Origin of the sequence: Paenibacillus amylolyticus (assembly GCF_036894225.1) — a bacterium.
In the GTDB taxonomy this organism is placed as follows: domain Bacteria; phylum Bacillota; class Bacilli; order Paenibacillales; family Paenibacillaceae; genus Paenibacillus; species Paenibacillus amylolyticus.
In genome coordinates, this window is the sequence record NZ_CP145892.1 from 2,306,858 (window position 1) to 2,422,200 (window position 115,343).

At 46.1% G+C, this 115,343-nt stretch carries 92 protein-coding genes, 1 tRNA gene and 1 riboswitch (1 of these 94 cut by a window edge); of the genes, 73 read left to right on the forward strand and 20 right to left on the reverse strand.

The window, feature by feature from the left end:
- Window positions 1–68: 68 nt before the first annotated feature.
- The 3 genes from V6668_RS10475 to V6668_RS10485 are packed head-to-tail and all read left to right on the forward strand — an operon-like array spanning window position 69 to window position 3,330.
- Window positions 69–1,469 carry an ammonium transporter gene (locus V6668_RS10475; RefSeq protein ID WP_338708346.1) on the forward strand — a complete coding sequence of 467 codons (1,401 nt, stop codon included), beginning with the start codon at window positions 69–71 and terminating at the stop codon, window positions 1,467–1,469.
- 41 nt (window positions 1,470–1,510) lie between these two features.
- Window positions 1,511–2,596 (forward strand): DUF294 nucleotidyltransferase-like domain-containing protein, encoded by a 1,086-nt coding sequence (locus V6668_RS10480; RefSeq protein WP_422395274.1) that lies wholly within the window; start codon window positions 1,511–1,513, stop codon window positions 2,594–2,596.
- Complete coding sequence (locus V6668_RS10485; protein ID WP_338708348.1) at window positions 2,593–3,330, forward strand: exonuclease domain-containing protein; 738 nt, start codon at window positions 2,593–2,595, stop codon at window positions 3,328–3,330. Before V6668_RS10480 ends, V6668_RS10485 begins: the two co-directional genes overlap by 4 nt.
- Here V6668_RS10485 and V6668_RS10490 read toward each other — a convergent pair.
- Window positions 3,316–3,807, reverse strand: a complete 492-nt coding sequence (locus V6668_RS10490; RefSeq protein ID WP_338708349.1) for a M67 family metallopeptidase — start codon at window positions 3,805–3,807, stop codon at window positions 3,316–3,318. The two genes, V6668_RS10485 and V6668_RS10490, sit on opposite strands and share 15 nt — an antisense overlap.
- 226 nt (window positions 3,808–4,033) lie before the next feature.
- Here V6668_RS10490 and V6668_RS10495 point away from each other — a divergent pair, with 226 nt between their 5' ends.
- A complete protein-coding gene (locus V6668_RS10495) occupies window positions 4,034–4,585 on the forward strand; it encodes a TlpA disulfide reductase family protein (RefSeq protein WP_338708350.1) in 552 nt (183 codons plus the stop codon).
- A 119-nt stretch (window positions 4,586–4,704) separates the two neighbouring features.
- Here the strand turns inward: V6668_RS10495 and cimA are convergent, their stop codons facing one another.
- Window positions 4,705–6,324, reverse strand: a complete 1,620-nt coding sequence (gene cimA, locus V6668_RS10500) for a citramalate synthase (RefSeq protein ID WP_047842385.1) — start codon at window positions 6,322–6,324, stop codon at window positions 4,705–4,707.
- A 531-nt stretch (window positions 6,325–6,855) separates the two neighbouring features.
- Between cimA and V6668_RS10505 the strand changes: the two genes are divergently transcribed.
- The 3 genes from V6668_RS10505 (at window position 6,856) to V6668_RS10515 (ending at window position 10,176) form a co-directional block, all read left to right on the forward strand.
- Window positions 6,856–8,157, forward strand: coding sequence for a DNA polymerase IV (locus V6668_RS10505; protein WP_100529310.1), 1,302 nt, complete (start codon window positions 6,856–6,858; stop codon window positions 8,155–8,157).
- A gap of 115 nt (window positions 8,158–8,272) precedes the next feature.
- Entirely contained in the window at window positions 8,273–8,515 is a 243-nt protein-coding gene (locus V6668_RS10510) for a ferredoxin (RefSeq protein WP_017689369.1), read from the forward strand.
- A gap of 218 nt (window positions 8,516–8,733) precedes the next feature.
- A complete protein-coding gene (locus V6668_RS10515) occupies window positions 8,734–10,176 on the forward strand; it encodes a L,D-transpeptidase family protein (RefSeq protein ID WP_338708351.1) in 1,443 nt (480 codons plus the stop codon).
- 42 nt (window positions 10,177–10,218) lie between these two features.
- Here the strand turns inward: V6668_RS10515 and V6668_RS10520 are convergent, their stop codons facing one another.
- Window positions 10,219–10,356 (reverse strand): hypothetical protein, encoded by a 138-nt coding sequence (locus V6668_RS10520; RefSeq protein ID WP_017689367.1) that lies wholly within the window; start codon window positions 10,354–10,356, stop codon window positions 10,219–10,221.
- 255 nt (window positions 10,357–10,611) lie between these two features.
- On the opposite strand from V6668_RS10520, the gene V6668_RS10525 reads away from it, so the two are divergent.
- From V6668_RS10525 to V6668_RS10535, 3 genes are all read left to right on the forward strand, one after another.
- Window positions 10,612–11,709: a quinone-dependent dihydroorotate dehydrogenase gene (locus V6668_RS10525; RefSeq protein WP_047842388.1), complete on the forward strand. Its 1,098-nt coding sequence runs from the start codon at window positions 10,612–10,614 to the stop codon at window positions 11,707–11,709.
- Window positions 11,710–11,844: 135 nt separating this feature from the next.
- The gene (locus V6668_RS10530) at window positions 11,845–12,660 is read left to right on the forward strand and encodes a GTP pyrophosphokinase (RefSeq protein WP_036609636.1); all 816 of its coding nucleotides are present in this window, start codon (window positions 11,845–11,847) and stop codon (window positions 12,658–12,660) included.
- Entirely contained in the window at window positions 12,647–13,129 is a 483-nt protein-coding gene (locus V6668_RS10535; RefSeq protein WP_100529312.1) for a DUF309 domain-containing protein, read from the forward strand. Before V6668_RS10530 ends, V6668_RS10535 begins: the two co-directional genes overlap by 14 nt.
- A 218-nt stretch (window positions 13,130–13,347) precedes the next feature.
- Here the strand turns inward: V6668_RS10535 and V6668_RS10540 are convergent, their stop codons facing one another.
- A complete protein-coding gene (locus V6668_RS10540) occupies window positions 13,348–13,896 on the reverse strand; it encodes a thioredoxin family protein (protein ID WP_100529313.1) in 549 nt (182 codons plus the stop codon).
- Between the two features lie 221 nt (window positions 13,897–14,117).
- Between V6668_RS10540 and V6668_RS10545 the strand changes: the two genes are divergently transcribed.
- From V6668_RS10545 to V6668_RS10570, 6 genes are all read left to right on the forward strand, one after another.
- A complete protein-coding gene (locus V6668_RS10545) occupies window positions 14,118–15,815 on the forward strand; it encodes an RsmB/NOP family class I SAM-dependent RNA methyltransferase (protein WP_338708352.1) in 1,698 nt (565 codons plus the stop codon).
- Window positions 15,812–16,558 (forward strand): pseudouridine synthase, encoded by a 747-nt coding sequence (locus V6668_RS10550; RefSeq protein ID WP_338708353.1) that lies wholly within the window; start codon window positions 15,812–15,814, stop codon window positions 16,556–16,558. Before V6668_RS10545 ends, V6668_RS10550 begins: the two co-directional genes overlap by 4 nt.
- 343 nt (window positions 16,559–16,901) lie before the next feature.
- Window positions 16,902–17,705, forward strand: coding sequence for a Cof-type HAD-IIB family hydrolase (locus tag V6668_RS10555; protein ID WP_315936455.1), 804 nt, complete (start codon window positions 16,902–16,904; stop codon window positions 17,703–17,705).
- Window positions 17,706–17,802: 97 nt separating this feature from the next.
- A complete protein-coding gene (locus tag V6668_RS10560) occupies window positions 17,803–18,843 on the forward strand; it encodes a hypothetical protein (RefSeq protein ID WP_338708354.1) in 1,041 nt (346 codons plus the stop codon).
- 106 nt (window positions 18,844–18,949) lie between these two features.
- Window positions 18,950–19,498 (forward strand): GNAT family N-acetyltransferase, encoded by a 549-nt coding sequence (locus V6668_RS10565; protein ID WP_338708924.1) that lies wholly within the window; start codon window positions 18,950–18,952, stop codon window positions 19,496–19,498.
- Between the two features lie 193 nt (window positions 19,499–19,691).
- Window positions 19,692–20,822 (forward strand): glycosyltransferase family 4 protein, encoded by a 1,131-nt coding sequence (locus V6668_RS10570; RefSeq protein ID WP_338708355.1) that lies wholly within the window; start codon window positions 19,692–19,694, stop codon window positions 20,820–20,822.
- A 133-nt stretch (window positions 20,823–20,955) separates the two neighbouring features.
- On the opposite strand, the gene V6668_RS10575 is transcribed toward V6668_RS10570, so the two are convergent.
- Complete coding sequence (locus V6668_RS10575; RefSeq protein ID WP_338708356.1) at window positions 20,956–22,011, reverse strand: hypothetical protein; 1,056 nt, start codon at window positions 22,009–22,011, stop codon at window positions 20,956–20,958.
- Between the two features lie 204 nt (window positions 22,012–22,215).
- Here V6668_RS10575 and V6668_RS10580 point away from each other — a divergent pair, with 204 nt between their 5' ends.
- From V6668_RS10580 to V6668_RS10595, 4 genes are all read left to right on the forward strand, one after another.
- Window positions 22,216–22,797 (forward strand): xanthine phosphoribosyltransferase, encoded by a 582-nt coding sequence (locus V6668_RS10580; protein WP_036609617.1) that lies wholly within the window; start codon window positions 22,216–22,218, stop codon window positions 22,795–22,797.
- Window positions 22,798–22,894: 97 nt separating this feature from the next.
- Complete coding sequence (locus tag V6668_RS10585) at window positions 22,895–23,224, forward strand: hypothetical protein (RefSeq protein ID WP_036609615.1); 330 nt, start codon at window positions 22,895–22,897, stop codon at window positions 23,222–23,224.
- 119 nt (window positions 23,225–23,343) lie between these two features.
- The gene (locus tag V6668_RS10590) at window positions 23,344–23,562 is read left to right on the forward strand and encodes a hypothetical protein (protein ID WP_036609613.1); all 219 of its coding nucleotides are present in this window, start codon (window positions 23,344–23,346) and stop codon (window positions 23,560–23,562) included.
- Window positions 23,563–23,703: 141 nt separating this feature from the next.
- Window positions 23,704–24,033 (forward strand): carboxymuconolactone decarboxylase family protein, encoded by a 330-nt coding sequence (locus V6668_RS10595; RefSeq protein ID WP_017689352.1) that lies wholly within the window; start codon window positions 23,704–23,706, stop codon window positions 24,031–24,033.
- Window positions 24,034–24,106: 73 nt separating this feature from the next.
- On the opposite strand, the gene V6668_RS10600 is transcribed toward V6668_RS10595, so the two are convergent.
- Window positions 24,107–24,571, reverse strand: coding sequence for a C40 family peptidase (locus V6668_RS10600; RefSeq protein WP_036609611.1), 465 nt, complete (start codon window positions 24,569–24,571; stop codon window positions 24,107–24,109).
- Between the two features lie 5 nt (window positions 24,572–24,576).
- Window positions 24,577–24,708, reverse strand: a riboswitch (cyclic di-AMP (ydaO/yuaA leader).
- 418 nt (window positions 24,709–25,126) lie between these two features.
- Between V6668_RS10600 and pelA the strand changes: the two genes are divergently transcribed.
- Together pelA and V6668_RS10610 are read left to right on the forward strand one after the other, a co-directional pair.
- Entirely contained in the window at window positions 25,127–26,089 is a 963-nt protein-coding gene (pelA, locus tag V6668_RS10605; protein WP_338708358.1) for a pectate lyase, read from the forward strand.
- A 176-nt stretch (window positions 26,090–26,265) separates the two neighbouring features.
- A tRNA-Leu gene (locus V6668_RS10610) sits at window positions 26,266–26,349 on the forward strand.
- A 145-nt stretch (window positions 26,350–26,494) separates the two neighbouring features.
- On the opposite strand, the gene V6668_RS10615 is transcribed toward V6668_RS10610, so the two are convergent.
- Window positions 26,495–28,189, reverse strand: coding sequence for a carbohydrate-binding protein (locus V6668_RS10615; protein ID WP_036670169.1), 1,695 nt, complete (start codon window positions 28,187–28,189; stop codon window positions 26,495–26,497).
- A 451-nt stretch (window positions 28,190–28,640) separates the two neighbouring features.
- Between V6668_RS10615 and V6668_RS10620 the strand changes: the two genes are divergently transcribed.
- Entirely contained in the window at window positions 28,641–29,435 is a 795-nt protein-coding gene (locus V6668_RS10620) for a divergent polysaccharide deacetylase family protein (RefSeq protein WP_422395275.1), read from the forward strand.
- Here the strand turns inward: V6668_RS10620 and V6668_RS10625 are convergent.
- The gene (locus V6668_RS10625) at window positions 29,410–30,156 is read right to left on the reverse strand and encodes an N-acetylmuramoyl-L-alanine amidase (protein WP_338708359.1); all 747 of its coding nucleotides are present in this window, start codon (window positions 30,154–30,156) and stop codon (window positions 29,410–29,412) included. The two genes, V6668_RS10620 and V6668_RS10625, sit on opposite strands and share 26 nt — an antisense overlap.
- A gap of 195 nt (window positions 30,157–30,351) precedes the next feature.
- Here V6668_RS10625 and V6668_RS10630 point away from each other — a divergent pair, with 195 nt between their 5' ends.
- Entirely contained in the window at window positions 30,352–30,570 is a 219-nt protein-coding gene (locus tag V6668_RS10630; protein ID WP_338708360.1) for a YqzE family protein, read from the forward strand.
- A gap of 120 nt (window positions 30,571–30,690) precedes the next feature.
- On the opposite strand, the gene V6668_RS10635 is transcribed toward V6668_RS10630, so the two are convergent.
- From V6668_RS10635 to V6668_RS10645, 3 genes are all read right to left on the reverse strand, one after another.
- Window positions 30,691–31,641 carry a hypothetical protein gene (locus tag V6668_RS10635; protein ID WP_338708361.1) on the reverse strand — a complete coding sequence of 317 codons (951 nt, stop codon included), beginning with the start codon at window positions 31,639–31,641 and terminating at the stop codon, window positions 30,691–30,693.
- Window positions 31,642–31,852: 211 nt separating this feature from the next.
- Window positions 31,853–33,052, reverse strand: a complete 1,200-nt coding sequence (locus tag V6668_RS10640; RefSeq protein WP_338708362.1) for a YqhG family protein — start codon at window positions 33,050–33,052, stop codon at window positions 31,853–31,855.
- Between the two features lie 3 nt (window positions 33,053–33,055).
- Window positions 33,056–34,819, reverse strand: coding sequence for a DEAD/DEAH box helicase (locus V6668_RS10645; RefSeq protein ID WP_101313413.1), 1,764 nt, complete (start codon window positions 34,817–34,819; stop codon window positions 33,056–33,058).
- Between the two features lie 502 nt (window positions 34,820–35,321).
- Between V6668_RS10645 and V6668_RS10650 the strand changes: the two genes are divergently transcribed.
- Entirely contained in the window at window positions 35,322–37,961 is a 2,640-nt protein-coding gene (locus V6668_RS10650; RefSeq protein WP_338708364.1) for an adenosylcobalamin-dependent ribonucleoside-diphosphate reductase, read from the forward strand.
- An 82-nt stretch (window positions 37,962–38,043) separates the two neighbouring features.
- Here the strand turns inward: V6668_RS10650 and catA are convergent, their stop codons facing one another.
- On the reverse strand, window positions 38,044–38,691 hold the full coding sequence (gene catA, locus V6668_RS10655) for a type A chloramphenicol O-acetyltransferase (RefSeq protein ID WP_338708365.1): 648 nt from the start codon (window positions 38,689–38,691) through the stop codon (window positions 38,044–38,046).
- A 231-nt stretch (window positions 38,692–38,922) separates the two neighbouring features.
- On the opposite strand from catA, the gene V6668_RS10660 reads away from it, so the two are divergent.
- The 9 genes from V6668_RS10660 to V6668_RS10700 all read left to right on the forward strand — a co-directional run bounded on the left by V6668_RS10660 (window position 38,923) and on the right by V6668_RS10700 (window position 52,106).
- A complete protein-coding gene (locus V6668_RS10660; RefSeq protein WP_076318443.1) occupies window positions 38,923–39,483 on the forward strand; it encodes a flavin reductase family protein in 561 nt (186 codons plus the stop codon).
- 574 nt (window positions 39,484–40,057) lie between these two features.
- Window positions 40,058–42,151, forward strand: a complete 2,094-nt coding sequence (locus tag V6668_RS10665) for an acyltransferase family protein (RefSeq protein ID WP_338708367.1) — start codon at window positions 40,058–40,060, stop codon at window positions 42,149–42,151.
- A gap of 259 nt (window positions 42,152–42,410) precedes the next feature.
- Complete coding sequence (locus V6668_RS10670) at window positions 42,411–43,724, forward strand: extracellular solute-binding protein (protein WP_338708368.1); 1,314 nt, start codon at window positions 42,411–42,413, stop codon at window positions 43,722–43,724.
- Window positions 43,725–43,825: 101 nt separating this feature from the next.
- Window positions 43,826–44,707: a carbohydrate ABC transporter permease gene (locus V6668_RS10675; protein WP_036609591.1), complete on the forward strand. Its 882-nt coding sequence runs from the start codon at window positions 43,826–43,828 to the stop codon at window positions 44,705–44,707.
- Between the two features lie 36 nt (window positions 44,708–44,743).
- Window positions 44,744–45,598, forward strand: coding sequence for a carbohydrate ABC transporter permease (locus V6668_RS10680; RefSeq protein WP_235193817.1), 855 nt, complete (start codon window positions 44,744–44,746; stop codon window positions 45,596–45,598).
- Between the two features lie 30 nt (window positions 45,599–45,628).
- Window positions 45,629–47,410 (forward strand): cache domain-containing sensor histidine kinase, encoded by a 1,782-nt coding sequence (locus tag V6668_RS10685; RefSeq protein WP_036670192.1) that lies wholly within the window; start codon window positions 45,629–45,631, stop codon window positions 47,408–47,410.
- Window positions 47,407–48,993 (forward strand): helix-turn-helix domain-containing protein, encoded by a 1,587-nt coding sequence (locus V6668_RS10690; RefSeq protein WP_036670193.1) that lies wholly within the window; start codon window positions 47,407–47,409, stop codon window positions 48,991–48,993. Before V6668_RS10685 ends, V6668_RS10690 begins: the two co-directional genes overlap by 4 nt.
- A 90-nt stretch (window positions 48,994–49,083) precedes the next feature.
- Window positions 49,084–51,660, forward strand: a complete 2,577-nt coding sequence (locus V6668_RS10695; protein WP_338708369.1) for a beta-mannosidase — start codon at window positions 49,084–49,086, stop codon at window positions 51,658–51,660.
- A gap of 215 nt (window positions 51,661–51,875) precedes the next feature.
- Window positions 51,876–52,106: a hypothetical protein gene (locus tag V6668_RS10700; protein ID WP_076208990.1), complete on the forward strand. Its 231-nt coding sequence runs from the start codon at window positions 51,876–51,878 to the stop codon at window positions 52,104–52,106.
- 117 nt (window positions 52,107–52,223) lie between these two features.
- Here V6668_RS10700 and V6668_RS10705 read toward each other — a convergent pair whose 3' ends face one another.
- Window positions 52,224–53,339, reverse strand: a complete 1,116-nt coding sequence (locus V6668_RS10705) for an FAD-dependent monooxygenase (protein ID WP_338708370.1) — start codon at window positions 53,337–53,339, stop codon at window positions 52,224–52,226.
- Window positions 53,340–53,585: 246 nt separating this feature from the next.
- On the opposite strand from V6668_RS10705, the gene V6668_RS10710 reads away from it, so the two are divergent.
- Window positions 53,586–54,092 (forward strand): MarR family transcriptional regulator, encoded by a 507-nt coding sequence (locus V6668_RS10710; protein ID WP_338708371.1) that lies wholly within the window; start codon window positions 53,586–53,588, stop codon window positions 54,090–54,092.
- Between the two features lie 98 nt (window positions 54,093–54,190).
- On the opposite strand, the gene V6668_RS10715 is transcribed toward V6668_RS10710, so the two are convergent.
- Window positions 54,191–54,490 carry a hypothetical protein gene (locus V6668_RS10715; protein ID WP_338708372.1) on the reverse strand — a complete coding sequence of 100 codons (300 nt, stop codon included), beginning with the start codon at window positions 54,488–54,490 and terminating at the stop codon, window positions 54,191–54,193.
- Window positions 54,491–54,704: 214 nt separating this feature from the next.
- Between V6668_RS10715 and V6668_RS10720 the strand changes: the two genes are divergently transcribed.
- From V6668_RS10720 to V6668_RS10740, 5 genes are all read left to right on the forward strand, one after another.
- The gene (locus V6668_RS10720; RefSeq protein ID WP_036609574.1) at window positions 54,705–56,729 is read left to right on the forward strand and encodes a Na+/H+ antiporter; all 2,025 of its coding nucleotides are present in this window, start codon (window positions 54,705–54,707) and stop codon (window positions 56,727–56,729) included.
- 109 nt (window positions 56,730–56,838) lie between these two features.
- Window positions 56,839–57,777, forward strand: coding sequence for an aldo/keto reductase (locus V6668_RS10725; RefSeq protein ID WP_338708373.1), 939 nt, complete (start codon window positions 56,839–56,841; stop codon window positions 57,775–57,777).
- Window positions 57,778–57,843: 66 nt separating this feature from the next.
- Window positions 57,844–58,632: a polysaccharide deacetylase family protein gene (locus V6668_RS10730; protein WP_127543895.1), complete on the forward strand. Its 789-nt coding sequence runs from the start codon at window positions 57,844–57,846 to the stop codon at window positions 58,630–58,632.
- Window positions 58,633–58,846: 214 nt separating this feature from the next.
- On the forward strand, window positions 58,847–59,053 hold the full coding sequence (locus tag V6668_RS10735; protein ID WP_026081155.1) for a YwbE family protein: 207 nt from the start codon (window positions 58,847–58,849) through the stop codon (window positions 59,051–59,053).
- A 20-nt stretch (window positions 59,054–59,073) separates the two neighbouring features.
- Window positions 59,074–59,661 carry a DUF4269 domain-containing protein gene (locus tag V6668_RS10740; protein WP_338708374.1) on the forward strand — a complete coding sequence of 196 codons (588 nt, stop codon included), beginning with the start codon at window positions 59,074–59,076 and terminating at the stop codon, window positions 59,659–59,661.
- 22 nt (window positions 59,662–59,683) lie between these two features.
- Here V6668_RS10740 and V6668_RS10745 read toward each other — a convergent pair whose 3' ends face one another.
- Entirely contained in the window at window positions 59,684–61,126 is a 1,443-nt protein-coding gene (locus V6668_RS10745; protein WP_338708375.1) for a hypothetical protein, read from the reverse strand.
- Window positions 61,127–61,594: 468 nt separating this feature from the next.
- On the opposite strand from V6668_RS10745, the gene V6668_RS10750 reads away from it, so the two are divergent.
- The 20 genes from V6668_RS10750 (at window position 61,595) to V6668_RS10845 (ending at window position 90,989) form a co-directional block, all read left to right on the forward strand.
- A complete protein-coding gene (locus V6668_RS10750; RefSeq protein ID WP_338708377.1) occupies window positions 61,595–63,325 on the forward strand; it encodes a sensor histidine kinase in 1,731 nt (576 codons plus the stop codon).
- Entirely contained in the window at window positions 63,300–64,913 is a 1,614-nt protein-coding gene (locus V6668_RS10755; RefSeq protein WP_338708378.1) for a response regulator transcription factor, read from the forward strand. The genes V6668_RS10750 and V6668_RS10755 overlap by 26 nt, the downstream gene beginning before the upstream one ends.
- Window positions 64,914–65,093: 180 nt before the next feature.
- Window positions 65,094–66,080, forward strand: a complete 987-nt coding sequence (locus tag V6668_RS10760) for an ABC transporter permease (RefSeq protein ID WP_036670214.1) — start codon at window positions 65,094–65,096, stop codon at window positions 66,078–66,080.
- 17 nt (window positions 66,081–66,097) lie between these two features.
- Complete coding sequence (locus V6668_RS10765; RefSeq protein ID WP_017689303.1) at window positions 66,098–67,006, forward strand: carbohydrate ABC transporter permease; 909 nt, start codon at window positions 66,098–66,100, stop codon at window positions 67,004–67,006.
- 133 nt (window positions 67,007–67,139) lie between these two features.
- Window positions 67,140–68,669, forward strand: coding sequence for an ABC transporter substrate-binding protein (locus tag V6668_RS10770; RefSeq protein WP_338708379.1), 1,530 nt, complete (start codon window positions 67,140–67,142; stop codon window positions 68,667–68,669).
- 182 nt (window positions 68,670–68,851) lie between these two features.
- Window positions 68,852–69,550 (forward strand): hypothetical protein, encoded by a 699-nt coding sequence (locus V6668_RS10775; RefSeq protein ID WP_338708380.1) that lies wholly within the window; start codon window positions 68,852–68,854, stop codon window positions 69,548–69,550.
- A 300-nt stretch (window positions 69,551–69,850) separates the two neighbouring features.
- Window positions 69,851–71,605: a sensor histidine kinase gene (locus V6668_RS10780; RefSeq protein ID WP_047842418.1), complete on the forward strand. Its 1,755-nt coding sequence runs from the start codon at window positions 69,851–69,853 to the stop codon at window positions 71,603–71,605.
- Window positions 71,606–71,667: 62 nt separating this feature from the next.
- Window positions 71,668–73,296: a response regulator gene (locus V6668_RS10785; protein ID WP_076208977.1), complete on the forward strand. Its 1,629-nt coding sequence runs from the start codon at window positions 71,668–71,670 to the stop codon at window positions 73,294–73,296.
- 123 nt (window positions 73,297–73,419) lie between these two features.
- Window positions 73,420–75,105: a sugar ABC transporter gene (locus tag V6668_RS10790; RefSeq protein WP_338708382.1), complete on the forward strand. Its 1,686-nt coding sequence runs from the start codon at window positions 73,420–73,422 to the stop codon at window positions 75,103–75,105.
- Between the two features lie 189 nt (window positions 75,106–75,294).
- Window positions 75,295–76,185, forward strand: a complete 891-nt coding sequence (locus tag V6668_RS10795) for an ABC transporter permease (RefSeq protein WP_017689297.1) — start codon at window positions 75,295–75,297, stop codon at window positions 76,183–76,185.
- A gap of 29 nt (window positions 76,186–76,214) precedes the next feature.
- Entirely contained in the window at window positions 76,215–77,093 is an 879-nt protein-coding gene (locus tag V6668_RS10800; RefSeq protein WP_036670224.1) for a carbohydrate ABC transporter permease, read from the forward strand.
- Window positions 77,094–77,125: 32 nt separating this feature from the next.
- Window positions 77,126–78,211: a glycoside hydrolase family 53 protein gene (locus V6668_RS10805; RefSeq protein WP_253507361.1), complete on the forward strand. Its 1,086-nt coding sequence runs from the start codon at window positions 77,126–77,128 to the stop codon at window positions 78,209–78,211.
- An 86-nt stretch (window positions 78,212–78,297) separates the two neighbouring features.
- Window positions 78,298–80,370 (forward strand): beta-galactosidase, encoded by a 2,073-nt coding sequence (locus V6668_RS10810; protein WP_301291351.1) that lies wholly within the window; start codon window positions 78,298–78,300, stop codon window positions 80,368–80,370.
- A gap of 211 nt (window positions 80,371–80,581) precedes the next feature.
- Window positions 80,582–82,021: an NAD-dependent malic enzyme gene (locus V6668_RS10815; protein ID WP_074094504.1), complete on the forward strand. Its 1,440-nt coding sequence runs from the start codon at window positions 80,582–80,584 to the stop codon at window positions 82,019–82,021.
- A gap of 1 nt (window position 82,022) precedes the next feature.
- Window positions 82,023–82,745, forward strand: a complete 723-nt coding sequence (locus V6668_RS10820; protein ID WP_083656915.1) for an HD domain-containing protein — start codon at window positions 82,023–82,025, stop codon at window positions 82,743–82,745.
- 300 nt (window positions 82,746–83,045) lie between these two features.
- Window positions 83,046–84,113, forward strand: a complete 1,068-nt coding sequence (locus V6668_RS10825) for an FUSC family protein (RefSeq protein ID WP_338708385.1) — start codon at window positions 83,046–83,048, stop codon at window positions 84,111–84,113.
- Between the two features lie 288 nt (window positions 84,114–84,401).
- Entirely contained in the window at window positions 84,402–84,893 is a 492-nt protein-coding gene (locus V6668_RS10830; RefSeq protein ID WP_338708386.1) for a pyridoxamine 5'-phosphate oxidase family protein, read from the forward strand.
- Between the two features lie 244 nt (window positions 84,894–85,137).
- The gene (helD, locus tag V6668_RS10835) at window positions 85,138–87,513 is read left to right on the forward strand and encodes an RNA polymerase recycling motor HelD (RefSeq protein ID WP_338708387.1); all 2,376 of its coding nucleotides are present in this window, start codon (window positions 85,138–85,140) and stop codon (window positions 87,511–87,513) included.
- Between the two features lie 310 nt (window positions 87,514–87,823).
- On the forward strand, window positions 87,824–89,683 hold the full coding sequence (locus tag V6668_RS10840; protein ID WP_338708388.1) for an adenine deaminase: 1,860 nt from the start codon (window positions 87,824–87,826) through the stop codon (window positions 89,681–89,683).
- Between the two features lie 385 nt (window positions 89,684–90,068).
- Window positions 90,069–90,989, forward strand: coding sequence for a hypothetical protein (locus V6668_RS10845; RefSeq protein ID WP_338708389.1), 921 nt, complete (start codon window positions 90,069–90,071; stop codon window positions 90,987–90,989).
- Between the two features lie 166 nt (window positions 90,990–91,155).
- Here the strand turns inward: V6668_RS10845 and V6668_RS10850 are convergent, their stop codons facing one another.
- Window positions 91,156–92,076 carry an AraC family transcriptional regulator gene (locus tag V6668_RS10850; protein ID WP_338708391.1) on the reverse strand — a complete coding sequence of 307 codons (921 nt, stop codon included), beginning with the start codon at window positions 92,074–92,076 and terminating at the stop codon, window positions 91,156–91,158.
- Between the two features lie 172 nt (window positions 92,077–92,248).
- Between V6668_RS10850 and yicI the strand changes: the two genes are divergently transcribed.
- The 4 genes from yicI (at window position 92,249) to V6668_RS10870 (ending at window position 100,008) form a co-directional block, all read left to right on the forward strand.
- Complete coding sequence (gene yicI / locus V6668_RS10855) at window positions 92,249–94,567, forward strand: alpha-xylosidase (protein ID WP_338708392.1); 2,319 nt, start codon at window positions 92,249–92,251, stop codon at window positions 94,565–94,567.
- 75 nt (window positions 94,568–94,642) lie between these two features.
- On the forward strand, window positions 94,643–95,653 hold the full coding sequence (locus tag V6668_RS10860) for an aminoglycoside phosphotransferase family protein (RefSeq protein ID WP_338708394.1): 1,011 nt from the start codon (window positions 94,643–94,645) through the stop codon (window positions 95,651–95,653).
- A 19-nt stretch (window positions 95,654–95,672) separates the two neighbouring features.
- Window positions 95,673–98,624, forward strand: coding sequence for a glycoside hydrolase family 3 C-terminal domain-containing protein (locus V6668_RS10865; protein ID WP_338708395.1), 2,952 nt, complete (start codon window positions 95,673–95,675; stop codon window positions 98,622–98,624).
- Between the two features lie 82 nt (window positions 98,625–98,706).
- Window positions 98,707–100,008, forward strand: coding sequence for an MFS transporter (locus V6668_RS10870; protein ID WP_047842428.1), 1,302 nt, complete (start codon window positions 98,707–98,709; stop codon window positions 100,006–100,008).
- A gap of 160 nt (window positions 100,009–100,168) precedes the next feature.
- Here V6668_RS10870 and V6668_RS10875 read toward each other — a convergent pair whose 3' ends face one another.
- The gene (locus V6668_RS10875; RefSeq protein WP_338708397.1) at window positions 100,169–101,509 is read right to left on the reverse strand and encodes an MFS transporter; all 1,341 of its coding nucleotides are present in this window, start codon (window positions 101,507–101,509) and stop codon (window positions 100,169–100,171) included.
- Window positions 101,510–101,539: 30 nt separating this feature from the next.
- On the reverse strand, window positions 101,540–101,986 hold the full coding sequence (locus V6668_RS10880; RefSeq protein ID WP_235200756.1) for a MarR family winged helix-turn-helix transcriptional regulator: 447 nt from the start codon (window positions 101,984–101,986) through the stop codon (window positions 101,540–101,542).
- A 231-nt stretch (window positions 101,987–102,217) separates the two neighbouring features.
- Here V6668_RS10880 and V6668_RS10885 point away from each other — a divergent pair, with 231 nt between their 5' ends.
- The 3 genes from V6668_RS10885 (at window position 102,218) to V6668_RS10895 (ending at window position 104,157) form a co-directional block, all read left to right on the forward strand.
- Window positions 102,218–102,691, forward strand: coding sequence for an RbsD/FucU family protein (locus V6668_RS10885; RefSeq protein WP_036609525.1), 474 nt, complete (start codon window positions 102,218–102,220; stop codon window positions 102,689–102,691).
- A 126-nt stretch (window positions 102,692–102,817) separates the two neighbouring features.
- Entirely contained in the window at window positions 102,818–103,459 is a 642-nt protein-coding gene (locus V6668_RS10890) for a GNAT family N-acetyltransferase (protein WP_338708399.1), read from the forward strand.
- A gap of 77 nt (window positions 103,460–103,536) precedes the next feature.
- Window positions 103,537–104,157, forward strand: coding sequence for a TraX family protein (locus V6668_RS10895; RefSeq protein WP_237176010.1), 621 nt, complete (start codon window positions 103,537–103,539; stop codon window positions 104,155–104,157).
- A 124-nt stretch (window positions 104,158–104,281) separates the two neighbouring features.
- Here V6668_RS10895 and V6668_RS10900 read toward each other — a convergent pair whose 3' ends face one another.
- Together V6668_RS10900 and V6668_RS10905 are read right to left on the reverse strand one after the other, a co-directional pair.
- The gene (locus tag V6668_RS10900) at window positions 104,282–107,956 is read right to left on the reverse strand and encodes an amino acid adenylation domain-containing protein (RefSeq protein WP_422395276.1); all 3,675 of its coding nucleotides are present in this window, start codon (window positions 107,954–107,956) and stop codon (window positions 104,282–104,284) included.
- 79 nt (window positions 107,957–108,035) lie between these two features.
- The gene (locus V6668_RS10905; RefSeq protein ID WP_036610901.1) at window positions 108,036–109,778 is read right to left on the reverse strand and encodes a methyl-accepting chemotaxis protein; all 1,743 of its coding nucleotides are present in this window, start codon (window positions 109,776–109,778) and stop codon (window positions 108,036–108,038) included.
- Window positions 109,779–110,288: 510 nt separating this feature from the next.
- Between V6668_RS10905 and rpiA the strand changes: the two genes are divergently transcribed.
- The 6 genes from rpiA to V6668_RS10935 form a co-directional block, all read left to right on the forward strand.
- Window positions 110,289–110,960, forward strand: a complete 672-nt coding sequence (gene rpiA, locus V6668_RS10910; RefSeq protein ID WP_047842431.1) for a ribose-5-phosphate isomerase RpiA — start codon at window positions 110,289–110,291, stop codon at window positions 110,958–110,960.
- Window positions 110,929–111,585 carry a GNAT family N-acetyltransferase gene (locus V6668_RS10915; RefSeq protein ID WP_338708403.1) on the forward strand — a complete coding sequence of 219 codons (657 nt, stop codon included), beginning with the start codon at window positions 110,929–110,931 and terminating at the stop codon, window positions 111,583–111,585. Before rpiA ends, V6668_RS10915 begins: the two co-directional genes overlap by 32 nt.
- A 15-nt stretch (window positions 111,586–111,600) precedes the next feature.
- Complete coding sequence (locus V6668_RS10920) at window positions 111,601–112,062, forward strand: MarR family winged helix-turn-helix transcriptional regulator (protein WP_036670259.1); 462 nt, start codon at window positions 111,601–111,603, stop codon at window positions 112,060–112,062.
- 286 nt (window positions 112,063–112,348) lie between these two features.
- A complete protein-coding gene (locus tag V6668_RS10925; RefSeq protein ID WP_338708405.1) occupies window positions 112,349–113,437 on the forward strand; it encodes a cobalamin B12-binding domain-containing protein in 1,089 nt (362 codons plus the stop codon).
- A 15-nt stretch (window positions 113,438–113,452) separates the two neighbouring features.
- Window positions 113,453–115,162, forward strand: a complete 1,710-nt coding sequence (locus V6668_RS10930; protein WP_338708406.1) for an ATP-binding protein — start codon at window positions 113,453–113,455, stop codon at window positions 115,160–115,162.
- 36 nt (window positions 115,163–115,198) lie between these two features.
- On the forward strand, window positions 115,199–115,343 hold the 5' portion of the coding sequence (locus V6668_RS10935) for an alpha/beta hydrolase (protein WP_338708407.1). Its footprint extends 809 nt past the window's final position; 145 of the gene's 954 nt are visible here — the first part of the coding sequence; its start codon is at window positions 115,199–115,201; the stop codon falls past the right edge of the window.

Here is a 115,343-nt window from a genome sequence, read left to right on the forward strand (position 1 = left end):
TCTGCTTATAATGACATTAAGAGTTTCACGTTATGTGAAGAAACTTAACATAAGAGGGAGTGGGGTATATGAGAAAGAAATGGTTGGTTTCCATGTTAGTAATGCTTACTTTGTTCGCTTTTCCGGTTAGCGTATTTGCGGCTGCGGAGGGTCCGACTAACATTGAACTTCAAAGTGGTTTGAACTCAGCCTTTACGTTTCTGGCTGTTGTACTCGTGTTCTTGATGCAAGGGGGATTTGCTTTACTTGAAGCGGGTTCAACACGAATGAAGAATGCAGGACACATTGCGGGTAAGACCATCCTGACATTGGGAATTTCAGTTATTGCCTTCTGGGCTTTGGGTTTCGGTCTTGGTTTCGGTAATGGTAACAGCTTCTTTGGAACAACAGGATTTTTCCTGAGCGGTGACAAGATGGCTGCTTCCTTCGAATCACTGGCTTTCTCCGATGTTCCACTGACTGTTAAATTCGTTTTCCACCTCGCTTTTGCGGCGGTATCTCTGGCCATTGCCTGCGGTGGTATGGCTGAACGTGCAAAAATGAGCGTATATATTGTATTCGGTACACTTTATACCATTATCATGTATCCGGTTGTTGCTCACTGGGTATGGGGCGGCGGCTGGTTGGCTGAGCTGGGTATGCAAGACTTTGCAGGATCGACGGTTGTTCACTTGACTGGTGCGACTGCAGCATTGGTAGCGACCATCTTGTTGAAACCACGTATTGGTAAATACAACAAAGACGGCAAACCTAACATCATTCCAGGTCACAACCAAGTGTATTCCGTACTCGGGGTTATTATCCTCTGGATCGGTTGGTTCGGTTTCAACCCAGGTAGTACGTTAACGGCCTTGGATGATGGATTCTTTGGTTATGTTGCATTAACTACTAACGTAGCTGCTGCAGCTGGTGGTGTTGCTGCACTGTTGATTTCTTGGGCAGTTCTAGGCAAGTCCGATATTCCTAGCATGTTGAATGGTGTGCTTGCGGCACTCGTTGCAATTACAGGTGCTTGTGCCTTCGTTGAACCTTGGGCAGCTCTGGTTATCGGTGCTTTGGCTGGTGTTATCACATTCTTCACGGCACAGTACTTCGATCGTAAAGGAATTGACGATCCAATCTACGCTTTCTCCGTACACGGTGTTGCTGGTATGTGGGGAGCAATCTCCACAGGTTTGTTCGCTACACCAGAACTTGCTGAGCATGCGGGTGTAGGTCAAGCGGGTCTGTTCTATGGCGGTGGATTCCACCAATTGGGCGTACAGCTTCTCGGTCTGGTAGGTGCTTTTGCCTTCGTACTGGTAATGTCCTTCATTATTCTGGGCGGTATGAAAGCGATCATGGGCATCCGTGTTACTGAAGAAGAAGAAACAATGGGTCTGGATATCAGTGAGCACGGTACTTACGGATACCCTGAACAAATGAAAAATGTAGATTCTAAATCCAATGGTGGTACGTTCAGCTCCTGAGATGAATGATGCTGAATCATGCTTCAAGGAGGCTGGACATGATGGAACCCATCTCGTATACAAACTATTCCTGGTCTTATCAGGGAATCGATGGTGCGGTGTCTTCTCAAGAACTGCGCCAGGCACGTGTAATATTACAGAACGAGCTCCAGGAATTGTTGTCCGCTTCCTTGTCGCCGATCGAGTGGTACCAAACGGTAAATGAACTGCATGACCGGATTGCACGGAAAGCAGTAGAGTTATGCATTCAGGGGATGGTTGAGGAAGGCTTCGGCCAACCTCCCGTCCCCTATGCCTTTATCGTATTTGGCAGTTCCGGCAGGGAAGAAGCAACGTTATGGAGTGATCAGGATAATGGCATGATCATTAGCGATACTCCGCATGAAGGTAAAGAGGAATATTTTGCTCAGCTCGGACTGCGAATGACGGATATGTTAGAAGAGCTTGGTTACGCCAAGTGCGAAGGCAAAGTCATGTGCTCTGAGCCACTCTGGAGAAAAACGCTGGCGTCATGGAAACAACAATTAGCAGATTGGAGCTCGGATCTGAATTGGGAGCCCGTTCGTAATCTGATAATTGCTTCAGACATGCGTTTTGTTGCAGGTGAGCAAAGTCTGGCGGAGGAATGGATCACGAGTTTTTATGAACAGTTCAGACTGGTTCCTGAACTTTCGGATGCGGTTCTTCGCAATACGGTTAAACATAAAGCTACATTAAATGTACTTGGACGTGTGGTCACAGAACGATTTGGTGAACATGCAGGCGGATTTGATGTCAAGTATGGCTTGTACATTCCGCTGGTGAACAGTGCCCGTTATTTGGCTTTGCAACATGGGATCAAGGAGTCATCGACGTTAAAAAGAATGGAGAGACTGACTTCACTTGAAGCTGTTCCATTTACATTACTGGATGCATGCCAGCGGGCCTTCTTTGCCGCTTTGAAATTTCGCCGAAGTACACCGGTTGTCATCCAAGGGGATTTGCAACATAGCAGTGGGTTCCTGGATGAAAAACAGATGAAACAAAAGCAAATTCATTATGAGCTCAAGGATACGCTCGGGTTGGTACGACGAGTGCATCGTGCTTTGCAAAGACAGTTGCGTTTTGCAGAAAGGAGACGTCCATGAGAGAGCCGGCAAGGGGCAATACAGGATTCTGGAATTCGCTGCGTCAGGGAGGGGTTCCTTCCGCCATCGCTTCCATTATGGGAGCCCCTACGGCGCAACACATGGCGTTTATCCGCTCTATGATGAGAGAACAGCGCAGACCTGAGGTTCTGCATACACCTCTAAATGAGCTGGACGCAGTTGTATTTGATCTGGAAACGACGGGATTTTCGCCCCAGCACGGGGATGAGATTATCTCATTTGGTGCGGTCCGTATACATGGTGGTGTGGTACTGGAAGGAGAACAGTTCTATACGGTGGTCCAGTCCAAGACTGCGGTTCCGGAACATATTACTGAACTTACAGGTATTACACAGGAGATGACGTCGGACGCACCAACTTTGCTGGAAGGGCTGCATGATTTCATGTCTTTTGTAGGTGGAAATGTTCTGATTGCACACGCAAGTGCGCATGACCGAGCTTTTCTGAATGCAGCTCTGTGGCGGACTTCAAAGGTAAGGCTGACACATCGTTTAATCGATACGATGATGTTGGCCCGCTGGCTTGAACCGAGCAGGCCGGGGTACGGTTTGGATGAATTGCTGGAATCCAGAGGGATTCCGATCTATGGACGTCACCATGCACTGGAAGATTCAAAAATGACTGCACAGTTATGGTCCTGCTACTTGGAGGACATGACTCGTAAAAATGTGGAGACCTTGGGTGATCTGTATACCCAGCTAAGTCACGCATAACGGAACGGGAAGCAGATTGTATGAAGGCACAATGTGTTGTGCCGGATCCTGCGATTCCTTCGAAGATTCAATCCGATAACCGTTCAGATGCATATGAGATCGCGACCCACTTGTTAGGTCAGGTGAGCCGATGAGGTACATCTGAAGCAAACCTGCGAAGGCCGGAAGCGCTTGGATGTCCTCTAAGGATGGAACGGGCCTTGTATGTGGATGAGAATGGAAGATACCGATGAGCTTGGGCTCGGAGAATACGCACCGAATCCATTCGGCATCGTCCAGAGTAAAATGGTGCAGCGGGTCAGGTGCTACGTTACGAATGGGCTGAAACCGACTGATTCGTATACCGCCCGCTGCGGTTTCACCCAGCATAACCCCGCAGGCTTCTTGTGGCAGCGAAAGGAACATGTGCTTTGACATCTCTTGTTCTACGGAAGAAGGGATGTAGAAGGCGTTTTGCTGCCCGTGAAGTGCTGCCATTTGTATTCACCCCTCTCTCTTTGGCTCCTGCTATGGCAGGAGTCCTTTTTCATTTTATTTTCTGTGATGCGGATTGTAAAATTTTAAAGGAAAAGGGTACAATAATAAAGAGAACATTTGGGAATCATGTTCTGGTGAACTGTCATAGAGCGTGATAAACACTTAGCATGTGCAGAAATTACGGTTTCAGTTTCAATATGCTAATTATATAAAAGGGTGGCGGGTTATGAAACGAAACATATACATACTCCTTGGTGTTGTCTTGCTGGTTGGTATTGCACTGGCCCAGAATGCGGGTGACGGCATTGCAGCCGTCTTTAAGCAGGAAGAACCCATGCCTACAGAGACGGGACCACGCGCGGGTCTTCTGGCGCCTGCTTTTTCTCTGACAGCAATGGATGGGAAGACGTACAGTGTGGGCGGTGCCAAAGATAAGGCCACGTTTGTCAGTTTCTGGGCATCCTGGTGTGAGCCGTGTAAGCAGGAAGCTCCGGAGTTGAACAGAATGGCTGAGAAATACAAGGATAAGCTTGACATGTATGGGGTTAATGTAACGTCATACGATAAACTCAAGGATGCCAAAGCTTTTGTGGATGAGTACCAACTGACGTTCCCTATTCCCTTGGATGAGAAGGGGACTGTGTATGCTCAATACAATGGGGTGGCTTTTCCAACGAATGTTCTGATTGACTCTAGAGGAGTTATACAGGAGATTGTTCTGGGCATATTGCCTGAGAAAGAGTTGGAACGTAAGATTAAAAAGTTAATTGCGAATTAATTTTCATGTAAACAAAGAAGCCTTTGCATCCATGAATCATGGGTACAGAGGCTTCTTTATATTTTCCGGGAAATAAGCGTTAAGAGGTTGTTCAAAAAACGCTTTTTTGAACTTGCACTTTAGTGGTTGCTTATCCCATGAGCAGGAATAGGGAGTGTGCCCGGCTCATCCTGTAATTTTTCTTGAAGCAAAGCATAGCGGAAACTGTGAACAAGCGCTTCCCAACTTGCTTCAATCACGTTCTCGGATACACCAACAGTGTTCCATGTGTTCTCCGTATTTTTGGATTCGATCAATACACGAACTTTAGCAGCTGTGGCATCCTTCTCATCCAGAACACGCACTTTGTAGTCCGACAGATGCATGTTGGCAAGTGAAGGGAAGTATTGCACCAGCGCTTTCCGAAGGGCGTTATCGAGTGCGTTAACCGGACCATTGCCCTCAGCAGCGGTATAAGCGCTTGTTCCAGCGATATTCACTTTGACAAAAGCTTCAGAAACAACGGATTTGCCTGCCGTTTTCTCCACAAGCATTTTGAATGATTCAAACGTGAACAATTCTTTCATGTCACCGTTCGCTTCACGAATTAACAATTCAAGCGAAGCATCTGCGCCTTCGAACTGGTAACCCTGATGTTCCAGGTCTTTGATTTTCTCAATAATCTGACGTGAATTGGCACTGCTTGGATCGAACTCAAGCCCCAGTTCCTGGGCTTTGGATACAATGTTACTTTGTCCGGCAAGTTCAGAGACCAGCACACGTTGTTTGTTACCAACCAGTTCAGGCACGATGTGTTCATAGGTACGTGAATCCCGCAGGATGGCAGAGACGTGAATCCCACCTTTGTGAGCAAAAGCAGCATTGCCGACATAAGGCTGATTAATCGGCATATTCACATTGGCAATCTCGCTAACATAACGAGCCACGTTTGTAAGTTGTCTCATGGAATCATCAGTAACACATTCATAGCCAAGTTTCAGTTGCAGGTTCGGGATAATGGATGCGAGATTGGCGTTACCGCAACGCTCTCCATAACCATTCATCGTTCCTTGCACCTGACGGGCTCCGGCTTGTACAGCGCTGAGTGTGTTGGCCACAGCCAGTTCACAATCATTATGTGTATGGATCCCGAGATGTGCATGAGGCAGGCTTCTATGCAGTGTGGATACGATCTCGTGCACCTCGTTTGGCATCGTCCCGCCATTGGTATCACACATAACGAGCCAGTCCGCTCCAGCTTCGTGGGCCTTGGTCAAGACCGCTTGAGCATACTCCGGGTTATGTTTGAATCCGTCAAAGAAGTGTTCTGCATCAAAGATCACTTCCATTCCATTCTGTTTCAGATAGGCGATGGAATCATAGATCATGGACAAGTTTTCTTCCAATGTAGTCTGCAAAGCGGTGTGCACATGGAAGTCCCATGATTTACCGACCAGGGTTGCAGCCTGAGCACCAGATTCGATCATACGCTTCAGGTTGGCGTCTTCACTAGCAACACTGCCTTTTCGGCGGGTACTGCCAAAAGCAACAACCTTTGCGTTCAGGTTTAATTCCTTGACTCTTTTGAAAAACTCAATGTCCTTGGTATTGCTGCCGGGAATTCCGCCTTCAATATAATGGACACCCAGGTCATCAAGCTTCTTGGCAATTTTGAGTTTGTCGTCTGCCGATAAGCTGACACCCTCCCCTTGTGTGCCGTCACGTAAAGTCGTATCGAAGATGGAAATGGCCTTTGACATGAAGATCCTCCTTTGAGATAAAGCGCTCTTTTAAAAGTTTGGATTGTAAGTTGGGAAAAGCTGTTAAGTACGTTAGTGGACGAATCCTTCGATTCGGCAACGCTACACTGTGTTAAACTCAATGCGCTGATTTGTCCTAAAGTCGTCAATTTGTATAATTAATTATTATAGCACCATTATAGCCAAATGCTACATAGAAATCGCAGTTTCATGTAACAATTAACGTATTTTAGAGAAAAAAGAAGGATGTTAATCATAATCCGGATGTATGTTATAATCTATTATTGAGTTTTAATTGTAATATATGGAAGAAAAGGAGGGGTGATTTTGACTTTTTTATGGGAAAATACGATTATTGCTCTGATCACTTTGATATTTTTTGTGAGTGTAGGCTGGTTAATTATTCGGTCTCTGATCAGATCTCGCAGAAAATAAATGCTCGTGACTGAATTAACATAACGGGTTTGATATACTATAGAAGAAAGAAATTCGTTTCATTAATTAGTGTGCAAGAAAGGGCGGGGGTTCATGATGTCTTCAGACGGCAATCCTCCAGCAAATGTGGATCAATATTACCCTGCAGCCGGACGGGTAATTCTGCATGTCGATATGAATGCTTTCTACTGCTCTGTACATGAAGCCGAGGAACCAGATTTATATAGAGGAAAAGCAACGGCCGTTGCGGGCAGCAGTGAACTGCGAAAGGGTGTAATTGTAACCTGCTCATATGCCGCTCGTAATCGAGGCATCTCAACAGGTATGGTTGTGCACCAAGCCATGAAAAAGTGCCCTGATCTCATTGTGATTCGTCCTGATTTCCATTTATATCGTCAATATTCAAGAGCCTTCATGCAGATTGCGTATAGTTATACGCCTCAACTTGAGGCGACATCCATTGATGAATGTTATCTTGATATTACAGGTTCAAGGCAATTCGGGAATCCAATGGAGATTGCGGAGAGCATTCAGCGGAGAATCAAGGATGAATTGGGGCTGCCATGTTCCATTGGCATTGCACCCAACAAATTATTGGCGAAGATGGCTTCGGATCTGAAAAAGCCGAACGGTATTTCCATTTTACGCATGAGGGACGTACCCCGGATTCTTTGGCACAGACCATGCAACGAGATGTTTGGCATTGGCAAAAAAACGGCTGAAAAGTTGAAAAAACTGGGCATTGAAACGATTGGTCAATTGGCCAAGTCGGATGAGAACATGTTGACCGAACTATTTGGAGTTAATGGAGCATGGCTCAAAAATTCTGCGAATGGCATTAACCATTCCGCAGTTCACGCGGAACGGGAGGCCAATAAATCCATTGGGCATACAACCACTTTACCGGCGGATGTATCGGATATGAATGAGATTCATCGGGTATTCCTCAATATAAGTGACCAGGTAGCCAGAAGGTTGCGCAAGCACGAAATGTTCAGCCAGGGTATTCAGATTACGATCCGCACACCGGATATGAAGACAATCACCCGATCACGTCTAATGGAAGTTCCTACGGAGGATGCAACGGTCATATATCGTGAGGCCTGTAAACTATTTGAGAAGCATTGGGGTAGTGGCAAACCTGTACGCATGCTGGGTGTGACTCTTCAAAACCTGATTCCAAGAGAAGAATCCGCTGTACAGATGGACTTGTTCGAATATGAGCAGAAGCCCAAGAAGGACAATCTGATTCGGATTATGGATCAGTTACGTGATAAATTTGGTGAGAATGCTGTTGTGACCGCAGGCATGCTTGGAGACGATCCTTCCGTGCTGCTTCGTAATCATAAAGTGCGCGGTACTTCCCTGCAAAAAGATAACTTGCAAAGTCTTGATTAAATAAGGGATAATAGAGACTTGTGGTTGCAAAATGTTTGTAATTATCCTTACTTTGTATTAATATGTTTCTAGATAAAAACACTGTACGTTTTGAATTTTAGGAGGAGAGAATGTAATGAGTAAATATACTTGGGTTGAAAAAGACACATGCATCGCATGTGGCGCTTGTGGAGCAACAGCTCCAGACATCTACGATTATGATGATGAAGGTTTGGCTGAAGTTATCTTTGACGGCGATGCTAACCATGGTGTCAAAGCTATTCCAGACGACTTGTTTGACGATATGCAGGATGCATGCGATGGCTGCCCTACAGATTCAATCAAAGTAGCGGACGAGCCTTTCAATAAAGAAGGCTAATTATTTCTCACATGAACATAGAGCACTTTCTTTTGTCTTAACGACAAGGGAAGGTGCTTTTTTTGCATTCATTTAACTGTGATTATCTGACTATGGATCAAGGAGGAACATTGTCGAACCCCCTTTTTTTCGCCGGGTACTCAAGTCCTATGGATTCAACGCTTGGTTATGCCGATATATAATGATATACGGAAAAAGGCGAAATAGTGGAGGATCGGATGCAAAATACTCATTTAAGAACATATGTCAAGAAACATCCCGACAATAAAATGGCCTGGTACTTGCTCGGAAAGGAGTATTTGGGCGAAGGACAGGAGGCCAAAGCCAATTATTGTTTTCAGCAAGCGGGCGAGGTTTATGAGGCATTTGAACGCAGTAAAGCTCCTGCGGACATCTGGGTAGACTATCAGGATAAACTGGTGGAAATGTCTGAGCAAAAAGAGAAAAAACAACGTAGACGCAAAATGTGGCTTACATTGTTAATGCTGCTTGTGCTGGCAGGTCTGCCACCTGCGGACGCTCCGGGTTTCAGTCGGGAAGCGGCCGACGCACTGTCAGCGGCACTGGAATCCACAGATGACATCGAAGCGCCTGTAGAAGCGGATAAACAGGTTGGAACTGCATCCATTGCGCCAAGCAATGTGTTCACTGCTGCGGCATTTGGTGGAGGTAATCATGGCGAGGCTGCGCTCGCAGCTGCCTGGTCCGGGTCTGGCCCAAAAGTAGAGACCTCTGCTGTACTGGGCATGCAAACCTCAGATGACTGGTCTTTATGGAAACGAAATATGCCTGTGAAATACATAGTACAAACCAATACAAGCGGGAAATTAACTGCACAGAGTTATGATGCCAAGCAATGTAACTGTGAACCTCCTGAAATTACACCGAAAATCAAAAAGATGGCCTTGGCGTGGACCGCCAAGCAGGAAGCAGCTGCATCATTATCAAGTGCAATCGTTGCCTATCGCAAAAAAAATGATGCTTGGCCCAAGAGTGTAACGCAAATGGCTCAGCCATTTCCGAACAATATTCTGGGAGAGACTGCGTCAGGGATGACCGAGATGTTTCCGAAGCTGTTAGCTCTGCATCAAGGAAAGGCAAAGGAAGGAAAGAACGATTCGAGTGGTAAAGAGAATGGTTCAACATCTTCGAATTTGTCTCAAGGCAACAATGCCGCTTTTGCAGATACGCTGGGAGGGTTGCCTTTTTTGCAGGAACCGCTGGAGATTGTCATTGATAAGGATAAACATAAACTTGCATTAATCAGTGGGGATACCATTGTTCGTATGTATGATGTGGGACTTGGCGGTGATCGAACACCGGAGGGGTCATTTGTCATTACAGATAAAGTGGTCAATCCGAATGGACGCTCGAACGGGGAGTTTGGAAGCAGAGGTATGCAACTCTCGAATACGAATTATGCCATCCACGGGACCAACGAGCCAGACAGTATCGGACTGGATGAGTCCCTTGGATGTGTGAGAATGCGCACAGGAGATGTAGAAGAGTTATTCGCTCTTGCTCCGCAAGGCACTCCGGTACGCATTGGAGAAGATGTACTGCCAGATCTGACGCTTGTTCCAGAAGCAAAGCAGCGTTATCAGCATACGCTTGTTCCAAAGCAGAATAATCCGAACAAAACGTATCACTGGCTGAATTGATCTGTTTGATATGTAGAATCAGATGGATTCAGCCTGAATCATCTACATGTTGGCAATAATGATAAGAGCACCAATGATGATGATCAAGCCGCCTACACTGGCTGCTGTCCATGCAATGGCTTTGCGATTCACTTCTTCTTTCTTTTGCTGTAATGCAGGTGGTTTACGTTTGGGAGCCATGAGTTATTCCTCCTTATTTGGAATAGAACTGGTGTAGAGTAACCATGCTCTCATTGTAAAGAATTCAACTCGTCATTTCCAGTGGGCGGGTGGATTTCTTGTGAGCATTTTGTATTATTCGATTTGTGCTGTCTATGCGCAAACTACTTTCCTTTTTAATAAGAAACAGATAAACTTGTGAGTAGAGTGTTTTTTTACATATGAAAAGACGGACAACGGCTTTTTGGCGTACCGGACCAGAACGGAGTGAGTGATTTGTTATACAGAAGTCTTGCTAAACCTTTGTTGTTCAAAATGGACCCTGAACAGGCCCATCATCTGATTATTGGCGGCCTTAGTGGCATGGGTAGCATCCGTCCGGTTCCTTCCGGACTGCGTGTGATGTACGGCGTTCGTGAAACGTCTGATCTGGCTGTTGACATGTTTGGGTGTCATTTCCCTACACCTGTTGGTCTGGCTGCGGGTCTGGACAAAAACGGGCAGGCCGTAACGGGCTTTTCTTCCATCGGATTTGGATTCATGGAAGTGGGAACCGTGACACCACTTGCACAACCAGGTAACGATCAACCACGGCTGTTCCGGTTGCCTCCAGATGAGGCGTTGGTGAACCGAATGGGCTTCAACAATCTTGGTGCGGAAGCCATGGCAGGTGAATTGGCACGTCTACAGGATCGGCGTATTCCAGTGGCTGTTAACATCGGCAAGAATAAGGCAACGTCTAATGAGGAAGCTCACCTGGACTATTCGAAGTGCATTCAGGCACTATACGATTATGCTGATCTGTTCGTGGTTAATATCAGTTCACCAAATACACCGGATTTGCGTAATCTGCAACATGGGAATGAATTGAAGGAACTGCTCGCTGCGGTTATGAACGAGATGAACGTGCAACATGCACGAGCGGGCGGAGCGACCAAATCCGTTCTGGTGAAGATTGCACCGGATGTGAATGATCAGGAACTTGAATATATGGTTCGCACAATTGCAGACAGCGGTGTTGCTGGCATTATTGCAACGAACACAACCATCAGTCGTACAGGACTTTCCCACCAACATGCGAAGGAAACAGGCGGTCTGAGCGGTAAACCTCTACGTGACCGTTCGACGGAGATTATTCGCCAGATCTATCGCCAGACTGAGGGGAAACTTCCGATTATCGGTTCAGGTGGCATTTTCACAAGTGAGGATGCATACGAGAAAATTAAAGCCGGAGCAAGCTTGGTCGAAATATATACAGCATTGATCTATGAAGGACCTGAGGTGAATCGGCGCATTCATGCCGGACTGCGTGAGTTGCTGCGCAAGGACGGTTATCGTCATATCTCCGAAGCGGTTGGTGCGGAGCATCGTTAAGAAGGAATGTTAATCCCCGGAATGAAAATATAGAAGCATGGGAAGAGCGTAAAATGGTTCGGGACTCTTCCCCCCACCAAACATCATGTATAATGGAATAGAACAGGGGACGCTATAGAGACAGGAGGCATAAGCATGGACGGTAGAGACTGGGGTACATTTTTACTTCCTTATGAACAAGCGGTAGAGGAATTGAAAGTCAAGTTTAAGACAATGCGAGCGGAACTGAAGAAACGGGAAGAGTATGCCCCGATTGAATTCGTTACCGGTCGTGTCAAAAAAATATCCAGTATTCTGGAGAAATCCAGACGGCTGAATGTGTCGCTTGATGACGTGGAAACAGGCATTGAGGATATTGCAGGTATCCGCATTATGTGCCAGTTCGTGGATGATATCCGCCGGGTTGCCGAGTATATTCGAGGACGTAAGGATCTCACGGTACTCATTGAGAAAGATTACATTACGAATTTCAAAGAGAGTGGCTATCGCAGCTTCCATATGATTATTGAGTATCCTGTTCAGACGGCTCTGGGACAAAAGAAAGTTTTGGCCGAGATACAGATCCGGACGCTTGCCATGAACTTCTGGGCTACCATTGAACATTCGCTGAGTTACAAGTTTCGCGAAGGGTTACCTGATGAGATGAGAACCAGACTGAAAAAAACGGCTGAGGCCGCGTTTATACTGGACAACGAGATGTCTGCAATTCGTCTACAGATTTTGGAGGCGCAGAAGGCATTCGAGGATGATTCCAATATCGTGTCAAGAACATTGAATATCATTCATCAATTATACTTCTACCACCTTGTCAGTGAAGCAATTGAAGCACAGAAGCGATTTAACGATTACTGGGAACGGCATGATATGGAAGGGCTCAAAGACTTGCTAGATGACGTGAAGAAACTTCTGAACAACGCCAGAAAGGGCGAAAACCCGGATGAGCATCTATGAGCCACTGTACGTTGACTATTTAATCTACTTCAATCGGGATCAGGATTATTTCGAGTGTCATGAGGTGTTGGAAGAATTGTGGCTTGAACGTAACCGGGATTCTCTCTATAAAGGGTTGTTGCAAATTGCAGTTGGTTTATACCACTTCAGGAATGGCAATCTCCGCGGAGGAACGATGATGTTACAGAGCTCACTTGATCTTCTGGAACCTTATCCTGCTACGATTCTGGGCATTGACCTAGGGGCTTTGGTACGGGATGTACAGGAAATCGTGAAGCAACTATCTGAGCCTGACGCTCAGTCTGTGACTTATAGGGATTTGTCCATACGAATTGTTGATGAGGTCTTAGAACAAGAGATGTCTAGAAGATCGCTCGAGCTAAAACCTAATATTCCGCAGCGCCGGAGTCCTACCAGAGGGCGAATATACGAAGAGAAGATGAAGGCGATGGATCAGAGTAAAAGTTGAACCGTAATTAGCGTTAACATTCAAATGAGCATCCCATGGATATGAAGTTCCATGTATATGAAACACCCCGACGATTCCTGTAAAGGGAACGATCGGGGTGTTTTTGAATGTTGCCTCATATTCAGATGATTGCAGGTGGCACAGCCTGTCCTTCAACAGAACAGTGTCTGGTGATACAAGTGCCTGATTGTAGATACTTGTGGAAACGGATCTATCAGTTAGCTTGCCGAAGGAGTAGCGCTGCCTTTATATTTTTGGAAAAATTGTTTGTAATCTTCCAGTGTGTAGCCCTGGTCACTGCCATTCTCTTGCAGTCCGCCAACCATACGGTCTTTCTCGACACCAGCCTCATAATAGACGAGTGTAGGTGTGAACTCGATATTGTAATCAGTCCATCCTGCTTCGAATTCACGCAGATTGAACTGTGGCAGCTCAATACCTTCACTGTCAACCAGTGGCATCAACTGAGGTGTTGTTGCACGGCAGTGCGAGCAATCGGAAGCAAAGAAATAAACAAAAAAGCTGTCTTTGTTATCGATTTTAGCTTTGAGATCAGTGGGTACAATAATTTGTTGATAGTTGGGATCACTAAGTAGCTCCCGTGTAGCTGGATTAAGCTTGGAAGCAGCGATGCCATAAGCATTTTCCACTGAATCCATCTGTTTCTTGGATTGCTGGTCTACGACAACCAGTGCTGCAATCATAATGATTAAAATACCCAGGAAAATAAGGATCGCAGCACTTTTCTTTTTCTTCTTGGATTTCATTGGACATCCCCCATCGATCATATCGAAATATAGTTTGGGCAAAAATAAAGGTTGGGATAATATGCATAAACACCCGAATTTTTGCTCAGGAATCAATCTACTTGCCATTATACTACATTACACGCTGTAGTGGAATAGATACGATATGATAGGAAAGCAAAGCTTAGATATGATAAAATAAAACGATATTGCAATCTTACCAAGACAGGATGAGTGGGAATATGGGTGTAAAGTTACCTTTGATATTTGCTGAGCGAATGAAAAGTTTGCTGGGTGATGAGTTTGAACAATTCATGAAATCTTATGAACAGTCTCCTCATGCGGGACTGAGAGTGAATACGCTAAAAATATCGATGGAACAATTCGATGAGATTGCTCCGTTTGATCTAAGACCTATTCCGTGGTGTGAGACAGGATTCTATGTACCTCATGGTGTTAAACCGGGGCTGCACCCTTATTATCATGCAGGCCTGTATTATATACAGGAACCAAGTGCAATGGCTCCAGTTGAATTATTGCAGGTGGAGCCTGGAGATCGCGTGCTTGATCTGTGTGCTGCTCCGGGAGGAAAAACAACACAGATTGCTGCAAAGCTGCAAGGCAAGGGTGTACTTGTCACGAACGATATCCATGCTGAACGCACCAAAGCGCTGGCCAAAAACGTGGAACTGTACGGGGTGCGTAACGCGGTTGTTTTGAATGAGTCGCCAGAGCGGATAGCAAATGCATTTCCTCATTATTTTGACAAAGTATTAATTGATGCGCCTTGCTCAGGTGAAGGCATGTTCCGCAAGGATGAAGACATGGTGAAATCGTGGGAACATCATTCGGTGGAAAAATGTGTGCTCATGCAGCGGGATATCTTGGAGACTGCGGCACAGTTGCTGGCACCGGGAGGAACCATCGTATATTCGACATGTACCTTTGCGCCGGAGGAAAATGAAGCGATGATTGCGGAGTTCCTGAATGTAAACCGGGATTTCGTAGTAATGGACATTCCTGAAGAAAAAGGATTCGCTCCAGGACGCCCGGAATGGGTACGTAAGATGATGCCAGAGAAGGCAGAAGAGACGGAAGCTGTACTGGATCAAACGCGTGGCACCGCAAGATTGTGGCCTCACCTTTTGGAAGGAGAGGGACATTATCTCGCTGTATTGCAGCATCGTGTAGGGCAAGAAGTAGAAACAGATCAACCTGGAGTAGTTAAAGAAGGAGCAATGGAGTATGGACAGGTCGTGGATGTGTCCAGGATTGAAGTAGAGGGGAACAAGGATCACTCTATTGCTGCTTCTTCAATTGCTATAACCAAGGCTGATCGTAAAAAGGAACGTTTATTGCGAATCGAATCCCGAGAGTCCCGTGACAGACAGGCTGGCGGCGGCAAGAATTCGGGTAAACAGGGCAAAAAAGGTAAAGATCACGGTGGACGTAAACCGGAACGGGGTCAGGGACGCGGAGCTGATTCGGCAAGTATTGATCCGGTTGCGATCTACAGTCAGTTTATGAAAGAACAATTGGAGATTGAGTTAACTGGAGAGACGGTATGTTATGGAGATCGTGTGTATCAATCATCGGTTGGTGCAGCTCGATTGGAGGGACTGAAAGTCATCCGTCCAGGCTGGTTTATGGGCACGATCAAGAATGGGCGATTTGTTCCGTCCCACCCGCTTGCCTGTGCTCTTGATGCATCTGAAGCACGGCGAAGCGTAAATCTGTCATCCGCTGATGGCGAAGCCGTGAGATACCTCAAGGGTGAAACGTTAAATATGGAAGAAGAACGAGTGGTGCTCAAGGCGGATACGTTTGCCAAAGGGTATGTTCTTGTATGTGTAGATGGTTATGCCGCTGGCTGGGGAAAATGGCTGGATGGTGTACTTAAGAATGAATATCCGGCAGGGTGGAGGTGGACATCGGTATGAGTGGAAAAGGCAAACAAACGTTGCGTCTGGACAAAATATTAAGCCATATGGGTGTGGGAACACGAAGTGAACTCAAAAAGATGGTGAAACAAGGCAGAATCCACGTGGACGGCAAAGCGGTGAAAGACAGCGGGGTACAGGTGAACCCCGAGGTCAACGTCATTGAAGCCGATGGAGAGCGGATTGTGTATCGGGAGATGATCTATCTGATGCTGCATAAACCTCCGGGTGTCGTGTCTGCTACCGAGGACAACAGAGATAAGACGGTACTGGATCTGCTGCGCAAAGAGGATCGGGTGTTCAATCCTTTTCCTGTGGGACGACTGGATAAGGATACGGAGGGACTGCTCATTCTTACGAATGACGGTCCACTTGCCCATGATCTGTTATCTCCACGCAAGCATGTGCCCAAAACCTATGAAGCCCGTGTGCTGGGAAACGTGGATGAAGCGGATGTGCAACGTTTCAAGGCGGGCATTCAATTGGATGACGGATACGAGACGCTGCCGGCCGAACTGACTATACTTGGTCAGGAAGAGACGGAAGAAGGTACGATCTCGTCGATCTCGCTTATTATTCACGAAGGGAAGTTTCACCAAGTGAAACGTATGTTTCAGGCGGTAGGCAAGCGTGTGGTCTATCTGAAACGCGTAGCCATGGGTGAGCTGGAACTAGCTTCCGATCTTACTATTGGAAGCTATCGTGAACTAACCGCAGATGAGTTGAGCCTTCTGCGGAAGTAAAAGCTCCCGTCCTTTGCGAAGCGGAGCAGGGAGTCGTGGAGGGAAGCGGAGCCCCGATACTAACGCCGCAGGCGAGAAAGCTCCCGTCCTTCGCTAAGCAGAGCAGGGAGCCGGGCAGAAAGCGAAGCCCTGCCCGTAATGGTCCCGGTTAAGCTTGGGCGGGAGCGCCGCTAACCAGCGGTGTGCCCGGCAACAAGCGTTCCTACGACAACCGTGACATAGCAAGACCCGACCTAACACCGTTGAGCAAGACGGGAGTCCAGAGGGCAGAGCCCTCTGGGGCCCTCCCTCGGAAGGGAGGGTTTGGGTGGGTGCGACTACTAACAGATGAGGATGAAGCCAGATGACTTATAAATTAATTGCACTTGATGTAGATGGAACATTGCTGAATGATCATCATGAACTTACCGAATGGACTCAGGAGACCTTGATCCAAGCTTCCCGTCAGGGAGCAGAGATTGTCCTGTGTTCAGGTAGAGGTCCTGCCAACACGATTCCTTTTATGGAGCAGATGGGACTGGATGGATATGTGATTACGCATAATGGCGCCGTTACCGCGCAAGTCGATACCCGTGAGGTGGTTCATCATTTTGCATTAGATGGACAAGGACTAGAGCCGATCATATCCTACTGTCGAGCCAATGGAGTACATTTTGACATCAATACAGCATTTGGTCTGTATGTGGATCAACCGGAAGGTTTGGGGTTGCAGGTGCGTGAGATGTATTACAATTTTATGGCCGAGCCACTGAAGTTACCCAAGTGGGTTGACATGACAGAACCGCTGGCGAAGTTCACTGCATTTGGTCCGATTGAACAGATGGATGCAGTACTTCAGGAATGGTCTACTTGGAATCTGCCTTATTATATGACACGGAGTGGTGACTTTTTTATTGATCTGATGCATCCCGAAGCGTCCAAAGGCGCTGCACTGAAAAGGCTTGCTGAATCGAAGGGAATCCTGCCTTCGGAGATTATGGCGATTGGTAACTACTTCAATGATATTACGATGCTGACCTTTGCGGGCAAAGGCATTGCCATGGATAACTCCCCGGACGAGGTGAAAGCTGCTGCGGACGAGGTTACACTCTCCAATAACGAGCAAGGTGTGGCACACGCAATCCAAAAATATGTGTTATCCGTCTAACCCTACATCTTATACTTAAAATGCACACTTTCCTCATAATCTACCGTCCTCAGGGGCATCCTAAGAGAATAACGTTAGGAATGGAGGAGGACACGTGATGAATTATGATGTGGAATTGGTTGCAGACCTGCGGACATCAGGTGGAGAAGTACAGGACGTGATGGTCAATGGTCAATATGCAGGCTCACTGTTCCTTGTGTATAGAGAAGGAGATCGTTTATCAGGTAGTCTTCAGATCGAGCAGGAGTCTCTGCCAGATGATACAGAGCAACGTATCGTGGAAAAAGTGCATGCCTATGTTCGATCTCTTGCAGATGCGTTGGAAGCTGCGTATTATGAAGTGCTGGTTAGTTGTGGCTCATTACATACGGTTCTGCATATGCCTGAGTCAGAGACAGTGTGGCCGTCTGAAGAGATGAATCATGACGAAGGCAGCTATGACGATATAGGTAGCAGTGGAAGTAAGGTAATCCCTGTTTCACAAGTCGAATCGTTTACATATGAAGATCGGGATCAGGTTCTGGAGATGGAGATGGTAAGCGCAGGACGCAGCATATCGACGTATATTTTCAATGATGTCGAAGGGCAGGAACTAGCAGAAGCTTCCTTAAAACAATATGGCGCTGATGTACAAGGTGAAATACACTGGTATGACGAGCCGGAAGAGAATCAATTGGAAGCTGCGGCAGAGTTACTGGTCAGAGAGCTGGATGAAGATATCATCGATACGATTACAATCCGCATGTGGCATCAGGGCAACGAACTCGAGACGCTAGAGTGGGTACATCGCGATTTCTCCGAGGAATTTGAGGATACCGATGAATCGGATCTGGATGAGTTGGAAGCTGCTGAAGAAACATGTTATGTCATGCTGAAGCGTAAGGATCGGGAGTTCCGGGTATATGAGCTGTTTCTTCAGGAGCGAGGTGGATTGCCTGTGGGAACAGCAACTATAGACACTTCTCATTCCGATCTGACGGGATACATTGATTACGAGGTTCCTGGTACCAGCATTCAGCGAAAGAGCCTGGTCGAAGTGTTGATGCAGGAGTTGGACAAGGAAATGGAGTTTGACACCTTGCACCTGACGATGTTGTATCGAAATCAGATTATTGATGAAGCCAGAATAGATGGGTAAAGGGCAACCGCCTTTTACCTTTTTTTGTTCTCGTTTTGACGAAAAATCCATTTCCCGGTATAGTACCATTAGTTTAAAAGAGATCAGGAAGCGGAGGAGAACAATGATGCACTCATTCAGGATCAGTAGCGAATATAATAACGATGGTTTTCAAGCGGTTCAGGCGAAGCCGGAAGATACGGAGGATGTGATGTCGCTGCTGGTGGAGACAGCCGAATGGTTACAGAGCCAAGGTTCTTCCCAATGGAACGCTTTGCTTAAAGGTGAAGATTCACATGATACGGCAGGGGCGATTCGTCGTGGGGATGTGTTTGTATTCAAAAAAGGGGCGGACGTAGCGGGGATGGTCATCCTTTTGGTTCAGCCAAGTCCTTGGGATATTCATCTTTGGGGTTCAAAAGCTCATGCAGAGGATGGCGCAATTTATCTGCATCGGCTAGCGATTCGAAGAAAATATGCTCAGTGCGGTTTAGGACGGTCGATTTTGCAATGGTCCAGCAGCGGGATACATTTTGAAGGCAAACATACGGTTCGGTTAGATTGCGGAGTGAGCAATGCTACGTTGAACGCCTTTTACGCGCGGAACGGGTATACTTTTTTAGGAGAGACCGATGGTTACAGTACATATGAGAAGCCCGTGGAGCTACTGAGCTGAGAATTCTGACTATCCTATGAATATGTTGACGACAACCGCAAGCGATGGGTTGCTGAATTAGAGCTTTTGCTTCTGAGGGGAACGTTTCATGAATATGTTGTATATACGAGTTATCGTAATATAGATGTTCCGGCTTCCCTATGTCATAATGGATAGTAGAGCAGTACGTAAGTTAGAAAGGGGGAAACTAACGGTGAAATTGCTGCAGGCGCTTTTCTTTCCTCCGGAGCAGCCCGGAGGTGTATCCTCTATGATTCCGTATATGCAAGAGAGATTTACAACCCCGAGGTGGGAAATGGATCTGTTCTCGTTGCCAAAGCGAATTCGCAACAAGGGCAGAGAGGAAGTTCAGTTCGAAACGTTTGACTGGACGGAATATCAGGATAGTCCTGTTGTCCAAAAATATATTCAAACTTATCGTGATTATCTTTGGTGGACCAAACTGCGTATTCAGAAGCCCTATGATCTGATTCATGCCCACCATCCAATTGCAGGACTTGCGATGAAAACGGTTTTCCCGGATACACCCCTTATTCAGACGATTCACTCCAGTTATGAACGAGAATTAATCCTTAATGGACGCATTGAAACGGATGGACCGGAGCATCGATTCCTGCTTGCGATATATGGTGAGCTGGAACACCAGGCAGAGCGCCTCTTGACGGTGTCGGATTCGTTCCGTCGTTATCTCGCTCCCTACTTAAAGGAACCTGATGTCATCGGTGTGATTCCCAATGGATTTGATGAGAAGCGTTTTAAGCCGATCCCTCATGATAATGCGATACCACAACTGGTCACGGTATGTCGGCTTGTTCCGGCAAAAGGGTTGGATATTCTTTTCAAAGCTTGTGCGGAACTGAAGGACCGAGGTCATGATTATGTGTTACATATTATTGGAGATGGACCGATTCGTCCTGATCTAGAAGAATTGGCGCAACGATTGGGGATCTATAATGAGACCATCTTCTATGGTTACACACTGCACCCTGAGGAATTCATGCCATTCTTTGATATTTTTGTACTTCCTTCACGGGCAGAAGCATTTGGTTCCGTCTTTGCTGAAGCGGCGCTGAGTTGTCTAGCCCTTGTGGGTACGGATGTAGGTGGTATACCGGAACAGATCGAGAACGGTAGTAATGGGTTGCTTGTACCGGCAGAAGATCCTTCTGCATTGGCTGAAGCGCTTGAAAAGGTGATGCTGGACCCGGCTTATCGTTATGAACTTGCCCGTTCAGCGTGTGAAAAAGCCAAGACACATTACTCGCTCGGCAGATCGGTCAATGAGTTGAAAAAGATGTATCTACAGTTTCCTAGCCAAGCCTAAAATGTAGAGCAAGAAGTGCGAGCCGCTGTGCCAAACAGCGGCTTTTTGTCATGTTTAAAGAAAGAGTACCCGCGGTGACTTGTGGTTTTGAAGTAAACGGATGCTCGTATTCGTGAAGTACATAACCGTGAGGTTATATATTGTTGCGTTTACGAAAGGCGCCCCAGCGGTTCAGTACCAATTTGGCAGCCCAGATTAATGCCATACTTCCAAAGATGGGGTAAAGGATGGATAGCAGGGAACTGAATCCAAACTGGCTGAGTGAGTAACACAACAGCATAATGGTTAATGTAATGAAACGGGGATGGACACGTATATGTTGTCTCAGTTGCAAGGTCATTCCATAGATATCGGCTACAAAGGTACTGAATATTTCCATGAAAATAAGGGATACATATACAGATTGCACTGCCCATCCAAGTTGAAAGGCAATGCTGCCCATCGGGATTTCGAATTGGATGATGCCGGGCATCTGAGCTGACATGGCAAAATGAGCTGCCATCAGCATGAAACCAACGCCAATTCCACCCACCACTCCACCCCACTTCAGCACATTCCGACTACGGATCTGGTTACCTACTGGCACAAGAACAGCTTGAGCCAACACCAGATTGAATGAAGTATACAACAGTGGAGACAGCCACACTTGAATAGGGTTTGAGTCTGTCGTCAGTGTGATGAATCGGGAAGCACCTGGATGATGGATGGTACTTGTGATCATGAGCAGAGATAACAGGAGCATCATGGGCACGACGATGCTATTCATTTGTAGGATGGCTTGAATGCCCCGACCGAGAAGCAGATATGTCCCTACAAGTGTGACGATCAGACCTGTCTGATAATGCAAACCCAGATGCTCGACAAAAACGGAGCCTGCTCCGGCAAGCATGACACTGTTCACGCCAATGAGAATGAGAAGGGTCACCCAGGTGATCCATTTGCCCGCCTTATGGCCGAATAAATGTTTGTTCAGATCCTCATAAGAGCGGGACCCGGTATCGTGAGCGATCAGCATCATTTTGGTACCTAACCAGACAAAGAGCATGGTGGATAAGCCTATGGTGATGGTGGCCCATTTGCCATACTGGGTAAAAAACTGCAAAATTTCTTGCCCTGTAGCGAAGCCGGCTCCGACAACCGTTCCGATGTATGTAAATGCGATCTGCAGCACCCGAAATGCCTGTTTCATGTGTTTCCCCTCTCAGGCCCCTGTATAGTTTGGACATGCGGGTACCATGGTACAAGGTATGCTTGACCCACGAAAGTCATGACAATCGATAATGAGCTTTGGCTTGAAATGCGTCTCAAGGACAGCGCCCAGGCAATTTCGCTTGAACTTATAGATAGATATATGATACTTTTACCTCATAGGATAGGCTTGGGAGGTCAAATCATGGAATTATTGAAACAACGAATATTACAAGAAGGTGTGGTTATCTCGGATCAAGTATTAAAGCTGGATGGTCTGTTGAACCACCAGATTGATCCTGCATTAACGATGGAGATGGGACGTGAGTTTGCTGCCCGTTTTCGTGAAAGTGGAGTAACTCGGGTAATCACGGTAGAATCCTCAGGGATTCCGGTTGCTTTTGCAGCAGCCTATGAACTTGGGGTGCCCCTTGTATTCGCCCGTCGCAAAAAAACACTTCTGGCTGATCCTGATGCTTACTGTGAACGTGTACCGTCCTTTACCAAAGGAATTGTAACTGACATTATGGTATCCCGCGAGTTCATTCATGAGAATGACCGCATTTTGTTCATTGATGATATCATTGCCAATGGAGATGCCGCTCGTGGCGTCATCAAAATTATCGAGCGTTCCGGTGCGGAACTCGTCGGATTCGGCGTTGTGGTCGAGAAAAGTTTTCAGGCGGGGGCACGCACGATTCGTGAACAGGGTATTCCGGTGGAAGCCTTGGTACGCATTCGTTCCCTGAACGATGGAACAGTACAATTTGACGATAACGAAATGTGACATTTTAAAGGAATAGGGCCTATTTTTTGAACTATGCCTTTGCATGACCGCCGATTTCATTTATAATGGGGTTATGTTAGGGAGAGGAGGCAACACCATGGGGAACCAACCGGCAACAGAACAATTTTTTAATGATAAGCTGGCGGAATCGAAAGTTCATTTTGAACGTGCCCTGGATTGTAAACATACGGAATTCGATGACCTTTATCCCTATATGATTGAACATCCTCAATTTTTCTGGTACAAACGCTATGTTGCCTGGTCAGAATTACTGACGATTGTAGGCTTGTGCGAAGAGTTGTCCTTCTCTTGGAAAGAACAATTTACACCGCATCAAGTGGAGTACCTTGAAGAACGTGTGATGTCCGCCAAAGTGCTTGATTTTTGGTTCGAGAAGAACGACAGCAAAGAGCACGCGCAGCGGTAACTTTCAGTCGGGACATAATTTCGAATGACATGACAGTCCAATACAGTCACGTGAGACCTAAATGACTTTTCATTTAGGTCTCTTTTTGTAAATAAATTTGAAATATAGGAGCCATGAAGATGATTAGTGATACAGAATTGGACGCCCTGCGTCTGTCAGGTGAGAAAGTTAGAGTCGTACGGGACGAGCTGGAATCGAACGACGTGAAGGGCATTGTGGTTGCCTGGGATGGCGAGCAGGTACTTATCCGTCGTCAGAATCGACGTGTCGTTAAGCTGGACCGAGGTTACAGCTATCAGCTGTTCAGCGAGCCGCGCCAGAGTCCACTTAGTGAGTAACAGCTTATAATTATGGCAGAGCCATGAGCGTTAAATGTTTGGAATTACCATGATTTCTTGGCATAATTGGCTCACTCGGGAGAGAAGATAGGTACAGTGAGGAAGATCTGTAACTATAGCCGAGAGGGTGTGCTACAAGCCATGACATTGATGAATGATAAAGTTCATGCCTACAAGGATCAGATTGGAGCATTAAGCGATGTGCTGCCAGGTGTGGTGAAGTCGTATCATGAGTTTACCGGAGAATGCTTCCAACCTGGCGTGATTGATGCGAAGACAAAACAGCTAATTGCACTTGGCATTGGATTATTCGCCAACAATGAGGTATGTACTTTCTACCATGTAGAAGAAGCCCGTGCCAAGGGAGCAACAGATCAGGAGATTATGGAGACCGTAGCCGTGGCTGGAGCTGTTGGTGGAGGACATGCCCTGTCTCAGGGTGCGATGCGAGTGCAGAAGGCGCTGCATTAGTAAGCAATGCAACATACATTTTTAAGTGCAAAAAAGGCATCCGGTTAATAACCGATGCCTTTTTGTATGTGAATCACATTTTACCTAACATTTTATCATACATAAACTGTCCAGTTACCCGACGTGCTGTTACATAACGATCATTGAAGTATGGATTCGATAACTTCGTGATGCTTACACCTTTACTGCTGGAGGCATGAGCGAATTGTCCGCCGCCGATATATACACCTGTATGTGAAATGCCTTTGCCTGTTGTATTAAAGAACACCAGATCACCTGTCCGAACATTGCTCTTGGATACGGGAGTACCTGCTTTGGCTTGCTGCTGCGAAGTACGTGGTAATTCAATGCTGTATTTGTTGAAAAGATATCTCATAAAACCAGAACAGTCGAAGCCGGCTACAGTTGTGCCACCCCATTTGTAAGGAATACCTGTCATGTTGTTCACTACGGAGTTGATACTGCTTGCCTCTGTGCTTGTTGCCCCGGATGTAAATAATACAGCTGCTCCAAAAATGGAGATAATCAGTTTTTTCAAAATCAATGTTCTCCCTTCGATGCCTACGGAGTTAGCTAAGGGTTCGGTAGAAGGTTCCCTATATTTCCTATGTATAAGAATAATTCACCCAAATTGGTTCCCCCGTTTTCAAACATGAAACTCGGCAATGAATAATTAAGTTTTTGTAACTATTTGAAACTATATTGCATAAATGCGTAATTGTCAAACCCATTTAAAACCCTTCGTAATACCTCAATGTTAGCGGAATTAAGGTTTTTATATGAAAGAAGGGATCAAGTTTGGGTATCATTCATGACAAAAACGTCATTATTGGTTCGTTTAAGACGAATTTGGATAAATAAATAGGTTTGTCATGAGTTAAAAGGACTATCCCGTTATGTAGAATTAGAGAGATTATATTCATTAAGTTGCATATATTGACAAAAATCGATTTTTTGCATATTATCTGATTATCCAATCCACATATTGGATGAAAATTGATTTTATTATGCGATAAATACAAATAAAGGAGGTTTGGGGCGTATATCATACGTAAAGTAGAAGTGGAAGATTTATAAAAACGAACATAGGAGAGTGTTACATTTGAAAGCGAAGAAAATAATTACTTTTGTCCTGGCATGTACGATGGTGTTCTCAGTAGTTGGAATGGCAGTTCTCCCTGTAGGGACGGTATCTGCTGCAGATGCGTCGGGTACTACAGCGAGTATTTCTGATATTTTTAAGAACCAGCTGCCGGATGGAGGTTGGAGAAAAGATTATAAACAGACAAGTGGAGAGTGGGCAAAGTCCACGATAGACAACAAGGCTACATACTCAGAAATTAGAAGATTGGCGAAGGAATTTAAAAAGACAAATGATCCGCGTTACTCCACAGCTGCAATCAAAGGAATTAACTTTTTGATCAACATGCAGTATTCAAACGGCGGATGGCCACAAGTTTACCAAAGCTCCGGATACCACAAGCACATCACTTACAATGATGATGCCATGATTAATGTAATGATCATGCTGGATGAAGTAGCAGCACGCAAAGGTGATTTCTCATTTATCGACAGTACACTTGCTAACCGCAGTAAAAATTCAGTTGCCAAAGGTGTGGAGGCGATTCTGAATACACAGGTCGTTTCAGGTGGTAAGCTGACAGCATGGGGACAACAACATGATTCCAGCTCTCTTAAACCAGCGAGCGCAAGAATCTACGAAGTGCCATCGCTGACAGCTGGAGAGAGTGTAACGATTGTTAAATTTCTGAAAACCAGACCTGCTAACGCTAAAATTACCGCATCCATTAAAGGAGCGGAGGCTTGGTTTAACAAAGTGAAAATTACGGGTTACAAGTATGAAAGAGCTAATGGAGATAGTAAAATTATCGCTGATTCCAAAGCTGCACCAATTTGGGCACGCTTCTATGAGATCGGAACGGATAAACCAATCTTTATTGGTCGTGACGGGGTAGTTAAATACAAATTAAGTGATATTGATAAAGAAAGAAGAGGCGGTTATGCATGGTATGGCAACTGGCCTTCCAAGCTGTAATTTGTAGTATGCTTCCGTATTAATGAACCAAACTATTAGCAGCAGTTAAAGGTAAAGCCCGAATCGACATGGACGTCTGATTCGGGCTTTATTGTTATTATTTTCAGTGTTGACATGATAGATTACGCATGATATATTATTTCTTGTCGCCGATATGGATGACGGAGATACAATATGCGGTCGTGGCGGAATTGGCAGACGCGCACGGTTCAGGTCCGTGTGGGCTAACCCCCGTGGAGGTTCGAGTCCTCTCGACCGCATCTAAAAAAAAGACTCCTTAAGCTAACGCTTAAGGAGTCTTTTTTTGCATTTTTTGATATAACACTAACTTTAGTGATGAGTATCCAAGAGGTTAGTGCTTAGCTGCACGTACAGCAAATGTCTTCCATCAGCCATACGGAACGTTTATTGTGCTGCGGTAACATTAACGCTGTCAATATTCGGTCCTTCCGATCCGGTGGTAACCACTTTCAATGTATTGGTCCCCGTGTTCATGGGGACCTGTATTGTTTTTTCAACCCAAGTGGACCAGCTTCCCGTAGCCGGAAAGGGCTCGTTGCTAATGACTTTGGTTCCGTTCACAAAAATGTCGAGGTTCCGAGTGCCGCTTTCCAGCGCATAACGAAACTTTACGTTTTTGGTACCTGTTGTCGTGTTATTAATGCCGTTCCATTGAATGGCCGAACCAGTCATCGCATTGAAGTTAACATACCCGGACCCAGTGTAACCGGTGTAGATTGTTTCAATGGCAGCTTCCGTAAGTGACGTTCCGGTCTCGGCTTCATACGTCGTGCCACTGCCTGTATTCCCGCCGCTATTTCCGCCAGTAACGTTGGCAACAAACGTTGTTACGCTCTGAGGCGGGAGCTGTGCCGTGAAGGCTCCATTGGATACGTTAAGCGAGGTTCCGCTTGCCAGATTTCGACTGCTGTCCGTAATCCATGAGGACACAGTAGAGGCATTACCATTCTGCAGAACGAATTTTTGGCTTGTGGCTGAAGTTCCACGGTTAATTGCCACGACGACGACTTTGTTATCACCTTTATAGGCTGAGACAAATGTGTTTGTATCCGGATTTTTCGTTGCATCGACTCGCAGGTAGCCTGGACGCACGAATTTAGAGAAATGAGCCATATTATACCCGCGTTTGCTTATGGTACCGTCCTCTTTCATCGGACCATACTGTCTGCGGATGTACCACCACACGTAGGCCTGGAAATCACCTTCTACCATGGCATTGTGCATGTGATAGGAAACGTCTAATGCTTCAGGCCAGCGGTCTGCTGAGTTGTTGTCACTGTTTGGAACATACACTTCAGTCATCCACAGTTCTTTACCGGCTCCTTTTTGCTTAAAGAGAGGGTAGGCAAAATTCGAAATCTGGGTTCCATACGTATGTGCTCCCAGAATGTCCATGTTGGCAAGTGCCTGCGGATCATTCAGGATTGGGTCGGATATGTTCTTTAAGTACTGGAAGGATTCAGGCGCCATGACTTTGGTACCTTGAATGGACCCGGCATTTTCTTTCATGAATCGAAGGATCTCTTGTGGAGTCCACCAGGTCCAGTCATGAGCATAATCCGGTTCGTTTTGCACAGAAATGGCATACAGATCTACGCCGTTATTTTTCATGTAGGTTACAAAGTCGTTCAGATGTTGCGCATATGCGGTATATTTGTCGTATTTCAGACGTTTGGCATTTGTGTCCCCATTGCGGTTGAACGTTTCAACCATGCTGCTTGGAGGATTCCATGGGGATGCAAATACAATAGCACCCTTTTCGATAGCTCGTTTGGCTGTGGCAACTTCACGATACCAGTTATTGGAATCTGGATCAACGTAGATCCTGAGAATGGAGAAGCCTAATTGATTCTGGTCATTACCAAAAGCAGTTTCACGTTGAGCGGGAGTCAGATCACCAATCCAGGCAGGAAGGTTAATGCCCCCAAAGCCCTTGATCAGCTGTTTTTCCGAGGACAAATTAATGTTGGCATCACTGGCTGCTGACACATTTGTCGGGGTTAACATCAAAGGCAGGGCTGTTAAACAGGCCAAAAGAACATTAATCGTCTTTTTTAGTTTGAATTTCACTACTTTCATCCTCCTCGATAATAGTAAGTTACATAGAGAAACCGCAACCAGGAATAACAAACAAGAATAGCGGATTGTCTGGCATTTATTTTATGTAAACCCTTTCAAAACCTCCTTCCATAAATCATAGAATAGAAATGAAGCATAGAACCTCTTTCATTTGTTGATTCTACTAAATAATTCCTAAACTGAAAACCTGACAAATTACAGTATTTTTTCTAATTAATCTCTATTTTCCAACTGTTCAATGACAGTTATTGTCTGAATGCTAAGGAGAAAACTGGAATGATGGAGATCTTCACTTGAGATAGAGGTCTTCAATGGCGGGGATATGATCATTAAGGAAGGCTTTGGCTTACATATTCCTCCCTTCATTATCAAACAATGAGATCACAGAAGTTACGGGGAGGGAATCATGATGAAGGTACAGAGAAAGAATTATCGATTCATTGCAGGTATCATGGCATTATTGATTGTGTTTTACGCAGGCATATCGGCAGGAGGGCCTACAGCGGCAGCTTCAGAGTCCACATCGAATCACAAACGGTTAGCGATTATCATCGATGATGTTGGTAATGACATGAAGGGTACGGCAGAGATCCTGGCGATGCCAGTTAAGCTAACGGTAGCGGTCATGCCTTTTTTGCCTACAACGAAGAAAGATGCGATAGCTGCACATGAAAAGGGGATGGATGTGATTGTGCACATGCCCATGGAACCCAAGAAAGGACGACCGGAATGGCTGGGCCCGGGTGCAATCACATCCAATCTAACAGATGAAGAAGTCCGCTCACGCGTGGAGAAAGCGATTGATGATGTGCCACACGCCATTGGCATGAACAATCATATGGGTTCCAAAATCACTTCGGACAAACGCATCATGTCCATTGTGCTCGATGTATGCAAGGAGCGGGGCCTCTTCTTTGTAGACAGCCGTACGAACTTTCGCTCCGTAGTGGGGGAACTGGCCGTATCCAAAAACATGCCACCTGTAGGTAATGACATTTTCCTGGATGATCAAAACTCCAAGCAACACATTCGCAAGCAACTGGATCTGGCTGCTCAGCGTGCGATCGATAAGGATATCTGTGTTGTCATTGGTCATGTCGGCCATTCAGGGATGAACACATCCGCAGTAATTCGTGAATCTGTCTCCCGTCTGCAAAATCAGGTTCAATTTGTAGGGATTGGTGATCTGGTTCGAGATGTGTGGCAATGGCATTCTGCTCCTACACTACCGACAGATAATAAATAATGCCATTGGCAATGGACTGGGCGATTCGTTTTTGCTCAGTGGGGTCACTCATTCTGGTTCGATCTGCCGCATTGCTCAAAAATCCGGTTTCGACGATGACGGCAGGTTGCTTCACGTAATTCAATATATAAAAGGGCTTGCCCCATACGACCCCGTGCTCCGTTTCGTATAACTTGTTCATGGCGTCCTGAATGGATTGGGCCAGCAAATAACTCCTGCCTTCTTTCTGGTGCAATACCACCGGGCCGTGTGCATTCGATCGGGGACTCCAGTTCGCATGAATGCTGACCACGATATCTGTACTTACTTCTTCGCTAAGGCTTTTACGTTGGGCAAGATCTCTGGTATGACGGGAGCGGCTGTTCAGCCAGCGGTTCTCATCACTAAGTGCATAATCACCAAGCCGATTGATGATAACGGCATAACCTTTGCTGCGAAGCAGGAGATAGACCTTTTGGCTAATGGCGAGGTTGATATCTTTTTCCAGCACACCTTGGGCTGACGTACCACCGTCAATACCGCCATGGCCTACGTCGAGCAGGATAACGGGTGCTGCAAAGGCATGATGACTTGAGCGATAAGCATCTCCATCGGTCACTGGTAGCATGGATGGACTGTTCTGGGACGGGGCTGCTTTTCCATGCGCGACATGGTGGGGCAGGATGGGAAGACAATGGAAGCTAATGAGCAAGGCCACCGAAGCGGTCAGTAGCTTATACATGGGAATACACACTCCTTCATGAAATAGGTACCGGATGCAGATTAAAGACTGTATGGATACCTTTGGCATTAGACTGTGCATTTTGAGGGTTTTCATACTCCTTTCAATAAAAAAATGTTTAACCATTGCACATCCTGCACACAATAGAACTATCGTAAGCTCCGTGAAAGTGCAGGAGCGAAGGAGGCAGAGGTTATGGCCAAAAGTGATGAGTTGGTAAAATACATTACGCAACGTGTAGTACATTATATCGATACGCCGAAGGATGAGCGGAAAGGTCGCACCAAAAGGAAAGAGCCGTGGGCGATGAAGTGGTTTGGTATGATCCCTTTCGCTGTATCCCAGTGGGTGGGGAAAAAGGGAAAAGAATTCGATACACAGTCTCATAAACGAAGTTCTTCGGGAAAAGGGTGACTATCCCTTACCTATTTCACTAATGGTAAACCAAAAGACGCAATCCCTTAATAAAATGGGAAGGCGTCTTATTTGTTGTTTTACAGGTTATCTGAATGTATCTTGAGAATTTGCTGATGATTAAGGATATACGATGTAAAAAAAGCCATCTTGCTGCAATGTGCTTAAAGGGACAAAGCGTTGAATGGATGATTTTCCACCTAGCGCTACATATAGAATAGACTCTGCTACCTGATCTGTATGCCACAGCTGATAACCGCTAACAGGTAGAGGACCGCTGTATACAACGTTACGATCACCCGCTGAGAAAACAATCTCTTGATTCTCCCTGTGTTGTATCACATCTTGTGCCCGGTCGGCAGCAACAGGTTTGGAGGTAATCCACAACAGATTGTCAGCAGGATTGAAGACGGGTCGCAGATGAAGTGGATCGACTGATAAAGATGGCGTTGTGGATAAATCAGTTATGCTGACAGAGTTCTGTTTGGAATCAGCCTCCAGAAGGTTAAGGAACTCTGACGGCAGTACATCTCCGTTCGTAGCATCAATATAAAGTGCAGGATGATTAGGTTGCTCCACTTTCCAATAAGCCAGCAGGGGAAGAGCATAACCAAGATGAAGCTCTCCTCCTCCAGCAAGTAATGCCTCAAGGTTCACATGTTGTCGATCCAAGGTTTGTCCAAGAAGTTCATTGTTGTATGGTGACTGTTCTCCATGACCATATTCACTAAGCATCAACTGACCCTGCTCTGTGGCCGTAATAATCATATATCCGATAGGTTTGCCTTCAAACTCAGCCTGTACGAGCCAGCTATGTAAACCCGGGCCCAGAGGGTAGAAGTTCAGGTCGGCGTTCTTCCAATGCACTTCGCCGTTAGCTGTACCAAGTGTAACAGCTTGTTGCTCTGCAAACCGTTGTACAGCAGCGGGAGCTAGCTTTTCATTCTGAATGGCATGATGTTCAGGGCTATACTCTGTTGAGGATGCGGGGGATAGCGAAGACGTTTTTTGTTCCTCTGCATTGGCTATCGACCAAAAAGAGAATAGGGCAAGGCAACTGAGCAAGCCCAAGGTTATACAGGTTGTTTTCCGAGCGTTGTTCCAACACGTATGAAAGAATCGTTTCAAATTTTGCACCTACTTTTCATTTATCCGTTACCTGAGCGGGTTCTAGTTTCATTCTAGGGGACAGGCTATGCAAAGGTTGCCGCAACCTGTCGGGCAGCTGATCATGAATAAACACTACTTTTGCCAGCATTTGCAGGAAAAGTAGTGTCTTCGTCTATCTTAAGTGAAACATGCCGCTACTAATGGCAATCACTTTCACTTTGGGTTCATATTGCCAGATCATCTCGGTCCGGCGTGTCTCATACTGCAGTTTCATAGCTTCGCGATCGATTACCGCCTGTTTTGCTTTCTCTTCTTCGGCATCTGTCTCGGAGTTGATCGGTACTGCGGCCTCTGCCGCCAGTTCTACATCTGCTCCAATGGGTTTAGCGTTAGTTATATCCACAACTTTTATCAGTGGTGCAGGTGGCGTGCGGTCAGAATGGACATTCTCATTCTCCGTGTCTGAGGTTATGTTACCTGGTAATTCTACCTCAGGCGTATCTTCCCGGAGTACCGCCTCATAGTAGGTGTCCAACACGTCGAGCTCCAGATCAAGCCGCTCTTGGGCTTTCTCTGCCCAGCTATAATCGAGTTCCAGCAAGCGGTTCGTCAAATGAGATTCCAAAGCAGCTCCGGCATCAAATAACGAAACTTTAGCTGTCTGTACATGCATGTTCTCCGCAAGCCTCGGACTAAGATCACGTCGGTTCAGCTTAGTGCCGAATTTTTCTATAATTTCACCCGAGCGAAGGGAGATGCCGAGAAAATGCAATTCCTCCCGTTTCAAATCACAGGCGAATTCCACCTTGAAACACACACCAAGCCAAGGCTCATATACGGCTGGCGCTGTAGCCCGCAATTGCCGTTTGGCAGCCTGTTCGAACAGGTTCACGAAGGCACCGCCTTCACGGGCAGCGCCGAAAATCTGCTGCAGTCTGCGACTGCCATACACCACTTCTTCACGCAATATTCGTCCTGGTCCCAGCTGTGGCAGTGATGGCGTAATACCGAAGTAACGGCCTAAAATAGTTTCTTTTGGTGGCTCGCCTTGAGGACTGCCGTTGGTTACGCCATTCGTTCCATCAGGGTTAGGAACAGCAGGAGGTGATGCTTGCGCAGCTTTGGCTTCTGCTGCTTCAATGGCCTGCTGATAACTGTCAGGATCAAATATAAATGTAAAGGACATCGTCTCAGCGGGTGCTCCGGTTCGTTCCACGAACCCCCAATAATAGGGGCGATTGGTCAACGCTTTGTCCGCCTCAGGCGAGAGTTTGACTGTAACATGGGCAGGGGAACGCTCCATAATCTGACAATCCAGTGCTTCCAGATAGGTGAGAACATAAGCCTGCACTTCATGGGGAGACATGGTCATGAGTTAGCTACCTCCTTTACGAAGATCTAACAACCCGGATACGGCAGGCCCTTCATCTGAAACCTCACGTTGAATAGAGTTCAACGATTGTCCAAGTGAATCCATTTTTCGGCGAATATCTTCATCAGTTTGTGATTCCAGCATGATTTTGTACAAACTTTTCTCAATAGACTCCTTCTTCTCTAACCGTTCCAGAATGACATCCAGCCCGCCGATCACCATCTCAAACATATTGATCTTCTCATGCAGCAGATTCAGAATATGTTCCTCAATGGTTCCAGTCGTGGATAAATTGAAGATGTTCACGTCATTTTGCTGTCCCAGCCGGTGTACCCGACCGATTCGCTGCTCTACCCGCATAGGGTTCCAAGGCAGATCAAAGTTGATCATATGATGGCAAAATTGCAGATTAATGCCTTCACCACCCGCTTCGGTTGCAATCATGGCTTGCACACGCCCGCGGAAGAGATCCATCATCCAGTCTTTTTTGCCTCGATTCATGCCACCCCGATAGGGTACAGCCGTAAGCCCATTGTTGCGGAAATAGTTTAGCAGATACTCCTGCGTGGCCCGGTATTCAGTGAAGATAATTACTTTTTCATTCATGTTCCGAACCAGCTCCATCGTTTTCTCCGCTTTGGTATTCTCCTTGATCGCTTTAATATGGGCAACGAGTTCCCAAATCTTGTCCCGAAGGGGAGAGTCCAGCGGAAGTTTCTTCGACAGATTAACAAGCGTCACGAATACAGCATCCCGACTGCTGCACACTTCACGCTGCAATGTAACAAGGGAGAGCATGCTGCTCAGGTTGCCGCCAGCTTCCTGGTACTGGTCTTTAACAAAGGAAGTCACGCCATCATAAAGCGCTTGTTCTTCGGGCGATAGTTGCAGATTCACGTTGGAGACGTTCCGTTTGGTAAATTGAACAGGGCCTTCGCCGCGGCGGTTACGAATCATGACTTTGGATAACTCGTTCTTAAGCTGTTCCTGATTTTTCGGAACCCGTTTGTCTACAACAAAGTTGGCCGCAAAGTCACCCTGACGACCCAGTTGACCGGGCTTCAGCAGGTTGATCAGATTGAACAACTCGCTCATATCGTTCTGCACAGGTGTAGCCGTGAGCAGCAGACAATACTTTTTGCGCAATTTCAGCATGAATTGATAGTTGGTTGTTTTCTTGTTTTTGAGTTTATGAGCCTCGTCAATAATAATCATGTCGTAGTCGGTATTCAGCAGCATATCTTTATGTGGGTCACGTTTGGCTGTATCCATGGAAGCAACAACCACTTCATTCTGCCAGGAATAGGCCTTTTTCTGAGCAATAGCAGGGATGCCAAATTTTGAATTCAACTCCCGTACCCATTGCAACACAAGAGAGGCTGGCACGAGAATGAGTACCTTGGATACGAGACCCCGAACCATATATTCTTTCAGAATGAGACCGGCTTCAATGGTTTTGCCCAGACCCACCTCATCGGCGAGAATGGCCCGGCCTGACATTTCAAATAATACTCTGCGAGCAGTGTCCATCTGGTGAGGGAGTGGGGTAAGGCCTTGTAGATGCTTGAGACATTGGATCTCGTCAAAATTGGGAATCAGGTTGGTCTCTTCGGCTTGAATGCCCAGTTGGAAGAGTCGATAATCCCCCCAAGGACCTCCTTTATCCAGTCGTGATTCTAATTGATTAATCCAAGTCCGATCAAATTCTAAAGGAACGGGCAGCTCGGCTACAGGTTGATTCGTGTGATGCGGGTTTTTCCGGTTCATGGTGTTTCCTCCCCTGCCATACGTGATGACGTTTTATTCGTAGGTAATAGTATGGACGAATGAGAGTCAGTTCATAACTATGTGGGTTCAAATAAGGAATATTTACACTTGTCACTCCGATGACAGAATAACCTTCAATCGCTGTTATCCCCAGATTTTTTTTGATTCCCTTGTCCAAAGGGGGAAAACCCGGGGATAGCGTATGCTTTCGATGCAGCTTTCTTTCAGAAAGCTTTTAGGCCAACGCTTCGCTTCTTCAGGTTATTTCTGTCCTCTCCGTTCTTGTGTAAAAAGTTTAGTTGAACCAATGTGAACTACAGTTTATTTACAAGAAGCTTGTCCGTGTATAGGGAGTCTATAAAATAAGGTCTGTGATAAAAGTCGCATGGAAAATCAATATATGGTGTAATATACTGTTTTTATATCACTATATGTGGTGTTTCGTCATAATTTACTTTTATAGTGAAAATGGAGCTTTATGCCGGGGAGGTTGAATGTAGCGATGAAATCGAACCAACGATCGTACCAATTAGAAGGACTTAGCGAAAAAATATTCCTGGACCGATACGCCTGGAAGGACGCTGATTCGAATCATGCCAAGGTCGGAGATGTGGTATTGGTATTAACGAAGGATGATCCGAAGTTCCCAACCAAGGAAGTGGGCGAAATCATAGAACGTCAGGGTCAGCTTGTACAGGTAAGGACTCGAAGCGGAGAGATGATTGAGACAAACGTGGAGAAATTGACACTCAACATAGAAAAAACTCCAGAAGAGATGTGGGACCGTCTTGCCAAAGCGATGGCTTCTGTAGAATCCACAGCTGATCAGCGGGCGAAGTGGGAGTCCAAGTTCCGCTCTGTGTTGGAAGATTGGAAGTTAGTACCCGGAGGCCGCATTGCTGCGGGCGCGGGGGCAAGCGATGAGCTGACACTTTTCAATTGTTATGTCATTCCGTCTCCGCAAGACAGTCGGGGTGGAATCATGAAGACTTTGACCGAGATGACGGAGATTATGGCACGTGGGGGAGGTGTTGGCATTAATTTGTCCTCTTTGCGTCCTCGCCGAGCGGTGGTGAAAGGTGTCAACGGATCATCCAGCGGTTCCGTATCGTGGGGCGGATTGTTCAGTTATACGACTGGACTGATTGAACAGGGCGGAAGCCGCCGGGGTGCGCTCATGCTGATGATGAATGACTGGCATCCAGATGTGCTTGATTTTATTACCGTGAAACAAACGATGGGGCAGGTGACCAATGCCAATCTGTCTGTATGTGTGAGCAACGCATTTATGGAGGCTGTCAAGCAGGACGGAGATTGGGACTTGGTTTTCCCCGATACGAACGATCCGGACTACGACATCGAGTGGAACGGGGATATGCAGCAATGGAAAGCCGCAGGTCATTCGGTGGTGCACTATCGTACACTGAAGGCGCGCGAAATCTGGCATACCATTATTGAATCAGCCTGGAAATCGGCAGAGCCCGGTGTGGTATTCATGGAGTACTACAACCAGATGTCCAACAGCTGGTACTTCAATCCGATTATCTGTACTAATCCTTGCGCAGAACAGGGTCTGCCTGCCTGGGGTGTATGTAATCTGTCTGCCATTAATCTGTCCAAATTCTACGATGAAACAAATCATGATGTGGCATGGGATGAACTGGCGGAAACCACTCGTATCTCGACTAGATTTTTGGACAATGTCATCGATGCAACACCATATCATTTTGAGGAAAATAGACTGAATCAGCAGCGTGAACGCCGGGTTGGGCTTGGCACCATGGGACTGGCAGAGCTGATGATTAAGCTGCGTATTCGATACGGCAGTCCTGAATCTCTTGTTTTTCTGGATAGACTGTATGGATTCATGGCGAAGGAGGCCTATCTGGCATCGGCAGAGATTGCAGCAGAGAAGGGAGCTTTCCCAGCTTTTGAAGCTGAACCGTATTTACAGAGTGGATTCATGAAAAACATGGTTGCGACGTACCCTGAAGTGGGAGAGGCCATCCGTAAACAGGGCATTCGAAATGTCACACTGATCACACAAGCGCCAACGGGAAGTACAGGTACGATGGTGGGCACATCAACAGGTATTGAGCCGTATTTCGCCTTCAAGTATTTCCGTCAAAGCCGTCTAGGTTATGATGAACAGTTCGTACCGATCGCACAAGATTGGCTGGATGAACATCCTGGTGAAGCTTTACCAGACTATTATGTGACGGCGATGGATTTGTCGGCTGAGAATCACATACGGGTGCAGGCAACGATTCAGCAATGGGTGGATAGTTCGATCTCGAAGACGGCCAACTGTCCGGCTGATTTTACAATGGAGGATACGGCTGAGCTGTACGAACTGGCCTTCGACCTTGGCTGCAAAGGAGTAACGATATACCGTGATGGCAGCAGGGATGTGCAGGTGTTGTCCACGTCGAAGAAGGAAGAGACCCAAGGTGAAGATCAGAACACGGCGGAAGCTGAAGAGAAGACAGTCGTATCTGCTATAGAAAACCCGAATAATGCTGAAGTACAGGCAAGTGATGGAACTTCGAATAGCCAGGTTGGTGTTAGAACGCATTCTTCCGATCAAGCCCCGTCCTCTTCTACAGTGCTGGATAAACAATACAGAAGCCGTCCTCAAGTACTGCGCGGTGCGACATACAAAATCAATACGCCATTCGGGATGGCTTACATTACGATCAATGATCTGGAGGGAACGCCGGGTGAGATCTTCCTGAACGTGGGCAAAGCGGGATCGGACGTGTTTGCCATGGCTGAGGCACTCGGTCGAGTATGCTCTCTGTTCCTTCGATACGGAGATCATGGGCACAAGGTTGAACTGTTGATCAAACATCTCAAGGGAATCGGTGGTTCGGGAGCGATTGGCTTCGGGGCCAACCGGGTGGAATCGATTGCTGATGCAGTCGCCAAAGCATTGGAATGTCATGTACAGAGCGATGTGCAGGAGAACGAAACTGGAGCATTAATAGAACAGAATCAAGTGGAGAGCACGTATCCAGAAGTGGAGGATCAGAAAACCTTTATCGAATCGAGAGATTTATGTCCTTCATGCGGCTCGGCATCCCTGATGAATGTGGAAGGTTGCAAAACATGCAGCAACTGTGGGTACAGTAAATGCAATTAAATATCTTTTGAAAAAAAGAGAAAAAGAAAGGCACTCCTGACTCCATTACGAAGTCAGGAGTGCCTTTTTGTCATTTAGATAACTAACACCAATCTTGGCATCGATCTGCAAGTGATTGCAATTCATTAAATACAACACCAGCATGGTAGCCGTCGCACACGGCGTGATGTAACTGAACGGATAAGGGAAGATATACTTTATCGTTCTGTTGAACATATTTCCCCATCGTGAAAATAGGCAACAAGTAGGTTCCCTCGTTGTAAATATTCAGATTAAATGCCGTAAAGTTCACCCAAGGAATACTGGAAACGGGAAAAGTATTTGGCGGTTCAGTGGGTTTGGCAACAAATTGTTTGTGATCTTTGTAATTCTTCATATCTTCCAGATAACGAATGTGGAACGTCTCGAAATCTTCATGGAATGCTGTCCAGATCGTTGAGAAACTCTTGTTGTCCTCATGAAAAATCGTATAATTCGGAGACATTTCGTCCCAGTAGCCCAATCTCCCCTCGGCATCAAAACAAGTTCGAAATTCCCTGTGTGCATTGACGACCGTAGAGATCATATGAATAAGAGCCGGATAGAACTTCAATCCTTTAAGCTTCAGTTCGTTGATCAATAGAGTGATATCCAGATTAGCAGTTATGCTGTAGGTACATCTGACCTGATTCAAGTAGTGGTCAAAGTATGGCTTTCGATCCCACTGATCTAACACGATTGAATTAAACATAAGTTATAACCTCCTAAATTTGAATAATGGATTTATTTAGGAGGTATATTTGACTGATTTGACCATATCCTATCACATTCCCAGTATCGTATTTTTAGAAATTGACCATTTCAGTATACCATGATAGTGAATATGTCGCTTATAGCGAAATCGTCTGCAAAACGCTTTTTCAACCTGTTTCTTTCCTTTATAATTAAAATTGTCTTTATAACGAAGAAGAGAGGGGATTAGATGCGTCAGCCGATAGAAGAACCTATATTTTATTCTTATCCTGGAATGGTAGCGGTGGTGACTTCACGTCATGAGGGAGTTCAGAATGTGATGGCGTCCGGATGGCATACATACATCGGATCATCACCAGGCGTATACGGCATCTCCCTTCGTAAGGAAACATACTCCTATGAACTCATTGAGAAGAGTGGCGTATTCGGTGTTCATTTCCTGCCAGGTCATCGATCGGAGTGGATTCAAGCTGCAGGAACGTTCAGTGGGAGAGATACGGATAAATTCACAAGATTCGGCATTCCGTATGAGGAAGGAATCAAGGTAAGTGTACCCATTTTGACAGATGCTTATTTTGCTTATGAATGCAAGGTTATGGAGATTACGACATATGGTGACCATGAATGGATTGCAGGCGAAGTATTGCAGCGATATCAGGATCAGAAGTACTTTCTGGAGAATGGAATGGTTGATCTGGAGAAGTTGCAAATTCCAATGTACACAGGGCGTTCAGCATACCGGATCATGGATGCGAGGACAGAAGAAAAGATTCACCCGTTCCACCTCTAGGGTCCTAGGCAAGAAGAAGCAATTATGAGCAAAACTTTCAATCCGGTCTGACATAGGTTTATAATGGATATTGGCTGCTGAGCAAGTCGGCAGCCTTTTGTTATGAATTCAATTGTTTCAATCGATGTGTGCGTGGGTATGCTGGTTTGCGCAAGTGAGACAGGTAATTTTAGCCACTCGATGAAAAGTACTATATTTAACGACAAAATTAGAGTATGATTTTACAGCTATATGAGCTGGCAGGAAAGGTTACATCGGTTTAATCGTTTGTAACTATTCCTGTAAAGTATGAGGCTTATTTCGGGCGTATAATGCTAAACGTGAACTCACGAATGAATATAAAGAATATTTTAATAATTAAACTTAATGGACAGGCAACTCGTCTTCTTTAAGATTATAGAATTCACACAGAATGTCGCATCATCGGATCGTGCTTCGAACAGAAGCTTTTCTTATGTTGTAAATGAAAGATGGAAGGTGCAATACGTATGTTAATGACAACCAGAACGATCAGGAGTTCCTTTATGCCCCCAACACCGATGTTGTTGACTCACAGTAACAAGGAGGGGCATGCATGTCACAATCGTTAAATCGTAAGAGACATATGAACGGACTTGACGGCTTGCGAGCCATCGCTGTACTTGCGGTAATCGCGTATCATCTGAATTTGGATTTTATTCCGGGCGGACTGCTCGGTGTAGGTATATTTTTTGTTCTCTCGGGATATTTAATTACAGATATTCTCGTGTCACAGTGGCAGGAACATGGACGCATTTCACTCGGTGATTTCTGGGTAAGACGGGTAAGGCGTTTGCTTCCAGGCATGCTGACCATGACAGCTGTGGTGATGATCTGGTTGGCTTGTACAGATCCATCCCGGCTTGCTGCACTTCGTGGTGATATCGTTTCGGGTGTATTATACATAAGCAATTGGTGGTATATCTTTCACAACGTTTCCTATTTCGAAAGTTTTGGCCCTCCATCACCGTTTGGACATTTCTGGTCACTGGCTGTGGAAGAGCAATTTTATCTTATATGGCCTCTTCTACTGATCGCAGCAATCGTAGTGTTCAAAAGAAAGGGATGGCTGGTCGTTTTCATTGTCGTCGCAGCTGAATTATCTGCTGGCGCAATGGCCATCATGTATAATCCGGATTTGGACCCGAGCCGTGTATATTATGGAACAGACACGCGGGCATTTGCACTGCTTGCTGGTGCTGCGCTTGCCGTGGTATGGCCTAGTCGCAAGCTATCGAACTCTCTGTCTGGCATGATCCGGCTTGTGCTCGATGTGTCGGGACTTGCTGCGCTCGCTTTGTTAATCTACATGATGCTGAACAGCAGTGAATACGATCCGTTTCTGTATCAAGGGGGCATGGTGCTTCAGGCTATCGCAACAACGTTGCTGGTAGCGGTGTTGGCTCACCCATCGTCTTTACTGGCACGTATCATTGGCGCGAAGCCATTACGCTGGATCGGAGAGCGATCCTACGGATTATATCTGTGGCATTATCCTGTCATTATGTTAACCAATCCCGCGGTGGATACGGGAGGAGCACATCCTGTACGAATCATTTTACAGGTTGCTGTAACGGTTGTACTGGCCTCATTGTCCCTTAAATATATTGAAAATCCGATTCGGTACAATGGATTCCGTGATTCTTGGTCCCGATTATGGGGAAGAGGGCGGTCATCGATCGGTATACGTAACGTATGGTGGAAGCGGGCAGGTCTGTTGATGACGATTCTGCTGTTGTCCTATACGGTATCTCAGATGATGGTCTCACATGCAGCGAACTCCGACTCCCATTCGGTATCGATGTCCAACACATTAAATGGAGAGAATTCCGTAGCGGAGGAACAGGGACAGGATGTGTTGCCAGCTATTACAGGAACGTCAGGCTCTGGCCAAAAGAACGATGCTCATACCCATAAACCGGAAGCAGGAACGAAAGATGATCCGGGGAAAAATGAGAAGCCAACAGGAGAGCCTGCTCCAGACTCAAAACCTGACGACCAAGACAATTCAGTGAATGCTGGCAAGGACGGTCAGTCTGAAGATAAGCCGGCTGATGACTCCGTGACGAACGAGAATGATACACCGGATGACGCCGGATCGAATCAATCCGATAATACGGATCATACGGATGATGCACCTGATTTATCTCAGGACAATGAAGAAACGGCTCCTCCTGCTCAGGATGGCAAGGTTCATTATACCGTCATTGGAGATTCGGTGATTTTGGATGCAAAACCGTATCTGGAGCAAAGTATATCAGGAGTGTATGTGGACGGACATGTCGGTCGTCAGATGTGGCAGGCAGGCGATGTATTGGAAGGTCTGAAGCAAAACAACCAAATGGGCAGCAAAGTGGTGCTGGAGCTCGGGACGAATGGTTCCTTTAACTCCAAAAACTTGAATGCTGTGCTTGATTATCTGAAGGATGAGGATCAGGTATATCTGGTTACTGTGCGCGTACCTCGTCCGTGGGAACGAACGGTGAACAGGGCGTTGAATGAGGCAGCATCCAAATACAGCAATGTCTCGTTAATTGACTGGAACAGTGCAAGTGAGGGACATGACGAATATTTTGAAAAAGATGGCGTACATCTCACTACGCAAGGGTCCGAAGCTTTTGCAGAACTGGTGAAGAACAGTATCCAATAATACGCAATCCATATTTAATACGTTTTAGCAATTATTCATTATATATATAGCCTGGGGTGAAGCTACCGACGGCTGCAACAAGAAAGAGCTCTCATTGTGAGGGCTCTTTTTATATGTTATGAACAATAAGTCAGCAAAGTAAATTCCAAACAGGGGAACCGATATTTTTCACCCCTGCATCCGTGGATCGTCACCTTACGGTATGATAGCGTTACCATTTACAATAAGTGTATTCAAATCGCCGAGGGGGATTATAGAGATGTTGAAAAAATGGCTTTCAGGTTTCCTGGCAATAACATTGTTCTCCATTATTCTGGCTGGCTGTGCTGGCGGGGACACTTCAGAAGGAGGTAGCGGCAACGACAAAGTAACCGTCACACTCTGGCACAACTGGACCGGACAGGACGCAAAGGCGGTTGCGATGCGCAAAATAATTGAAGATTTTCGCGCGGCGCATCCAGATATCGAAGTTGTGGATGAAGGCCTGCCAACAGATGGTCTCAAAACCCGGCTTCGTACGGTGGCAGCTGCCAATGAGATGCCAGACCTGTTCGTGATGTGGCCAGATGCCATGACTAAGGAATTTGTCAAAGGGGATCTGTTACAGCCCATTAATGCAGAGCTGGACGCAAAGCCGGAGTGGAAAGACAACTTTATCCCGAATGCACTGGATGGATACACTGTGGACGGGAATATCTACTCCGTGCCGATGAATCTGGCGCCAAGTTCCTTCATTTATTACAATGAAGCCCTTTTCAAACAGTACAACGTAAAAGTACCTGAGACATGGGCGGAACTGGAACAAGCGATTGCTACTTTTAATCAAAATAAAGTCATTCCCATGGCACTTGGCAACAAGGCCAACTGGGTAGCTCAATCAACGATATTCAGTACACTGGCTGATCGGATTACCGGCACAGACTGGTTCCTGAAAGCGGCAGCACAAGAGGGTGCTAGCTTTACCGATCCACAATTTATTGAAGCCTTGAACAAGATGCAGGAGCTTGGCAACACCAAAGCATTCCAAGATGGATTCAACAGTATCGATGAGACACAGATGATGCAGCTTTATTTCCAAGGTAAGGCAGCGATGGTCATGAACGGCGGATGGGCCTTGGCAAATCTGGTGAACAATGCACCTGAAGAGGTGTTGAACAACACACATATTACGATTCTTCCTCCAGTGGACGGAGGTCAGGGTGAACCAAGAACAACATCCGGTGTAGTAGGAACCGGGTTGGGTGTAAGTAAAAAGCTGAGCGGTCCGCAAAAAGAGGCAGCGATGGAGCTGTTCTATGCGCTGGCAGGACCTGATGGTCAGAAGGCCACATTGGATAGCAGCACATTGGTGAGTTACAAGATTGATCTGGACAAAACCAAAGCACATCCATTGTTCGTAGAATTATATGATCTGATGCAAGAAGTGAAGATCACGCCAGTATACGATTCCAAGCTGGGATCGGCAACGGTTGAGGTTATTAATAATGCATTGCAAGAGTTGCTAATGGGCGGCAAGGCTGAAGACATTGCAGCCAAAATTCAGGCGGCTCAAGCCAATGCAGTTAGTCAGTAACCATTCGTTAAAACCCCTTCCCGGCAGGGGAGGGGTTTTAAGTATGAATGGAATAGTCAGTTGCAAGTTGGTAAAGGCATTTATCGAAGGGAAGTGAACAGATGAACGCACTGCGCAGTCGGCGTTTTATTATGCTGGGGCTGGCCCCGGCAGTCATCATTTATGCATTGTTTGTATTTGTACCGGTCGTGTGGTCGGCATACTACGGTTTCTTCAACTGGTCCGGCATCGGCGCATCCAAATATATTGGTATGGATAATTACGTGGAGATCTGGCATGATCCTGTATTTTGGCGGGCACTGAAAAATAACGTTATTTTTGTATTGGCATCGGTGTTTGGACAAATTCCGTTAGCGTTGATGTTGGCGGTCATATTACACAAAAGCAATCCATTACAGCGGTTTCTGCGCTCAGCCGTATTTCTGCCGATGGTGTTATCCACTGTCGTTATCGGTATGATCTGGCAGTATATCTATCATCCGCAGATCGGGATATTGAACTTTCTGCTGGACGCTCTGGGGCTGGAAAGTTGGAAGCTGCAATGGCTTTCCGATGACAAGATTGCCATTTTCTCATTGGTACCGCCGCTGCTCTGGAGCTTTGTCGGGTTGTATCTGATTATCTTTATCTCGGCACTACAGAATATTCCAGGCGAGATTCATGATGCTGCCAAAATAGACGGTGCTTCAGGAATCCGGAAACTGGTATCGGTCTCTTTGCCCATAATCTGGGGTACGGTTCAGGTAGCGATCATTCTATGTATTTCGGGTAGTCTGAAATCATTTGATCTGGTCTACATCATGACCAAGGGTGGTCCGGCACATGCGACGGAACTGCTTGCAACGTATATGTACAATTCAACCTTTACAACATACCGATATGGTTTTGGTAGTGCGATCTCCACAACCATCGTACTGATCTCTCTGCTGCTGATCGGAACAAGCCAGTGGCTAACTAGTCGCAAACGAAAAGAGAATCAATAGAGAGGAGGAGTTATCATGCGCGTGACACCTGTATCCATGCCATCACCACAAAGCAGCTCGGGCCATCCGATTCGCCGTCTACGTAGCGGAATTGTTTGGACGCTGCTAACGGTCTATGGTATTTTAACATTGTATCCGTTCTACTGGCTCGTGATTAGTGCATTCAAAACAAATGAAGATTTCTATAGCAGGCCCTTTGGTCTGCCGGAAAACTGGAATGTTGCCAATTTCAGCAATGCATGGGAAAGCTCCAGGCTGGGAACCGCTTTTGGCAATTCACTAATTGTATCGGTGGGATCACTTATTCTGACGCTGTTTATTGCAGCGCTGGCTTCATTCATCCTGGCTCGTTTCCAGTTTCGCTGGAAAGGGTTGATCATGACCTTCTTTGTTGTTGGTATGCTCATTCCGATCCATAGTACACTTGTCCCCTTATTTATTTTAATGAAACAGATGTCCTTGCTAAATACGTACTGGGCCTTAATATTACCTTATACGGCTTTTGCATTGCCTACGGCTATTTTTGTGCTTACGGCTTATCTGACAAGTGTTCCACGTGATATTGAAGAGGCAGCTTTTATTGATGGAACAGGACTTTGGGGGCTGTTTACCCGGATCATGTTACCCATGTCTGTACCTGCGTTGTCAACGGTTACGATCCTGAGTTTCCTGCATGCGTGGAATGACTTTTCATTTGCGCTTGTATTCATCAACAAAACCGGATTGAAAACGTTACCGCTGGCCATTGCGAACTTTGCGGATGGGTATCAAACCGATTACGGATTAACGCTTGCTGCCATGACCCTATCGGTCATTCCAACCATTATCTTGTATCTCATATTCCAGGAACAAGTTATGAAAGGCATGACAGCAGGAGCTGTCAAAGGATAAGCGAAAGCGCATCCAGAGGAGGAGAAACGTTTGGCACGCTGGCTCACATCTTCGTTACAAAGGAAGCTATCGGTCGTCGTGACGGCTTCAATGATTGTGCCATTGCTGGCGTTGGGTCTGTTCGCCTTTCTGATCTCTTCCCGCATTACAGAGCAAAAAACAAAGCTGTCCGGCATGGATACGCTGAAACAGGTGGAAGCGAATCTTCGTTATATGTTACAAGATGCCGAGAACCTATCGATTTTTCTGATTGGAGAACGGGACATCCAGCAGTATCTTAGCCACAATGAAGATCATGAGCTGGACCGGGTGGATATCCTGGGCAGGATGACCAATCTGGCTGCTTCCAAGAAATATATTGCGAACATCGCCATATATCCAAGCCGATTCGATGCCACATTGTCTACGGCTACCTGGTATGAATCCAATAATTCAAGCTTATCTTATCCACCAGTGCCGAGCGGTGAAGCAGTGAAAAAATGGACGGGGGTATACCCGGTGCAGAATTACGCGGGTATTCAAAATGTGATCACATTGGTTCGGCCAATCCGTAGTATCCATGATTATCGACCCATCGGCTGGTTAGCCATTAGTCTGGATGAGAAGGCCATATCCAAGGGATGGGCGGCTCTGGGATTAGGCAGAGGGCAAGGCAGACTGGAGCTCATCGGCAGTTCTGGAGAGATTCTGTCTTCGATGGACAAATCTCGGCTTGGACTTAAGCTGGAAGGTGTCGAACCAGGGATTTCGACGTTAATTCAGGATGGCGGTAGCGGAACCACCACGTATGGCAGTGGTGACGATAAACGGACGTTGCTCTATTATCCGGAAGAATTGACGGGGTGGACGTTGGTTGGAACAGTCCCATACGACCAGTACAAGTCCGAGAATCGGTACATTCTTATTCTAACCGGCTGCGCCGTTGCCATGTCTGCTGTGATCAGTGCTGGCTTGGTCTGGTTTACGGTGCGGCGTGTGACGAGGCCGCTTCGTGTGCTTACCCGGCATCTGTCCCGAATTGATCCGGAACGCCCGCTTCCTCTGTTTCGATCTGAAAGTGATGACGAGATTGGCAGGCTTGGGGAGAGTTACAATCTGCTCGGTGCACATATTCAGTTATTAAAGGAAGAGGTTATTCGAGGTGAAGCTCGCAAAAAAGAAGCGGATCTTCGGGTGCTTCAGGCGCAGATTAATCCGCACTTCCTATATAACACGCTCTCTTCAATTCATTGGATTGCCTTGATGTCTGAAGAGAAGCGGATTGCGGATATGGTTGAGGGCCTAAGTGATTTTCTACGTATCAGCTTGAACAATGGTCAGGATTACTGCCCTGTGGAACAGGAGATTGCTCATATTCGCCATTATGTGCGTGTGCAGTCGATTCGTTTCCCTGATCAATTTGTGTTGCATTATATCGTAGATCCAGCGCTTGAGAAGCGAATGATGCTGAAGTTATTGCTGCAACCGCTTGTTGAGAACGCCATGATTCATGGCATTCAGCCCAAAGCAGGCGTGGGTACCATCACTATAATGATTCGCAAGGACCCGGATAATGAACAGATGAATGTGCTGGTGCTGGATGATGGTGTCGGCATGGAGCAGGACATGCTGGAACAATTAAGGATAAGCATTAGGGAATGGAAGGGAAAACAGCCGGAAAAACAGCTAAACCAAGGCGGTTATGGGCTCTGCAATGTAAATGAGAGACTGCTGCTCCATTATGGAGCGGATGCACAGCTTGAAGTAGACAGCAGGGTTGGGGGAGGTACCCGGATTTCGTTTTCCATTCCAATCTTGGAGGGTTCGTCATGAGACTATTAATTGTTGATGATGAAGTGATTATCCGTACAGGGCTTGCCAGCGTTATCGCGTGGCATGAACTCGGAATTGAACTTCTTCAACCTGCTGCCTCGGCAGAGGAGGCGTTAACACGTTTGGCTGAGGAACGTCCACATATCCTGATGACGGATATTCGGATGACAGGCAGATCAGGGCTGGAACTGGCAGAAGAGGGTCTGAAATTGTTACCTGAGCTGGAGGTCATTATTTTGTCCGGATACGATGACTTTTCTTATGCCCAACAGGCGATTCGCCAAGGTGTTACAGATTATCTGCTCAAAACAAGCAAGCCGGAAGAGATCATCAAAACCGTATTACAGGCCAAACAGCGAATCACGGAACGTTGGGCAGAGAAGTCCAGAGAGGGCCAGCTTATGCGGGAGAATCGAGAGCGGTTATTTGCCGGGTGGATCATTGATGGTGACACCGCTTCGGGCCATTTTCCTTCATTCTTGCGATCTGATGCTGGAAAAGAGGCAGGGGTTGTTGGCCTTGATGATGAACAGATTCTCAGACAAGTCATTATTCTTCGAGCAGAGGGTTGGGATCGATCCTCGGATGCGCTATTACGATTTGCGGTGCAGAATACCCTGGAGGATATGTTACCTGGTGCCATTGCTCATGTAGAGAAACAGCAAATTATCTGTGTAGTTTCATGGCCGCCTGTAGAACATGAAACTACGTTCAGGCTGGAGAGTGCATTACGTCGGGTGGAGCAATTACTGAAGTGCACCCTGCGAGCAGCGGTAGGTCTGCCTATGCGTGGATATGCAGATCTGCACGAAAGCTATAGAACTGCTTCAGCTGCCTTCCGATATCGGGGTTTGATGGATTATAAAGTATGGCATTATGAGCACGTTCAGGATCGCCAAGGTGGTAAAACTGTACTTACGCACGAAGCGGAGACCAGACTTGGTACAATATTGCTGGATAATGATTCAGTCACGTTAACGACATGGACGCGGGAACTTGTGGCTAATCTGATTACAGAACCGGAGGTCACACCAGAATCGTTCAATGCTTGTCTGCACTCGGCCGTCATTGCAGGTCATCGCTGGCTGACTCGCACAATGCGAGCCACAGGGCGTGAAGAACCCGCAAGGCTCGAGCCCTGGTTGCCGGAACCAGATGCCGAAGCTGCGGAGCTCGGGGATATGTTGTTCCATCATCTGTATGGTCTGATGCATGTCTATCATAGCCGAATGGGTCAGGGACAGGCTACCCATGTGCAGAAGGCTATCGGTTATATTGAATCATCATTGGCGCAGGATATTAATCTGCAGCAGGTAGCTGGACATGTTCATTTACATCCGGGTCACCTCAGTGAACTGTTTAAAAAAGAAATGGGTGTGACCTTCGGAGATTTTGTCACCGATATGCGTATACGAAGAGCGATGGATATGCTCGCGGTGTCTCCAGCGAAGGTTAGTGAAGTCGCTGCAATCAGCGGCTACGAGGACGTGAAATATTTTAGCAGACTGTTCAAAAAACATACCGGCAAGACCCCGAGTGAATATCGCGAAGAGGCGTTGTCGTTCAAGCCTTCGGGAAGTTAGAAATGAGCAGATTAGGAAACATGTCTTGCCTTATTGCAAACGTTTTCGATATGGTATTACTCAGGGTTATTGGAGAGTGAGGGCATACGGATGAAGACCTATAGTTCAAGTCAGGATTTATCGGGACAATGGAAGATACAACATTTTGAAGTTGGAGAGAAGCGGGCAATGGATGTGGCAGCAGCTGCGCTGGATGACCGTTTCTGGATCGGGGCTGAAGTGCCTGGCGATGTACATGCTGCACTGGTTGAGCGCAGTATCATTGATCCGCCCTATTACGGACATAATGATGCCAAAAGTCGCTGGATTGAGCAAAAGGAATGGTGGTACCGCACAACCTTCAATCTGGTGAGCGATGCAGAGACAGAGGAGCACTTTGAATTAGTGTTCGAAGGATTGGATACGTTTGCAACGATATATGTCAACGGCCATGAGGTCGGGAAAACGGCCAATATGCTTATGTCACATACGTTTAATGTAACGTCTCTGGTATGCAGCGGCTGGAATGCGATTGCTGTCAAGTTTGATCCGCTTCACCTGCATCACCGGGACAAAGAAACCTTTGACTGGTCCTCGTATACGAAGGAACGGCCATGGTTGCGAAAAGCAGCGATGAATTTTGGCTGGGACTGGGGTCCACGCATGGTTACGGTGGGGATCTGGGGTGCGGTAAGGCTGGAAAAACGAACAATCGCCAAGCTGGAAAATGTGTATGCTCGTACGGAATCAGTCAGTTCAGAGTTGGCAGTCTTACATGTCACAGCGGATGTGAAGTCGGTCTTGTCTTACCGTAGCAGACAGAAACGTGAGCAGGCTGTGGTTGCGACCTGTAATGTTCGTCTGTTGGATCGCAGTGGACACGAGGTGGCAGGTGTCACTGAACTACCCGTAGAGGGTGGTATAGCAGATACCACATTAAACGTTACGTCACCTCAGTTATGGTGGACTCATGATCTGGGTGAACCTTATCTGTATATGCTGGAGGTTACATTATTCGCAAATGGCGTTGAAGTGGATCGTTATAGCGAGCCTTATGGGTTACGAACGATTGAGCTGGCTCTTCACAATGAACGGGGTGAAGATGCATTTACTTTTATTCTGAACGGAGTCAAAGTATATGCCAAGGGTGCCAACTGGATCCCGGCTGATCATCTGATTGGCGCCATCCCAAACTCTCGGTATCGTGAGCTTGTCGAGCTGTCGGTGGAAGGGCATATGAACATGCTGCGTGTCTGGGCTGGTGGTATATATGAGAAGGATGTCTTCTACGATGAGTGTGATCGGCAAGGGGTGTTGGTGTGGCAGGATTTTGCATTCGCGAATGCACTGTTCCCGGATTTCAATCGTGATTTCATGGATAATGTACGGCAAGAGGTAGAAAACAATGTCTTACGTCTGCGTAACCGTGCCTCGCTTGCCCTCTGGTGTGGGAATAATGAAATAGATTGGCTCTATGATATGAAGTCTGCAAGTGGAGATATTACCAGTCCGTTCTACGGCGAACAGATATATCATGAGCTAATCCCTGAAGTGCTGGAGCGCTTGGATCTGTCTCGTCCGTACTGGCCTTCTTCGCCGTTCGGCGACAGCAACGGTCAGGATGCGAATGACCCGGATGTGGGGGATCGCCACAATTGGCAGGTATGGCATGGTTCGGTCTATCCAAGGAAGCATGGAGAGCCGCCGCTGCTGGACTACAGTATTGAAGGTGTAACGTTCAAAAATTATAAAAAGGATCATGCGCTGTTCAGCAGTGAATTTGGTATGCACGCCTCGGCAAATCGTTACACACTGGAGAAAAATATGCCCGCAGGGCAGTTTTACTGGGGCAGTCCGGAGATGGCCTATCGTAACAAAGATACCAATCACCAGAAAGGTATTCTGCTTATGGAGGGTTACACAGGCATTCCGCAAGATATAGAAGAGTATATGAACTACTCCATGCTTACTCAAGCAGAAGGGCTGCGATATGGAATTGAACATTTCCGACGCATGAATCACCGCAACAGCGGAGCTCTTGTATGGCAATTGAACGATAGTTGGCCAGGAACAAGCTGGTCCATGATTGATTATGAACTGCTGCCGAAAGCATCCTTTTATTATGGGAAAATATTCTTTCATCCTGTCCTGTTGTCACTGGAGCATGAGCCGGGGGAGCCGCTTGCATTGTGGGTTGTGAACGATACACGTGACGTCTTGAAAGGGGAGCTTCGACTCAATGTCTATGCATTTGATGGAGAGAAGATCTACTCCAGCTCACGTGCTGTTGAAGTAACATCCCAATCCTCACGGTGTATTGTTGAATTAACTGAAGTAGAGGTGTTACAGGGTAGACGCGCGGAGGAAGTAATGGTTGAGTTGGTATCCGAAGGATTTGCGGCACCGAGTAATCGTTACTTCTTGCGTGATCCTAAGGATGTGACGGTGCCAGAGTCGCAATTGAGCGTACATGTGAACGAGGAGGAGCAGTCTGTTACGGTTACGGCCAGTGGTGGGATTGCACGATTGGTGAAGCTGGAGCTTCCCCTTGGGCGTGTCCGATTCAGTGACAATTATTTCGATCTGCTCCCCGGTGAGAGCCGAACAGTGAGACTACGTCATCCAGAGCAAACGTCTCTGCCTCTGACGGAACTTCGAGTTAGTGCCATGAACGGCAGAGAAGGATAAAATAATAATCACAGACTTCGAATCTTATTCGAGGTTCAAGGTGGTAATCCTGAGCAGGGATGCCACCTTTTTTACTTTTGCAGCAGGGTGAGTTCCTGTCGTTGTGTCAGGTGGTTTAGTCCTTATTCCACAAGCGAAACTTCCAATCGGGTTCACATCTTGAATCATTAAGGTTAGAATGATATAGAGAAATCGTTTTCAAAGGAGGTGGATTCATGTCATTTGTCTTTTATCCGGAGATGGTTATATTCATTCTGATGTTGATCCTGCTGATTATTGGTATTGTATATATCGTTCGTAAAAGCAAACAAGTATTACGCCGCTTAAGCAATCTGGAGAAAGCAGTATATGAAAAAGATAACATCTCATCCTATCCGAAGGACGTTGATACTGTACAAGAAGGAGCACCCAGAGAAGACACGTTTGCTCCACGCAAACGAAAATGAAGAAGGATACGGAATTACATAAAAAAGATAAACCAACAAACCAAACAGCCGATTCTTCTCTATGAGGAAGTGATCGGCTGTTTGGGCATATAGGCATTTTATCTGTATTAACTGGGTTTAGAGAAAGGATTCATACCGCTGTTGGAAAGAGGATTCCATCTCCACTTGTCGTGCAAGTTGCTGCTGTACCTTTGCACCGCGAATCGTCTGAAGTTCCTGAAGTTGTGCAGTGGAACTGAATTGATCTGCAGCCATTTGGACAAGTAATTCGGAGAGCACATCCGCATCTTCGAGCGCGGCATTAAGTCCAAACGCACCGGTTGGGGTCATGGTATGAGCGGCATCACCGATGAGTACAACATTGTCCTGTGCCCACGACGGGCAATAGCTGCTTTCGACAGATAACAGAACAAAATCACTCCAGCTCTGAATGTTGGCAGCTACTGAATCAGACAGGCAAGGAAAAGCAGATACAAGTTTATCTACAAAAGGCGCAATCGGCTGCTCTCGCAGCTTGGAGTATGCTCCCTCGGGAATGTTCCATCCAATCTGAACATAACCGCCGAACTGTGAGAACAGTGCGAGCTGTTGACCATCCATGCTGGCCATTCGAACAGCGGGTTCCCAACCTACGGGTGCCGGAATGCGTGCCCAGAGCAGATCATACCCATGCTTACGAATCTCCGGGGTCATACCGGAATGTTTGCGTACAGCAGAGTATCTGCCATCAGCACCCACAATTACAGATGCTTCAATGGAGGCAGGAACACCCTTCTGCCGAATGTTAATACCCACGACCTGGCCGTTCTTGTCTCGTAACAAACCGGTCATAATCGTATTGAATAGTACTTGTTCGTTTGAATTGTGCTGCTGAGCATGCGACACGATGGCTTCCAGGAGATGATCTTGGGGTACATGAATACCAACATGAGATTCTCCATTGCCTGGTGATACCGTATGAATAATCTGCCCATTTTCCCAATACTGAATCTGTTCCAAGAGCAGCGCTCCTCGTTCCTGAATGAGGGAATAGAGGGCGTGTTTATTCAAAATGGCTTCGCCATCCACATTAAGCAACTCCCCGCGAAACGACTTGTGCAGGTGGGGCTGCCGCTCAATGAGCATTGTGGAGATTCCTTTTTGATTCAGTAAATAAGAAAGCAAAGCACCGCCAGGTCCCGCGCCGACGATGCAAACGTCCGTTTTGAGTTGTGATTGTGTATTCTGATTCATGTGCATAAGTCCCTTGCATTATAATGGTGACGCTTTATTTACTTTATAACAACAGATTTATTAAAATCATTAAGTAACTAAAAGTAACTTTAAAGATATAGGTTATTATAAACAAACCCGTTGCCATAATGCAATAGGCGAAACCCAAAATAAAACAAGAGTCTTGCAGCCAACGATAGGGTGTCGGATACAAGCGCATTTTTCACAAACATCATAGTGTAAATATGTTACAATATAAGGTAGGTTATGATGAAAGGCGGAGGAACGTTTATGAGCCCGGATACGGAGCGAAACTCTCAATTGGCAAATGTAGATCAATTGTTGGAGGCCTTCTTCAGATATAAAAACAAAGTATTGGATCAGCAGCAGAAGACCGAAACCAACTGTAAACTGAATCCGACAAAAAGTCATATATTGGGCATGATTTTACGTGAAAAACGTTGCATGGCGGTTGATGTGGCCAGACAACTCAGTTTGACTTCCGGCGCAACCACCATTGTACTGAATCAACTGGAGACGGAAGGGTTGATCCAGCGGGTGCGCAGTGAAGAAGACCGGAGAATTGTGTGGCTGTCCTTAACGGATGAAGGCGCGCAGCTTGCCAAGACACTTAATGCGAATCGTGGCCGAATGACGTGGGAATTGTTGCAAGCACTTTCCGAAGAGGAGCAACAGCAGATGTTTGGCATGCTGAAGAAAATTGAACTGAAACTGCTGGAGAACATGAAGTCGTTTGAGCAGATCCACCGGTAGTCCATAATATGACTTGATTCCTTGAAGACGTCAGTCCTCATGAGTTCGTCCCTAATTGCGGGGGGATGAACCTTGAAGACTGGCGTTTTTGAGTTGGTTTACAAATGAAAGCGAACCACATGATCTGTCATGCCTTCTTGGATCAAAATTTCTTTTTGCTTGCTGCCCATCAGGTCAAAGTGGGGAAAGGGCTGCCGCCGATGAATGTATCGCGGGTCCAACCCATGATCGTTGCACCAACGTTCGAGACGTTCCAGATCTGCACAGCCAACTTTGGTGACACTGGTGATAGCGGGAAATCGGTTGTCAATCCAGAAATGAGTGAGGTACGCAATCTCACCCCGAGCCACTTGTTCTTTCCACGCAGCAAGCTCTTGTCGTTTAATTCCAAATGCCATAGATGCAAGTTCCTTTCCAAACGGGTATTGTCCTGAGCATATTGTAACATCTTATATACAGAATCCATCAGAATTCTTTCATTCAGACTAGTCTGAAGCCAGTTGAATGGGTATATGAATATGACAACATTTTTATAATAAAGGTTGGATTATGTTAAAATAAACCTATACAACAAAGGTTTCACCACTTCTATAGCGGAAAGGGATTGTCATCATGGAAATATTTATTGCCGTACTTGTGTTACTGGTACTGATTGGTTTATCCAATATTTTAAACCGGTTTGTACCCTTTATTCCCATTCCGCTCATTCAAATCGTGCTTGGTGTAGCTATAGCTTTGCTTCCCGCAGGTGTTCACCTGCCGTTGAATCCGGAATTGTTCTTTGTACTGTTCATCGCTCCTTTGTTATACAACGATGGTAAGCGAACGCCAAGGAATGAATTATGGAATCTGCGTGCACCGATACTTCTGCTTGCACTAGGGCTTGTATTCGTGACGGTGGTCGTGGCGGGATATGCCATTCACTGGCTGATTCCTTCGATTCCGTTACCTGCTGCTTTTGCTCTTGCAGCCATACTGTCCCCGACAGATGCTGTGGCCGTTGGCGCCATGGCGGGCCGGGTACATTTGCCCAAAGGCATACATAGGCTTCTTGAAGGTGAAGCATTAATGAATGATGCATCTGGCCTCGTGGCCTTCAAATTCGCAATTGCAGCCACAGTTACAGGTGTATTTTCCCTGGCGAATGCAACCTTCAGTTTTATTCTGATTGCGATTGGCGGACTTCTTGTCGGGGCATTGTTATCTTTTCTGTTAATCAGGCTAGGGGTATGGATCCGTAGACTGGGCATGGAAGATGTGACCATTCACATGCTGCTGCAAATCCTGACGCCATTTATCATCTATCTGGTGAGTGAAGAAATTGGGGTATCAGGTATTCTAGCGGTAGTGGCAGGCGGTATTATCCACGCCATTGAGCGTGACCGCGCTGAATCGGTTCAGTTGAAAATGCAGGTGGTATCTGCGAGCACATGGTCAGTCATTTTATTTATACTAAATGGTCTGGTGTTTGTTATTTTGGGTGTACAGGTACCGGATGTGTTGAGTACCATCTTTGAAAATGTTTCGTTTAATAATCTGCAGGTGTTGGGATATGTGGGCTTGATCTCGGTGCTACTGCTGGTTCTACGTTTTCTCTGGATCTATCTGTTCTGGCAAGGGAATGAATTGCTGCGTACCAAATCCTCTATTGGCCGGCCCAGATTCAAGGATATTACGATCATTTCCCTCTCTGGGGTGCGGGGGGCTGTAACATTGGCGGGTGCGTTCTCCATTCCTTATGTGCTTCAGGATGGATCACCTTTCCCTGAACGGGATCTGATTATTTTCCTCGCGGCAGGAGTTATCCTCTTTTCCCTGATTGCGGCGAGCGTGTTTCTTCCAGTTCTGGCCAAGGACGATGGGAAATCCACAGAAGAAACACCGCAGAAGTCAGAACGAAAAGCACATGACATTATGCTGAATGCGGCAATACGAGCTGTCAAATCCGAAATGAACGATGAGAACAAAGCTGCGGCACTCGCGGTTGTCTCCGACTTGTCCAAGTACATCAGACAGGCCGCAGGTCAGCTTACCGCCGATAAACGCAAAGATATTCAAAAACAAGAAACGGCTATTAACCTGATTGCCACCCGGGCGGAGCGTAAAGAAGTTGAAGTAATGTTAGACGAAAATGCAATTGCTTCTGATGCGGCCTTCAAATGTGACAGCTGGCTGGATCGCAAGGAAATGATGCTGGCGAATCGCGCAAACACTCAGTTCATGACCTCGATCAGCGAGATCGGGCGTGTGTTAGGACATCTGTTCACCAACCGGTCCCAGAAGCCGAATCAACCATTCATGCTTGAAAATGCAGAACTGTTCCGTCAGGTGAAGCTGCGCACCTCTGAAGCAGCAATTAAGGCTATTCGTGCCCATATGAATGATGGGAATCGTGTCGTCGCACTGTCGGTCATTGCCAAGTATGAGCGTGTAATTGCCAAATTGCGCACCTGGAACCAGGGTAAAACGGAAGATCCGTTTAATCAGGAGAAATTGGAGTTGCAGATGGTGGCGATTCAGGAACAGCGTAATACAGTGCAACAACTGTATGAAAACGGCGAAATCACCCGTGATGTGGCTGCAAAACTGCGCCGGTTTATTAACGACGTGGAAGCAACTGCGCTCAAAAACACCTAACCCGATAAATCCGATATTTTAAATATGCTAAACGGTTTGATATAATATGGGACAAGAAAGACGTTACAACTAAATTGTACTTATTCGATCAGTGAAGGAGAGATGAGACATGGCAGAACAACAAATTCGGTTGGGTAAGACGGATCTGATCGTGAATCCCATTGGACTGGGTGCGAATGCAGTAGGCGGACATAATATCTATCCGGACATGCTGAATGATGAGACGGGTAAGGAAGTGGTCCGTACAGCTTTGAAACAAGGTATTAACTTTGTGGATACGGCGTACATCTATGGACCGGAGCATTCCGAACGACTGATTGGTGAAGTACTGAAGGAAACCGGTCAGCGGCAGAATACCATCATTGCAACCAAGGCAGCTCATAAATTAGTGGATGGCAAGATTGTCATAGATAACTCACCTGCTTTTCTGAAAACATCCGTGGATGAGGCGTTGAAACGTCTGCAAACCGATTACATTGATCTGTTCTACATCCACTTTCCGGATGAACATACGCCTAAGGATGAAGCGGTAGATACGTTAAAACAATTAAAAGACTCTGGCAAAATTCGTGCCATTGGCGTATCTAATTTCTCCATTGATCAGTTGCGTGAAGCCAACAAGGACGGGCATGTAGACGTACTGCAATCTGAATATAATCTGTTCAAAAGAGATGCGGAGAAAGAGCTGTTGCCGTATACGGCTGAGCATAACATTTCTTTTGTTCCTTACTTCCCTCTGGCAGCGGGACTGCTGGGCGGGAAATATAATCGTGATACAACCTTTCAGGATGGACGGGCAAAGAACCCGCTGTTTACAGGTGAAGCTTTCATTGAAAATCTCGATAAAGTTGAGCAACTGCGCAGCATAGCACAATCCAAAGATGTTGAGGTCGCGCATCTGGTTCTGGCCTGGTACCTTACTCAGCCTTCTATTGATGCATTGATTCCGGGTGCCAAGCGACCGGAGCAGGTCATTAACAATCTGCAAACATTAAATGTGGAATTAACTGCTGAGGAAATTGCAGTCGTGGATCAGATCTTTCGTTAATGAGTTCGGGTGAATCGGGAAATGCTAACAGGGAGTTTACGTATGAAGACAAAGTGAGGACACCACATGAACCTGAAGGCAGCCCGAGTCATCGGAATGTTCACGCTAATTATTTTGCTGGGTAGCAGTTCTGCCTATGCAAAGCCTGTACAGAAGAACCGTCAGTATTATGAGGAACGAGGAGAGATTGTGTGGGAAGTTCCCACACAGGATAAACTCATCGCCCTTACCTTTGATGATGGACCAGATCCGATTCAGACTCCGCAGATCCTAGCTTTGTTACAGCAGTATCATGCTAAAGGAACTTTTTTTGTACTTGGCAAATGGGCAGATAAATTTCCTAAACTGATTAAGCAGGAACAGCTCGAAGGGCATGAAATCGCCAACCATACGTATGCGCACACGTATGCAGTTCGATCAACTAGTGCGGACAAGTACATGAAGGATATGAACGAAGCGGAAAGTTCCATCATTAAAGCTGGCGCGGAGCGTCCCCTGTTGTTCAGACCACCGGGCGGCTATTACAATGACATGGTCATCCAGGCTGCCAAACAAAAAGGGTATACCATTGTACTCTGGTCTTGGCATCAGGATACACGGGACTGGGCTTCTCCAGGTGTATCGGCTATCGTTAACAAAGTGTTGAAGAACGCACGTAATGGGGATATTGTACTTTTTCACGATAAGGTGGAAGGTAAGTCGCATACGGTAGCAGCACTCAAAACGATCCTGCCGAAATTACAACAGCAGGGCTACCAATTCGTTACGGTGTCTGAGCTACTTGCTGTAAAGGCACGCGAAGCCGCGAAGGATGGAACCTCGCCCTCGTCTATTTTGAAGCATGTGCAGCCCTGAACATGGTAATCCAATTAGAAACCGTAGGTCTCAGTTGAAGAGACCTGCGGTTTCTTTATCTTGGTCTTCATATCAACCATGGAACCATCCTTAGGAGGTTATTGCCGTGTCCCTTTTGTTTTGAAACCAAAACGTCTACAATAGATGGAGCTTTGTGTTTAAGGGTTATATAGTATACAAGATATGAATTATGACATAGAGGAGAGTGAACATAATGAATGGACAACAACGTGTAAATATTAAGCCAGGTCTGGAAGTGGACATTGTGCTGAAGCAGGATCAAGCTACAGGTAAGCTGACACGTGGCATTGTGAAGGATCTGTTAACCAAGTCACCTACACATCCACACGGAATCAAAGTACGACTGACGAGTGGTCAAGTAGGACGTGTGAAACAGGTCATTACAGGAGGCTCGAACTAACTGTGGTCCAAGGCGGGGAGATGAGTACTACCGCAGAAGTAATGGCACATCTGGCTTCAGGTAATGCACGTCAGCAGGACGCATATCATATGTTACAGAGCAGTGGATTGCTCGATATATTAGCTGACTATCACCCCTATCCAGCAGGAACGGTACCAATTGATATTGATATTGATATTCCGGGCAGTGATCTGGATCTGCTGTGTTATGCAGAGGATCTGGGTGTGTTTGAAGCCGAGATACACAATCGAATCGGAGCCGTTGCTGAGTTTCAATGTGTACGTGGTGGGGATCTTCCAGACCAACGTCCTTATGTGACTTGTAATTTGCAAGTGGGACATTGGCCTGTGGAGATTTTTGCCCAATCCGTGCCAGTTTACAGGCAGAATGCATACCTACATATGATCGTAGAGTGGAGATTGTTGCAAATGTGGGGAGACGCGGGACACCGTGAGATCCGCAGACTGAAACAGGCAGGGTGGAAGACGGAGCCTGCTTTTGCTTCTGTACTTGGATTACAGGGAGATCCATATGTGGACATGCTGCATCTGGCAGAGATGAAACGTGAAGATCTCTGGAACTGGGCACGTTCGCGCACGTCTTTTTGAACGGTTTAGCATAACCCTTTGGTCAGATTAGAAAGATGGCTACAATTGTTGTTACCGTGAGTCCCAGCAGTACAGGCTTCAGGTTGCGTCTTGCCAGTTCAAAAGGATTGACTCCGCAGATTGCAGCAGCAGGAATCAATGCCCATGGAATCAAGGTTCCACCACCTACCCATATGGCTGCAACCTGACCTAATGCTGTCAGTACAGGTGCGGAATCTGCCGAACCTGCAAACATGGATGCAATCGAGCCAACCAGGGATATCCCCGAGAACCCCGAACCATCCATTCCGGTCACTGCTCCGGTTACCGTCATTGTAATCGCGCCCACCGTATCATTTAATGGCACCAGCCCAGCAAGTGCGACCCCGAGATCATTCACAATCCCGTGTGAACCTTCAGGAAGAGGGTTGATGAACAACTCCGTAATCGCAGCATCTCCCAGATAAAAAAATGCGGCTATGGGAATAACCGGTCCAAACACCTTGAAACCAAACTGAAATCCTTCTATTAAATAGTTGGTCGTTTCCTCTGGTCCGGCATGTCGATGGGCGGCAAGGGTGACAGCAATCAGTATAACCACAGCGGTTCCGCCAATCAGAGCTGTTGCGTCGCCGCCTTGCAATTTCAATACAAACATCAGAATCACATCAACTGCGAATAACAGAGGGATAAGCAGAGCGAATGCTTTTTGCAAACGGAGTGACATGGCTTGACGTTGAACAGGCTGATTAGTGGGTAGGGAGGTGGACACAGCCTCTGATGAAGAAGAAGGTTCCGTGCTCACGGTACCTGATGTAACGTTTGGGGAATGAACAGGCGAGCCTGATTTCATCTCTTTGCGCAGCATCCAGAAGGCTGTAAGTGTAGATACGGTGCCCATGACAATGACCAAAGGAATGCTGGCCGTCATGACGGAAGTGACTGGTAGACCCGCTGCATCGGCCGTAAGTTTGGGAGCCCCCTGAATAATGTAATCTCCCGAAAGTGCTATCCCATGTCCAAACAGGTTCATGGCAATAGCAGCTCCAATCGGAGGAAGGCCTACACGCACGGCTACTGGAAGCAGTACAGCACCGACCAAAGCTACTGCTGGGGATGGCCAGAAAAATAGTGATACTACCATCATGATCAATCCGATACCCCAATACGCGACCTGAGGAGAACGGATAAACCGGGTGACGGGTGTTACCATGACCTCATTAATGCCGGTTCTGATTAGAACACGGCTCATCGCCACAATAATCGAGATGATAAAGATCGTACTCAGCAATTCTTTTGTTGCATAGATAAAACTGCTGAAGATCCCAGCAACTGACCCGCTTAAGGTTTCGGTTGCCAGAAGTCCAATGGTCATAATACCCGCGACACAGATGATGGTGGTGTCCCTGCGCCGGATCATTACCGCAATAATCAAGACGATAAATGCCAGATAGACATAGTGTAACGCAGTGAGTTGAATATTCATCGAACAGGCCTCCCTACATCCTGGTGACTAACCCGAGGAGTGATATATCGTATGCATGTCAAGATCGGGCGTTCGTGGAGTCCGGGGCTTGCCGCAGCATTTATTTTTAGGGAGAAGCTTCTGAGTAATAATGAAGGATTTTTTTTACAACTGGAGAATTTATTACTACATGAAGCTTGTTACTCTTGAAATTGGAGTGGATGGAAGTCACCAGAATTGATATGTGAAGGTCACGGGACCCCATAGACAGTGGCAAGCAGGGGTGATTACAATAAACATGCCATCATAAGGAAGAAAATAGAAAAAAACTATGTTGAAATAAAGTGTGTGTTCAATAAGTCTGGTTTCAGTACAGCGGACTTTTTGAACTACCTCTAAAAGGGCGGGAATCCATAATCCATGAGCTTTATCCGTTCACTTCGTTTTAAATTTATAGTGGGTCTTACATTGATCATGCTGCCATTATTCATGCTGCTTTATTACAACAACGTCTACGCCATGAAAGTTGTACGTGACAAAGTATCCCTCACCAATATGAATCATCTCGCCAAGAGTGTGGAGCAGAATGAACGTGTGTTACAGGAGACGAATCGGTATTTATATAGTCTGGGCGAGCGGGACCCGGATATTATCTCTCTGTTTTTTCTGAAATACGGCAGCGGCGATTATATCATTGCAAAGCAACGGATTATGAACAAATTCATGACAGATATCGGTTTTTATAATCTAATCGATTCTTTTTTTCTATATGATGCCGTGAATGATGATCTGCTGCTCGCCACTTCAGGCAATTATGATGTCAAAAAGTCGGTTGTGCAGGAGAGTATGCCAGTCCAGATGCAGCAATTGGAAGGGGATATCCAGAAGCCGGAATGGAGCATCGTGCGTGGCGGGACGTGGAATGCGCTGGTGAAAACGGTGCGAATCAACCAGCAGTTCTATGCAGGTGCACTTGTTGATATGAATGCACTGAATCATACACAACAATTCACTGAATCCGGAGATCGGGGAGGTGCAGTCATTGTTGGAACAGACGGTGGGGCACTATCGGATTCCACATTGAATACTGCACAGATTCAGCTGGCTGCAGCGCATCTTCCCGGCCTGAAGAATCCGTATCAGGTGATCTCTGAAGTTGTGAACAAGGGAGAAGCACGTCAATATTTGATGTTGGGTACTGCCTCGGCCATGTCCCAGATGAATTATATCGTGCTGCTGCCTGAGGAAGACATGATGCGTAACCTCCCGTTTTTCCAACAGATCATTCGTCTGCTTCCCATTGGTGCGGCAGTAATTCTGGTTACTGCACTGATCTTTTTGCGGCATCTGTTATTCCGCCCGATGAATGCGTTAATCCGAGGCATGAGAAGGGTCAGCCGTGGAGATCTCGATGTGAAGCTGGACCCGCCATCTTCGTCGGAGCTTGAATTTATGACACGAAGTTTCAATCAAATGACCAGTGAGATCAGGCATCTGAAGATTGATGTGTATGAGGAACAGTTGCGGACGCGGGAGGCAGAGTTCAAACAACTGCAGATGCAGATCAATCCTCACTTTTACCTGAATTCACTCAATATTATTCATAGTCTGGCTTCCTTGCAAAAGCATGAGTTGGTGCAGCAGATGGCTGGTCATCTGGCCGATTATTTTCGATTCAGTCTGCGTGCAGGCAAACGTGTTATTCGTCTGGATGAAGAGCTGGAGCACATTCGTCATTACTTAGAAATTCAAAAGCTGAGGTTTCCAAGCAGATTCGATTTTGAACTGGATATCGAACCGAATCTGGGACATTATGTGATTCCGCCATTAACCATTCAGCCTTTTGTGGAGAATGCCATTATTCATGGATTTCAGCGCCGGACACAAGCCTTTGTCATTCGGATCGTGGCGCGCCTCGGTCAGAAGTCGTCCGGTCAGGTAGATGGGACGGTGCTTCAACTGATGATTGTGGACAATGGTGTTGGATTTGAAGAGGAATTGTTGGGGCGTCTGCAACATGGACAATACGCTGAAGACCCGAGTGGACAGCATATCGGTATATGGAACGTGGCTCATCGGCTTTTAGTGAAGTATGGTGATCAAGCCAGTTTGCAGTTTGGCAATGAGGTGGATCATGGCGCCAAAGTCATCATTGATTTACCCGCTCAGACCGAAGAGGAAGAAGGGGGAGCCTATGCGGAACCTGTTGATCGTGGATGATGAAGTGTATGCATTACAAGCAATGGTGGAAGGAGTCGATTGGCAAGCAGCAGGCATTGACCAGGTATACAGTGCTGGTGATGCCGAAGAGGCACGAAAGATTTTAAAGGCTAATGCTATCGATATTATGATCTGTGATATCGAGATGCCTGGTGAAACAGGGCTTGACCTGCAAAGTTGGGTGTTAAAACATGATCCAGGCATACTGACCATTTTCCTGACAGGGCATGCTTTATTCGATTATGCTCAGACAGCCATTAAGCTAAACAGCTTTGATTATGTGTTGAAGCCGGCTCCAGCGGATCAATTGATTAAGGTAGTAACCCAGGCGGTGGAGAAGATCAAGGATGGGGAGCAGCGTACCCGTACCAACGAAGTTTATGAGACCGTATACAAACGCTGGAAAACCCATAAACCGCTGCTGACGGAACGCTTCTGGAAAGATGCCATCTCTCAGCGTATCACGTTAACCGAACAACGGTTGCAAGAGCTCGCAGAACTGTATGGTGCCGAGATAGATCCGCAGGCTCGTGTGTTACCCATTGTGATATCGGTAGAGGAATGGGTGCGTGATTTTGATTTGCGTGACGAAGAGGTATTGGAATATGCCCTTCGTAATGCAGCCAAAGAGATGCTGCTTAGCGACAAGCCCGGTGAGGTGTTTCAGGATCAAAGTGGATTAAATATAGTGCTTGCTTATGAGCAAGATGGCATCATTCCGAGTGCGAGCGAAGTGGCACAACGTTGTCAGGGATATATTCAGGAATGTGGTACGTATTTCTACTGTCGGTTGTCCTGTTATGTTGGTGCCCCGGTTGCTGTGACTGAGCTGCAAGGCATGTTAAATGAACTGATGGATATGGAGCGGCGCAATATTAAGGAGCTTGAAGAAGTATTTGTCTATGATGAGCGGGGAAGAGATCAGGAAGATCGCTTTTTGCCTATTCCATGGTTTTCGGAATTATCTATTCTTTTTGAGACAGGTAAAGTAGGGGATTTGCGAGAACGTGTGGATGAGATTTTTGAGTTGCTTGCTGCACAGGAGGGTTTATCTCCTGAAATGCTGCATCTCTACTATCATGCCATGCTGCATGTGGTCTATCCGCTGCTTCATCAGAAAAACGTGTCAATACGCAGTCTGTATCCGGGTGAACGGGAGCCGGAGGAGAGTATGGTGACAAGGTCGTTGCCGCAGTTGAAGCAGTGGACGGCTGATCTGATTGATCGTGTTATCCCGGTATTGTACCCGGACGATCATAGCCCCATGACCATTGTGGATCAGTTGTGCGTTTATATTGAAACTCATATTGGTGAAGAACTTATGCGAGAGGAACTTGCAGCTTTTGCCGGATTCAATCCAGCTTATCTATCACGTCTGTTTCGGAAAGAGAAGGGGATGTCCCTGTCTGAGTTTATTCTGCAGGGCAGAGTAGCCAAAGCGAAGACATTGTTGTCCCAGTCCACCGTCAAAGTGACGGATATCGCTGGCAAGGTGGGGTACTACAATTACTCGCATTTCACCAAAATGTTCAAAAAGTGCACGGGTATAACGCCACAGGAGTTTCGAAAACAGTCACGTACCGTATAGTTCAGGGCGCAGCATGCTGCGTCTTTTGTTTTTTTTGGTACTAAAGTCATAATTTGATAAGTCAACAGGTCACCACAGCAGATAGAGGTCTTACTCGCCCCGCCGTATACTTGAACCACAGGAGCCGCAACGGAGCTTCATCCTGAGGAAGAATTCAAGAGGAGTGAGGGAGAACAAGTTATGAAGACACAACCCCAGGCGGGTAAGGGAGTACGGATATCGGAAATACCGGGAGAAACAGTCCGAAAGCGCAAGTCTGTGTGGCACAATCTTGGCAAATTCAAGGTGCTGTATCTCATGTTCTTGCCAGGTGTCCTGTTTCTACTGGTGAACAACTATATGCCGATGTTCGGCGTTCTGATCGCATTCAAAAATGTAAACTATGCAGATGGTATTTGGGGTAGCCCATGGAGTGGATGGGACAATTTTAAATATTTGTTCTCAACCAGTGATGCATGGGAAATTACCCGAAATACACTCGCGTATAACACGGTGTTCATTGCACTGAATCTCTTAGTAGGTGTCGGGCTTGCTATTCTGCTCAATGAAGTGAAGAACAAGGCAATGTCCAAGTTATATCAATCACTTATGCTATTACCGTATTTCCTGTCCATGATTGTGGTCAGTTATCTGGTACTGGCTTTCCTGGGCAAGGATTCAGGCTTCATGAACTCAACGGTTCTGCAGATGTTCGGCGGTCAGCCGATCGACTGGTATTCAGAGCCGAAGTATTGGCCGTATATTTTGCCACTGGTGAACACATGGAAGAATATTGGATATTATGCGGTCATTTATCTGGCAGCTGTCGTGGGTATCGATGAAGAATATTATGAAGCAGCTGTGCTCGATGGCGCAACCAAATGGCATCAGATACGCTTCATCACCATTCCGTTTCTCGTCCCATTAATCGTCATTATGACATTATTGCAAATTGGCCGTATATTCTATGCAGACTTCAGTCTGTTCTACCAGGTTCCATTGGAATCGGGGGCGCTGTTCCCTGTAACGAATGTACTGGATACCTACGTATATCGTACGTTCCTTATCGGTGGAGATATCGGGATGTCATCAGCAGCCGGTCTATACCAAGCAATCGTTGGATTTGTGCTGGTTCTTGTATCCAATACCATCGTAAGGCGAATAGATAAAGATAATGCATTATTTTGAGAGGAGGCAAGTCAGCTGTGAAATCACGTGATCCACTAGCCGTATCGAAGCGTTCCGCATCCGTTATTCATGCGATGTTTCTATTCTATGCCATTGCCTGTATCGTGCCGATCCTGCTTGTCTTCGCCATCTCATTTTCGGACGAGACAACAGTAATTGCCAATGGATATAAGCTTATTCCAGAGAAATTCAGCCTGACGGCTTATGAGTTTCTGTTCAGAGATATGGATCAGATCATTCACTCGTATGGTATATCCTTTATCGTTACCGTTGTAGGTACCATTACAAGTGTTGCGCTGACCGCATTGTATGCGTATCCGCTCTCACGGAGAGATCTGCCTTACCGGGGCTGGTTCGCCTTTTTCATCTTCTTCACAATGTTGTTCAATGGGGGGCTGGTACCTTGGTACCTGGTCTATGTCAACGTATTGGATCTGAAAAACTCCCTACTGGCACTCATTATGCCGCTACTGCTATCCCCATTCTTTGTACTGGTCATGCGTACATTCTTCGCGAACTCCATTCCGGTGTCTATTCTGGAATCGGCTCGGATTGATGGTGCGGGAGAATTGAGAACGTTTGCACGTATCGTGCTTCCGCTCTCTCTCCCCGTAATGGCAACCGTCGCGTTGTTCAGTACATTGAATTACTGGAATGACTGGTACCTTAGTATGATTTTTATATCAGATAACCGGACGATCAGCCTTCAGTACCTTATGTACCGGACGTTGCTCGATATTCAATATTTAACAACCAACTCCAACGTCTCTTCACAGATTTCGTCGCAGGGTGGATTGCTGAATCTGCCTAACAAAACTCTGCAAATGGCGATGGCTGTAGTCGGTATTGGTCCAATTGTACTGGCATATCCGTTCTTCCAGCGTTATTTCATCAAAGGTCTTACGGTTGGCGCTGTGAAGGGATAACTCTGAACCGGTTAGCGGAGTGGGCAAGGTAAATGAAGATGGACTGAAAGGGCATATACAGAAGTAGTTATCGGTTTAATTGTGAATTGGGGAATTCGGTTGTATGGTTCAACACATGACAGGAGGGGTTCAATTGGTTAGATCATTAAAGGTATGGTCACGCATGATGGCAACGGTTATGGCGCTGAGCCTGGTGCTGGCTGCTTGCTCATCAGACAAGGGTGGAACAACAACACCTGGCGCAGAAGGCGGAGGAGCAAGTGAAGGTGGGGGCAAACCCTATGAAGTGACACTGTTCTACCCAGGGACACCACAGAAGGATGTCGCTCTGGTGGAAGCCGAGATTAACAAAAAGATGGAACCAAAGATCGGGGCCACGCTTAAGATCAATGCAATTGACTGGGGACAGTGGGATAACAAGCTGAATCTCATGATTTCCTCAGGTGAAAAATCAGATATTATATTCACAGCAGCTTGGCAGAACTACACGGTGAATGTAGCTAAAGGCGCATTCTTGCCCTTGAATGATCTGCTTGATGCACATGGTCAGGATATTAAGAAAAACCTGGACCCTGCCTTTCTGGAAGGTTCCCAGGTGGACGGCGTGAATTACGGCGTTCCTACGAATAAGGAACTCGCTGCGACACGTGGTGTGTTGGTACGTAAAGATCTGGCTGACAAGTATAAACTGGACCTGACATCTGTAAAAACTTGGGCTGATCTGGAGCCTCTGCTCAAAACAATCAAGGAAAACGAGCCAGCCATCACACCATTCTATATGTCCAATACCAATGGTAACGGGCTGTTAGAGAATCTGGATTGGGATTATCTCGGTGATGCTTCCGTACCTGGAGTTATCTCCAAAACAGCAGGCGGAACAACGGTGCTGAATGAAGTGGAGACCCCAGAATTCAAAGAAGCGGCTGAACTCGCTCGCAAGTGGTATCAAGCGGGATATATCAACAGTGATGCTGCTACGTCCAATGTGTTCCCGAAAGACCAGGCGAAGGCTGGAAAAGCGTTTCTCTGGACAGATGGCATGAAGCCAGGCAAGGATAAAGAAGAAGAAGGGTATGTGGGTTTCCCACTCACTCAGATTGAGATGACACAGCCAACAATCACGACGGGTGATGCATCTGGAGCGATGCTTGCAATCTCCCGTTCTTCAGAGCAACCGGAGAAAGCGATGCAGGTCATTAACCTGCTGCATTCCGACAAGGAAATTAACAACTTGTTAAACTTCGGAATTGAAGGTACACATTATGTGAAAAAAGACGGACAGGATAATATCATTGCTCTCCCTGATGGCGTAGATGCTAACAGTCGTACCTACAATCCAGGTGCACAATGGCAACTGGGTAACCAATTCCTGAACTTCCTCTGGGATAATGAAGATCCACAGAAATGGGAGAAGTTCAAAGAGTTTAACGCCAAAGGTGTGAAGTCGCCAGCACTGGGCTTTACGTTCAACAGCCAATCTGTCAAAAATGAAATTGCTGCGGTCAACAACGTGAACAAACAGTTCAAGCCGGGTATGACATCGGGCGCAGTTGATCCAAATGAGATGATTCCGAAATATCTGGAGAAATTGAAAGCAGCGGGAATTGATAAAATTATTGCAGCCAAACAGGAACAACTCGATGCATTCTTGTCTAAGCAATAAATGATCGTCAGCCATGACAGAGAGACCTGTGTTATTACAAGCTCTTGTCAGCGGTGAAAATGGAGGACGTTTTCGGTGAACAACCGAAGACGTTCTTTTTATTGTTGTTTTTTTGATTTGGATTGTTAATCATAAATAGGAAAAATATGATATAATAAGGTGGTTGATTAGGGGGTGTTCGTGTGTCGAGAACCAGACTTGTGTTCTCAGGGGCGTTATTGCTATTTGCTATTATCTTTACATGTAACCATCATCTTGGTTTTTCTGTTGGAGATACCATGCTGTCAGCAATAGGTATATCACCGTATACTACATCTTACTTGAGTGGAGTTCATATCACACTTTTCCTCGGATTGGGGATATTCGCGTGTGGATTTTACCTTACTCGCAAAGAAATCGGGAAATCATTCCCCGCTCTTGCAAAAGGGTTATGGATCGTAGTTATCGCTATCGTTCTCAGTTATTCGTACATGACGGATAAATTCATGTATGTAGCCAAGTGGGGAGCTTCAGGCATTAATGCGGTATCCTATGTACAGAATGCAAGTTCTTGTACCTTTAACGTGCTGAAAACGGGTGAGACCCGAGCAACCTGTGATCTGACACTCAAAAATTACGGCAGAGATTCCGTATCCGCCGTGTTATTGCCTGATCTCGCACGCAGTTATAAGTTTAAGGACGATCCACTATTGGAAGCCTTGCAGTCTGTCCAATTAAGGCCCGTACATGTTGAGATTGAACGCCATGGAACGTTTACAGGTAAGTTGGAGTTTTACGGGAAAGCGGAATCCCCTCTGTTCGTCAATGGGAAACTTATGGATATTGTGCTGGATGTAGGCGTGGATGGAGCGAATACGGTATTTGATTATGATATTCCATAGTTGATATTTTTATAGAAAAAAAGAATAATTACATAAACAGAAGTGGAATAAGGTTGGAGTTGAATAGAACGATTAAAGATATATACTGAAATTAGATAGAGAGCTGGCTAATCGCTGGCTCTTTTTGTGCGTGGAAGTTGCATTTAGTGCAGAAATATTGGTTTTATCTCCTTCCCCCTTGAATTGGTAACGCTTACGCTAGATAATGAATCGGTTTGTCTCAAAAAAAATAGTTTGTCTTTAGCGCTTACATCATTACAATTAATGTCACGACAAATTAAGACAAGGTGAGATGAAAAGATGTCATATCGGACAAACCTGTTTTCCAAAATGGTCATTCTTATTCTGATTATGCTGATTCCTGTAGTGCTTTTGTACTGGTACTCCAATCACAAAACAACAGCTGTTCTCAGAGATGAGTTGAATCGATCGAATAGTAACCAGCTTGAATTTTTCCAAAATCAAGTGAACACACACATCGAACTGTTATCCTCATGGCCTAATCTGCTCATACATGATCCTGATATTGGCAGCTTCCGGCGAATCTATGCGGACAGTAACTACTTTGATCTGGATGCGATCAACCTGGTCAAACGTATTCAGAATAAGCTGAGTATTCAGGAAAGCTCATCCAATTGGGCCACGAAATTATATCTGTATTCTCCTTCGCTGGGCAGGGTGGTTTCCGAAAGGGACGCACGTTCTTACGATAAAGAAGCGCTAAGGGAAAATATTATTTCCGGCTGGGATGTACGCAAAATTCAGGATGGGGAAGATGATCGGTTCATGTTTAGCTGGATTACGGTATCTCCATACGGTATTAAAGACCCGGCTAATAATGCAGAAACGATTATTAAACTGGAGTTTGATAGTGACAACATCCGGGATATGCTCGACAAATTCAAAGACGATGGCAGGCATGACCCCTTCTATTTCCGTGAAGAATCGGGTGTTATCTATAACCGGACTTCAGATCGTTCATTAACGAATCAGTTGATGGAAGAACTGTCCATCCATAAACTTCAGGACGTTGATAATCGTACAGTAGTGATCGGGAACGAGCCATATATGGTCAACACTGTGAAATCCAGTACAACAGGCTGGTATTTGGTGGACTATATGCCGCTATCAGATATTCTGAAGCCCATTCATCAATCCAATATGCTGTTCTATTCTTCCATGATTTGTTTGTTGTTAATGAGTTTTGGTGTGGCGTACTTGTTCTATGTACAGGTGCAGGTGCCAGTGAAACAACTCATTCGTGGGTTCCAGCGGTTGAAGCAGGAGGATTATTCCGTGAGGATTAAGCCGAAGGGCCGCAATGAATTCAGTTTCCTGTCCGAACGTTTCAACTTGATGGTGGAGCAGATCCAGCAGTTATTTGAACACGTTTACCTGGAACAGATTCATGTACGTGAAGCTCGGTTGAAGCAGCTGCAATCGCAGATTAACCCGCACTTTTTCTATAATTGTTTCTCTTTCATTACAAGTATGGCGAAACTCAAGCGTATGGACGCTGTTGTAGCGATGTCACATAATCTATCCCGATATTATCGGTATACAACAAGACAGGAGCGGGACGTGGTACCGTTGACAGAAGAGATTGAATTTGTCAGCTGTTATCTGGAGATCCAACGGATGCGTATGGACCGCATTCATTACAAAATTGATCTGTCTGATGAGATGTTAAGACAGGAGGTACCGCCACTCATCGTGCAACCACTAGTGGAGAATGCGGTGATTCACGGTATCGAAGCGGACGCGGAGGCCGGAGAAATAAGAGTATCCGGGGAAAAACAGGGCGGTGTCATGGTTCTTGTCGTTGAAGATGATGGGCAAGGCATGACGCAGGAGGCACGTGAGGCGCTTCTGAATAAGCTCAGGGGAACGATGGATCAGGAGATGGGCTGTGGCCTGTGGAATGTGAATCAGAGACTCCAGCTTCGATATGGGGAGCAGGCAGGGCTGGATGTAACGGAATCGGAAGTTGGTGGATTACGCGTTACGCTGTCATGGCCTGCCGAACAGGAGTTTCTTCTGGAGAATGAAGGATAAGCACTTGGAATGTGTAGCGATGGAATCCATTTGCAGAATGAACGAAATAGGGAGTGAATCACTTGATTGATATATTACTGGTAGATGATGAGACATATGTAACAGAAAGTCTGGAACTTACGATCCCCTGGGGAGAGCTTGGAGTAACGACCGTGCTGCGTGCCGCATCTGGTAAAGAAGCGTTGGAGATTATGGAGGAAAATGCAGTAGATATCGTAGTTACCGATATTCGCATGCCTGGCATGTCAGGACTGGATCTCATTGCAGAGGTAAGCAAGCGCTGGTCTCATATCCGCTGTATTTTACTAACGGGTCACAGTGATTTTGATTATGCTAAAAAAGCCATTCAATTGCAGGCAGCAGATTATATCCTGAAACCCGTAAACGATGATGAGTTTATGGGATCGGTGTCGGCAGCTATCACGTCTCTTCGCGATGAGTGGGATGAATTCGATAAATATCACCGGCTGTTATACAGTCGGAAGTCTGACTATAAAATTTTGCGGGAAAATCTCATGCATGATCTGCTGCTGGGGCGTGAGATCACGGCGCGGGCACTTCGGGAACAACTGCAACAATATGAGATTCATATCGATCCAGAACAATCGGCTGTGATGATGCTGATTCGCCTTACAGGACGTTTCTCATCAATGGACCAGCAGTCTCTGGATCTGATGGATTTTGCGGTAGGTAATATTGCAGAGGAAGTACTTGGAGAGCAATTTAACGTGTGGTTTGGTCGTGGACCCCATGAGTGTCTGGTTATGTTCTTGCAGAATCAAGATCAGATCGAAGCTCCGCAGATGGACTTGGAGACGTTGAGAATCTCAGCTGAAACTTTCCGTGAGCATGTCATTCGATATTTACAGGGAGATCTGTCCATGGTAGTTACACCGTCATTTCCCTTTAACGAGTTGACAGCAGCTTATCGAAAAAGTCTGGGTTCGCTTGTCCTTTCAGGACCGGAAGAACACAAGATTATATATATGGACATGGATCAGGCACTCAGCAAAAGACCGGAGAATGATGCAACGCAGGCGCTCGAAGAGCTGTACAAACCACCTGTACTTCCGCAATTGCTTGAGACCAAGCAATGGGAAGCGGCAGCGCGTAAGCTGAACACGGTCTTTGACGCGGCAGAACAGGTACGATTGTCCAGAGAACATGTGTATGAGATGTATCTTTCGGTAACTAATGCATTTATGTATATCGCCCATAAACAGGGGCATCTGGTCCATGAGATTGATCATGCGGGATTCGATCTGCTCCTTGCTCATCAGTTGATTCAATCCCCCGAGAAGCTGCGGCGTTGGGCCACCGAGATGCTGGCGAAGCTTCAGGAAGAGTTGTCCGATCAGGAAGGTGTGCAGAGCCGCAGGCATGTAATCAAGCAGGTTCAGGAGCTGGTAACAAGAGATACAGGACAGGATCTGTCAGTGAAGATGATTGCGGACAAGGTATATTTACACCCCGTATATCTATCGAAAATTTACAAGGCAGAGACAGGGGAAGGTCTTGGGGACTACATGATTCGTATGCGCATGGAGCGTGCTCTGTATCTGCTTAAGAATAGCAACAAAAAAATATACGAGATTACGAGTGAACTTGGCTATCAAAATCCGCAATATTTCAGCAAAATGTTCAAAAAACATTATGGTATGACACCAAATGAATTTCGGGATCAGGCATAATTTCAACAACATTCCAGAATATAGGTTGGCAAAGGTGCAGAAATCTTGATTTCGTATCATAGGCTCAAAGGCCTGGTCAGCCTATAATGAAAGGGTAACCAAAACGATTTAAGGGGGAACAACATGAGAGCGCAATCAACAAAAAAGAGATTCTTGACGCTTCTCGCTACAACGCTGAGTCTAACTGTCGTTCTTGCAGGATGTTCAGGAGGCAGTGGGGGCGGAGATAGTGCAACACCAAGTACATCTGGAACCCAAAACGAATACAAAGAGAAATATGATCCGGCAGTTACTATTACTACAGCATGGGGAATCGATCCAGAGCTGAAATTTAAAAATGGCGAATCCATGGAAAATAACGTGGCAACCAAGTGGGCCAAAGATCAATTCGGGATTGAAATCAAATCGTTGTGGTCAGTAACAGACACAAATGGAGCATTTGCAACCAAGCTTCGTCTTGCGATGTCATCAGGACAGGAAATGCCTGATATTGTAAACGTAGGTGATAATCTGCTTGCTCAGGATCTGATTGATTCTGGAATGTATCAAGAAGTAGGTCCACTGTTCGATAAATATGCTTCGGACACATGGAAAAAAGCAATTGAACAAGATCCAAACGTATGGAACCAGTATAGTCGTGATGGAAAAAGAATGGGTATCCCTGTTCTTGACTATGCCTACAACAATGATTACTTGCTCTGGATTCGTCAGGATTGGCTGGATAAGCTGAACATGAAGGCACCAAAAACCATCGACGAACTAGAAGCTGTTATGGAAGCATTCAAAAACAATAACCCTGACGGCTTGGCTCCTGATAAAGTCACTCCGCTCAGCATTGGTTTCAAAACTTCCATGAATACATGGATGGGAGACCCATCTTGGATCTTCGGAGCATATGGAACATTGCCGTTCCAATGGAATCTGGGGGAAGACGGCAAGCTGGAGTATGGCTCCATCAATCCGGGTATGAAGCAAGGTCTGACCAAATTGAGCGAATGGCTCAAAAAAGGATATATCCCGCAGGAAGCAGCTCTATGGGATGAGAACAAAACAGCAGAGCCAGCAGTTGCAGGAACTGCCGGTATTATTCCAGGACCTTACTGGATGAGTGGATGGCCACTTCTCGATACAGTGAAAAATGTACCGAGTGCCGTGTGGAAACCGATTGAAATTCCTACTGGTCCTGAAGGCAAAGCGATGCGTCACGGGACACAGTTCGTTAATGGTGTTACGTTGATCAAAAAAGATATGGCGCACCCAGAAGCATTCTTTACGTACCAGAACTACCTGTTTGACAATTATGCAGACCCGGCACCAGGTAGCCCTTATGATAACGGTCTGTTTGCAGGCTATGACTATCAATTGGATGCAGATGGGAAACAAATGCCGATTGACGAGATCGAAGGCGGATACGTGAACGTTGTACGTTATTTGCTTGTTCGTGACGGTGCTCGTATTCCAGATGCACAGATGAAAGCTCTGATGAATTTGGCCAATGGCAAAGAGCCGGAAACCAAGCTTGAAAAAGATGTTGCTGTCAACTACGGTAAAGAGACTCCAGCAGCAGCGAAAGTGTTGCTGAGCCAAGAAGAAATTTCCTTCAAAAACATGTTCACAGGTCCGACAACAAAGACGATGAAATCCAAGCTTGACTATTTGAACAAAATCGAGAATCAAGCATTTAACGAAATTATCTATGGCAAAAATCCGGTTGATGCGTTTGATACCTTTGTACAAACGTGGAAATCCGGTGGCGGTGACCAAATTACGCAAGAGGTTAACGAATGGTATGACAGTGTGAAAAAATAATTACAAGGAGCGCCCAGACGACTAACGTCTGGGCGCTTTTTTTGTTTATTAAAGCTGAGGCAAAGTGGTTGAATTTGTGCCATTTATATTGCTTTTATGTGCTGTTTGGACCCCGTAAAAGGTTGATATAATCGCATTATAAGCCACTCAGGGAGTACTTGAGTAGGAAGAAATACAGGGGGAGCAATCATGAGAACTTTGAAACGCACTTGGCCATTCCACGTTATGCTGTTGCCAGCCATTATCTTTCTGATTATCTTCAGTTATGTGCCTATGGGCGGAATCATTATGGCGTTCCAGAACTACAAGCCATGGCTTGGGATTAGCGGTTCTGAATGGGTTGGGCTGGACAACTTTAGATATTTGTTTGAACGTGAAGACAGCTTACAGGTCATCTGGAACACATTAATTATTGCTGTACTTAAACTAATTTTTAATTTATTTGTTCCATTTGTTTTTGCCATTCTTTTGAATGAGGTTCGCAAGATGGCTGTACAGCGAACGATTCAAACACTCGTATATTTACCTCACTTCTTGTCCTGGGTCATTCTGGGCGGGATTTTGATAGATCTGTTGTCAACAGGCGGCTTGGTTAACCGGGTGCTGGGAACCTTTGGACTCGGGCCATATTTCTTCCTAGGAGACAACAGTTGGTTCCGATCTACGGTCATTCTGACAGATGTGTGGAAAGAATTTGGCTATAACATGATTGTCTTTCTGGCTGCCCTTGCCGGAATTAATCCAGCGTTGTACGAAGCAGCGGAGATCGACGGAGCAGGACGCTGGAAACAGACACTGCACATTACAATCCCTTCGCTTGTGCCGATGTTGATGGTTGTAGGAACACTGGCGCTTGGTAACGTGCTGAATGCCGGATTTGACCAGATATTCAACTTGTATAACCCGCTCGTATATCAAACGGGTGACATCATTGATACATTCGTATATCGTTCCGCAATGCAGAATGGTGAGATGGGCTTTGCAACCGCGATCGGATTATTCAAATCGGTTATTAGTATGATCTTGATCCTTGTATCGTACAGCTTAGCCAAAAAATACGCTGGATATCGCATATTCTAAACGAATGAACAGAGAAAGAAGGGACCACGATGTATCATAAATCATTGCCTTATCGCGTGTTTAATATAGTCAATACCTGCTTTCTGATTTTGGTCGCCATTATGTGTATCGTACCAATGATTCATGTACTGGCAGTATCCTTTAGTACAAAGGCTGCTGCAGATGCCAATCTGGTCAATCTCTGGCCCGTAGGTTTTTCACTTGAGGCTTACAAAAAAACGATGAACAATCCAATTTTCTTGAACTCGCTCTGGATTTCACTTCTACGTACAGTGATCGGTACAGCTATTACCTTGCTGATTACGTTCCTGGCGGCGTATCCGTTGTCCAAAGAGAATAGTGAATTCAAAGGCAGAACGATCTACTCCTGGATTTTTGTATTCAGTATGATTTTCAACGGGGGACTGGTGCCGTTCTACATGGTTATCCAGAAGATCGGGTTGATGGATTCCTTCTGGGTACTGGTACTCCCAGGAGCAGTTAACACATTCCTTGTCATTCTGATGCTGAACTTCTTCCGCGGTATTCCAAAAGAGCTGGAGGAAGCGGCGCTCATGGATGGAGCTAACCATTTCAGAACATTGTTCAGGATCTTCCTTCCCATTTCGATGCCGTCCATTGCAACAATTGCATTGTTCAGTATGGTGTTCCACTGGAATTCCTGGTTTGATGGATTGCTCTACATGAATAACGCCAAGGATTACCCACTTGCTACATTTATGCAAACGGTCATTATTGGACGTGATATGAGTAGCATGAGCATGAATCCAAAAGAAATGGAAGCCCTCTCTCAAACTACGGTAAGGGCAGCTCAGATCTTCATCGGAAGTGCACCAATCTTGATTGTGTATCCTTTCCTGCAACGTTTCTTTGTCAAAGGTATGACGTTGGGCTCAGTTAAAGGCTGAGCCTGTACCCCAAATTAATGGAGGTTGATACAGTGAGCAACTTGACGGAAAAGACATTCATTCTGGGAATGGATGTGTCCTTTATGGATGAAATCGAACAGCATGGCGGGAGTTATAGTGATGTGGATGGCAAGGAACAAGACTTGCTGTCCATCCTGAAGATTAATGACGCTAACGCGATACGACTTCGAATCTGGAATGATCCTGTTGGTGGATTCTGCAATCTGGAGCGGACGGTGGAGGTAGCCAAACGGATCAAGGAACAGGGCTTGAAATTTTTGCTTGATTTCCATTATTCTGATCGCTGGGCTGATCCAGCCAATCAATGGAAGCCGAAAGCATGGGAGCACCTGTCCTATGAAGAGCTTCAACGTGCGGTATGCATGTATACAGCTGACGTTCTGAGAACGTTGAAGGAACACGATGCGCTTCCGGACATGGTGCAGGTGGGCAACGAGATTACACCAGGCATGTTATGGAATGAGGGACGTGTCGGTGGAGAAGAGCATGATACGGATGAACAGTGGGAGCGTTTTGCAGGCCTTGTGAAGTACGGAATTGCTGCGGTCAAATCCGTTGACGCGGATATTCAGATTATGATACATATTGATCGTGGTGGAGATAACACCGAGAGCCGCAAGTTTTACGATCGCTTTGAAGCACTGGGTGTGGAGTTTGATATCATTGGTCTCTCGTATTACCCTTGGTGGCATGGCACACTTGATGCGTTACGTGACAATTTGCATGATCTGGCTGAGCGTTATGGCAAACCTATCAATGTAGTTGAAACCGCTTATCCATGGACGCTGGAGCAGCCGGAAGGCATTGAATGGATTTTGAATCAGGAAGATATGTTGTTACCGGGATACCCTGCAAGTGTAGAGGGACAGACCAAATATCTGAAGGATCTATTGCAAATTATTCGCGAAGTTCCTGGTGGTTTGGGGCACGGATTCTATTATTGGGAACCTGCCTGGATACCAAGTAAAGAAGAATGGTCCGTCGGTCATCCGAATAACTGGGGCAACCTCACCATGTTTGATTTTAAAGGTCGCAAGTTGGAATCGTTTACAGCACTTGCTGCTGTTGAAGAATCAGATGTCGTGACATACGTGTAATCTAGCGTAATACGTATCTTCTGTGAAGTCGTGTTAACGTATATAAACTAAAAAAAGTAATTAATTAATGCAAGGGAGTTGTCCTTATGACATACAAATTTCCACCTGTAAGTTCCAAAGCCCCGCACATGTTGCATGGCGCAGACTATAACCCGGAGCAATGGCTCCGCTATCCTGAAGTTCTGGAAGAAGATATTCGCTTGATGAAGCTTGCCAAGTGTAACGTGATGTCCATTGGTATCTTCTCATGGGTATCCCTTGAGCCGGAAGAGGGTGTATACACGTTTGAATGGCTGGATCAGGTTTTGGATCGTTTTGCAGCAAACGGCATCTACGCATTCCTCGCTACACCAAGTGGTGCCAGACCTGCCTGGATGTCCGCGAAGTACCCGGAAGTGCTCCGCGTATCCGAGAAGCGTGTCCGCAATCTGCATGGTTTCCGTCACAACCATTGTTATACTTCCCCGGTATACCGTGAGAAGGTTACTGCGATCAACACAAAACTGGCAGAACGTTATTCGGATCATCCGGCTGTAATCGGCTGGCATATCTCAAACGAGTTCGGCGGCGACTGTCATTGTGATTATTGTCAGGAAGCATTCCGTGGTTGGGTTCAGAAGAAGTATCAAACACTTGATGAACTGAATCATTCCTGGTGGACGACATTCTGGAGCCATACGGTTACAGACTGGAGTCAAGTGGAATCTCCGGCTCCACACGGTGAGACACAGGTACACGCGATGAATCTGGACTGGCGCCGTTTCGTTACGGATCAGACAGCTGATTTTATCGTGCATGAAACGAAACCGTTGAAAGCTCAGAATCCTGATCTGCCAGTCACAACAAACCTGATGGAATTTTATGGTGGCCTGAACTATTGGAAGTTCGCTGATATTCTGGATTTCCTCTCTTGGGACAGTTATCCGACTTGGCACGATGCAGATGACGACGCGAAACAGGCATCCCGTATCGCCATGATGCATGATATCGTTCGTTCCATCAAAGGCGGTCAGCCGTTCTTGCTGATGGAGAGTACTCCAAGTTCGACGAATTGGCAAGATGTCAGCAAACTGAAAAAACCTGGCATGCATCTGCTCTCTTCTCTCCAAGCTGTGGCACACGGCTCCGATAGTGTTCAGTACTTCCAGTGGAGAAAAAGCCGGGGGTCCAGTGAGAAACTTCATGGTGCGGTGGTAGACCACGTAGGAACGGAACACACTCGAGTGTTCCAAGATGTCACCGACGTAGGAACGGCTCTTGAAGGCATGGAAGCTATTGTAGGAACAGCGGTTCCGGCAGAAGTTGCAATCATATTTGATTGGGAAAACCGCTGGGCCGTTAATGATTCCCAGGGTCCGCGTAATATCGGTGTGAAGTATGAGCAGACGGTGGAAGAGCATTATGAAGCGTTTTGGAAAAAGGGAGTCGCTGTAGACGTTATTGATATGGATGCAGATCTGTCCAAGTATAAGTTGCTGATTGCTCCAATGCTCTATCTGGTACGTGAAGGTGTCGGGGAACGTATTGAGAAGTTTGTAGAACAAGGTGGTACGTTTGTAGCAACTTACTGGTCTGGTATTGTTAACGAAAACGATCTGTGTTTCCTGGGTGGATTCCCAGGCCCGCTGCGTAAGACACTTGGCATCTGGTCCGAGGAAATTGACGGACTGCATGATCGTGATCTGAACGGAATTATCCCTGAGAAGGGCAATGAGCTTCAGCTCAATACAGCGTATGATGCAATTGAACTGTGTGATCTGATTCATCTCGAAGGCGCGAAGTCCCTGGCTACGTACCGTTCTGACTTCTATGCCGGACGTCCGGCATTGACGGTTAACCAGTTGGGTTCAGGAAAAGCATATTACGTAGCGACACGTCTGAAAGCACCATTCTATGATGATTTCTATGCGAAGCTAATCGCTGACCTGAACATTGAGCGTGGACTTGAAACTGAGCTGCCTGCCGGAACAACGGCACATACGCGTACAGATGGTACAGCAGATTATGTGTTTGTACAGAACTACACGCCAGATGAGAAGCTGGTTAAACTAGATGGACAGTCCTATACCGATCTGCTCAGTGGTGATGCTGTGGAAGCAAGTCTCAGCTTGAAGCCATATGACATTTGTGTTCTGCGCAGACCGGCTGCCCGGAAATAATGTAGATTCTATATGTTACTAAATAAATGAAGTTAGTAATTAGAAAAAGAGTGCCCTGAACGCCTGCATTGGTGTTCAGGGCACCTTTTTTATTTTATGCATTTGGCTGTTGAACGACTTTTTCTGGACAAGATAAAGGATAAACGTGTCCGCGCAGCGAAGACAAACACGTAACATGTAACTCAAGACTTTCAGTCTGGGAGGAATGGAAATGAATCAAAGGAATCTGGATGGTAACAGCATTATTATTCGACTGGAAATGACAACTAAGGATATCAAGTTTGGCGAAGTGGCTTCGGCCATCTCGGAAGCTGGGGGAGACATCATTGCCATCGACGTGATTTCCACCAATCAGGATGTAAGCGTGCGCGACTTGACGGTCGCAGTTACAGATGCACAAGATAACAGTAAAATTATAGAAGGGGTGCGCCAGCTCAAAGGTGTATCCATTATTAACGTATCGGATCGGACGTTCCTGCTTCATCTGGGCGGTAAGATCGAAGTAACACCAAAGACCCCGATTCAAAACCGGGAAGATCTGTCACGTGTGTACACTCCGGATGTGGCTCGTGTATGTTCAGCCATTTCAGAAGAACCTGGCAAAGCCTTCTCATTGACAATTAAACGGAATACAGTGGCCGTCGTATCTGATGGCAGTGCGGTACTTGGACTGGGCAACATTGGTCCCCGTGCAGCGATGCCTGTCATGGAAGGTAAAGCGATGTTATTCAAACAGTTTGCTGGTGTGGATGCTTTCCCAATCTGCCTGGACACACAGGATACTGAGGAAATCATACGTACTGTGAAAGCGATATCACCTGGTTTTGGCGGCATTAATCTGGAGGATATCTCGTCACCGCGTTGTTTCGAAATTGAGCGTCGTCTGAATGAGGAATTGGACATTCCTGTATTTCATGATGACCAGCATGGCACAGCGGTTGTGTTATATGCTGGTCTGATCAATGCGCTCAAACTGGTGGGCAAGTCCATTGAAGATGTGAAGATTGTGGTCTGTGGCATCGGTGCAGCAGGTGTAGCATGCAGCAATATATTATTGTCCGCGGGAGCCAGTCGGCTTATAGGTGTCGATCGTGAGGGTGCAATTGTACGGACACAAACCTATGAGAATGAAGTCTGGAGTGATTATGCAGCTCGTACTAATCCCGAACTGGAGACTGGCTCGCTGCGTGATGTCATTCGTGGAGCCGATGTGTTCATTGGCCTGTCCCGCGGGAATCTGTTAACTCGCGAAGATGTGCAGACCATGGCAGAAGATCCAATCGTGTTTGCAATGGCAAACCCGGTACCTGAGATTATGCCTGCCTTGGTGGAAGACATTGTGGCTGTAATGGCAACAGGCCGATCCGATTATCCGAATCAGATCAACAACGTGTTATGTTTCCCGGGTATCTTCAGAGCAGTTTTGGATTGCCGTGCTACTGAAATTAATGAAGAAATGAAGCTGGCAGCCGCGCAAGCGATTGCTTCGGCCATTACGGACGAAGAGCGTACACGTTATTACATTATTCCGAGTGTGTTCAATGATAAAGTAGTCAAATCGATGCGCAGTCGCGTAATTGAAGCAGCTATTAAGACGGGTGTAGCTCGACGTATTCCTCGTGAACAGGCCCGTGAAGGCGGGGAATCGTAAGATGTCAGAGAACCCTCTTCAACCTGGTGGGAATCTGCAAGAATTAGGGCACATGCATAATATAGATGGAATAACGGCAGGAGAGGCTGTTCTGCGCGCCGCCCGATCCTTTGTTCAAGGGGACTCATCCAAGCATAGTGATGGTCATGACTGGCCGCACATTGAACGGGTAACCGCACTTGCGGTTGAACTCGCTCACCGTATGGGTGCAGATCCATTTGTCTGCGAACTGGCTGCATTATTACATGATGTACCGGATGAGAAGCTGAATGAGAGCTTGGAAGCCGGGATGGCCAAACTGAATGACTGGCTGGATACCCAGCCTCTTGACCCGGATATACGTAATAAGGTTGTGGGTATTATTAGCACCATCTCATATGCGGGAGGACAGCGTCCTGCGGTTAGCTCGCTTGAAGCACAGGTTGTACAGGATGCGGATCGACTGGATGCATTGGGTGCGATTGGGATCGCGCGAACCTTTGCCTTTTCAGGCGCCAGAGGGCGCGAGATGTACGATCCGTCCCTTCCCCCACGGGAGCAGATGACCCGTGAGGAATATCGCAATGGGCGCAGCACAACGATAAATCACTTTTACGAGAAGTTGTTCAAGCTCAAGGATCTGATGAATACCTCCTATGGCAAGGAGCTGGCGGAGCAGCGTCATGATTATATGGTGCAGTTTGTGGACCAGTTCAAAAGAGAATGGGAGGGCACGGACCGTTAGGCAGGCATAATAAGCATGAGCATTCCACAGAGGTTTCATAAGTAATAGAGGCGAATCTTTAAAGTGGTGAAAATCCATTTTGAAGATTTGCTTCTTTTTGGGTTAATAATGTGTATTAACATACATAAAGAAATCAATTTCACAGTACCTCTGACTTATGACATGGCAACGGAAGACCTTACATGGTACAATAAATCGTTCTCCTGAATGAATTCAGGCAAAAAAAGAAATATGGGGTAATAATGAACATGATTATCAAATGTAAAATTTCAGGTTCGGTAAAGAGGAGGGGTCATCACCATGTCGTTTGGTGCGCGTGTACTTAAGACGGGGATCGCGGTCACGCTTGCCTTGTACCTAAGCAGCCTGTTCTTGAACCCGCAATCTCCCGTGCCTGCCGCAATCGCGGCTATATTCGCCATGCAGCCTTCCATCTATCGTTCCTGGAAATACTTCCTGGATCAATTGCAAACGACCACGCTGGGAGCTATTGTCGCCCTGGTGGGGGGCATGGTGTTGTCCAATGAGCCAATCGCCGTTGGATTAATTATTGTACTTGTCATCATGATCTGTCTTAAATTGAATATGGGTGAGACGGTTGGCCTGACACTGGTCACGGTTGTATCCATTATGGAAGCCTCGGGTGATTGGCATTTTGCACTCAATCGTTTTCTGTTGACATTGGTTGGTATTGTATCGGCGTTTCTCATCAACATTACGGTATTTCCTCCGAAACCGAAGGTTCAGTTCGTGAAGCAGATCCATAGTGTATTCAGCGGTATGTCGTTGCTTCTGCGAACTTCGATCTCAGATGAGATCAAGGAAGTTGTATTCCGGGAGGAGAAAAGCAACCTGGGCGGTTCCATTAAGTCTTTGTCCGACAAGTATAACTTGTTCGAAGAGGAACAGAAAAAGATGAAACGTTCGAAATTCAGCGAAACTCGTCAGATGGTGGTCTACAAACAAATGCTGCTGAGTTTGCAAAAAGGGTATGAGGTGCTGGATTCGGTGGAACGCCACTATTTCCAGGCACCGCGGACAACGGCCATGGATCAGTTTTTTGACTCACATCTTGAACTGGTTATCAAATTCCATGAGCATGCACTGCTCAAGTTCGAGGATAAGCTGAAGCCTAATGGGGAAGAGGCCGCACAGTTTGTATTGGATAATGACCGTTTCATGGAGCAGGCGATCACCCGGTTTGATATCGACAAGGAAGGGATGTTACGATTGTCCATCGTGGCTGCTGCCATTTATGATTATGGATATCAGTTGGAACGTCTAAATCGACTTGCCGAACATGTGCATAGCGCCAGTGAAGACAAAGAATCACAGGACAAAATTTTGAATTGGCTTAAGTGGCCTTAAATTCAAGTTCAAAAAGTCTGGTTTTCAGTACCAAGAAGATGGAATGAAGATAGAAATGGAGTAGCGGAGCGTAGGAAAACTACGTGAGCAACGGACATTTCGGCTAAATTTCATATTCGATGCTGATGATGCCGTTAGGCATGATTCGTAATCAAAAGTAGACTTTTTGAACAACCTTTCTAAGTGCGAATTGCGTACCTGCTTGGCGATCATATACAATGTAGTTACAACATAGCCCGGACAATCGTGTCCGGGTTGTTTTGTCATACATACGGCTGAAGGGCATGAATGAACATTAACGAACTGAGGGATAGAGACATGATTATAGAGGAATTAGACACTGAACTAATGGAATGGTTGAGTGGGACAAATCTGGAGCATAAACAGCATGAAGCCATGCAACTGCTAACTGTATCTGAGGATCAGTGGCCGCATCAGGCGATGATCAGTATGGGGGAAGTGATTGCGATAAATCCGCATCAGCTTAGACTTGCTTTATGGCCAGGTACACAGACCAGTATGAACATGAGCAAAACAGGCAAGGCTACCTTGATTGCGGTTCAAGGACATCGATTGTTGCATATCCGTACAGAAGTAGAACGGCTGCCTGAGATGAAGGGGGCTGTCCATCCGAGAGATCGTTTTGAAGCACAAGTGCTCCAGGTACGTGTGGATCACGCGCCATATGCGGAGATCACTTCAGGAATAACCTTTCAATTAAAAGATGAACTTGGAGCAATTACACGCTGGAAAGAGACGATTGAAGAATTACGAAAGTAGGCAGGAGTAGCTAAGTCAGTTGAGGACCCGGTGATTGGGTAATAATGAAGAAGAAAACAACAAAAAACGCCTCCGCTTGCATCGGGACGTTGTCACTGGTACAATAAAAAATGGTTTTCAGAAAATTAGAACTAATTAACATATAATTAAAATGTTTACTTTCTAATAATTATACCATTGCCTTTTCGGGCTTGTCAAATGGGATTTTGAGGACACAATCCGGGGAAAGAGGGGCTATTAACATATGAGTACAGATCAGCAATGGATTAAGGAACAACAACGGGTCAACACCGTGACCGATCAGATTGAACGCAAGATCACAACGCTGGAAGATGAAGTTGGTTCCTTCCGTGACGAAGTAGTTGGCATGAGAAAAGACTTCTGGGACGAAGTCACGATGAACTTTAGCGAAGCGGATGATGTCGGGGAGACTTCAACCAGCATGCGGCAGCAGTCACAGGTATTGTCCGATCGGGAGCGTAGCCATCTCAATACAGCAGCTGCGTTGGATAAAATGAAACGACTGCATCATTCACCGTATTTTGGGCGCATTGATTTCAAAGAAGATGGATATGCAAATGCAGAACGCATTTATCTCGGCATTGCATCGTTGCTGGATGAGAAGGAAGAATCTTTTCTGGTCTACGACTGGCGTGCGCCAATCTCCAACCTGTATTATGACGGAGCACCGGGTCCAATCACGTATCATACACCCAGTGGGGAGATCAGCGGTGATATAGAGATGAAGCGACAGTTTGTCATTCGGGATGGTCGTATCCGGTTTATGTTTGACACAGGGGTCACGATTGGTGATGAGTTGTTGCAGGCCGTGCTCAGTCGAACTTCGGATGCACAGATGAAGAGTATTGTAGCGACCATTCAGAAGGAGCAAAACCGGATTATCCGTAATGACCGGACACGTATGCTCATTGTGCAAGGCGCAGCCGGCAGTGGCAAAACATCCGCGGCGCTCCAGCGTGTGGCATATCTTCTCTATAAATACCGCGAGCATCTGCAAGCGGATCAGATGGTTCTTTTTTCACCAAATCCAATGTTCAACAGTTATGTATCCACGGTACTGCCTGAGCTTGGGGAGGAAAACATGTTGCAAACGACCTTCCAGGAGTATCTGGAGCGCCGTTTGGGTCGTGAATATCAACTGGAAGATCCGTTTATTCAACTCGAATATGTACTTACGGGGACGGAAGATCCCGATTACGATGTTCGGATGTCCAGCATTCGCTTCAAGTCGTCCGAAACGTTCCTCAAGGTTATTACACGTTATAAGGAAAGTATGTTGTCAGGTGGCATGAAATTCAAGCCGGTTCGCTTCCAGGGCCGAGCGATTGTCACGTCAGAGGCTATGGCTGAGAAATTCTACAGCTTCGAGTCATCCGTTAAGCTGGTGAGTCGACTGGAGATGTTACGGGACTGGATGCTGAAAGAACTGTCTGCCTTTGGTAAAGGTGAACTGGATGCGCCTTGGGTTGATCAGCAGCTTGATCTGATGGAGCCGGAGGATCTGCAACGTGCGTATCAACGGTTGAAGCGCAAGCAAAAAGGAAAGACCCATACGTTTAATGACTTCGAGCAGGAAAGAGGGATTCTGGCACGTATGGTGGTCAGTGACCGACTCAAACCGTTGCGAAAATGGATTAAGTCCTTACGATTCGTTGATATAAGACAATTATATGCACATCTATTCAACGATCAGGCTCAGATGGAGCGATTGCTGGGTGACGAAGTGCTACCTGCTCAATGGGATGAAATCTGTAAGATGACTTTACGCAGATTGAAGCTTCAGGAGTTGGCATATGAAGATATTACGCCATACTTGTACTTGCGTGAGCTTATGCTTGGATTCCATATTAACTCGAATATTCGTCATGTCATTATTGATGAAGCCCAGGATTATTCCGCGTTTCAGTTGGCATTTATGAAGAGATTGTTCCCACGGGCGAAAATAACAGCACTTGGTGACTTTAATCAGGCAATCTATGCCCACTCTTCAGTACTTAGTGGAACAGGACCTTTGACTAACCTGTACGGACCAGACAACACGGAAGTCATTGAGCTGACCAGAAGTTATCGATCTACCCGGGAGATCGTGGAGTTTACACGTGGCATGGTGCCTGGTGGGGAAGAGATTATTCCATTTAACCGCAGCGGTGAGAAACCTAAAGTGATCGTTTCTTCTGATTCAGAGCGTCATATGAATGTCATCACGACAGACCTCAAGCACTTGATTAAGGAAGGGTACGAATCGGTTGCAGTTATCTGCAAAACCGCCGAAGAGAGCAGAGACGTACATGCTACATTGAGTAAGGCGCTGCCCACAGCACCGAAGTTAATCAAAAAAACGACGCTGGCTTTTGAGCAGGGTGTTCATGTCATCCCAGCGTATCTGGCCAAAGGTGTGGAATTCGATGCAGTCCTGATCTATGACGGCTCTGCGGAGCAGTATGCTCAGGAGCATGAACGCAAGTTGTTCTATACGGCTTGCACACGAGCGATGCATCTGCTGCACGTTTACTGCGTGGGCACACCAAGTCCGTTCATTACCGCCCAGTCGGAAGAACAGTATGATCTTGGCAAGGTGTCTACTGCGCAAGTGGACTGACATAACACTTCATATGCATGAAGAAGGCTTCCGTTCAATGGAACGGGAGTTTTTCTGTATATGATACATATATCGGGAAGAAGCTAGCTTAGCGAGGGAATTATACGTGATGAGGTTACAGCCATATAAGTGATCGTATTGATAAAAATACCTAACGTGAATTCGTAAGGATTGGGTCCCGTGGATAAAAATGACTTGATAATTTGTATTCAAGGACAATGGATGTGATTTTTCTTTACACATGAGGTCCGGAATCATATAATCGTAACAATATATTTTTTTTGGATCGTTTATTAAAGGAGGCAACAAAATGAACAAACCATCTTTTGAACGGCCACTTATGGCCGATTGTGTACCTGATCTGGTCGCTACAGCACGGGGAGATTTGCCAGCGACTTTGGTCATTCGGGGAGGTACGCTGGTAAACGTGATATCGGGTGAGATTTTGCCTGAGATGTCCATAGCTGTACAGGGAGCTCGAATCGCTTATGTCGGTAAAGATGTAAGCCACACCATCGGAGAACATACCCGGATCATTGAAGCAAACGGTAAGTATATCGCTCCTGGTCTGCTGGATGGACACTGCCATATCGAAAGTACACAGATGAAAGTAACCGAGTTTGCGAGAGCGGTATTGCCTTCGGGCACGACCGGAGGTTTCTTTGACCCACATGAGATCTCCAACGTGCTTGGTCTGAAAGGTCTGAGACTAATGCTGGATGAAGCACGGACCACACCGATGGCAGCTTATATGCAGGTGGCTTCCTGTGTCCCTTCCACGCATCCAGGATTGGAGACAACAGGTGCTTATATCGGACCTGAAGAGGTAGCTGAGGCTCTTTCCTGGGGGCCGGACATGATTGGTCTTGGTGAAGTGATGAACTTCCCTGGGGTGGTCTATGGGGATGAGACGATGATAGGTGAGATACAGGCGACCCTCCGGGCAGGTAAAGTGGCAGACGGTCATTTCACTTGGGCTGCAGATGACTGGCGTCTGCCAGCCTATGCAGCGAGTGGCGTTACAGGGGATCATGAATGTGTGACCAAGGAAGATGTGGTTGAACGTCTGCGACTCGGAATGTACGCGAAGATGCGCCAAGGTTCGGCATGGCATGATGTGGCTGAGACGATCAAAGCCTGCACTGAGCTTGGTCTGGATACACGCCGGATGATGCTGGTGACTGATGATCGAAGTTCTGAATCCTTGCTCAAAGAAGGGCATATGGATTTTGTTGTTCGTCTCGCAATCTCCCAAGGGGTGAAGCCGGTTACGGCTTTCCAGATGGCAACCATTAACACGGCTGAGCGCTTTGGTGTTGCGCGCGACATTGGTGCGGTCATTCCGGGCAATATAGCCGATATTATTCTGCTGGACGGTCGGTTGGCGGATGTACGTGTAGGCATGACGATTGCTGCCGGGCAAGTTGTAGCGGAGAATGGGAAAATGACGGCGGTCTGGGACAGCTTCACCTACCCGGAGGAAGCGCTGAACACGGTGAAGTTAGAAGCTAATATTCAGCCAGAAGATCTGGAATTGGCTGCACCGATTGTAGAGGGGATCATTGGTGCCAAAATCATTCATGTGACAGAGAACCATGTGGATACAAAGGAGAAACACCTGCCTGTTACCGTAGAGAACGGCAAGGTTGTGGTTTCAACTTCAGGGGAAGTATGCAAAATTGCGGTATTGGAGCGTCACAAACAAACCGGGAATCGAGCGGTAGCGCTTGTAGGAGGCATCGGCTTCACATCACCTGCAGCGATTGCGATGACGGTTGCTCATGATAGTCACAACCTGTTGATTATCGGTAATGATGATGCGCTAATGGCTGAAGCCGGTAATCGCGTCATTCGTATGCAGGGCGGGGTGGCCGTGGTAACGGCAGCAGGGGTAACCGAATTCCCGCTGCGGATTGCAGGTTTGATGTCAACCGAGCCATTCGAAGTCGTTGCAGCCCAATCGGCAGCAATCAGTGAAGCTTTACAGTCCGCAGGATGTACGTTGAATAATGCGTTCATGACGCTTTCGTTGCTCGCGCTGGTTGTGATTCCAGAATTACGTTTGTCCGACAAGGGGCTTGTGCGGATCTCGGCAGAAGGTATTGAACTGGTGTCTCTTTTCGATGAAGTGGTTGACAATACACCGGTAGCTCCATCGGGTAATGAATGAACGGAAATGTCGACTAGACATCATTAAATAGGGTTCCATATAAAGCCGCCTTAGGGCGGTTTTTTTGTGCGTTTCTGGAGAAAACGCTTTCTAGGTCTTCTGGAGCTTGGTGTACATATGGCAATAATGACTGAAGTCATGCTGGAATAAGGATTGAATTTGAAAATAATAAATAATTGTGACTTTTGAACTATACATACAGAACTACGAATTCCCGAAATATAGTTATATGATTCTTTCGTCGTAAGTCTTAAAGATGATATTGCATATAAAAGCAATCCGAATTCGTCGTACCTAATAAGTATCCATTAAATGAATATGAAACGACACAATTTCATCCAGATTTGCACGTCAGAGCTGATAACTTCAGAGGGAGTGTACAAATATGAAAAGCAAAAGGGGTTACCGTTTTATCTTATTACTGAGTTGTTTGATCTTGTGTGCGAGCACAGCCTGTTCTTCGAAAGCCGTTGCCATTGGTTCTGTGGATAGTTATGAAACGATTCATGGTAACCTTGATGTGCCGGTAAGAGCGACGTGGGTGTGGGACACAACCCAGATTCGAAGCAATCCTCAAGAGGTGTTAAATTACGCTACAGCGAATAAGATCAATACGATCTATCTGCAGATGAACCGGGATGTAAAAATTCCTGATTATAAAAGTTTTATCCGTCAGGCCAGAGCCAAGAACATTGCGGTTGACGTCATGGATGGAAGATCAGCGTGGGGGTTGACGGAAAGTCGGGAGCAGATTGCATCTTTCCTGGACTGGATCGAGACATATCAGGCGCAGGCGTTGTCCAATGAGAAATTTGCTGGTATTCATCTGGATATTGAGCCACATGTGCACCCACAGTGGAAAATCAATCAGGCCAGTGTGATTACGCAGTGGCAAGGCAATGTGGAGTACATTGTTGAGCGAGCATCACGGATGAAGATGCCAGTAGCGGCTGATCTGCCTTTCTGGCTTGATAACTACAAGATTCCGGGTTCCACGATGGCCGTAAGCAGTTGGATGATTCGCAAGTTTGATTCCATCACCATTATGGCTTACCGCGATACAGCTGCTGCAATCTATAGTGTAGCGAAGGATGAACTTGCGGAAGCAGCTCTGCTTGGCAAGACGATCTCAATCGCCGTGGAAACAAAGCAAAGCAAGGAAGGCGACTTCATTACTTTTTATGAAGAGGGATCTGTTTATATGGAAGCACAATTAAAGTTGGTCGAAAAAATGGCTTCAGTACATGCGTCCTTTAACGGTTTCTCCGTACATGAGTACACTTCATGGAAGACGCTGAAAAAGTAAGACACTGTTAGCTTCAAAGCATAAGGCTGATAGTAGCACATGAAATGAGTTCTAACCTGAGACAATGTGGCTCAGATCAGATCGTTACCTCACTCGTTCCCAGGAAAGTTGATAAAGTAGATAAAGAAGGTGTTTGCAGCTGAATAGCTGTGAGCACCTTCTTCTTTTACACCTGTACCAGGGCAGACTCCATTCCTACGTTCTCATAGAACATTTTGCGATACTGTGAAGGTGTAGTGGCTTTATGCTTTTTAAATGTAGTGATGAAGTAGCTTAGATGCTCAAAACCCACATCCATGGCGATATCAACAATTTTGTGATCCGTATTCTCAAGCTGAACGCAGGCCTGCTGAACACGGTAATAGTTAATGTAATCAACCGGGGTTTTCTGCACCATCTGTTTGAAGAAACGACAGAAGTGTCCTTCACTCATATTGGCCTCATCGGCCAGTTCTTTCAGCTTTAATGGTTCAGGATACCGTTTGTGAATATAACTGAGCACGGATTTCAGGCGCTCTACCTTGTCATGACTCCCTGTAGCCACAGTGCCTTTGAGCGGAGCAGGTCTCATATGTTCGAACATTCGGGCAAATATGAGGTACAGGTACGCTTTTGTTGACATTTCACACGTTTCGGTTCGGGTAGCATGGTCTGCAAATATGCGTTTCAGGAGATCCAGAATTTCTTGTCCCCAGTTCTCATCTGCCTTGATATGACTGGGGGGAATCACCGTTTTGCGTACCAGTGGACCGATGAATTTCTCTTGGACCGTATCGAAGGTACGGCTGCCAAGCAGCTCGGGATTAAATACAATGGAAGAGAATACGCAGGGCACATCGCCCTTCAGATACCCCGCATGAATCTCGCCTCGATTGATGAAGATCGCTTCTCCAGCTTGAACCTCAACAGTGTTCATATCGATCTGAAAGACGGCGCAGCCCTTGGTCACCATGGTGAACTCCATCTCATCATGCCAATGGCAATCCAGAATGCTATCCCCGTTCAGTTGTTGAATATCCGGGTACACACTGACGGGATACATGGCATTGCCGTGAATCCGGTCTTCCCGTAATCGTTCACGTTCCATATCAGATTCTCCTTTTGTATCATTATTAATGTAATCGTTTCCATAGATTGGTGATGATATTCAAGAATCGGGTAGTTATTATCAAAATCGTGATATATTTGGTCAAAATAAGAGAAGAAATTCGTTATTAATATCAATATTATTATAATATAACCAAAGGGGGAAAGAAAACATGAAATTTACTGATGGATTCTGGATGACTCGTGAAGGGTACCAGATTCAAAACCCGACTGACATTCGTGATATTGTGCAAAAAGAGAATTCTGTGACCGTATATGCGGCAACTAAATATATTCGTTCCAAAGGCGACACGTTGAACGGTACATTGCTGAAAGCAACGTACAGCTCACCAATGCCTAACGTTATTCGTGTAACCTTGAATCACCATAAGGGCGGCGTGAAAAAAGGGCCTGTATTTGAGCTTAACACACAAGAAGCCAACGTTGAGATCTCAAAAAATGAACAAGGTGCTGTTTTGAAAAGCGGCAATCTGGAAGTTCAAATCGACAAAACAAACGGTTGGGATATTAGCTTCCTGTATGGAGGAAAACGGATTACAGGTAGCGGTCAAAGAGCTGCTGGTTATATTACAGGTCCAAGCAAGGAAGCGTACTTCCGGGAACAACTTGATCTCGGTATTGGTGAATACGTTTACGGACTCGGTGAGCGCTTCACACCGTTTGTTAAGAATGGCCAAATCGTCGATACCTGGAATGAGGACGGCGGTACAAGCAGTGAGCAGTCCTATAAAAACATTCCGTTCTACCTGTCCAATAAAGGATATGGCGTATTTGTAAACCATCCTGAACGCGTATCATATGAGATTGCATCCGAGAATGTATCTAAAGTTCAGTTCAGCGTAGAAGGCGAGACGTTGGAGTACTTCATTATCGGTGGTGACAATCCTAAGGATGTACTTGATAATTATACGAAATTAACAGGTAAACCAGCGCTTCCACCGGCATGGACTTTTGGTCTGTGGCTGACAACATCATTCACAACGGATTATGATGAAGCAACGGTTAACCATTTCGTAGATGGCATGGCTGAACGTGATCTTCCGCTGTCTGTATTCCATTTTGACTGCTTCTGGATGAAGGAATACCAATGGTCTGATTTTGTATGGGATGAAGCGATGTTCCCGGATCCGGAAGGCATGCTTGCACGTCTGAAAGAAAAGGGCCTTAAAATCTGTGCTTGGATTAATCCATATATTGCAGAAAAGTCCTACTTGTTCGATGAAGGTATGGAGAACGGTTATCTGGTGAAAACAGCCGATGGTAGCGTATGGCAATGGGATATGTGGCAAGCAGGCATGGCTCTGGTTGATTTCACAAATCCGGATGCTGTGAACTGGTATAAGAGCAAGCTGGAAGTCCTGCTGGATCAAGGTGTAGATTCCTTCAAGACCGACTTTGGCGAAAGAATTCCGACAGATGTTGTGTACTTCGATGGTTCTGATCCGGTTAAAATGCACAACTATTATACACAGCTCTATAACAAAGCTGTATTTGAATTGCTCGAAGAGAAGATTGGAAAAAACGAAGCTGCCCTGTTTGCACGTTCTGCAACAGCAGGTGGGCAACAGTTCCCGGTTCACTGGGGCGGTGACTGTTCTTCCACGTATGAATCCATGGCTGAATCGCTTCGCGGTGGCCTCTCACTGGGACTTTCCGGTTTCGGATTCTGGAGCCATGATATCAGTGGTTTTGAAAGCACAGCGAGCCCTGACGTATACAAACGCTGGGTACAATTCGGACTGTTATCTTCACACAGTCGCCTGCACGGAAGCACTTCCTATCGTGTGCCTTGGCTGTTTGACGAGGAATCCGTGGACGTTGTTCGTGACTTTACCAAACTCAAAATCAGCCTGATGCCGTACCTGTACAATTCTGCGGTTGAGTCAACGGTAAAAGGTATTCCGATGATGCGCGCTATGCTGCTGGACTTCCCAGAGGACCCAACAACATACAACCTGGATACGCAATATATGTTTGGTGACTCGATTCTGGTGGCTCCAATCTTCAACAAGGAAGGTGATGTGCGTTATTACCTGCCTGAAGGAACTTGGACGAACTATCTGACAGGAGCGAAAGTACAAGGTGGACGCTGGATCAGTGAAAACCATGACTTTAAAACACTACCAATGATGATTAAGCCAAACAGTCTGATCGCTGTGGGTGCGGTGGATAGCAAACCGGATTATGACTTTGCAAATGATGTGTCCCTGCACTTGTTCGAACTGGCTGATGGTCAAACGGCTCAAGCGGTTGTTGTGAACCAAGCAGCTGAACAGGAGCTGACAGTTAACGTTACACGTAATGGATCAGTGCTGGATGTTCGTGCTGAAGGTGCGGGCAAACCTTGGAACATCGTACTTCGCGGTATTGAAAGTGTATCCAGCGTTGAAGGTGGTTCCCAAGTGTCTGGTGCAAATGGTGTTGTTGTTACAGCAGCAACAGGCGCAAGCGCGCTTACAATCCAACTGTAACATGATATAGTAAAAGAAAAGGACGGTGCCGAAAGGTGCCGTCTGTTTGTCTACGATGATAGGAGATTGAATGAAATGAGTACAATGAATTCCGGTTTGCATTGCACGATATCAGCAGAGATGCTGCATCAACTGGTAGAAATTAATTTTGGAAGCGATACCAAAGTGAAGGAGTTTGGTCTCCTGCAAGGTGGACTTTTTAATACAACCTATCGGATTCACCTTGAACATACATCCTATACGGATGTGATTTTACGTTTGGCTCCAGAGAGGGGTGAGATGGCGGCTGGTTCTGCGAGTGATCCCCTATTTTCTTTTGAACGTACGATGATGGCGGCTGAACCGATTGTGTATGAATATTACCGTAAGGCAGGCATTCCTGCTCCCAACATTATCGCTTGTGATGACAGCGGATCGATCATTCCAAGAACGTACATGTTTATGGAGTTTATCCCGAGTAAGCAGCTGGATCACGCATCGATTTCAGATATAGACAAAGAGCGATTGTACCATCAGCTTGGCGCCTATACCGCTATCATGCATCAGGTCGAGGGTGCTTCGTTTGGCTGGCCACAGGGGGATGGGACGATTAAAGGATCGGATCAATGGTCCGAGGTGCTGCACTCTTTTGTAGAAGAAACGGCACTTAAAGCGGCACAAGTCAATTATATGTCAGGTGTGGGAGAAGAGATCGCAGCTATATTCATCAAAAATAAAGACTTATTTGATCAAGTGACCCGTCCGGTACTCGTTCATAATGACCTGTGGGAAGCAAATGTACTTGTTCATGTGGAAAACGGTGAGCTAAACATTGCGGCCATCATCGACGGAGATCGTTCCATGTTTGCAGACAGGGAGTTTGAAGCCATATTGTCGTTAGAATCAGCGGCTTTTCATGAAGGATATGATCGTCCACTGGACTCATCCGCTGAAGGACAGGCACGCAGGCTTGCCTATCGAATACTGTCTTCGTATTTTAATGCCTACGTTCATGAACATCAGGTCAATCAACCTGAAGATGGTCAGAAGTATTGCCAGCGCACGCTGGATTTGCTGGAGCAATGGAAGCAACTTGGACTTAACTAATTCGCTGGGGGAATGAAGGATGAAGGAGTATCATCAATACCCGATGTGGGATGCGTCACTTTCACTTGAGGAAAGGTTGGATGATCTGATTGCACGATTGACCACGGAGGAGAAAATCAGACTAATTCCTACACGCGAAGCAGCTGTACCAAGACTGGGCATTCCAGCCTACAACGTTGGGGGCGAAGCTGCTCACGGGGTTGCATGGAAAGGGGAGGCAACGGTATTTCCGCAACCGCTCGGTCTATCAAGTACCTGGAATACAAGGCTCATGCGGGAGATTGGTTCAGTCATTGGCGATGAAGCGAGGGCATACCATCACCGTGATCCTGAAGTTCACGGGTTAACATTATGGGCACCAACGGTTGATCTGGAACGTGACCCACGCTGGGGCAGAACAGAAGAGGGATATGGCGAGGACCCGGTCCTCACGGGAGAAATGTCGGCGGCTCTCGTCAAAGGTATGCAGGGAAATGATCCTTTTTATCTGAAAATGGTCGCGACATTGAAACACTTTTTTGCCAATAATAATGAGAAAGACCGGTTGAATTGTTCATCCAGCATCGATCCGCGCAATCTGCGGGAATATTATTTAAAAGCATTTGAGACACCATTTGTGGAAGGTGGAGCCTTGTCCATGATGACAGCTTACAATTCCATCAATGGTACACCTGCCATTGAAAGTCCATATGTGAATGATGTGGTTAAGGGTGAGTGGGCGATGCCAGGTTTCATTGTATGTGATGGTGGAGACCTGTCACAGACTGTGAATTATCATGGTTATCATACCAGTCATGCCGAATCAGCAGCAGGTGCGTTGAAGGCAGGAGTGGATTGTCTTACAGATGAAGTTGATCTTGTTGTATCTGCTCTGGAGGAGGCTCTTGACCAGAATCTGTTGGAAATAGCTGATTTGGACAGAGCGATCCGCAACATCTTTGGTGTGCGAATGCGACTTGGACAACTAGATCGGTCTGGACTCAATCCATATGCGTCTATTCCCGAGTCGGTATTATGTGCACCGGAACATGCCAAGCTTAGTTATCGTGCCGCTGCCGAATCCATTGTTTTGCTCCAAAATGATGGATTGCTTCCGTTGCAGCCAGAAGCGTTGCAGAAAATCAGTGTGATTGGACCCCTTGCGGATGTTGTCTATACCGATTGGTACAGTGGCACACTGCCTAATCGTGTATCCGTCCTCGATGGACTGCGTAATCGACTACCTCAATCAGACATAACGTATGCAGATGGGAATGACCGTATTCAGCTGAAGACAACAGACGGTCAGGTTATAACCTTGGGTGCGGAAGGTACACTCATCGCTGTACCGGAAGCCAGTGTACCTACAGCCGCCGAATTTGTACATCAGGATTGGGGTTGGGGAAGTCATACGCTGAGGAGTGTGAACAATAACCGATACGTTAGCTTAACCGAGCAAAGCATCTATCAGGCAAACGCACCGGAGATTGGTGGCTGGTTCGTGAAGGAAGTTGTTCGCATAGATCCTCTAACGGATGGAAATAACACCTTGCGGACGTGGAACGGTATTCCTGTTGGACTGAGCGAATATCGGGGACAGTCTGCTGTATCACCACCACGGCCACAAGGAGAAAAATCTACAGCTACAGGTATAAATCCGAATGATATTGGTGATTCTGGACACGCAAGTCAATCATCAGGCAATACCCAGAGACCATTTGCATTCAAAATTGATATTGTGACAAGCGGAATACAACAAGCTGTAGAAGCTGCACGTAGCAGTCAGGCAACTGTCGTTGTTGTTGGCAACAGCCCATACATCAACGGCAAAGAAGAAATTGACCGCCCAAGTCTGCTGCTTCCGCCGAGTCAGGTCGAGCTTGTCAAAGCTGTGTGTGAAGCCAATCCCAATACAGTGGTTGTCATTATGGGCAGTTATCCATTTGCCTTGCAGGAGTTGAAAGGTATTGCCCGCTCAATCGTTTATATGACACATGCAGGTCAGGAATTGGGGAACGCGCTTGCAGATGTGCTGTTAGGTCATTATGCCCCTGCAGGCAGATTGAATATGACATGGTATGAAGATGAATCACAGCTTCCTGACATGATGGATTATGACATCATTCAGAATGGCATGACTTATATGTATCATGAAGGACCGGTTCAATATGCATTTGGTCATGGTCTGACGTATTCCGAATTCGAATACGAAGCGATTCGTGTAAGTCGCAGTGCTTCGGGGGAATCCACCACCACAGATCAATTGAAGATTGAGGTGGAGGTACACAATAAGGGTGAACGTGACAGTGATGAAGTTGTTCAGATCTATGGATCTTCATATACCTCCCGAGTGAAACGTGCTCAGAAGCAACTGCTTGCTTTCCGTCGTGTTCAAGTCAAAGCAGGGACGTGTGTTACGATAAGTTTCGAAGTTCCTGTTCAGAAGCTGGCGTTATGGGATGTTACCCGAGATCGATACTGTGTGGAGGCCGCGACCTGGGCCATCCTGGCAGGGCGTTCTTCTAAAGATATACGTCAGTCGGCTGATATTAAAATTGAAGGTGAGACGATTCCGGATCGTCCGCTGCATTTGCTTACCTTTGCCGAGAATTACGATGCTTGTGCAGGTGTTCTACTGGATGAATGTCTGGAAGGACGTTCGGCAGTTCGGGCAATCACTCCGGAAGAACCCTTATATCGAGAGGAGCAGTCGTCTTGGATCGCTTTCAACCATAATGCTGTTCAAGAAGTACAAGGATTTGAAGCCAGAGTGGCAGCTTTTGGGGAAGAGGGCAGACTGGAGATTCGTTCCGAAGGACTGGAGGGCGAACTGCTCGGTGTGTGTGAAGTTTCTGGACCTGGAGGCAGTGTGAATGGGAAAGATATCAAGTGGACAACAGTTCAGTGTTTGCTTGAGGCGCCACATAAGGTGAATGAGCTATATATTGTCTTCAAAGGTGGAGCAGCGTTACGGCACTTTAGATTGTTGTAGTTGTAGCATGTCCTGAATAATCAACCTCCGAAACAAGCACAATAATGCTGTTGTGTGTAGAATCTGTAAAGGTGGTTGTGGTATGAACGATAAAAAGTGGGACCTCGTCGCACTTGCTTCCATCCCTTTAATTATGACCTTGGGTAATTCCATGCTTATACCGATCCTGCCACAGATTGAACGTGAGTTGAAGGTATCTGCATTTAAGGTCAGTATGCTCATTACAGTCTACGCTGTAGTTGCCATCCTGCTTATTCCTCTTGCAGGGTACTTGTCGGATCGTTTTGGCAGAAAAGCAGTTATCATTCCCAGCCTCGTTATTGCAGCCGTCGGAGGTGCTGTCGCTGGTGTGGCAGCATGGATGCTGAACGGAAACATAGCCTACTGGACCATTCTGGGTGGCAGGTTATTGCAGGGAATAGGTGCTGCCGGCGCATTTCCTATTGTTATCCCGTTGGTTGGGGACATGTTTAATGATGAGAATGAAGTAAGCAAAAGTCTGGGTATCATTGAGACCTCGAATACGTTTGGTAAAGTCATAAGTCCGATTCTGGGTGCAGCGCTGGCAGTCTGGTTCTGGTATGCGCCATTCATGGCTATTCCCATCCTTTGTGTGCTTTCGCTGGTTCTTGTTATTTTCCTGGTGAAGACTCCTAGGAAAAAAGAAAAGCCTCCCACCTTTACGGAATTTGTGGCTTCCATTCGTGACGTATTAAAAGAAAAGGGACGCTGGTTGTATGCGTTGTTTGCAATCGGCGGTATTTGCATGTTTGTCATCTTTGGTGTGTTATATTATCTATCCGAGACGCTGGAGAGCGAATTTGCCCTGAAAGGTGTACTTAAAGGACTTGTCCTTGCGATTCCGCTGGCAGCGTTATGTTTGTCTTCTTTCCTGGCAGGGAAGTGGATTGGGAAGAACAAAACGCGAATGAAATGGCTTGGCTTCACAGGACTTGCGCTTCTGACGGTATCCCTTGGCGTTATAGGTTTATTCGATAATATCTATGTTGTAGTAGGTCTTTTCACATTGGGAAGTGCCGGAATAGGTGCAACGTTACCATGTCTGGATGCATTGATTACAGAAGGCGTGGATAAAAAACAGCGGGGCACAATCACGGCTCTGTTCAGCAGCATGCGATTCATTGGGGTATCTCTCGGTCCGCCTGTCGTTTCTTTGCTGATCGGTTCTCATCATTTCCTGCTTTTTGGTGTGCTCGCTGCGTCTGGCGCAGTGGGCGGATTGCTAACCTTATTTGCAGTTAAACCGGATAAGGGAGATCAACCTACTTCAGGAAGCAAGCAGAAACAGGATGAAACATTTAATGATGTGATTGAGACGAGTAGAGGGTATGCTCCCATAGGTCGCAAGAAAAGTCCATTTTAGATAGACGGTGCTGAATGCTGCGTTCATATCCATGCTGTCTTAAGTTTAACATTCAGAGCTGTTCCAATAAAAAACGCGTTTACGCCTAAGAAAGCGGATAGATTTGCTTTCTCGGTGTAAACGCGTTTCTCGTTTCTATGAGCAGAATGACTTTAAGGAATCATTCGTGTTTGCTCTTATTCGACTGGTTAGTTTCGGTGTTGCCGGCTCCAGATTCTGAATTCTTGGATTGATCTTGAGGTGATTCCGTTGCAGTAATATGCGTATGAGCGAGCAGAGCATGAGGTTCAATGGAGAAGCTGCCGCTTCGTTTTCCCTGAATCAGATATATAAGCAAGAACAGAATCATAAACATCACGGAATATCGATACATATCGGTATAACTGGTTATGGCCGCAATGGCGCCAAGAAGAAGGGCACCGGTCGCAATACCCAGATCCAGCGAGTTCAAAAACATACCATTAGCCATACCCCGTTGAGTAGGAGATACAACTTGAATCATCCAGGTCTGCAGAGACGACTGCATGGAACCATAACCGACTCCGTAGATAAAGGCAGCAATGAACAGGAGGGACATGGAGGTTGCATACGAGAGCAGAATGAGGCCGACAGCAACGAATATTGCCCCTGGAATGAGCAGTGCTTTTGGCCCTTTACTGTCATAGATCCGTCCTGCAAATGGTCTAACCAATAACACGGCGAGTGCATTGAACAAAAAGAACAGCGCAGGATTGGCCAGATTGGCTTCCTTACCATACAAAACGATGAATCCGACAAGCCCACCATAGGTGATGGATAATAGGCAATTCAGCACACTGGGCAGAATCAGCTTGCGGTTGAAAGGTGTCTTCTGTTTTGGGTTGGACCCTGAAGCACTTGTTGTGGCTTGTGGCATGATGGTTGTACTGTTATCGGTTCTGACTGCTTTTTTGCGTGTCAGCGAATAACTCAGTGGATAGATCACAGCGAGCACACCCGCAGTACATAACATCAGGGTTACAAAACCTGCTCCCTGGAGCAGAGTGACCCCAATGATTGGACCCATAGACATAGCCAGGCTAGTTGATAGACCAAAGTAACCCATACCTTCACCCATTCGTTTGACGGGCACAATGTCCGAGGCCATCGTTGGAAAAGCGGTACTGCTCATACCAAACCCGATACCAAACAACATTCTGAGCAACAAGAGCACAGCTATACCAGCAGCAAAATAATAGCCGAGCGTTGCCAGCAGGGCTACGGACAGGCCTATATAGATCATGGCGTTACGAAGGCCCTTCTCCAGTGCTTTCGCGGAATAGAGACGGGCTGCTATGGCACTTAATGCAAACAGACAGGTGAATAAACTTACTTCAAATGCATTGGCGTGAAATCGCTCCTGAACGTAGGACGGAAGCGGAGAGACAATCATGTGCAGTTGCAAGAACAACAAGAAGTTGCACAGCATCAGCAGAATAAAATCGGTGGTCCATAGTCTAACTTGTGTAGATTGTTCTTTCATGATGATGTATTCCCCCTGAGTTGTGATTCATTACAAGTTGCGGTTAATGAGGGAAAGAGTATGTTTAAATGCTTCCATCTGGTCTTCGGATATACCTTCAGCAAGTTCTTTATTCATTTCTCTTTCGATCGGAACGAGGATATCAATTAACGCTTTGCCTTCCGTGGTGAGATATAACAGATAGGCTCTGCGATCCTGTTCGCTGGTCCGGCGTTCTACCCAGCCTTTTTTCTCAAGCAGATCAATAATCCGCGCAGTGGTGGGTTGGTCTTTGAAGACACGTGCAGCGAGCTCCTTCTGATTCACACCTTCACCGCGGTCAACATTAAAGAGAACAGAAAATTGCTCTGTCGTAATATCATAAGGTTTGAATCGTGTCGCAAGTAAAGCTACAGCTTTACGATGTGTGAAACCCAGCATGAATCCAACAGATTGTTCCAGTGTATAGTCCATGTGATTGCTAGACCTCGCTTCCATAATAAAATGTCCCAATCAATTAGTTGTTATAACAACTATATGTCAAACAAGTATTTTTGTCAAAATGAAATATTATCATATCGAACGTACGTGTGCGCTGTGCAATCATCCAAAAATACTGTTAGAATAGTGATGAAACCGCTTTTATCAAATCGATATCTGGCGTGCTTGAAGAATGGAGAAAACCAATTTGCTCTAACTAATGTTGGAGATGACCAAGGAGAGCTGTGTATGCTAAAGAATATACCCGCAATAATACCTCCAGAGTTACTCAAAATCATGTCCGAAATGGGCCATGGAGACGAGTTGGTTCTGGCGGATGGCAATTTCCCCGCAGCCAGTCATGCCAAGCGACTGGTACGCTGTGATGCACTGGGAGTTGTTGAACTGTTGGATGCCATCCTGCAATTATATCCACTGGATACCTATGCTGAGCGTCCCGCTGCTGTCATGCAGGTTGTGAAAGGGGATCAGGTGATCCCGATCATATGGGAAGACTATCGCCGGTTGATTGAAGAATATGAAGGCATCACGGATGCTTTTGATCATGAAGAGCGATTTGATTTTTATAAACGCGCTTCGAATGCCTATGTGATTGTTGCAACTGGTGAGCGAGCGCAATACGCCAATCTGATTTTGAAGAAAGGCGTCATTTTCCCCGATGCTGATCCTGGTCAGGAACAGCAGAATGCTGAATCGAACTGAATAATTACGGCGACGGAGCAGTGGATGCTTTGGTCGCCTTTTTATTTTTACCAATACGGAGTCAATATAACAAAACGTACAGAATGGGCATGGACTAGATAAGCACGATGCAATCTGGAAGCGCGCATGAACGAACGTCATCTCACTGCTCAAGATACTACAAACTTTGATGCAGATGATGAATGGGGAAAAGGAAAGGACTGTTTTACAATTGAAAGAAATGCAAAGGGGGAGACGATGCTCTCCATCCCAGAGGAGTTGAGTGAAATGCAGCACCGAATCAGACAAGCGGGTCTTCTTGATAGTAACGAAGTGGGACGTTTGTTCAATGAGTACAGGATGTTCTACAACCAAAATGCTGATATTGAGGCAGCACGTCAGTATATTAGAGAACGAATGGAAGGCCATGAATCGGTGATTTTGGTAGCAGAAACAGATGCGGAAAGTGATCATGGGACAGATGAAAGTAACGGTAGATCACTCTCGAAAGGCTTAATTTGTACTGGATTCGTTCAGCTATATCCCAGTTTCAGTTCGGTATCGATGGGGCCTGTCTGGGTGCTTAATGATCTATATGTGCATCCGGATTATCGTCAGCAAGGCATTGCCAGGAATCTCTTGCAAGCAGCCAAGCAATTGGCATCTGAGCGAGGAGTTCTTCGTATATCACTCTCAACTGAGTTAAGTAACAAGCTAGCGCAAGCTTTATATGAATCCGAAGGATATGCACAGGATACCAAATTCATGTATTATGAACTTAATGTATAAGAGTTTGCACCAAAAGATGGACTATATGAATGAATGGCACACTCGTGTCGTCGGCAACAAGGGAGGGGAGTCGCAACATGATGCAGTGGATTGCCATGATCACGATGTTAATTGATCATATAGGGGCTGTCTTTTTTCCACATATTATAGAGTTGAGGATCATAGGTCGTATCGCTTTTCCAATCTATGCTTTTGCAGTGTATATCGGTTATAAACATACACGAGACGTACAAAAATACATATGGCGGCTGTTCTGGATTGCGATCATATCACAGGTGCCGTTCATGGCTGCTTTTAATCATTATTCTCTGAACGTGGTGTGGACATTGTGGTCAGCCCTGTTGGTATTATTCGTTATCGATAAATTGCCATCCAAACTACTAGGGATTCCAATTGTAATTGGAGCAGGGTGGTTCATGGAAATTAGCCAAATGGATTACGGGATGTACGGGTTGTTATTGGTTCTGTTATTCCGCTATTTCCAGGGTCCTGTACTTGTCGTGGCACATGTCTTGTTAAATGCACTATATCTTCTGCTGCATAACAGCTCTGTGCAAATGTATAGTGTGCTGGCAACCGCCGGCATTGCTATTGCTCAGTATTACCAGGCGGGTTTCCGTATGAAGGGGCCACGTTGGGTCTGGCGTTATTTCTATCCAGCGCATCTTGCCATCATTGCAATTATCCGATGGGTCTAAAAGATTGATCCAGAAATGCTAAAACGTCTGAAAAATGCGAAGTAAAGAAGCCACCTTCTCGTCAGTGAATGACGATGAGGTGGCTTCTGCGTATCCTATTAGTTAAAGTTGAACTTCACGGAACTTACTCCATTGCTGTAGAAGTGCCGTTATGGCGCCGGATTGCAGACGGGAAATATCCAATCTGAACGGCGTAGTCTAACATGGCGGAGATGAAGCGATCATCTGTTTTTGCACATGAGATGCCAGCAGGTTCCACATAAGCCGTTGTGACAGGGCAAGCATAGACATATGCTGAATCCTTCGCACCGTCGCCTTCAAGCTGTGCAATAGCCAACTGAAGAGCTTCCGGCTCTTTGCTGATGCTCGCATCGAACAACCAACGTGTGTAATCGGCGAAAGGTAGCGTTTCGACTTCGTAACCAGCCCGATTCACAGAACGGATCAGCTCATCATAACGGATGGGCTCCGGATTACAGATGTGGAATACACGACCGGCGGTATCCTGACGTAAGGCCAGATGAACGATAGCTTCACTTGCATAGTTTATCGGTGTAAAATCAACCATCCAGTCAGCCGCAGGAGCCTTGCCGAGCAATAACATTGCTTTGATCATACGATAAAAGGCGTTGCTATCAATATTGGACTGGAAGCGTCCAGTTTCGGAGTGGCAAGTGAGATTACCTGCACGATAGATGCTGACAGGCACACCTTGCTCGGCGGCAATCATGAGCACTTTCTCGGCTTCAAGCTTGCTGTCCGAATACAGGTTGTCCACATGCAAGTCAGCCGGGAACCGATCATATTGCAGGGAAGATTCCCATTGTCCGCTGAGTGCCAGATCTTCCGGAATACCCATCGTGGATACATGGTGGAAGGAAGCACCTGGTTTGCTACGAATCAAGTCTAGCAATGCGACCGTTCCTTCCACGTTTGTTTTGGCGAACTGATCGGCATCGCCAAAATGACGGACGTCTGCAGCGCAGTGGATGACACGGTCAATTCGATCCTGAACATAAGCCCTTTGTTCAGCTGACAGGCCGAGATTAGGTTGTTCGAGATCCCCTTCAATAATCTCCACGCGAGTGGAGAGTTGGTCAGTCAGTTGTTTGCCGAAATAACCTTCCAGCACGTTAGTCAAACGTTCCATTGCAGTTATTCCATTGGAAGGTCGACGAACAAGGGTGTAGATTCGTGTACTGGAATTCAGAATTAACTGTTGCAGCACATGAGAGCCCAGATAACCTGTTGCTCCAGTCAGTAACACATGCTCAGGTTCGCGAATGAGCGGGTACCCCAACTGGGATGTTAGCTCCACAGGGTGTTCGGATAATTGTGTAATCATGCCATCAGTCACCACTGAATCCGTAACTACTGCTGCACTGAGAGACAATACTTCCACACGACGAGCGAGAGCGCGGACTGTTTTCTCGGCAAAGAAGTCGGCAATGTTCAGTTGCGGATAATGTGGCTTCAGAATGACCAGTACATGAATGACCCGGAGTGAATCCCCACCGATATTGAAGAAACTGTCTTCGACACCGAAGTCATCGTGCTGAAGGATTTCTTTCCATGCGTCCAGGATAATGGATTCCGTCTCCGTCTCAGGCATGACCCGGTCAGGGCGATCTTCATGTCGTTCCACATGAGACAAGGATACCATCGCTTTGCGATTGATTTTTCCAGTTGGTGCAATCGGCATTTCATCCAGCTGACAGATCCACTTTGGTACAAAATAAGAAGGAAGTTTCTCCGTCAGTTCTGCCTTGATGTCCGAAACAGAAAGGGTACTGCCATCTTTCGATGTAAAGTAACCAACCAGCATATTTTGTCCATCGGATTCTTTCTTCGGAATGACGGCAACGTTCTGGATCTGATCAAGCCGTGCAAAGTGATCTTCAATCTCCCCGATCTCAATCCGGTGACCACGAATTTTTAACTGAGAGTCACTGCGACCAACATATTCCAGCATCCCGGTATCCAGCAATTTGGCAATATCGCCAGACTTGTAGATTTTCTCACCTATCGCAAACGGGTTCTCAATGAATGCTTGCGCTGTACGTTCTGGCTGATTCAGATAACCTTTGGCCAATGCAGGGGTAGCAATATATACCTCACCAGGTACACCTGCCGGACAGAGCTGTTGTTCTTCATTTACAATGTATACTTTGTAGTTATGAATCGGTTTACCGATAGGGATGTTCACCACATGTTCAGGAACCTGCTCACTGATGCGGTGAGTAGTTGTGGCTACTGTACATTCGGTAGGTCCGTACACATTAACAATATCAATCTGGTTTCCAAATTTGCGCTGGAAGGCACGAACCTGTTCACCATATAACGCTTCTCCGGCTACAGTAATGATTCTGACTTTGGCCAGCTTGTGGAAACCTTCATCGGATAAGTAGGAAGCAAGCTGATTGAAGAAAATCGTAGGCAGTATCGTAATGATGGTTGTTCCTGTCCGTTCAATTGCACTTGCGAATTCTTCAACGGATACACGTTCTTCCGCAGACAACAGATATAATTCTGCTCCATAGAACAAGGCGCCAATGGTATCCCACACGGATGCATCAAAGCTGTATGTAGCAAACTGAGTTAATACATCACCTGGTTGAATGTCACAATCACGCTGAACCACACTGCCAAGATTGATTACACCCCGGTGGGCAATCAGTGCACCTTTGGGTTTACCGGTCGACCCTGACGTGTAGATAATATACGCAAGATCATCCGGCTGAATATCCAGATTGGGGTTACTTGCTGCAAATCCGGCTAAACGACCATCCACAGAGAGAATCTGACGGACCGTAGCTATACTGGAGAACAAGCTGGAAGCTTGGGCATAAGAAGCTTCCGTTGTCAGCACGAAGGAGGACGCCGTATCTTCCACGATATAACTGTTACGTTCTTGTGGATGCTCAGGATCGATCGGAACATATGCACCACCTGCCTTCAGAATACCAAGCAGGGAGATGATCGTCTCCAGACTTCGATCCATAAAGATACTGACGAATTCACCTTTCTGCAATCCATTGGATAACAGAACACGTGCAACCTGATTAGCTCGTTCATTCAATTCCCTGTACGTATAACTTTTGGATGGCGATGTTATCGCCGGTGAATCTGGATATGCCGCTGCCGTTGCTTCGAACCAGCCATGAACCGTTTGATTCTCTGGTTCGAGAACAGAAGTATCATTCATTTCACGGTAAAGCAATCGATCTGAGGCGGAAAGAATATCTACCGTACCGATTGCTTTCTCACCGTCACGCACAAGGGCGAGTAGAAGAGTCTGATAATATTCTGCATATCTCAGCACGGTAGACTCTTTTAACAGTGAACTATCATAGAACAGATCGAGGATGAGCATGTTCTGATCATCTCGAACGTTCCAGTTTAATATTTGAGGAGCTTGAGGCAACTGTACACTATTCAGCATAAAAAACGATTCAGGGTATCCACCGTTTTGCAACGTGTATTCAATCTTGAGCTGCTCTGAAACTTGATGACATAGTTGGTTGAAGGTCAATTTCCCCTGAATCTGTAATGAAAGATAGGAAGCTGCCTGATCGGGGGAAAGTATACCTATGGCAAGTTCCTGTTCAGCTGACAATCGGAATAACAAGGCTGCATAAGCTGAGAGGAGTACCGGGTACACCATCTGTTCTCCATACTTCTGTTTAAGTTCACGGCTCAGAGAAGCATGTAATGTGATTTGAGCAGACTGATAAGAGAATGATTGTTGACGTCGCCCAAAATCCAGTGGAATCTGCAGAACTGGCAAGCTAGATTCCATGGAATGGGAAGAAGATGGTTGGTTTTCAATCACTTCAGTTATTCCTCCTTGGTTCAAACCGAATGTTTGTGGATTTGAATTATTGTTTGCTTACATTGAAATGAGAGATCAATTCTTGGAGTTCCTCAGACATACTGTTAAGGCGTGTGGAGGAGTCTACCAGTGTTATCAAAGATGCTTTTTGCTCATCAACAGATGAGGAGATTTGTTCACTGCTGTTTGCTGTCTTGCTTACGCTTGAAGACAAGTCGTCCGCTGTAGCGGTCATTTCCTCCGTACCCGCAGAGATTTCTTCTGTCGCGCTTGATACTTCCTGAATCTGATTAGATACTTTTTTCGCTGCTTCTAAAATATCTTCGAACAATTGTCCTGTTTGATCGGCTACGCTGAGCCCTGTATCTACTTCTGACGTACCTTGTTCCATAGCACGTACAGCTTGTTTAATTCCAGCTTGAATCTCTTGGATCAATACGCCAACCTGGCTGGTTGCTTGTTCAGACTGCTCGGCAAGTTTGCGTACTTCACCTGCAACAACTGCAAATCCTCTTCCTTCTTCACCAACACGAGCTGCTTCAATGGAAGCATTAAGAGCAAGCAAGTTGGTCTGGCTGGAGATACCCGAGATGATATTGAGAATATCGCCGATTTCCTGTGAACGACTCTCCAGAACCTCAATGGCAGAAGCGGTATTCTTAACCGATTCCGTAATCAGATTCATCTGTTCAGACACCTGACGGACAACGCTGTTACCTTGTTGCGAACGACGTTCCATCTCATAGGCTTCATCCGCTACACTTGCCGAGCTGCTGGCAATCGTCTGGATTACGGTAGCCATCTCGGACATGGCACGTGCACTATCCCGGGTTGCCTGTTCCTGTGAACGAATGTTGGAAGTGATTTGAGTTACATTATTATTGATAGAATCTGCATTCTCACTGTTGCGCTCGGAAACTTCATATAGCTCTTTGGCAGACTGATTTACTTCTTGTGACGTGATTTGCACTTTAACGATAGTATCGTTGATTTTGCGAACCATGGTGTTGAACTTCTCGTTAACGAGTCCCAGATCGTCTTTGCCTGTCGGAATGTTGACATTCAAATTACCCCGACTTACGTCATCAATTCCTTTGATCAAGTGACGGATAGGGGAAAGTGTGTTTTTAACTACAAGGTATTGGATAATCAGGAATAACAGCAAGAAGGCCACAAGGATGATAATTCCGTTTTTGAGCAAGGAGTTTAGTCCCGCGGGTACGGCTGATGCATCTGCATCAACGGCAAAATATGAGAAAATCTTTCCGTTGCTGTCTTTGATTGGATATGCAATGGTTGTCCATGTTCCGAAATCATCGGAATAAAATGTTGTGAATGTTGGGCGATCCGTATTAAGCATTTCTTTCAGTGCATTGGCTACAACGACCGGCTGCTCATACATGTCACCAATATTTACGTTCTCACTTTGAAAAGCCTCTCTTAGGTTGGTTGGCATCGCTACAAGGGAAGTTAATCTCTTGTTATCGCCACCGAGCTCAACACCGAAGATGTAGGCTTGTGCAATGTTAGGATAATATTCTTGCATCTCATCGAAATACGCTCGTAATTTCGTTTGTGTTGCTCCATCATAGCTACCTTCCGTAATAGCAGCTTGTACCTCGGCAGGATTGATATCTTCAGCCCATTTTTTGGTAATTTGTTCCACCTGTCCATGCAGCTGTTCAACAAGAACTGTTTTTTGAAAATAGTAACTGCTTGCGATAAGTGCTACCCCGATGATAACGATATTGGTAAATGAGAGTAACAAATTTTTGGAGAAAAACGACATGCTTTTCCAACTTAATGATTTCACTAAATTCCACTCCTGATCTTCTTTAAATTAAGAAACTTTAGGGTTGCATTGGTACAGTGAACTAGATCATTCCGTGATCCCCTCCAAAGGAAATTTATGCGACCATGGTCTTGGTTTATCAGTCGCTTTCGTAGAGACTTATGTACCGTATGAACCATAGGTGTCTAATTATTAAAACACATCTATAATTAATATGTCGTATAAAATGTCGTTAAATTGAATAGTATCGTTAAATTTTTTTTAATATTTTACGTATTTATGGACATATCAGATGGTTTATAGGTATTTAGAACTGTTTATTTTAAAATTTCCCATTTTTTAGCTTCATTCTGTATTCTATAACATGGTGGGTAAAAATACATCCTTCAACAAAACAAAAATATGATGGCAGAGATGCAACAGAAGGCACGGATATACATCGGAAGCGGTTTTATCTATAATAACTACATATGCATTTCTCAAATTATGAGCAGCGGGGGTTTATAGATGAATCTTAAACAGATAGCAGCAGAGCGTGCGGCAGAATATGTTGAAGATGGAATGAAGGTTGGATTGGGTACAGGTTCAACAGCTTATTATGCCATCTGCCGGATCGGTGAGCGGGTACGTGATGGATTGAACATTCAAGCGGTTGCCACTTCAGAGGCTTCGGACAAGCTTGCCCGTGAATGGGGGATTCCCATCGTCCCATTTGACCAGATTGGACGTCTGGATCTGACCATTGATGGTGCTGATGAAGTTGATCCCGAATTTAACCTGATTAAAGGGGGGGGCGGGGCTCTTTTGCGTGAGAAAATCGTGGCGGCCAATAGTGACAAATTGATTATTGTAGCGGATGGCAGCAAAGCCGTGCAAAAGTTGGGGAAATTCCCGCTTCCAGTTGAGGTGGTTCCATTTGCTTCTGAGTGGACCTTCCAGGCGCTCGAAAAATTGGGGTGTCAACCACAGTGGCGGATGGATGGACAGCAACGTTATCTGACAGACAACGGAAACCTGATAGCAGATTGCCACTTGGAGGCGATTGATCACGCTGCGGACCTTAATGTTCAATTGAATATGTTACCAGGTGTTGTTGATAACGGACTATTTGTTGATATGGCTAGTACAGTCATTCTTGCCAATGCGGATGGAAGTATCGAAGAGCTTCATCGTTCTTAATATGGAAGAGGGTGATTTTCATCGTATGAAAGAACTGCCAATCGTTGATGGTGAACTTGTACTCAGGTGTGTGGAGAAACAGGATCTGAAAGAACTCTATGAATTGATCTACAGTGATGACGTACCTGAATGGAAGCAATGGGATGCACCCTATTACCCACTTAAACACGAAAGTTATGAAAGTTTTGAACAAGGTATGCTCAAACGTATGGACGTAGATCCAGGCGATTCCAGACCCGTATCAATCCGTATTATTGAATCCGACAGACAAATTGTGGGTACAATCAGCTATTACATAGAAGATGAGTTATCCATGTGGCTGGAAATGGGGATTGTAATATACAGATCTGTCGAGTGGGGACGCGGGGTTGGCACACGCTCACTTGTCATGTGGTCAAGTCATTTGTTCGAACAGATGCCTTTGGTTCGGGTTGGATTGACTACTTGGTCTGGTAATGAACGTATGATGCGTGCGGCTGTGAAAGCCGGATTACAGGTGGAGGGGCGAATGCGGAAGTGTCGTATCGTTCGCGGACAGTACTATGATTCAATTCGTATGGGGATGCTCCGTGAGGAGTGGGAGCAGAAGCTGGCCCCTCATACGAGCCGAAATGTAAACAACTGATGGAGGATTATTGAAATGCTGAACACGGAGGACAACCGGGAACTGTCTTTACAATTATTCGTGGTTCTTGTTCGGGCCTACAATTCTGTGACCTCACGTTCCAATCGGGACATTCAGAGTCACGGACTGAATACGACAGAATTTGGTGTGCTTGATTTGTTATATCATAAGGGACCACAGGCATTGCAAAAGATTGGTGAAAAGGTGTTAATGTCTAGTGGTAATATTACGTATGTTGTAGATAAGTTGCAAAATAAAAATCTGCTGTTTCGTCGACCATCCAAGGAAGATCGGCGTGTCATTTACGCTGAGTTAACCGAGGAAGGAAGAGAATTGTTCACACAGATATTTCCTCAACACCATCAGGTCATCATTGATGCTTTGGAAGGACTTGACCCTTCCGAGAAAGTAGCTGCGATTAAGATGTTGAAGAAGCTGGGACTGGCGGCAGAAGGGAAAACTGACTTGCGTTCATAACGCAGGTCAGTTTTTTTTGTGGATCTTGAAAAGTACAGGTATATACTGGCTGACTGACTTGCAAGGCCCTCCATAATATAGGAAGATTGTTCTATACATTCATCGTGTGTAAAACATGATTATCGAAAGTTCATGTATAATGGAACATAACGATTAAGAGCGGAATGGATGGATTGGATCAAGTAGAAGAACCTATCCCGATTGCAAGTTAGCTAACATCAATCTCATTCTGGATTAGTCACGAATGAAGATTGAGTGTGATGCGGGTATGAGGAGGGGTGCATCTATGAGTCATCAAGAAGCAGGAGAACGTTTGCTCCAAGAATCTGCGAACTTAGCTGATAAAATAACGGAGAAACAGTATCTCAGACAGCCCGATTTACTTGAGCGATTTGGCGAGAATGGAAAAATGCGAACCAAACAGGATTCGGAGTATAGCTTGAACTATTTGGCAGAAAGTACGCTCGTACAGAGTCCAGGTCTGTTTACTCATTATATTGCCTGGCTGAAAGTTCTACTTGAGGGTTATAAGGTATCACCAGAAGACCTGGCGATTAATCTCAATCTGATCAAAGAGACATTGGAAGAAGAATTTGACCATCCGTCAAAGGCACTTCTGCTCGAGTATCTGGAGATGGGAATATATAGAACAACACATATGGAGTCACAAGCGGGTTACATCAACGAATCCATGCCATATGGAGATGCCGCGCAATCGTACTTACAGTGCTTGCTTGAGAATAAACGGAAAGAAGCCTTTGAGATCATTGAAGCCCAGTTAGAAGCCGGGGTGACAATTCGAGATATTTATCGATATATCTTTCAGCCCACCCAATATGAAATTGGACGATTGTGGCAATGCCATCGTATCAGTGTGGGGCAAGAACACTTTTGTACGGCAACGACCCAGTCATTCATATCACGTCTTTATTCCCGCTGGCTGATTCATACGGGTCAGGATAAAAAACTAGTGGCTACCTGTGTAGGCAGTGAGCAACATGAGATCGGACTGCGTATGCTCACAGATGTGTTCGAGATGGAAGGTTGGGATACGCACTATCTGGGAGCCAATGTTCCCAATGGAAGTGTCATAGAGGCTATAGAGCGGCATCAGGGCGATGTTGTTGCGATTTCAGTTACGATGACGTATCACCTTCATCTGGCCAAAGAGTTGATTCATCTGATCCGTCATCATCCGGCAACGGCACATGTGAAGATTATGGTGGGGGGATATCCCTTTAATATTGATCAGGAGTTGTGGAAAACGATAGGAGCTGACGGTTATGCTCCAGGAGCCGATGAAGCGGTAGCGGTTGCAGAACAATTACTGGCTCAGCCATCTACATGTAATCAGCTTGATATGGTTAGGGATTAAGAGAGGGATGATGTGATGTCTAATGAGGGCGGAGAGATACAGAGGCTACGCAGAACGATTGAGCAGTTATCGGATCAGATGATCCGGAGTAAAGAGCAAGAGGAACGGACACTTACGGAATTCTCGGATATGAATAATGAACTGGTGACACTCCAACGTCTGCTTGCAAAGAACAATAACAGTCTTGAAGCTGCACGTCAGCAAGCAGTAGATGCAGGTGATTCGAAAATCGCATTTATTGCAGGCATCAGTCATGATTTTCGTACGCCATTAAATGGCATATTGGGGATGGCTGAGATGCTGAAGCTGTCTCCATTGTCTGAAGAACAGGAGAATTCCGTTTCCGTTATACAGGATGCTGCCAAACTGCTACTTAAGCTGATTCAGGATCTTCTGGATCTGTCCAAACTTGAGGCGGGTCAGATGCGACTTGAACTGGGAGAAGTGGATCTGCAAGAGACGATAAACTATATTGTTCGTTTGCTCGAACCCCAAGTCAGAAAGAACGGAAATCAGTTATCGATAGACTGTGACCCCAGAATCTCTACCCTTCTTGAAGGGGATTCAACGAGGATTACACAGATACTGATCAATCTAATTCAGAATGCGAACAAATTCACATCAGAAGGTACAGTGCGGATACGAGTCGCCCTTATGAAAGATGATGAGATTACACAAATGATCCGATTTGAAGTCGAAGACACGGGCATTGGTATCTCGGAAGAAGATCAGAACCAGTTATTTCAACCCTACGTGCAGACTGAACGAGGACGCTCAAGTGAGTATGGAGGAACGGGCCTTGGATTATCGATCTGCAAGTCGCTCGTTACACTGATGGAAGGTCAGATTGGAGTAGACAGTCAGGAGGGTGAAGGATCAACATTCTGGTTCGAACTTACACTTGGTAAGAAAGACGGTAATCAGTCCGCTAACCAGTCTGTTGCTTCCGCTCAAGAGCAACAGGGGCAGGATATGGATGATGAAGCTCCTTCTGTATCTGTATTGCTGGCCGATGATAATGTCATCAACCGGCAGCTTGTTATGTTGCAGCTCAAAAAACTGGGAATAAACCAAGTGGATGCTGTAGTGAATGGGGAAGAGGCAATAGCTGCTTTTCTCAGCAAAAAATACAGTTTGATTCTCATGGATTATATGATGCCAGTGATGGACGGTTTGGAGGCAACACGCAAAATCCGCTCGATAGAAATGGATGAAATGCGCCATACCACACCAATCATTGCAATGACAGGTAATGTCATGCAGGGAGAGAAAGACAAGTGTATGGAAGCCGGGATGAATGACTTTATTGGCAAACCCTTCACGCTGGAAATTTTGAGTAAGATGATCGAGAAGTGGCAGCAATCATCCGAACCGACCGAGGTACTAAATATGAGCATCGTACATGAGATTGCGGAATTAAACACCGATGGCGATCGTACACTCCTTGGTATGTTGTTGGACATGTATCGTACCGATACACCTGGCAAAATTGAGGCGCTGCGCAGACATATTGTGTCCGGTGACCATGTTGCTGCAACCGAGGTAGCCCATGATCTGAAATCAGGGAGTTTGAGCCTAGGGATTCGTTATTTATCAACTTTGTTTGCTCAGATAGAGCAGTTCGCGAAGGAAGGTCAATCACGGAAAGCAGAACCTTTGCTGGATGCTTTGTTACCCGCCTATCAAGCAGCATGTGCAGCACTGCAACGAGTAAGTAAAGATTGAATATATCTTAATAAGGAAAGAGGGTAGGGCTCGTTCATGTTATTCTACGTACTTGCAGTACTGGTACTGATCGTTCTTGCACTTCTGTGGACAGGAGGGCTTTATTTTTTCAAAACGGCCATTCGCCGTACGCCAAAAACGTTTTTGGTAGATAATCCAAATCTGATGCCTGAACCGGACA

What these genes read in the sequence shown, in the direction of transcription:
- V6668_RS10665 (WP_338708367.1), top strand. Translation starts at nt 40,058, where the DNA reads ATGTCACAATCGTTAAATCGTAAGAGACATATGAACGGACTTGACGGC.
- V6668_RS10800 (WP_036670224.1), top strand. Translation starts at nt 76,215, where the DNA reads ATGTATCATAAATCATTGCCTTATCGCGTGTTTAATATAGTCAATACC.
- cimA (WP_047842385.1), bottom strand. Translation starts at nt 6,324, where the DNA reads ATGTCAAAGGCCATTTCCATCTTCGATACGACTTTACGTGACGGCACA.
- V6668_RS10660 (WP_076318443.1), top strand. Translation starts at nt 38,923, where the DNA reads ATGCGTCAGCCGATAGAAGAACCTATATTTTATTCTTATCCTGGAATG.
- V6668_RS10920 (WP_036670259.1), top strand. Translation starts at nt 111,601, where the DNA reads ATGCTGAACACGGAGGACAACCGGGAACTGTCTTTACAATTATTCGTG.
- V6668_RS10640 (WP_338708362.1), bottom strand. Translation starts at nt 33,052, where the DNA reads ATGACCATGTCTCCCCATGAAGTGCAGGCTTATGTTCTCACCTATCTG.
- V6668_RS10825 (WP_338708385.1), top strand. Translation starts at nt 83,046, where the DNA reads ATGTCGTTTGGTGCGCGTGTACTTAAGACGGGGATCGCGGTCACGCTT.
- V6668_RS10715 (WP_338708372.1), bottom strand. Translation starts at nt 54,490, where the DNA reads ATGGCATTTGGAATTAAACGACAAGAGCTTGCTGCGTGGAAAGAACAA.
- V6668_RS10695 (WP_338708369.1), top strand. Translation starts at nt 49,084, where the DNA reads ATGAAGACCTATAGTTCAAGTCAGGATTTATCGGGACAATGGAAGATA.
- yicI (WP_338708392.1), top strand. Translation starts at nt 92,249, where the DNA reads ATGAAATTTACTGATGGATTCTGGATGACTCGTGAAGGGTACCAGATT.
- V6668_RS10595 (WP_017689352.1), top strand. Translation starts at nt 23,704, where the DNA reads ATGACATTGATGAATGATAAAGTTCATGCCTACAAGGATCAGATTGGA.
- V6668_RS10705 (WP_338708370.1), bottom strand. Translation starts at nt 53,339, where the DNA reads ATGAATCAGAATACACAATCACAACTCAAAACGGACGTTTGCATCGTC.
- V6668_RS10820 (WP_083656915.1), top strand. Translation starts at nt 82,023, where the DNA reads ATGTCAGAGAACCCTCTTCAACCTGGTGGGAATCTGCAAGAATTAGGG.
- V6668_RS10505 (WP_100529310.1), top strand. Translation starts at nt 6,856, where the DNA reads ATGTCTTCAGACGGCAATCCTCCAGCAAATGTGGATCAATATTACCCT.
- V6668_RS10725 (WP_338708373.1), top strand. Translation starts at nt 56,839, where the DNA reads ATGGCAGAACAACAAATTCGGTTGGGTAAGACGGATCTGATCGTGAAT.
- helD (WP_338708387.1), top strand. Translation starts at nt 85,138, where the DNA reads ATGAGTACAGATCAGCAATGGATTAAGGAACAACAACGGGTCAACACC.
- V6668_RS10700 (WP_076208990.1), top strand. Translation starts at nt 51,876, where the DNA reads ATGTCATTTGTCTTTTATCCGGAGATGGTTATATTCATTCTGATGTTG.
- V6668_RS10780 (WP_047842418.1), top strand. Translation starts at nt 69,851, where the DNA reads ATGTCATATCGGACAAACCTGTTTTCCAAAATGGTCATTCTTATTCTG.
- V6668_RS10575 (WP_338708356.1), bottom strand. Translation starts at nt 22,011, where the DNA reads ATGAAACAGGCATTTCGGGTGCTGCAGATCGCATTTACATACATCGGA.
- V6668_RS10630 (WP_338708360.1), top strand. Translation starts at nt 30,352, where the DNA reads ATGGCCAAAAGTGATGAGTTGGTAAAATACATTACGCAACGTGTAGTA.
- V6668_RS10730 (WP_127543895.1), top strand. Translation starts at nt 57,844, where the DNA reads ATGAACCTGAAGGCAGCCCGAGTCATCGGAATGTTCACGCTAATTATT.
- V6668_RS10690 (WP_036670193.1), top strand. Translation starts at nt 47,407, where the DNA reads ATGAGACTATTAATTGTTGATGATGAAGTGATTATCCGTACAGGGCTT.
- V6668_RS10510 (WP_017689369.1), top strand. Translation starts at nt 8,273, where the DNA reads ATGAGTAAATATACTTGGGTTGAAAAAGACACATGCATCGCATGTGGC.
- V6668_RS10515 (WP_338708351.1), top strand. Translation starts at nt 8,734, where the DNA reads ATGCAAAATACTCATTTAAGAACATATGTCAAGAAACATCCCGACAAT.
- V6668_RS10760 (WP_036670214.1), top strand. Translation starts at nt 65,094, where the DNA reads ATGAAGACACAACCCCAGGCGGGTAAGGGAGTACGGATATCGGAAATA.
- V6668_RS10580 (WP_036609617.1), top strand. Translation starts at nt 22,216, where the DNA reads ATGGAATTATTGAAACAACGAATATTACAAGAAGGTGTGGTTATCTCG.
- V6668_RS10530 (WP_036609636.1), top strand. Translation starts at nt 11,845, where the DNA reads ATGGACGGTAGAGACTGGGGTACATTTTTACTTCCTTATGAACAAGCG.
- V6668_RS10755 (WP_338708378.1), top strand. Translation starts at nt 63,300, where the DNA reads ATGCGGAACCTGTTGATCGTGGATGATGAAGTGTATGCATTACAAGCA.
- V6668_RS10495 (WP_338708350.1), top strand. Translation starts at nt 4,034, where the DNA reads ATGAAACGAAACATATACATACTCCTTGGTGTTGTCTTGCTGGTTGGT.
- V6668_RS10875 (WP_338708397.1), bottom strand. Translation starts at nt 101,509, where the DNA reads ATGAAAGAACAATCTACACAAGTTAGACTATGGACCACCGATTTTATT.
- V6668_RS10830 (WP_338708386.1), top strand. Translation starts at nt 84,402, where the DNA reads ATGAACATTAACGAACTGAGGGATAGAGACATGATTATAGAGGAATTA.
- V6668_RS10810 (WP_301291351.1), top strand. Translation starts at nt 78,298, where the DNA reads ATGACATACAAATTTCCACCTGTAAGTTCCAAAGCCCCGCACATGTTG.
- V6668_RS10900 (WP_422395276.1), bottom strand. Translation starts at nt 107,956, where the DNA reads ATGGAATCTAGCTTGCCAGTTCTGCAGATTCCACTGGATTTTGGGCGA.
- V6668_RS10790 (WP_338708382.1), top strand. Translation starts at nt 73,420, where the DNA reads ATGAGAGCGCAATCAACAAAAAAGAGATTCTTGACGCTTCTCGCTACA.
- V6668_RS10485 (WP_338708348.1), top strand. Translation starts at nt 2,593, where the DNA reads ATGAGAGAGCCGGCAAGGGGCAATACAGGATTCTGGAATTCGCTGCGT.
- catA (WP_338708365.1), bottom strand. Translation starts at nt 38,691, where the DNA reads ATGTTTAATTCAATCGTGTTAGATCAGTGGGATCGAAAGCCATACTTT.
- V6668_RS10925 (WP_338708405.1), top strand. Translation starts at nt 112,349, where the DNA reads ATGAGTCATCAAGAAGCAGGAGAACGTTTGCTCCAAGAATCTGCGAAC.
- V6668_RS10550 (WP_338708353.1), top strand. Translation starts at nt 15,812, where the DNA reads ATGAGTGGAAAAGGCAAACAAACGTTGCGTCTGGACAAAATATTAAGC.
- V6668_RS10535 (WP_100529312.1), top strand. Translation starts at nt 12,647, where the DNA reads ATGAGCATCTATGAGCCACTGTACGTTGACTATTTAATCTACTTCAAT.
- V6668_RS10745 (WP_338708375.1), bottom strand. Translation starts at nt 61,126, where the DNA reads ATGAATATTCAACTCACTGCGTTACACTATGTCTATCTGGCATTTATC.
- V6668_RS10540 (WP_100529313.1), bottom strand. Translation starts at nt 13,896, where the DNA reads ATGAAATCCAAGAAGAAAAAGAAAAGTGCTGCGATCCTTATTTTCCTG.
- V6668_RS10645 (WP_101313413.1), bottom strand. Translation starts at nt 34,819, where the DNA reads ATGAACCGGAAAAACCCGCATCACACGAATCAACCTGTAGCCGAGCTG.
- V6668_RS10545 (WP_338708352.1), top strand. Translation starts at nt 14,118, where the DNA reads ATGGGTGTAAAGTTACCTTTGATATTTGCTGAGCGAATGAAAAGTTTG.
- V6668_RS10560 (WP_338708354.1), top strand. Translation starts at nt 17,803, where the DNA reads ATGAATTATGATGTGGAATTGGTTGCAGACCTGCGGACATCAGGTGGA.
- V6668_RS10840 (WP_338708388.1), top strand. Translation starts at nt 87,824, where the DNA reads ATGAACAAACCATCTTTTGAACGGCCACTTATGGCCGATTGTGTACCT.
- V6668_RS10620 (WP_422395275.1), top strand. Translation starts at nt 28,641, where the DNA reads ATGGCATTATTGATTGTGTTTTACGCAGGCATATCGGCAGGAGGGCCT.
- V6668_RS10710 (WP_338708371.1), top strand. Translation starts at nt 53,586, where the DNA reads ATGATGAAAGGCGGAGGAACGTTTATGAGCCCGGATACGGAGCGAAAC.
- V6668_RS10930 (WP_338708406.1), top strand. Translation starts at nt 113,453, where the DNA reads ATGTCTAATGAGGGCGGAGAGATACAGAGGCTACGCAGAACGATTGAG.
- V6668_RS10740 (WP_338708374.1), top strand. Translation starts at nt 59,074, where the DNA reads ATGAGTACTACCGCAGAAGTAATGGCACATCTGGCTTCAGGTAATGCA.
- V6668_RS10475 (WP_338708346.1), top strand. Translation starts at nt 69, where the DNA reads ATGAGAAAGAAATGGTTGGTTTCCATGTTAGTAATGCTTACTTTGTTC.
- V6668_RS10555 (WP_315936455.1), top strand. Translation starts at nt 16,902, where the DNA reads ATGACTTATAAATTAATTGCACTTGATGTAGATGGAACATTGCTGAAT.
- V6668_RS10795 (WP_017689297.1), top strand. Translation starts at nt 75,295, where the DNA reads ATGAGAACTTTGAAACGCACTTGGCCATTCCACGTTATGCTGTTGCCA.
- V6668_RS10565 (WP_338708924.1), top strand. Translation starts at nt 18,950, where the DNA reads ATGCACTCATTCAGGATCAGTAGCGAATATAATAACGATGGTTTTCAA.
- V6668_RS10590 (WP_036609613.1), top strand. Translation starts at nt 23,344, where the DNA reads ATGATTAGTGATACAGAATTGGACGCCCTGCGTCTGTCAGGTGAGAAA.
- rpiA (WP_047842431.1), top strand. Translation starts at nt 110,289, where the DNA reads ATGAATCTTAAACAGATAGCAGCAGAGCGTGCGGCAGAATATGTTGAA.
- V6668_RS10625 (WP_338708359.1), bottom strand. Translation starts at nt 30,156, where the DNA reads ATGTATAAGCTACTGACCGCTTCGGTGGCCTTGCTCATTAGCTTCCAT.
- V6668_RS10860 (WP_338708394.1), top strand. Translation starts at nt 94,643, where the DNA reads ATGAGTACAATGAATTCCGGTTTGCATTGCACGATATCAGCAGAGATG.
- V6668_RS10850 (WP_338708391.1), bottom strand. Translation starts at nt 92,076, where the DNA reads ATGGAACGTGAACGATTACGGGAAGACCGGATTCACGGCAATGCCATG.
- V6668_RS10750 (WP_338708377.1), top strand. Translation starts at nt 61,595, where the DNA reads ATGCTGCTTTATTACAACAACGTCTACGCCATGAAAGTTGTACGTGAC.
- V6668_RS10480 (WP_422395274.1), top strand. Translation starts at nt 1,511, where the DNA reads ATGGAACCCATCTCGTATACAAACTATTCCTGGTCTTATCAGGGAATC.
- V6668_RS10915 (WP_338708403.1), top strand. Translation starts at nt 110,929, where the DNA reads ATGGAAGTATCGAAGAGCTTCATCGTTCTTAATATGGAAGAGGGTGAT.
- V6668_RS10890 (WP_338708399.1), top strand. Translation starts at nt 102,818, where the DNA reads ATGAACGAACGTCATCTCACTGCTCAAGATACTACAAACTTTGATGCA.
- V6668_RS10520 (WP_017689367.1), bottom strand. Translation starts at nt 10,356, where the DNA reads ATGGCTCCCAAACGTAAACCACCTGCATTACAGCAAAAGAAAGAAGAA.
- V6668_RS10870 (WP_047842428.1), top strand. Translation starts at nt 98,707, where the DNA reads ATGAACGATAAAAAGTGGGACCTCGTCGCACTTGCTTCCATCCCTTTA.
- V6668_RS10880 (WP_235200756.1), bottom strand. Translation starts at nt 101,986, where the DNA reads ATGGAAGCGAGGTCTAGCAATCACATGGACTATACACTGGAACAATCT.
- V6668_RS10675 (WP_036609591.1), top strand. Translation starts at nt 43,826, where the DNA reads ATGAACGCACTGCGCAGTCGGCGTTTTATTATGCTGGGGCTGGCCCCG.
- V6668_RS10885 (WP_036609525.1), top strand. Translation starts at nt 102,218, where the DNA reads ATGCTAAAGAATATACCCGCAATAATACCTCCAGAGTTACTCAAAATC.
- V6668_RS10905 (WP_036610901.1), bottom strand. Translation starts at nt 109,778, where the DNA reads ATGTCGTTTTTCTCCAAAAATTTGTTACTCTCATTTACCAATATCGTT.
- V6668_RS10865 (WP_338708395.1), top strand. Translation starts at nt 95,673, where the DNA reads ATGAAGGAGTATCATCAATACCCGATGTGGGATGCGTCACTTTCACTT.
- V6668_RS10490 (WP_338708349.1), bottom strand. Translation starts at nt 3,807, where the DNA reads ATGGCAGCACTTCACGGGCAGCAAAACGCCTTCTACATCCCTTCTTCC.
- V6668_RS10815 (WP_074094504.1), top strand. Translation starts at nt 80,582, where the DNA reads ATGAATCAAAGGAATCTGGATGGTAACAGCATTATTATTCGACTGGAA.
- V6668_RS10845 (WP_338708389.1), top strand. Translation starts at nt 90,069, where the DNA reads ATGAAAAGCAAAAGGGGTTACCGTTTTATCTTATTACTGAGTTGTTTG.
- V6668_RS10735 (WP_026081155.1), top strand. Translation starts at nt 58,847, where the DNA reads ATGAATGGACAACAACGTGTAAATATTAAGCCAGGTCTGGAAGTGGAC.
- V6668_RS10895 (WP_237176010.1), top strand. Translation starts at nt 103,537, where the DNA reads ATGATGCAGTGGATTGCCATGATCACGATGTTAATTGATCATATAGGG.
- V6668_RS10680 (WP_235193817.1), top strand. Translation starts at nt 44,744, where the DNA reads ATGCCATCACCACAAAGCAGCTCGGGCCATCCGATTCGCCGTCTACGT.
- V6668_RS10720 (WP_036609574.1), top strand. Translation starts at nt 54,705, where the DNA reads ATGGAAATATTTATTGCCGTACTTGTGTTACTGGTACTGATTGGTTTA.
- V6668_RS10650 (WP_338708364.1), top strand. Translation starts at nt 35,322, where the DNA reads ATGAAATCGAACCAACGATCGTACCAATTAGAAGGACTTAGCGAAAAA.
- V6668_RS10585 (WP_036609615.1), top strand. Translation starts at nt 22,895, where the DNA reads ATGGGGAACCAACCGGCAACAGAACAATTTTTTAATGATAAGCTGGCG.
- V6668_RS10670 (WP_338708368.1), top strand. Translation starts at nt 42,411, where the DNA reads ATGTTGAAAAAATGGCTTTCAGGTTTCCTGGCAATAACATTGTTCTCC.
- V6668_RS10615 (WP_036670169.1), bottom strand. Translation starts at nt 28,189, where the DNA reads ATGAAAGTAGTGAAATTCAAACTAAAAAAGACGATTAATGTTCTTTTG.